At 71.6% G+C, this 113,382-nt stretch carries 102 protein-coding genes and 1 pseudogene (1 of these 103 running past the window's edge); 60 read left to right on the forward strand and 43 right to left on the reverse strand.

Annotated elements, in window-relative coordinates:
- The 12 genes from ACSJD1_RS03390 to ACSJD1_RS03445 all read left to right on the forward strand — a co-directional run.
- Nucleotides 1–177 carry the final stretch of a hypothetical protein gene (locus tag ACSJD1_RS03390; protein ID WP_438853902.1) on the forward strand. 1,881 nt of this gene lie to the left of the window's left edge, so only the last 177 of its 2,058 coding nucleotides appear in the window; the start codon falls outside the window, past its left edge; its stop codon occupies nt 175–177.
- The gene (locus tag ACSJD1_RS03395; protein WP_438853903.1) at nt 161–1,786 is read left to right on the forward strand and encodes a class I SAM-dependent DNA methyltransferase; all 1,626 of its coding nucleotides are present in this window, start codon (nt 161–163) and stop codon (nt 1,784–1,786) included. Before ACSJD1_RS03390 ends, ACSJD1_RS03395 begins: the two co-directional genes overlap by 17 nt.
- Nucleotides 1,779–2,969: a restriction endonuclease subunit S gene (locus ACSJD1_RS03400; RefSeq protein WP_438853904.1), complete on the forward strand. Its 1,191-nt coding sequence runs from the start codon at nt 1,779–1,781 to the stop codon at nt 2,967–2,969. Before ACSJD1_RS03395 ends, ACSJD1_RS03400 begins: the two co-directional genes overlap by 8 nt.
- Nucleotides 2,966–4,396, forward strand: coding sequence for a hypothetical protein (locus ACSJD1_RS03405; protein WP_438853905.1), 1,431 nt, complete (start codon nt 2,966–2,968; stop codon nt 4,394–4,396). Before ACSJD1_RS03400 ends, ACSJD1_RS03405 begins: the two co-directional genes overlap by 4 nt.
- Before the next feature lie 240 nt (nt 4,397–4,636).
- The gene (locus ACSJD1_RS03410) at nt 4,637–5,890 is read left to right on the forward strand and encodes a hypothetical protein (RefSeq protein ID WP_438853906.1); all 1,254 of its coding nucleotides are present in this window, start codon (nt 4,637–4,639) and stop codon (nt 5,888–5,890) included.
- Nucleotides 5,887–6,486 (forward strand): DUF4230 domain-containing protein, encoded by a 600-nt coding sequence (locus ACSJD1_RS03415; protein ID WP_438853907.1) that lies wholly within the window; start codon nt 5,887–5,889, stop codon nt 6,484–6,486. The genes ACSJD1_RS03410 and ACSJD1_RS03415 overlap by 4 nt, the downstream gene beginning before the upstream one ends.
- Before the next feature lie 85 nt (nt 6,487–6,571).
- Nucleotides 6,572–9,757: a type I restriction endonuclease subunit R gene (locus ACSJD1_RS03420; RefSeq protein ID WP_438853908.1), complete on the forward strand. Its 3,186-nt coding sequence runs from the start codon at nt 6,572–6,574 to the stop codon at nt 9,755–9,757.
- Between the two features lie 39 nt (nt 9,758–9,796).
- Entirely contained in the window at nt 9,797–10,312 is a 516-nt protein-coding gene (locus ACSJD1_RS03425) for a hypothetical protein (protein WP_438853909.1), read from the forward strand.
- Between the two features lie 106 nt (nt 10,313–10,418).
- Nucleotides 10,419–11,459 (forward strand): restriction endonuclease, encoded by a 1,041-nt coding sequence (locus tag ACSJD1_RS03430; RefSeq protein WP_438853910.1) that lies wholly within the window; start codon nt 10,419–10,421, stop codon nt 11,457–11,459.
- Complete coding sequence (locus ACSJD1_RS03435; protein ID WP_438853911.1) at nt 11,456–12,100, forward strand: DUF6998 domain-containing protein; 645 nt, start codon at nt 11,456–11,458, stop codon at nt 12,098–12,100. Before ACSJD1_RS03430 ends, ACSJD1_RS03435 begins: the two co-directional genes overlap by 4 nt.
- A gap of 75 nt (nt 12,101–12,175) precedes the next feature.
- On the forward strand, nt 12,176–12,625 hold the full coding sequence (locus tag ACSJD1_RS03440) for a hypothetical protein (protein ID WP_438853912.1): 450 nt from the start codon (nt 12,176–12,178) through the stop codon (nt 12,623–12,625).
- A 193-nt stretch (nt 12,626–12,818) separates the two neighbouring features.
- Complete coding sequence (locus tag ACSJD1_RS03445; RefSeq protein WP_438853913.1) at nt 12,819–14,462, forward strand: S8 family peptidase; 1,644 nt, start codon at nt 12,819–12,821, stop codon at nt 14,460–14,462.
- Nucleotides 14,463–14,528: 66 nt separating this feature from the next.
- Here ACSJD1_RS03445 and ACSJD1_RS03450 read toward each other — a convergent pair whose 3' ends face one another.
- The 9 genes from ACSJD1_RS03450 to ACSJD1_RS03490 form a co-directional block, all read right to left on the reverse strand.
- The gene (locus ACSJD1_RS03450; protein ID WP_438853914.1) at nt 14,529–14,864 is read right to left on the reverse strand and encodes a HepT-like ribonuclease domain-containing protein; all 336 of its coding nucleotides are present in this window, start codon (nt 14,862–14,864) and stop codon (nt 14,529–14,531) included.
- Nucleotides 14,861–15,361 carry a nucleotidyltransferase domain-containing protein gene (locus ACSJD1_RS03455; RefSeq protein ID WP_438853915.1) on the reverse strand — a complete coding sequence of 167 codons (501 nt, stop codon included), beginning with the start codon at nt 15,359–15,361 and terminating at the stop codon, nt 14,861–14,863. The genes ACSJD1_RS03450 and ACSJD1_RS03455 overlap by 4 nt, the downstream gene beginning before the upstream one ends.
- 160 nt (nt 15,362–15,521) lie before the next feature.
- Entirely contained in the window at nt 15,522–15,914 is a 393-nt protein-coding gene (locus ACSJD1_RS03460; protein ID WP_438854117.1) for a DoxX family protein, read from the reverse strand.
- Between the two features lie 205 nt (nt 15,915–16,119).
- The gene (locus ACSJD1_RS03465) at nt 16,120–17,997 is read right to left on the reverse strand and encodes a choice-of-anchor Q domain-containing protein (RefSeq protein ID WP_438853916.1); all 1,878 of its coding nucleotides are present in this window, start codon (nt 17,995–17,997) and stop codon (nt 16,120–16,122) included.
- Between the two features lie 149 nt (nt 17,998–18,146).
- Nucleotides 18,147–20,546 carry a phosphoenolpyruvate synthase gene (gene ppsA / locus ACSJD1_RS03470; protein WP_438853917.1) on the reverse strand — a complete coding sequence of 800 codons (2,400 nt, stop codon included), beginning with the start codon at nt 20,544–20,546 and terminating at the stop codon, nt 18,147–18,149.
- A 220-nt stretch (nt 20,547–20,766) separates the two neighbouring features.
- Nucleotides 20,767–21,177: a PNPOx family protein gene (locus ACSJD1_RS03475; protein ID WP_438853918.1), complete on the reverse strand. Its 411-nt coding sequence runs from the start codon at nt 21,175–21,177 to the stop codon at nt 20,767–20,769.
- 63 nt (nt 21,178–21,240) lie between these two features.
- Complete coding sequence (locus ACSJD1_RS03480) at nt 21,241–21,510, reverse strand: DUF1876 domain-containing protein (protein ID WP_438853919.1); 270 nt, start codon at nt 21,508–21,510, stop codon at nt 21,241–21,243.
- A gap of 90 nt (nt 21,511–21,600) precedes the next feature.
- Nucleotides 21,601–22,299: an O-methyltransferase gene (locus tag ACSJD1_RS03485; protein WP_438853920.1), complete on the reverse strand. Its 699-nt coding sequence runs from the start codon at nt 22,297–22,299 to the stop codon at nt 21,601–21,603.
- 31 nt (nt 22,300–22,330) lie between these two features.
- Nucleotides 22,331–23,350 (reverse strand): sigma-70 family RNA polymerase sigma factor, encoded by a 1,020-nt coding sequence (locus ACSJD1_RS03490; RefSeq protein ID WP_438853921.1) that lies wholly within the window; start codon nt 23,348–23,350, stop codon nt 22,331–22,333.
- 86 nt (nt 23,351–23,436) lie between these two features.
- On the opposite strand from ACSJD1_RS03490, the gene ACSJD1_RS03495 reads away from it, so the two are divergent.
- Together ACSJD1_RS03495 and ACSJD1_RS03500 are read left to right on the forward strand one after the other, a co-directional pair.
- The gene (locus tag ACSJD1_RS03495) at nt 23,437–24,024 is read left to right on the forward strand and encodes a hypothetical protein (protein ID WP_438853922.1); all 588 of its coding nucleotides are present in this window, start codon (nt 23,437–23,439) and stop codon (nt 24,022–24,024) included.
- A gap of 8 nt (nt 24,025–24,032) precedes the next feature.
- Nucleotides 24,033–24,860 carry an SDR family oxidoreductase gene (locus tag ACSJD1_RS03500; RefSeq protein ID WP_438853923.1) on the forward strand — a complete coding sequence of 276 codons (828 nt, stop codon included), beginning with the start codon at nt 24,033–24,035 and terminating at the stop codon, nt 24,858–24,860.
- A gap of 114 nt (nt 24,861–24,974) precedes the next feature.
- Here the strand turns inward: ACSJD1_RS03500 and ACSJD1_RS03505 are convergent, their stop codons facing one another.
- Both ACSJD1_RS03505 and ACSJD1_RS03510 read right to left on the reverse strand, forming a co-directional pair.
- Entirely contained in the window at nt 24,975–25,898 is a 924-nt protein-coding gene (locus tag ACSJD1_RS03505; RefSeq protein ID WP_438853924.1) for a copper chaperone, read from the reverse strand.
- A gap of 3 nt (nt 25,899–25,901) precedes the next feature.
- Nucleotides 25,902–27,884, reverse strand: a complete 1,983-nt coding sequence (locus ACSJD1_RS03510) for a tyrosinase family protein (RefSeq protein WP_438853925.1) — start codon at nt 27,882–27,884, stop codon at nt 25,902–25,904.
- 307 nt (nt 27,885–28,191) lie between these two features.
- On the opposite strand from ACSJD1_RS03510, the gene ACSJD1_RS03515 reads away from it, so the two are divergent.
- Nucleotides 28,192–28,704, forward strand: coding sequence for a methylated-DNA--[protein]-cysteine S-methyltransferase (locus ACSJD1_RS03515; protein ID WP_438853926.1), 513 nt, complete (start codon nt 28,192–28,194; stop codon nt 28,702–28,704).
- A 151-nt stretch (nt 28,705–28,855) separates the two neighbouring features.
- Here ACSJD1_RS03515 and qcrB read toward each other — a convergent pair whose 3' ends face one another.
- Nucleotides 28,856–30,526: a cytochrome bc1 complex cytochrome b subunit gene (qcrB, locus tag ACSJD1_RS03520; RefSeq protein WP_438853927.1), complete on the reverse strand. Its 1,671-nt coding sequence runs from the start codon at nt 30,524–30,526 to the stop codon at nt 28,856–28,858.
- Nucleotides 30,527–30,723: 197 nt separating this feature from the next.
- Here qcrB and ACSJD1_RS03525 point away from each other — a divergent pair, with 197 nt between their 5' ends.
- Together ACSJD1_RS03525 and ACSJD1_RS03530 are read left to right on the forward strand one after the other, a co-directional pair.
- Nucleotides 30,724–31,161 carry an Hsp20/alpha crystallin family protein gene (locus tag ACSJD1_RS03525; RefSeq protein ID WP_438853928.1) on the forward strand — a complete coding sequence of 146 codons (438 nt, stop codon included), beginning with the start codon at nt 30,724–30,726 and terminating at the stop codon, nt 31,159–31,161.
- A 246-nt stretch (nt 31,162–31,407) separates the two neighbouring features.
- Nucleotides 31,408–33,045, forward strand: a complete 1,638-nt coding sequence (locus tag ACSJD1_RS03530) for a hypothetical protein (RefSeq protein WP_438853929.1) — start codon at nt 31,408–31,410, stop codon at nt 33,043–33,045.
- A gap of 442 nt (nt 33,046–33,487) precedes the next feature.
- Here the strand turns inward: ACSJD1_RS03530 and ACSJD1_RS03535 are convergent, their stop codons facing one another.
- Nucleotides 33,488–34,087 (reverse strand): TetR family transcriptional regulator, encoded by a 600-nt coding sequence (locus ACSJD1_RS03535; RefSeq protein WP_438853930.1) that lies wholly within the window; start codon nt 34,085–34,087, stop codon nt 33,488–33,490.
- A gap of 180 nt (nt 34,088–34,267) precedes the next feature.
- Between ACSJD1_RS03535 and ACSJD1_RS03540 the strand changes: the two genes are divergently transcribed.
- Both ACSJD1_RS03540 and ACSJD1_RS03545 read left to right on the forward strand, forming a co-directional pair.
- Complete coding sequence (locus ACSJD1_RS03540; protein WP_438854118.1) at nt 34,268–35,608, forward strand: NAD(P)/FAD-dependent oxidoreductase; 1,341 nt, start codon at nt 34,268–34,270, stop codon at nt 35,606–35,608.
- 161 nt (nt 35,609–35,769) lie between these two features.
- Nucleotides 35,770–36,114 carry a cupin domain-containing protein gene (locus ACSJD1_RS03545; RefSeq protein ID WP_438853931.1) on the forward strand — a complete coding sequence of 115 codons (345 nt, stop codon included), beginning with the start codon at nt 35,770–35,772 and terminating at the stop codon, nt 36,112–36,114.
- A 60-nt stretch (nt 36,115–36,174) separates the two neighbouring features.
- Here the strand turns inward: ACSJD1_RS03545 and ACSJD1_RS03550 are convergent, their stop codons facing one another.
- Complete coding sequence (locus ACSJD1_RS03550) at nt 36,175–36,591, reverse strand: CBS domain-containing protein (RefSeq protein ID WP_438853932.1); 417 nt, start codon at nt 36,589–36,591, stop codon at nt 36,175–36,177.
- Between the two features lie 102 nt (nt 36,592–36,693).
- Nucleotides 36,694–37,632, reverse strand: coding sequence for a DUF1254 domain-containing protein (locus ACSJD1_RS03555; RefSeq protein WP_438853933.1), 939 nt, complete (start codon nt 37,630–37,632; stop codon nt 36,694–36,696).
- Between the two features lie 192 nt (nt 37,633–37,824).
- On the opposite strand from ACSJD1_RS03555, the gene ACSJD1_RS03560 reads away from it, so the two are divergent.
- Nucleotides 37,825–39,231 carry an MFS transporter gene (locus tag ACSJD1_RS03560; protein WP_438853934.1) on the forward strand — a complete coding sequence of 469 codons (1,407 nt, stop codon included), beginning with the start codon at nt 37,825–37,827 and terminating at the stop codon, nt 39,229–39,231.
- Nucleotides 39,232–39,318: 87 nt separating this feature from the next.
- Nucleotides 39,319–40,533 (forward strand): hypothetical protein, encoded by a 1,215-nt coding sequence (locus tag ACSJD1_RS03565; RefSeq protein WP_438853935.1) that lies wholly within the window; start codon nt 39,319–39,321, stop codon nt 40,531–40,533.
- A 15-nt stretch (nt 40,534–40,548) separates the two neighbouring features.
- On the opposite strand, the gene ACSJD1_RS03570 is transcribed toward ACSJD1_RS03565, so the two are convergent.
- Nucleotides 40,549–41,712, reverse strand: coding sequence for an amidohydrolase family protein (locus tag ACSJD1_RS03570; protein ID WP_438853936.1), 1,164 nt, complete (start codon nt 41,710–41,712; stop codon nt 40,549–40,551).
- Nucleotides 41,713–41,744: 32 nt separating this feature from the next.
- Entirely contained in the window at nt 41,745–42,632 is an 888-nt protein-coding gene (locus ACSJD1_RS03575) for a bifunctional helix-turn-helix transcriptional regulator/GNAT family N-acetyltransferase (protein WP_438853937.1), read from the reverse strand.
- Nucleotides 42,633–42,929: 297 nt separating this feature from the next.
- Here ACSJD1_RS03575 and ACSJD1_RS03580 point away from each other — a divergent pair, with 297 nt between their 5' ends.
- Complete coding sequence (locus ACSJD1_RS03580; RefSeq protein ID WP_438853938.1) at nt 42,930–43,124, forward strand: hypothetical protein; 195 nt, start codon at nt 42,930–42,932, stop codon at nt 43,122–43,124.
- Between the two features lie 16 nt (nt 43,125–43,140).
- Here the strand turns inward: ACSJD1_RS03580 and ACSJD1_RS03585 are convergent, their stop codons facing one another.
- The 3 genes from ACSJD1_RS03585 to ACSJD1_RS03595 all read right to left on the reverse strand — a co-directional run bounded on the left by ACSJD1_RS03585 (nt 43,141) and on the right by ACSJD1_RS03595 (nt 47,815).
- Nucleotides 43,141–44,196 carry a DUF389 domain-containing protein gene (locus tag ACSJD1_RS03585; protein ID WP_438853939.1) on the reverse strand — a complete coding sequence of 352 codons (1,056 nt, stop codon included), beginning with the start codon at nt 44,194–44,196 and terminating at the stop codon, nt 43,141–43,143.
- A 193-nt stretch (nt 44,197–44,389) separates the two neighbouring features.
- The gene (locus ACSJD1_RS03590) at nt 44,390–46,708 is read right to left on the reverse strand and encodes an immune inhibitor A domain-containing protein (RefSeq protein WP_438853940.1); all 2,319 of its coding nucleotides are present in this window, start codon (nt 46,706–46,708) and stop codon (nt 44,390–44,392) included.
- Nucleotides 46,709–46,939: 231 nt separating this feature from the next.
- Nucleotides 46,940–47,815 (reverse strand): SDR family oxidoreductase, encoded by an 876-nt coding sequence (locus ACSJD1_RS03595; protein WP_438853941.1) that lies wholly within the window; start codon nt 47,813–47,815, stop codon nt 46,940–46,942.
- A 109-nt stretch (nt 47,816–47,924) separates the two neighbouring features.
- Here ACSJD1_RS03595 and ACSJD1_RS03600 point away from each other — a divergent pair, with 109 nt between their 5' ends.
- Nucleotides 47,925–48,287, forward strand: a complete 363-nt coding sequence (locus ACSJD1_RS03600; RefSeq protein WP_438853942.1) for a winged helix-turn-helix transcriptional regulator — start codon at nt 47,925–47,927, stop codon at nt 48,285–48,287.
- Nucleotides 48,288–48,459: 172 nt separating this feature from the next.
- Nucleotides 48,460–50,109, forward strand: coding sequence for a LuxR C-terminal-related transcriptional regulator (locus tag ACSJD1_RS03605; protein WP_438853943.1), 1,650 nt, complete (start codon nt 48,460–48,462; stop codon nt 50,107–50,109).
- A gap of 10 nt (nt 50,110–50,119) precedes the next feature.
- Here ACSJD1_RS03605 and ACSJD1_RS03610 read toward each other — a convergent pair whose 3' ends face one another.
- A complete protein-coding gene (locus ACSJD1_RS03610; protein ID WP_438853944.1) occupies nt 50,120–50,533 on the reverse strand; it encodes an ester cyclase in 414 nt (137 codons plus the stop codon).
- Between the two features lie 199 nt (nt 50,534–50,732).
- On the opposite strand from ACSJD1_RS03610, the gene ACSJD1_RS03615 reads away from it, so the two are divergent.
- On the forward strand, nt 50,733–51,446 hold the full coding sequence (locus ACSJD1_RS03615) for a hemerythrin domain-containing protein (RefSeq protein ID WP_438853945.1): 714 nt from the start codon (nt 50,733–50,735) through the stop codon (nt 51,444–51,446).
- An 18-nt stretch (nt 51,447–51,464) separates the two neighbouring features.
- Here ACSJD1_RS03615 and ACSJD1_RS03620 read toward each other — a convergent pair whose 3' ends face one another.
- Complete coding sequence (locus ACSJD1_RS03620; RefSeq protein ID WP_438853946.1) at nt 51,465–52,307, reverse strand: MOSC domain-containing protein; 843 nt, start codon at nt 52,305–52,307, stop codon at nt 51,465–51,467.
- Between the two features lie 92 nt (nt 52,308–52,399).
- On the opposite strand from ACSJD1_RS03620, the gene ACSJD1_RS03625 reads away from it, so the two are divergent.
- Together ACSJD1_RS03625 and ACSJD1_RS03630 are read left to right on the forward strand one after the other, a co-directional pair.
- Nucleotides 52,400–52,873: a GyrI-like domain-containing protein gene (locus ACSJD1_RS03625; protein ID WP_438853947.1), complete on the forward strand. Its 474-nt coding sequence runs from the start codon at nt 52,400–52,402 to the stop codon at nt 52,871–52,873.
- 51 nt (nt 52,874–52,924) lie between these two features.
- Entirely contained in the window at nt 52,925–56,041 is a 3,117-nt protein-coding gene (locus tag ACSJD1_RS03630; protein WP_438853948.1) for a DEAD/DEAH box helicase, read from the forward strand.
- Here the strand turns inward: ACSJD1_RS03630 and ACSJD1_RS03635 are convergent.
- Nucleotides 56,003–56,380, reverse strand: a complete 378-nt coding sequence (locus tag ACSJD1_RS03635; protein WP_438853949.1) for a DUF4406 domain-containing protein — start codon at nt 56,378–56,380, stop codon at nt 56,003–56,005. The genes ACSJD1_RS03630 and ACSJD1_RS03635 overlap by 39 nt on opposite strands.
- Before the next feature lie 47 nt (nt 56,381–56,427).
- On the opposite strand from ACSJD1_RS03635, the gene ACSJD1_RS03640 reads away from it, so the two are divergent.
- Nucleotides 56,428–57,192, forward strand: a complete 765-nt coding sequence (locus ACSJD1_RS03640; protein ID WP_438853950.1) for a DeoR/GlpR family DNA-binding transcription regulator — start codon at nt 56,428–56,430, stop codon at nt 57,190–57,192.
- Here the strand turns inward: ACSJD1_RS03640 and ACSJD1_RS03645 are convergent.
- Nucleotides 57,167–59,944: a cation-translocating P-type ATPase gene (locus ACSJD1_RS03645; RefSeq protein WP_438853951.1), complete on the reverse strand. Its 2,778-nt coding sequence runs from the start codon at nt 59,942–59,944 to the stop codon at nt 57,167–57,169. The two genes, ACSJD1_RS03640 and ACSJD1_RS03645, sit on opposite strands and share 26 nt — an antisense overlap.
- Before the next feature lie 83 nt (nt 59,945–60,027).
- Between ACSJD1_RS03645 and ACSJD1_RS03650 the strand changes: the two genes are divergently transcribed.
- Both ACSJD1_RS03650 and ACSJD1_RS03655 read left to right on the forward strand, forming a co-directional pair.
- Complete coding sequence (locus ACSJD1_RS03650) at nt 60,028–61,722, forward strand: acyl-CoA dehydrogenase family protein (RefSeq protein WP_438853952.1); 1,695 nt, start codon at nt 60,028–60,030, stop codon at nt 61,720–61,722.
- 68 nt (nt 61,723–61,790) lie between these two features.
- Nucleotides 61,791–62,243, forward strand: coding sequence for a methyltransferase family protein (locus ACSJD1_RS03655; RefSeq protein WP_438853953.1), 453 nt, complete (start codon nt 61,791–61,793; stop codon nt 62,241–62,243).
- A 22-nt stretch (nt 62,244–62,265) separates the two neighbouring features.
- Here the strand turns inward: ACSJD1_RS03655 and ACSJD1_RS03660 are convergent, their stop codons facing one another.
- From ACSJD1_RS03660 to ACSJD1_RS03695, 8 genes are all read right to left on the reverse strand, one after another.
- Nucleotides 62,266–63,771, reverse strand: a complete 1,506-nt coding sequence (locus ACSJD1_RS03660; RefSeq protein WP_438853954.1) for a maltokinase N-terminal cap-like domain-containing protein — start codon at nt 63,769–63,771, stop codon at nt 62,266–62,268.
- A gap of 216 nt (nt 63,772–63,987) precedes the next feature.
- Entirely contained in the window at nt 63,988–65,328 is a 1,341-nt protein-coding gene (locus tag ACSJD1_RS03665; protein ID WP_438853955.1) for an MFS transporter, read from the reverse strand.
- Between the two features lie 61 nt (nt 65,329–65,389).
- Nucleotides 65,390–67,540: an ABC transporter ATP-binding protein gene (locus tag ACSJD1_RS03670; protein WP_438853956.1), complete on the reverse strand. Its 2,151-nt coding sequence runs from the start codon at nt 67,538–67,540 to the stop codon at nt 65,390–65,392.
- Nucleotides 67,537–69,270 carry an ABC transporter ATP-binding protein gene (locus ACSJD1_RS03675; protein WP_438853957.1) on the reverse strand — a complete coding sequence of 578 codons (1,734 nt, stop codon included), beginning with the start codon at nt 69,268–69,270 and terminating at the stop codon, nt 67,537–67,539. Before ACSJD1_RS03675 ends, ACSJD1_RS03670 begins: the two co-directional genes overlap by 4 nt.
- A gap of 264 nt (nt 69,271–69,534) precedes the next feature.
- Nucleotides 69,535–69,708 carry a CsbD family protein gene (locus ACSJD1_RS03680; protein ID WP_438853958.1) on the reverse strand — a complete coding sequence of 58 codons (174 nt, stop codon included), beginning with the start codon at nt 69,706–69,708 and terminating at the stop codon, nt 69,535–69,537.
- 176 nt (nt 69,709–69,884) lie between these two features.
- Nucleotides 69,885–70,415, reverse strand: a complete 531-nt coding sequence (locus tag ACSJD1_RS03685) for a GNAT family N-acetyltransferase (protein ID WP_438853959.1) — start codon at nt 70,413–70,415, stop codon at nt 69,885–69,887.
- Between the two features lie 25 nt (nt 70,416–70,440).
- Complete coding sequence (locus ACSJD1_RS03690; RefSeq protein WP_438853960.1) at nt 70,441–70,767, reverse strand: DUF2510 domain-containing protein; 327 nt, start codon at nt 70,765–70,767, stop codon at nt 70,441–70,443.
- On the reverse strand, nt 70,764–71,579 hold the full coding sequence (locus ACSJD1_RS03695) for a sulfite exporter TauE/SafE family protein (protein WP_438853961.1): 816 nt from the start codon (nt 71,577–71,579) through the stop codon (nt 70,764–70,766). Before ACSJD1_RS03695 ends, ACSJD1_RS03690 begins: the two co-directional genes overlap by 4 nt.
- A 333-nt stretch (nt 71,580–71,912) precedes the next feature.
- On the opposite strand from ACSJD1_RS03695, the gene ACSJD1_RS03700 reads away from it, so the two are divergent.
- On the forward strand, nt 71,913–72,116 hold the full coding sequence (locus ACSJD1_RS03700) for a cold-shock protein (protein WP_400996499.1): 204 nt from the start codon (nt 71,913–71,915) through the stop codon (nt 72,114–72,116).
- A gap of 202 nt (nt 72,117–72,318) precedes the next feature.
- On the opposite strand, the gene ACSJD1_RS03705 is transcribed toward ACSJD1_RS03700, so the two are convergent.
- Nucleotides 72,319–72,747: a VOC family protein gene (locus ACSJD1_RS03705; RefSeq protein ID WP_438853962.1), complete on the reverse strand. Its 429-nt coding sequence runs from the start codon at nt 72,745–72,747 to the stop codon at nt 72,319–72,321.
- Nucleotides 72,748–72,895: 148 nt separating this feature from the next.
- On the opposite strand from ACSJD1_RS03705, the gene ACSJD1_RS03710 reads away from it, so the two are divergent.
- The 9 genes from ACSJD1_RS03710 (at nt 72,896) to ACSJD1_RS03750 (ending at nt 81,565) form a co-directional block, all read left to right on the forward strand.
- A complete protein-coding gene (locus ACSJD1_RS03710; protein ID WP_438853963.1) occupies nt 72,896–73,261 on the forward strand; it encodes an ArsR/SmtB family transcription factor in 366 nt (121 codons plus the stop codon).
- Between the two features lie 4 nt (nt 73,262–73,265).
- Nucleotides 73,266–73,751, forward strand: coding sequence for an SRPBCC family protein (locus ACSJD1_RS03715; RefSeq protein ID WP_438853964.1), 486 nt, complete (start codon nt 73,266–73,268; stop codon nt 73,749–73,751).
- Nucleotides 73,752–73,798: 47 nt separating this feature from the next.
- Nucleotides 73,799–74,266, forward strand: coding sequence for a VOC family protein (locus ACSJD1_RS03720; RefSeq protein WP_438853965.1), 468 nt, complete (start codon nt 73,799–73,801; stop codon nt 74,264–74,266).
- A 124-nt stretch (nt 74,267–74,390) separates the two neighbouring features.
- The gene (locus ACSJD1_RS03725) at nt 74,391–75,251 is read left to right on the forward strand and encodes a PhzF family phenazine biosynthesis protein (RefSeq protein ID WP_438853966.1); all 861 of its coding nucleotides are present in this window, start codon (nt 74,391–74,393) and stop codon (nt 75,249–75,251) included.
- 67 nt (nt 75,252–75,318) lie between these two features.
- Nucleotides 75,319–76,308 carry an aldo/keto reductase gene (locus ACSJD1_RS03730; protein ID WP_438853967.1) on the forward strand — a complete coding sequence of 330 codons (990 nt, stop codon included), beginning with the start codon at nt 75,319–75,321 and terminating at the stop codon, nt 76,306–76,308.
- A gap of 73 nt (nt 76,309–76,381) precedes the next feature.
- Nucleotides 76,382–77,302 (forward strand): AEC family transporter, encoded by a 921-nt coding sequence (locus tag ACSJD1_RS03735; protein WP_438853968.1) that lies wholly within the window; start codon nt 76,382–76,384, stop codon nt 77,300–77,302.
- 139 nt (nt 77,303–77,441) lie between these two features.
- Nucleotides 77,442–78,200, forward strand: a complete 759-nt coding sequence (locus ACSJD1_RS03740; RefSeq protein ID WP_438853969.1) for a DUF1353 domain-containing protein — start codon at nt 77,442–77,444, stop codon at nt 78,198–78,200.
- Complete coding sequence (locus ACSJD1_RS03745) at nt 78,197–78,745, forward strand: gluconokinase (RefSeq protein ID WP_438853970.1); 549 nt, start codon at nt 78,197–78,199, stop codon at nt 78,743–78,745. The genes ACSJD1_RS03740 and ACSJD1_RS03745 overlap by 4 nt, the downstream gene beginning before the upstream one ends.
- A gap of 255 nt (nt 78,746–79,000) precedes the next feature.
- Entirely contained in the window at nt 79,001–81,565 is a 2,565-nt protein-coding gene (locus ACSJD1_RS03750) for a DEAD/DEAH box helicase (protein WP_438853971.1), read from the forward strand.
- 83 nt (nt 81,566–81,648) lie between these two features.
- On the opposite strand, the gene ACSJD1_RS03755 is transcribed toward ACSJD1_RS03750, so the two are convergent.
- Entirely contained in the window at nt 81,649–82,539 is an 891-nt protein-coding gene (locus ACSJD1_RS03755; protein ID WP_438853972.1) for an EamA family transporter, read from the reverse strand.
- Nucleotides 82,540–82,781: 242 nt separating this feature from the next.
- On the opposite strand from ACSJD1_RS03755, the gene ACSJD1_RS03760 reads away from it, so the two are divergent.
- The 4 genes from ACSJD1_RS03760 to ACSJD1_RS03775 all read left to right on the forward strand — a co-directional run bounded on the left by ACSJD1_RS03760 (nt 82,782) and on the right by ACSJD1_RS03775 (nt 86,999).
- Nucleotides 82,782–84,800: a bifunctional metallophosphatase/5'-nucleotidase gene (locus ACSJD1_RS03760; protein WP_438853973.1), complete on the forward strand. Its 2,019-nt coding sequence runs from the start codon at nt 82,782–82,784 to the stop codon at nt 84,798–84,800.
- A gap of 82 nt (nt 84,801–84,882) precedes the next feature.
- Nucleotides 84,883–85,500 carry a hypothetical protein gene (locus tag ACSJD1_RS03765; protein WP_438853974.1) on the forward strand — a complete coding sequence of 206 codons (618 nt, stop codon included), beginning with the start codon at nt 84,883–84,885 and terminating at the stop codon, nt 85,498–85,500.
- Between the two features lie 99 nt (nt 85,501–85,599).
- Nucleotides 85,600–86,334 carry a YcnI family copper-binding membrane protein gene (locus tag ACSJD1_RS03770; protein ID WP_438853975.1) on the forward strand — a complete coding sequence of 245 codons (735 nt, stop codon included), beginning with the start codon at nt 85,600–85,602 and terminating at the stop codon, nt 86,332–86,334.
- Nucleotides 86,335–86,339: 5 nt separating this feature from the next.
- Nucleotides 86,340–86,999, forward strand: coding sequence for a copper resistance CopC family protein (locus tag ACSJD1_RS03775; RefSeq protein ID WP_438853976.1), 660 nt, complete (start codon nt 86,340–86,342; stop codon nt 86,997–86,999).
- A gap of 36 nt (nt 87,000–87,035) precedes the next feature.
- On the opposite strand, the gene ACSJD1_RS03780 is transcribed toward ACSJD1_RS03775, so the two are convergent.
- On the reverse strand, nt 87,036–87,734 hold the full coding sequence (locus ACSJD1_RS03780) for an SDR family NAD(P)-dependent oxidoreductase (RefSeq protein WP_438853977.1): 699 nt from the start codon (nt 87,732–87,734) through the stop codon (nt 87,036–87,038).
- A 292-nt stretch (nt 87,735–88,026) separates the two neighbouring features.
- On the opposite strand from ACSJD1_RS03780, the gene recQ reads away from it, so the two are divergent.
- The 4 genes from recQ (at nt 88,027) to ACSJD1_RS03800 (ending at nt 93,292) form a co-directional block, all read left to right on the forward strand.
- Nucleotides 88,027–89,898 (forward strand): DNA helicase RecQ, encoded by a 1,872-nt coding sequence (gene recQ / locus ACSJD1_RS03785; protein ID WP_438854119.1) that lies wholly within the window; start codon nt 88,027–88,029, stop codon nt 89,896–89,898.
- Between the two features lie 207 nt (nt 89,899–90,105).
- Nucleotides 90,106–90,510: a hypothetical protein gene (locus ACSJD1_RS03790; protein ID WP_438853978.1), complete on the forward strand. Its 405-nt coding sequence runs from the start codon at nt 90,106–90,108 to the stop codon at nt 90,508–90,510.
- Nucleotides 90,511–90,551: 41 nt separating this feature from the next.
- Entirely contained in the window at nt 90,552–90,986 is a 435-nt protein-coding gene (locus tag ACSJD1_RS03795) for a DUF7144 family membrane protein (RefSeq protein WP_438853979.1), read from the forward strand.
- A 179-nt stretch (nt 90,987–91,165) separates the two neighbouring features.
- Nucleotides 91,166–93,292: an acyl-CoA dehydrogenase family protein gene (locus ACSJD1_RS03800; protein WP_438853980.1), complete on the forward strand. Its 2,127-nt coding sequence runs from the start codon at nt 91,166–91,168 to the stop codon at nt 93,290–93,292.
- A 359-nt stretch (nt 93,293–93,651) separates the two neighbouring features.
- Here ACSJD1_RS03800 and ACSJD1_RS03805 read toward each other — a convergent pair whose 3' ends face one another.
- Together ACSJD1_RS03805 and ACSJD1_RS03810 are read right to left on the reverse strand one after the other, a co-directional pair.
- A complete protein-coding gene (locus tag ACSJD1_RS03805; RefSeq protein ID WP_438853981.1) occupies nt 93,652–94,665 on the reverse strand; it encodes a malate dehydrogenase in 1,014 nt (337 codons plus the stop codon).
- A gap of 24 nt (nt 94,666–94,689) precedes the next feature.
- Nucleotides 94,690–95,184 carry a DUF427 domain-containing protein gene (locus ACSJD1_RS03810; protein ID WP_438853982.1) on the reverse strand — a complete coding sequence of 165 codons (495 nt, stop codon included), beginning with the start codon at nt 95,182–95,184 and terminating at the stop codon, nt 94,690–94,692.
- A gap of 121 nt (nt 95,185–95,305) precedes the next feature.
- Here ACSJD1_RS03810 and pip point away from each other — a divergent pair.
- From pip to ACSJD1_RS03825, 3 genes and pseudogenes are all read left to right on the forward strand, one after another.
- Nucleotides 95,306–96,256, forward strand: a pseudogene (gene pip, locus ACSJD1_RS03815) (prolyl aminopeptidase); the annotation flags it as partial.
- 530 nt (nt 96,257–96,786) lie between these two features.
- On the forward strand, nt 96,787–97,665 hold the full coding sequence (gene ypfJ, locus ACSJD1_RS03820; protein ID WP_438853983.1) for a KPN_02809 family neutral zinc metallopeptidase: 879 nt from the start codon (nt 96,787–96,789) through the stop codon (nt 97,663–97,665).
- A complete protein-coding gene (locus ACSJD1_RS03825; RefSeq protein ID WP_438853984.1) occupies nt 97,665–98,450 on the forward strand; it encodes an alpha/beta hydrolase in 786 nt (261 codons plus the stop codon). The genes ypfJ and ACSJD1_RS03825 overlap by 1 nt, the downstream gene beginning before the upstream one ends.
- Before the next feature lie 54 nt (nt 98,451–98,504).
- On the opposite strand, the gene ACSJD1_RS03830 is transcribed toward ACSJD1_RS03825, so the two are convergent.
- Nucleotides 98,505–99,494, reverse strand: a complete 990-nt coding sequence (locus ACSJD1_RS03830; RefSeq protein ID WP_438853985.1) for a DMT family transporter — start codon at nt 99,492–99,494, stop codon at nt 98,505–98,507.
- Nucleotides 99,495–99,688: 194 nt separating this feature from the next.
- Between ACSJD1_RS03830 and ACSJD1_RS03835 the strand changes: the two genes are divergently transcribed.
- Nucleotides 99,689–100,732 (forward strand): alcohol dehydrogenase catalytic domain-containing protein, encoded by a 1,044-nt coding sequence (locus ACSJD1_RS03835; RefSeq protein WP_438853986.1) that lies wholly within the window; start codon nt 99,689–99,691, stop codon nt 100,730–100,732.
- A 12-nt stretch (nt 100,733–100,744) separates the two neighbouring features.
- Here the strand turns inward: ACSJD1_RS03835 and ACSJD1_RS03840 are convergent, their stop codons facing one another.
- The gene (locus ACSJD1_RS03840; protein WP_438853987.1) at nt 100,745–101,119 is read right to left on the reverse strand and encodes a DUF7882 family protein; all 375 of its coding nucleotides are present in this window, start codon (nt 101,117–101,119) and stop codon (nt 100,745–100,747) included.
- A 234-nt stretch (nt 101,120–101,353) separates the two neighbouring features.
- On the opposite strand from ACSJD1_RS03840, the gene ACSJD1_RS03845 reads away from it, so the two are divergent.
- Nucleotides 101,354–102,328, forward strand: coding sequence for a helix-turn-helix transcriptional regulator (locus ACSJD1_RS03845; RefSeq protein WP_438853988.1), 975 nt, complete (start codon nt 101,354–101,356; stop codon nt 102,326–102,328).
- On the opposite strand, the gene ACSJD1_RS03850 is transcribed toward ACSJD1_RS03845, so the two are convergent.
- On the reverse strand, nt 102,309–102,830 hold the full coding sequence (locus ACSJD1_RS03850) for an AAA family ATPase (RefSeq protein ID WP_438853989.1): 522 nt from the start codon (nt 102,828–102,830) through the stop codon (nt 102,309–102,311). The two genes, ACSJD1_RS03845 and ACSJD1_RS03850, sit on opposite strands and share 20 nt — an antisense overlap.
- Nucleotides 102,831–102,962: 132 nt before the next feature.
- On the opposite strand from ACSJD1_RS03850, the gene ACSJD1_RS03855 reads away from it, so the two are divergent.
- The 3 genes from ACSJD1_RS03855 (at nt 102,963) to ACSJD1_RS03865 (ending at nt 105,101) form a co-directional block, all read left to right on the forward strand.
- A complete protein-coding gene (locus ACSJD1_RS03855) occupies nt 102,963–103,385 on the forward strand; it encodes a phage baseplate assembly protein V (protein ID WP_438853990.1) in 423 nt (140 codons plus the stop codon).
- Nucleotides 103,386–103,395: 10 nt separating this feature from the next.
- Nucleotides 103,396–103,707 (forward strand): PAAR domain-containing protein, encoded by a 312-nt coding sequence (locus ACSJD1_RS03860; RefSeq protein WP_438853991.1) that lies wholly within the window; start codon nt 103,396–103,398, stop codon nt 103,705–103,707.
- Nucleotides 103,708–103,808: 101 nt separating this feature from the next.
- Nucleotides 103,809–105,101 (forward strand): ATP-binding protein, encoded by a 1,293-nt coding sequence (locus ACSJD1_RS03865; RefSeq protein WP_438853992.1) that lies wholly within the window; start codon nt 103,809–103,811, stop codon nt 105,099–105,101.
- A gap of 46 nt (nt 105,102–105,147) precedes the next feature.
- Here ACSJD1_RS03865 and ACSJD1_RS03870 read toward each other — a convergent pair whose 3' ends face one another.
- From ACSJD1_RS03870 to ACSJD1_RS03880, 3 genes are all read right to left on the reverse strand, one after another.
- Nucleotides 105,148–105,741 (reverse strand): YggT family protein, encoded by a 594-nt coding sequence (locus ACSJD1_RS03870; protein WP_438853993.1) that lies wholly within the window; start codon nt 105,739–105,741, stop codon nt 105,148–105,150.
- A gap of 170 nt (nt 105,742–105,911) precedes the next feature.
- A complete protein-coding gene (locus tag ACSJD1_RS03875) occupies nt 105,912–108,158 on the reverse strand; it encodes a heavy metal translocating P-type ATPase (protein WP_438853994.1) in 2,247 nt (748 codons plus the stop codon).
- Nucleotides 108,159–108,307: 149 nt separating this feature from the next.
- Nucleotides 108,308–109,069, reverse strand: coding sequence for an SDR family oxidoreductase (locus ACSJD1_RS03880; RefSeq protein ID WP_438853995.1), 762 nt, complete (start codon nt 109,067–109,069; stop codon nt 108,308–108,310).
- Between the two features lie 302 nt (nt 109,070–109,371).
- On the opposite strand from ACSJD1_RS03880, the gene ACSJD1_RS03885 reads away from it, so the two are divergent.
- The 4 genes from ACSJD1_RS03885 to ACSJD1_RS03900 all read left to right on the forward strand — a co-directional run bounded on the left by ACSJD1_RS03885 (nt 109,372) and on the right by ACSJD1_RS03900 (nt 113,375).
- Nucleotides 109,372–110,367: an adenosine deaminase gene (locus ACSJD1_RS03885; RefSeq protein ID WP_438853996.1), complete on the forward strand. Its 996-nt coding sequence runs from the start codon at nt 109,372–109,374 to the stop codon at nt 110,365–110,367.
- Nucleotides 110,368–110,463: 96 nt separating this feature from the next.
- A complete protein-coding gene (locus ACSJD1_RS03890; protein ID WP_438853997.1) occupies nt 110,464–110,844 on the forward strand; it encodes a RidA family protein in 381 nt (126 codons plus the stop codon).
- A gap of 175 nt (nt 110,845–111,019) precedes the next feature.
- Nucleotides 111,020–111,910 (forward strand): HAD family hydrolase, encoded by an 891-nt coding sequence (locus ACSJD1_RS03895; RefSeq protein ID WP_438854120.1) that lies wholly within the window; start codon nt 111,020–111,022, stop codon nt 111,908–111,910.
- A gap of 22 nt (nt 111,911–111,932) precedes the next feature.
- A complete protein-coding gene (locus ACSJD1_RS03900) occupies nt 111,933–113,375 on the forward strand; it encodes a metallophosphoesterase family protein (protein WP_438853998.1) in 1,443 nt (480 codons plus the stop codon).
- Nucleotides 113,376–113,382 lie beyond the last annotated feature (7 nt).

Genomic DNA, 113,382 nt, shown 5'->3' on the forward strand with positions numbered 1-113,382 from the left:
ACCGACCAGCGCGCACCCGTGGCCGAGGCGATCGCGGACCTCCGTCGCACCCGTACCGAGCTGCGTGCGCGCTTGGCCAAGCTCGACGAACTCGAGCACCTCATCGTGGCGGGAACCACCGCCGGAACGCTCAAGATCACCGAACCCGAAGGAGACATGCATGCCCCCGAGGACTAAGGCCGCACCGGCGGCCCCCTCAACGATGAAGGAGCTGAAGGACACGCTCTGGAAGGCCGCCGACAAGCTGCGCGGCTCGATGGACGCGTCGCAGTACAAGGACGTGATCCTCGGGCTGGTGTTCCTGAAGTACGTCAGCGACGCGTTCGACGAGCGCCGCGAGCAGATCGCGGCCGAGCTGCGCGCCGACGGCATGAACGACGAGCAGGTCGCGCAGCTCATCGACGATATCGACGAGTACACGGGTCGCGGGGTGTTCTGGGTTCCGGACTCCGCGCGCTGGGGCTTCCTCGCCGAGAACGCGAAGGGCCTGCCCGCGATGGGCGGCGAGCCGGCGAAGTCGATCGGCCAGCTCGTCGACGAGGCGATGGACGCGATCATGACGGCGAACCCGTCACTCGCGGCGACCCTGCCGCGCATCTTCAACCGCGACAACGTTGACCAGCGCCGACTCGGCGAGCTGATGGACCTGCTCAACTCGGCACGGTTCACCGGCGACGGGGCGAAGCGCGCCCGCGACCTGCTGGGCGAGGTGTACGAGTACTTCCTCGAGAAGTTCGCCGCCGCCGAGGGGAAGCGGGGCGGGGAGTTCTATACGCCCGCCGGCGTGGTGCGGGTGCTCGTCGAGATGCTCGAGCCGACGAGCGGGCGCGTCTACGACCCGTGCTGCGGCTCGGGCGGCATGTTCGTGCAGGCCGAGAAGTTCCTCGAGGCGCACGACCGCGAGGGCAGCGACATCTCGGTGTACGGGCAGGAGCTTAACGAGCGCACTTGGCGGATGGCGAAGATGAACCTCGCCATCCACGGCCTGAACGCCAACCTCGGCCCGCGATGGAACGACACCTTCGCGCGCGACTTGCATCCGGACCTGCAGGCCGACTACGTGATGGCGAACCCGCCGTTCAACATCAAGGACTGGGCCCGCAACGAGCAGGACCCGCGCTGGCGCTACGGAGTGCCGCCCACCGGTAACGCGAACTACGCGTGGATCCAGCACATCCTCTCGAAGCTCGCGCCGGGCGGCCAGGCCGGCGTCGTGATGGCGAACGGATCGATGTCGTCGAACTCCGGAGGCGAGGGCCAGATCCGCGCGCAGATCGTCGAGGCCGACCTCGTCTCGTGCATGGTCGCGCTGCCGACTCAGCTCTTCCGATCGACCGGCATTCCCGTGTGCGTCTGGTTCTTCGCCAAGGACAAGACCGCCGGCCCCGGCGGCTCGATCGACCGCACCGGCCAGGTTCTCTTCATCGACGCCCGCAACCTCGGTCACATGGTCGACCGAGCTGAGCGTGCACTCAGTGACGACGACATCGCGAAGATCGCGAACACCTTCCACGCGTGGCGCGGCACGAAGTCGGCGACGGATGCCGCGCTGCCCGCCTACATCGATGAAGCCGGTTTCTGCTATTCCGCTACCCTCGAAGAGATCAAGGCGGCCGGCTACGCACTGACACCTGGCCGATACGTCGGCGCGGCAGACGCCCAGCACGACGGGGAACCCGTTCATGAGAAACTCGCCCGACTAAAGGCTGAACTGCTTACGCAGCTCGCCGAATCTGAACGACTTGCGAGCGTCGTGAGGGACCAGCTGGGACGTGTAAATGTCTGATCGCAATCGTATTCAGCTGAAGGCGATCGGCAAACTCTTCGACGGGCCTCATGCGACCCCGACGCGAATCTCCGAGGGACCTTACTTTCTCAACATCTCCAGCCTGAACCGCGGCCAACTTGACCTCGCACAGTCGGATCACGTTTCAGAGTCAGACTTCGAGAGGTGGACTAAGCGAGTCACGCCGCAGGGCGGCGATCTGCTCTTCTCATATGAAACCCGCCTTGGGGAGGCGGCGCTCATGCCCGAAGGAGTCCGTGCGTGCCTGGGTCGGCGCATGGCGCTCATTCGGCCAAATCGCGCGGTCGTTGATCCGGCGTTCCTGCTCTATCTGTACCTAAGCCCCGGATTCCAACGCCTGATCGAGCAGCACACCATCCACGGCGCAACGGTTAATCGCATCCCTCTGATCTCAATGCCTGAATGGGAGATCACCCTGCCGGAGCTGACCGAGCAGCGTGCGATCGCGCAGGTCCTCGGCGCGTTCGACGATAAAATCGCCGCCAACACGAGGCTCGCCGCCACCGCGTGGACGCTCGCTGACCAATGGTTCGAAACATACCGGTCTCGGTCATCGGTGCGCCCACTGGGCGAGATTTCCACGATAGTTCTAGGCGGCACGCCTTCGCGTGCACGGCCCGAGTACTGGACGGGCGGCACGATCCCATGGCTGAACTCTGGCAAAGCCAATGAAGACCGGATCGTCACGCCGTCCGAGTACGTCACCCATGAGGCACTCGCCAACTCGGCTGCGAAGATGATGCCGGTCGGGTCGACGCTCATTGCCATTACGGGCGCCACCCTGGGTCAGGTCGCCCGGCTCGAGATTGAGGCGTGTGGGAACCAATCGCTCGTTGGTGTCTGGGCCAGCACTTCCGCGCTCACAGATTGGCTGCACTTCGCCATCCGGGCGTCGATTCCGGATCTGTTGAAGCGAGCCACCGGTGCTGCCCAGCAGCACGTCTCGAAAGGTGACGTCGTGGATCTGGAGGTCCCGATGCTCGGCGCCGAGGACCTCAGTGACTTCGGTGAGATCGTCTCGCCGATCCTTGCTATCGCCACCGCCGCTGATCTGGAGAACCGGGCGCTCGCAGCCACCCGAGACACGCTCCTCCCGCCGCTGATGTCCGGCGAGCTTCGCGTACGCGACGTCGACGCTGCGCGACCGGAAGTGCTCTCGTGACGGTGATCGCGCCGCCAGAGCTTCACCCCGAAGCGAGGGCGGCGCTCATCCGCCGGGAAGTCGTCGCCCGCGAGGACGACGACTGGGAGCGGCACGGGTTCACGTCGGCCGAGCGTCGTGATTGGACGCGGGCGGGTATGCCCGAGACATCCGCTCATCTTGCTGCGATGTGTCGCGACAGCATGCGCCGGGAAACGTCGCCCGGCCGATTGACCCCCCAAGCGCTTGCGCGGCGGGTCGGTGATCGCCGCTCCCCGGAGACGGTGCTCGATGCGCTCCTCGCCGGCACGAACGCGCTTCGCACGGAGCAACGTCTGGCATCGAAGCAGGGAACCCGGCCGAGCGGACACTCGGAGGACATGCTGGTCGTCACGGTGCCGGACATCTCGTCGGCGGCCCAGAACGTTGCGGACGCCGCGGCGCGGTTCGACTCGATCCCCACGGGGCGCACGTCGGTGCCGGCGCTCGCCGATGCGTCGGTCGCGCTCGTCCGTGCGGCTCGCCCGGTGCTCGAGGCGCACGCGCGGCTGCACGACGAAGGAGATGGATTCCTCGCCGGCGGGACCGTCGGGCCGCTTTTGGCTGAGTACGCCCGAATCCACGGTGTCTTCCACCCCGACGGCGACCTGCGCCTGCTCTGTCGCGGGCTGCCGCGCCGCGGTGCCGACTTCCCTATCAGGATCAGGGCGGCGACCATCATCGAGCGTGCCGTGGCCAGCCGGAACTCCGTCTTCGTCACGGCGGAGGCGTCGGCTGCGGCATCCGACTTCCTCGCGCGTGCTGCGGGAGGAACGATCAGTGGTGATTTCACGCTCCCGCATGAGGATGGGATAGCGGTTGTTGAACCTCGCCGGTCTGAAGCCGGGGATGCCATACCTACGCGCATCGTCGCGTGGTCAACGCTCGACGGGCGTACCGACGCCGTGATCCTCACCCGCGAGAAGCTCCGGCTTGAGTTCACCCATAAGCCAGGCAAGCCGACATCGATCCGCATCGAACGGTGGAGCTCTTCGGCGGGAGAGCCGGACTCCGCCGTGCGATTGCTTCACCTGTTGGCCGCACGCCCGGGATCGCCCGCGACGCCTCATCGCGATAGCAGACGCACCAATCGATCTCCGGAGCCGATGGGGGAGAGCCGGCGATCCCGTCCGGCGGGGGATGACGTCGTGCTCGTGTACGCACCCGGTCCAAGCGGGTCGAGCACCAGGGCGTCGCGGACCTCCGAGCCGCGGCCGCCGGACCACCGGTGGACGGTACGTGCGCACCCTCGAAACCAGTGGTACCCGGCGCACGCCGAACACCGCCGCATCTGGATCGACGAGCACGAGTCCGGGCCGGCCGGCATGCCCCTCCTGAAGCGCCAGCGCGTCACAGTGTTGGCGAAGACGACGGCCTCGCTCCTGAGTCGCCGTGTCAGCGCCTCCTGAGCGTGTCGTGTACCCCCACGACAGGCGCGGCTGCGTCCTCGTCCGTCGACAGCGTGGGACGATGGCGACCGCGCAACCCCCTGAACGGGGCTGCTGGCCGTTCTCGTCACGCGCCCGCGTCCCGGTGATACTGAATGGACCCTGCGACCCGAATGAGAGTTCAATGCCGAACAAGTCCAGCGCGCTGCTGCCAAGTCTGGGATCCCTTCGACTTCGCCCCCACCTGACAGGAGCCGAACGATGACCGACGAGATTCAGCTGATCAGTGACGGCGACGGTGTCGCCGTCATCGGCGAACCGAAGGTGGTCGAGCGCTTCCTCACCTCCGAGGGACTGCCATCGCGAGAACTCGGGCTGGCGCGGCTTAGTCCGGCAGTCGGCAATGCGGCCGCTGCCACCCAGGCCGGCGCAGAGATCGCGGCGAACGCGGGGCGTTGGGTGAAGCTGACCGAGAAATCGGCGAAGACACTCAAGGCCGGGGAGCTGATGAAGGGCTCCTCGGCTGGCGTCGGCCGCGCAGTGATTACGAAGAACGGCAAGATCACCGGCATCCTCGAGATCGTCAAGGGACCCGGCGCACTGCTGACGAACCCGGCGATCCTCACCGGCGCCGCCGGGATCATGGCACAGCTTGCGATGCAGCAGGCGATGGACGAGATCACCGATTACCTCGCCAAGATAGACGCGAAGCTCGACGATGTGCTTCGCGCCCAGAAGGACGCGGTGCTCGCCGACATGATCGGTGTCGACCTCGCCATCGAGGAGGCCCTCACGATCCGCGAACAGGTCGGGCGGGTCTCCGAGGTGACCTGGTCGAAGGTCCAAGGGACGTCCATGACGATCGCTCGCACCCAGGCGTACGCGCTGCGTGCACTCGACGCGATCGCCGAGAAGCTCGAGAAGACGTCCAAGGTCGACGATCTGGCCGAGGCGATCGCTGCAGCCGAGCCGTCCGTGCGCGAGTGGCTCGCCGTCCTCGCGCAGTGCTTCCGGCTGCAGGACGGACTCGGCATCCTCGAGCTGGATCGAGTGCTGGATGCCGCTCCCGAAGAGCTGGACCGGCATCGGATCGCCCTCAGGACGGCTCGCCAGAACCGGCTGAACGTCATCGCGACCACCACACGGCAGCTGCTAGCACGCATGGATGCCGCAGCGGCCACCGCCAACACGAGCAACCAGGTGCTCCTCAACCCGTTCAACTCACGCAAGGTCGTGACGACGGGAAACCAGATCGCGATCGGCGTCCTCGACTTCCAGGGCCGGCTCGGGATCGAGAGCGAGCGGGAGACGGTCGAAGCCAAAGGTTGGAAGTCCGCGATCGTTGACGTGCGCGACAAGGCCGTCGAGACCGGTGCCGAAGGTGTCGGCGTCATCGGCCGCTTTGGCAGCGAGGGCATCGTCAAGGCCCGTTCGCTGTCAGACAAGGTGGCGTTGAAGGTAGCTGAGGGCGCGCTGCGTCGGCGCGGCGACAGCGAACAGCGCGAGCAGTCGTGATCAAGGGAATTGCGCTGGTAGTGGTCGGCGCCGCTCTTGCTCTCGCCGGGCTTGGCGCCGCGAACGTGGTCGGCTTTGACCCGTTTCAATTGCGTCACACCGATCGGAGCCAGCCCGCCCTCCTGAAGTCGATCCAGGACATGAGCGAGTATCACGCCGCAGCCGGCAACTTCGAGATCGTCCTCGATGTCGAGGAAGACGTCGAATGGCTACCCGACGCCATCGCCGGACGGCGCACGCTCTTCGTCGCGGCTGGCACCGTGGATGCTTACGTCGACTTCTCCGGTCTCTCCGGCGACGACCTAAAGCTGTCCCAAGACGGAACGTCCGTGACAGTTCGGCTACCCGAGCCCCAGCTCGCTGAGCCGAACCTGGACAGCGACCGCTCGTACGTGTTCGAGCAGCAGCGGGGTGTGCTGGCGAGTATCGCCGACGCAATCGACGTGCCCCAGCACTCGCAGTTCTATTCGCTCGCTGAGACGAAACTCGCGGCAGCTGCCGAGGAATCGGAACTCAGAGATCGAGCGGCTCAGAACACGCGGGACATGCTCAGTGGCATGTTCGGCTCCCTCGGCATCCATGCCACCTTTGAGTGATGAAGGGGGTTATCAGCGCGTCCCGGTCCCCCGGCGACATCCGCTCATACGCTGGCGTCACATCGCCGATTGGGGGAACGAACACGTGACCGGAATCTCAGAAGCCGAGTGGGAGCAGCTCGCACTCGACACGCTCGCCGAGCCGCTGCTCTGGCGGCCCGCCGCCGGGGAGGCCATCGCGCCCGGCACCGACGAGCGCGAGTCGTGGGGCGAGCTGCTGATCCGGCCGCGCCTGCTCGCCGCGATGCAGCGGCTCAACCCCGCCGTTCCTGCGACGTACCTCCAGCAGGCGCTCGCCGAGATCATCGCGCCGAAGTCGCAGGACCCGATCGCGGAGAACCACCGCATCCACGACATCCTCGTCGGCGGTTACCGTCTGAGCTACCTGGACGCCGACGGCACCGAGCACAACCCGACCATCCGGCTCGTCAGCCACGACCCCGACGAGAACGACTGGCTCGCCGTCAACCAGGTCACCATCCGTCAAGGCGACCGCACCCGGCGCTTCGACCTCGTGCTCTACCTCAACGGCATGCCCGTGAGCATCATCGAGCTGAAGAAGGCCGGCACCGACCGAGCGGATGCCACGTCGGCGCACGCGCAGCTCGCGACCTACCTGCGCGAGTTCCCGATGGCGTTCCGCTTCTGCGTCTTCGTGCTCGCGAGCGACGGGCTCGAGGCGCTGTACGGCACGCCGTTCACGCCGCTCAACCACTTCTCGCCGTGGAACGTGGACGACGATGGTAACCCGGTTGGGGCGAACCGGCAGGTCGACGGTGAGACGATTCCCGCGCTCGAGGACGCCCTGAACGGCCTCTACAACCAAGAGCGCTTCCTGCAGCTCATGCGCGACTACACCGCGTTCGACGAAGGCGACGGTGGGCTGGTCAAGCGGATCGCGAAGCCGCACCAGTACTTCGCCGTCTCGAAGGCGGTCGGTGCGACCAGGCAGGCCGTGGCATCCAACGGCAAGGCCGGTGTCGTCTGGCACACGCAGGGCTCCGGCAAGTCGATGGAGATGGAGCTCTACACCGCGCTTGTGATGCGCGAGCCGGCGTTGAAGAACCCCACCGTCGTGGTGATCACCGACCGCAACGAGCTCGACGGGCAGCTCTTCGCGGGCTTCGACCGGAGCCTGCTGCTGCCCGAGAAGCCGAAGCAGATCCGCCTGCGCCGCGAACTGCGCGACGAGCTGTCGAACCGCACTACGGGCGGCATCTACTTCACGACGCTGCAGAAGTTCGGACGCAGCAAGGTCGAGAAGGATGCCGGTGTCGAGCACCCGTTACTCTCCAACCGGCGCAACATCATCGTGATCGTCGATGAGGCTCATCGAAGCCATTACGACGACCTTGACGGCTACGCCCGCCACCTGCGAGACGCCCTGCCGAACGCGACGCTTATCGCGTTCACCGGCACGCCGATCTCGTTTGCGGAGCGCGACACGCGCGAGGTATTCGGGCCGGACATCGATGTGTATGACCTGAGTAGGGCGGTAGCGGACAAGGCCACTGTTCCGATCTATTTCGAGCCGCGCCTCATCAAGGTGCGGCGGGCCGAGGAGCTCAGCGAGGAGGAGATCGACATCGCCGCCGACGAGGCGACCGTCGGACTTTCGGACGTGGAACGCGCGCGACTCGAGGCATCCGTCGCTGTCGTGAACGCCGTCTATGGTGCGCCGGAGCGGCTCGAGGTGCTCGCTGCTGACCTCGTCACGCATTGGGAGGAACGTCGCGAGCGCATGCGGCCGTTCATCGCCGGGCCGGGCAAGGCGCTGATTGTCGGCGGCACGCGCGAAATCTGTGCGCGGCTCTACGGCGAGATAGTGAAGCTGCGGCCCGACTGGCACTCCGACGACCTCAACAGCGGGCGCATCAAGGTCGTCTACTCCGGAACGATCGCCGAGAAGAACGCGGCTATTGCAGCGCACGTTCGACGCGACAGCGAAAACGCCGCGATCAAGGAACGCCTGCGTGACATCGACGACGAGCTCGAACTCGTGATCGTCAAGGACATGATGCTCACCGGATTCGACGCGCCGCCGCTGCATACGCTCTACCTCGACCGGCCGCTGAAGGGTGCGCTGCTCATGCAGACGCTTGCGCGCGTGAACCGCACCTTCCGCGGCAAGGGGGACGGCCTGCTCGTCGGGTACGCGCCCATCGCCGAGAACCTCAGCGCCGCGCTCGCCGAGTACACGGTCACCGACCAGAAGACGAAGCCGGTCGGGCGTGACATCGATGAGGCCGTCACGTGGGCGGTGAAGTTGGTCGAGCGTTTGCGTGGCCTCGTCGCAGGCCACGACTGGCGGGCCAAGCTCGCTGCGGGTGGGCCGAAGGCATACCTCAACGCGGTGAGCAGTACGGTCGACTACCTGCGCGACCTGCGGAACCCGCTCAACGATCCGAAGCTCGAGGGCGAGACCCTCGCCGCGCAGTTCCGACGATTCTCCGGACAGCTTTCCCGAGCCTGGGCGCTCGCATCCGGGCAGAAGACCATGCTGGAGTACCGCGACGAGATCGGCTTCTACGAAGAGGTCCGCGTCTGGATGGCGAAGTATGACGCCGCCGAACGCAAGGCCTCCGGCCAGCCGATCCCCGAGGACATCCAGCGGCTGCTCGGCAGCCTCATCGCCCAGGCGACGGATGCCGGCGATGTCGTCGACATCTACGAGGCGGCGGGGATGCCGCGGCCCTCGCTCTCGGAACTCACGCCCGAGTTCGCCCGCCGCGCCCAGAACGCGAGCCACCCGCAGCTCGCGATCGAGGCGCTGCGCGACCTCCTCATGGAGGAGTCCACGGCCGTCTCGCGCGGGAACCTCGTGCGCGAGCGGGCGTTCTCGGCGCGGATCGCCGAGCTGATGAACAAGTACACCAATCAGCAGCTGACCTCGGCCGAAGTGATCGCCGAGCTCGTTGAGCTTGCACGGGAGGTCGCAGCCGAGGGGAACCGTGGCCAGCACTTCTCGCCGCCGCTGAACGACGACGAGCTCGCGTTCTACGACGCCGTTGCGCAGAACGAGTCGGCGGTTGAGATCCAGGGCGAGGGAGTGCTCGCAGAGATCGCCCGCGAGCTGGTCGCGATCATGCGCCGCGACGTGCGGACGGACTGGACGGTGCGTGCCGACGTGAAGGCGAAGCTGCGGTCATCGATCAAGCGGCTGCTCGTCCTGAAGGGATATCCGCCGGACAAGCAGCCTGAGGCGATCAAGCTCGTCATGGAGCAGATGGAATCGATGGCGCCGCGGTACTCGGAGGAGCGGCGGAACTAGATCCGAGTTTGGCACGTTGCCGAAAGGGCGGGAGCACCCGTGATATTGGGGGACATTGGGACTTGGGCTGGCGCGCTCGCGGCGGCCACTACAGCGGCGACGGCAATCGTCCTCGCCGCGCAGCTTCGCAACCGCGAGCGACGGCAGGCCTTGGTGGATCTGCACGTCTCATTGACAACTGGCGAGACGGCGCTCGCTCGGAATGTGATCGGTACCCTGCTCCTGAATAAGTCGTTCAGGGGGAGGCCGGCCAAGCTGGAGGCGATCGACGCATATTTTCGGCTGATCTGGTCCGTGCAGAGAGCGCGGAACGTGTTTCGTGCCCATGGATTTCACTGGGAATCGCTCGATCCGCCTGAAGGCGCGAAGCGAAACTCGCGGCAGAGGGAGACCGAGCGAGCGCTCTCATGGAACCTGATCGAGATCGCGGAGAACATTGTGGAGTTCCATCACGTCTACGTCCAGAAATGGGGAGTCGAAGACAAGGATGCATGGGACGAGATGGATGCATACCTGAAGCGCGATTCCAAGCTGCGTCGCAGTACCAACGCCTGAGGCGAAGGCCTCGACCAGGGCTGCGAGGTGATGCAGGCTGTTCAATGACCTAGCAATCGAATAGTGCTGGACGGCGGAACTCGGTTGCGCGAACGGATGGAGTGGGATGACGGTCTGGGTGATTCGCGCGGGTCGGAACGGCGAACGCGAGCAGTGGTGCCTCGAGAACGGCATCGCGGGCGGCGGGTGGGACGAGGTCGGCGATCTCGCTGCGGCTTCTGGGCGCGAGGACGTGCGCGCCCTACTAGAAGCGACGATGCCGAATGCCAGTTCAGGCCTCGTTGCCAATCACGCCGGCCAGCTCTGGGCGCTGCGCAACATCGAGCCGGGGGATCTCGTAATCCTTCCCCTCAAGTCGACGAAGGCAATCGCAATCGGTGTCTGCACGAAGGGCTACCAGTACCGTGCGGATGCGCCCCTGAAACACACGATCTCGGTCGACTGGAAGAGAGACGACGTCCCGCGTTCAGCGATCAAGGACGACCTGCTGTACACCCTCGGCGCGATCATGACCATCTTCCGGGCGAGTCGGAACAACGCGGCCGAGCGGTTCAAGGTGGTATTGGAAACCGGTGTGGACCCTGGTTCGGCGGGGATCCGCCCGGCGCCGGCGCCACAGCCGTCACCTCGAGACGAAAATGTCGATCTCACCGACCCAATCGTCGCGCCGACCCTTGAGACGATACGCGATCGCGTGCGCTCGTTCGTCTCCGAGAACTTCAAGGGCCATAGATTCACGGAGCTGGTGGCTGAGGTGTTGAGGGCACGAGGCTTCGTGTGCGAGGTATCGCCGCCCGGTCCCGATCAGGGTGTTGACATCCTCGCCGGATCCGGGGCCCTTGGCCTCGACAGTCCGACGCTCATCGTCGAGGTGAAGTCCGAGGGTGGGCAGGTCTCGGCTCCCGTGGTCCGTGGACTGCATGGCGCCATCTCATCGCACGCCTCAGATCAAGGGTTGCTGGTGGCGTGGGGTGGAATCACCAAGGACGCCCGACGTGAGATGCGGACCGATCGGTTCAAGATTCGAGTCTGGGATGCCGACGAGTTCCTCGACCAGTTCTTCGCCGTCTACGACCAGCTTCCCGAGGAGACCCGTCGTCTTGTGCCGCTCAAGCAGGCCTGGGTACTCGACGAGGAGGCAGGATGAGTGACGTCGTAACCCCCGCAGAGCTGGCTCGCGAGCTCGGGGTCACCCAGAAGCGGATTCGTGCGTTCCTCCGATCAGGCTGGGGAACGCTTGACAGCTGGACGACGCGATGGCAGCCCACCGACCAACAGGTGTCGGCTGTGCGAGATGAGTTTCGCACCGAAGCAGCGAAGAGACCGCTTGCGGAAGTGGAGGTCACCGATCTCCTCAGCCAGTACGCGGAGATCCTCGCTGAACTTCGCGTCCGTGGCGTCTGCCGAACAGGGAATGCTCCGCTCGGCGACTACGCCGAATACCTCGTGCAGTCGGTCTATGGCGGGGAACTGGCCGCGAACTCGGCCAAGTCGTACGACCGGATCGACGCCACCGGAAGAACGGTACAGGTCAAGGCAAGGACGGTCTCAGCAGGAACGAGTCCCAGCGCCGTGTTCTCGGTGTTCCGCACCTTTGACTTCGACATCGCGTTGCTTCTCGTGTTCGACCAGGCAACGTATGAGCTGCTGTGGGCAGCGGAACTCGGACCCGAGCTGATCGAAGCGAACGCACGGTGGTCTTCGCATGTAAACGGCCACCTCCTCCGCATTCGGCAGGCGCGAGAGCTTGGCGACGACGTGACGAGTCGATTCGATGCTGCCAAGTGAGCCGGGTCGAGACTGCACCGAGAGCAGCGCCCGCTGACCTGCAGTGCGGTCAACGACGGGAGTACGGGGAGCACCGTGCTCTCCTATGAGCAGGCACATCGGAGTATCAGGCGCGCGCGTGGCCCTGCCTCGAGCTACCCGTGCCTGAATTGCGGCGACCCGGCGCGTCACTGGGCGTATCGAAATGCCTCAACCGCGGAACTGGTCGGTCCTGTTCGCGGGCGTGCAGGTAGTGCGCGCTACTCGTCCGACGTCGCCGACTACGACCCGCTCTGCGTGCTTTGCCACCGAATCCGCGATGAGCAGATCGGTGTAGAGATCTGGGAATGGCGTGGTGCTTCGGAAGCCGAGGTTGAGGAGGGGCTCTTGGAGGAGTTCCGCGACGCGATCGAGGATCTTCGCGAGGTGTGTGAGGAGGACGAACTGGATTTCGACGAAGAGCTGGATTACCTGACCGAGGAGTACATTCGGCGAGCTCGTCATACCCTTGCCTTCGTGCGTCGATGGGCATTGATGCACGGGTAGTCCTTGCTGCCGTCAGTCCGGGTGCGAGAGTTGCCGATCGGCGTTTGCAGCGAAGTCCGGGTCCACCCCGATACATCCGCCCCCACCAAGGCGCATGATCACGACGTAATCATCGAAACCGGCCGGCCGCCCGCGCGCGGCGCCCAGCGCACGCGCGCGCACGACCGCCATCCCGAACGGAGGGGAGCGGATCATGGGCATGATCGACGGCAAGGAGCTCGACCCGGTCGACGCACAAGACGTGCAGCGGCGGGTGGTCGTGAAGGTCACCGATGCGGCGCGGCGCGAGCGGGCGCTGAAGGAGCGTCCGGGTGAGCGGCGGGCGGGGGAGCAGGAGGACGACGTCGGGCGCGAGCTGGTCGATGCGGTCGGGTACCTCGGGGATGTGCTCGCGGAGTACCAGCGGCGGGTGGCCGGGGAGGCGTACCTCGAGCCGATGGTCGGGCGCGATGAGCGGGAGCGGCTCGGGCGGGGGCGGCGGGCCCGGTTCGACGGGTATGCGGCGATCACGGTGCGGGACGAGGCATCCGCTGCAGAGCTCGCCAAGGAGCTCGATGCGCGCGACGACGTCGAGACCGCCTACATCGAGGGCGGGCCGACGCCGCCTCCGGTGAATGCGGGCGACGACCCGCGCAGCGGGAACCAGGGGTACCTGGATGCCGCGCCCGACGGCATCGACGCGCGGTGGGCGTGGGGTGCCACGGATGGCACGGGCATCGGGTTCGTCGACCTCGAGCAGGGGTGGACGCTGAACCACGAGGACCTCGCGGCGGCCGGCATCACGATCATCTCGGGCGTGAGCCAGGCGTACCACGGGCACGGCACGGCGGTGCTCGGCGAGGTCGTCTCGGTCGACAACACGAAGGGCGGCGTGGGCGTCGCGCCCGGGGCATCCGCTCGGGTCGTGTCGCAGTACCGCACGTCGACGAGCTACAGCACCGCGGCGGCCATCATCTCGGCGGCCGACGCGATGTCGCCGGGCGACGTGCTGCTGCTCGAGGCGCAGACCACCGCGGCCGGGTCGTCGACGTCGTACCTTCCGGTCGAGGTCGAGCAGGCGGTGTTCGACGCCATCCGCGATGCGGTCGACTCCGGCATCGTGGTCGTCGAGGCGGCCGGCAACGGCGGCAACGACCTCGACGACTGGACGGATGCCTCCGGCCGCCACCTGCTGAAGGTCGGCGACGCCGACTACCGCGACTCCGGGGCGATCATGGTCGGCGCCGCGTCATCCGCCGCGCCGCACTCGCGGCTCGACTTCTCGAACCACGGCAGCCGCGTCGACTGCTACGCGTGGGGCCAGAACGTCGACACCACGGGCGACGGATGGACCGGCACCTCGACCACGGCGTACACCGGCGGGTTCGGCGGAACGTCGGGCGCGAGCCCGATCGTCACGGGCGCCGCGGTGCTGCTGCAGAGCTGGCGGAAGGCGCGGAAGGGGCATCCGTTCTCGCCGGGGAGCGTGCGGTCGTGGCTGTCGTCGTCGCTCAACACGCCCAGCGGCGACCCGGCCACCGACCGCATCGGGGTCATGCCCGATCTGAAGGCGATCTTCGAGCGGATCGAGTGGAACGACCGCTTCACGGGCATCGACGACCGGTTCGTGTACTGGGTGTACATCCTGTTCGGCATCATCGACGACGCGCCGGGCGTGATCTGGGTGCCGGGAAAGGGGCCGGTGCCGGTCGATCCCGACTGGCGCTCGCAGGCGGTGCGCGGGCGGCGCGAGCTGGTCGCGGCGATCGCGAAGGAGGCGCGCGGGCTCGACGGGCGGCTGACGTCGAAGCAGCTGGACCGGATCGCGGAGAAGGCGTTCAAGAACCTCGGCAGGTGAAGCGGATGGCGCGGGGGCGCCGTCATCGGCATCCATCGAGCGCGTCGGCGGCGCAGCGTGTGTCGGTCAGTCGCGTACCAGCTCGACGAGACTCGCGAGCTCGGAGAAGCTGCGCGAGACGGTGACCCAGAGCGCGTCGGCGTCGACGCGGTCGTAGTGGTGCACGACGAAATCGCGGTTGCGCGCGGCCTGCGACCAGAGCGGATCGGTGAAGCGCGACGGATCGGCGGCGACGAGGCGCTTCGCGAGATCGCCGACACGGTTCGAGAGCGCTTCGAACGCCAACGGGATAGCTGGATCGCGATCGAACTCGGCGCGACCGCGGGCGACGAGAGCCGAGGCGGTCTGCAGCGTCGCGGCGAGGTCATCGAGCCAGCGCTCGATGCGGTCGGCCGGCCTCACAGGTCGACGGCCTCGGCGAGCGCGTCGCGGTCGCGGTCCGGGTCGAGCGAACGGCGCGACACGACGTCGACCGGCCGCTCGAGCAGCAACTCCAGATCGATCTCGAACTGGGCGAGGTCGAAGAGCGACGCGTCGGGATCGGGGTCGACGAGGATGTCGATGTCGCTCTCGGGAGTCTCGTGCCCGCGCGCGACCGAGCCGAACACCTGCACCGAGCCGATGCGATTCGCGCGAGCGAGGCGCTCGATGAGCTGCCGGCGGCGGTGAAGCAGGTCGATCACCGGCTCCGCCGTGCGTTCGGCGGCGGGCGACGCCTCGCCGACGGCGGCATACGGCATCAGCACCGCCTCGGGCTTGCGGTGCGATCCGATGACGATCGGATTCGCCGCCGCTCCGTGCGCGCGGAACTGGCGGAGGAGGCCCGAGAGGCCGGCGCGCGCCTCAGCGACCGGCACGACCGGGGTGCCGGAGAGGTCGTCGAACGCGGCGTGCTGCATGGGGTCGATCGTATCAAAGATGTACAGAAATCTGTACAGAAAGCCGCCGATGATGCGCGATCATCCGCTCGTCGGTACGGCCGGCCGCCGAGATGCCGCGAACGGTTGGTTCGAAGCCGGCGACCCGACCATTTCCGGCATCTCGATCGGACGGCAGGCGTCAGCGCGCCGCGCCATCCGGCGCCGTGCTCCACAACGCCCACGCCACGAGCACCGGCTGCAGGAACAACCGCAGGAACCGCGCGCGGTCGGTTCGCATGAGCGGCACCGAACGTCCGGTGCGCCAGTGGTGGACGTTGCCGGGGAACACCGCCACGAAGAACGCCGCGATCGCGAGGCCCACGCGCCGGCGCTCGCGGGGGAGCGCGACCGCGGCCGCGCCGAGCAGGATCTCGGCCGCGCCCGACGCGATCACGACGGCATCCTTGTCAGCCGGATCGGTCGCCACCCAGTCGGGCACCGCGATGCGGAACCCCTTCCGCGCCCAGAACAGGTGCGACAGCCCCGCGAAGACGAGCATGCCCGCGAGCAGCCAGCGTGCGACCGAGCGGATGACGCTGAGCGGGCCAGGTCGGCGGGGGCGTTGCGTTCGTGCGGAGCGTCGGGTGCGGGTAGGCATCGGGCCAGTCTGGCAGGCGCGACCCGCGTTCAGCACCGCTCGTCCGAGCCGGATTCGGCGGGGATCAGGCCCTCAGCCCGCCAAGCGACATCCAGACTTCACCGCATCACCCCGCCACGCGGCATCCGCTCGCCTCGCATCACCCCTTGCCGCGACCGCCGCCCGTGAACTCGACGTTCGCCGCGCGCTCGCCGCCGAACGGCGTCGTCACCGCGACCGTGCCGCAGAGGCCCGACCACGACTTCTGCGTCTTCAGGTCGACCTGGTAGGTGCCATCGGGCCGAAGCTGGAGCGCCGCGCCCGCCGGGAACTCGAGGTCGACCACGAGGGCGCCGCCGCTGCACGTCGCGAGCTCGACCGAGATCGCCACGTCGCCGCCGGCGAGGTTCGTGACCGGGGTGCCGGAGGCATCCGTCACCGCGAACTTCAGCGGCAGGCGATCGCCCGCCTTCAGCTTCGTCGAGCCGGGCAGGTTGGTCACCGGCGACCCGAACGGCGACACGGTGTACGCGACCGGATCGGCCTCCACCTCGACCGCGCCGATGTCGCAGGCCGCGCCCTGGGGGCGGATGACGCCGCGCTGGTCGGTCAGCAGGTCGCTCGGCGCCGGGGTAGCCGACGGGCAGGACAGCTCGCCAGGTGCGATCGCATCGAGCGCCGGGGAGCCGGCGCCGGGGAGCATGGTCGGGGTCGTCCCGCCGTTGTCGGCCAACGGTCCCAGGAGGGCGTCGACGTTGCTCCCCCAGGCCGCGCCCGCCGGGGCGGAGAAGCCGCAGGACGAGCCGGAGTCGATGTTCCCGCCGGCATCGTCCACCGGGAGGTCGCAGTTCGACTTGCCGGCCTCGGCGGCGAACACCGAGCCGCTGACGACCCACGTCTCGTACCCCTCGTTGAGGCTCGCGCCCACGGTCGTGGCGCTGTTCTCGGCGAACGACGAGTTGCGGATGGTCGCACGGCCCCCCGTGTTGAACGAGCCGATTCCGCCGCCGGCGGCGGCGCTGTTGCCGTGGAACGTCGACCGGTCGACCACGAGTTCGGCCTTCACGTAGATCCCCCCGCCGCGGAGGTCGGCGACGTTCGCGGCGAACGTCGAGCGGTCGACGCGGAGCCGCGGATTGTCGTTGTAGATCGCGCCTCCGTTCAGCCCCGACACGTTGTCGACGAACGTCGACCCGGAGATCGAGCCGACGAAGCCCCCGACCAACATCGCGCCGCCCGCGCCGTTCGACGAGTTCTGCTCGAACGTCGAATCCGTCACGGTGACGACTCCGTCCGTGGAGACCGCGCCGCCGCTCACGCCGGCATCGTTCGATGCGAACGTCGAGCCCGTCAGGGTCATCGTGCCGGAGTTCATGATCGCGCCGCCGTCGTAGGTGGCCGAGTTCCCGTCGAGGGTCGAGTCCTCGACGACGAGAGTTCCCGTCGCGCGATTCAGGATGGCGCCGCCCCGCTCTCCGAGGTGGTCCGCCAGCCGCGCGTCGATCACCCGGACGGTGCCGTCGTTCAGGATCGCGCCACCGCCATCGCCGCCGGATCCGCCGTCGGATCCGTTGACGACGGCGACGTCCTGCAGGGTCAGGGTGCCAGAGGCGATCACGGTGAACGGACGGTTGAGATTCCCGCCTGAGATCGTCGGAACCCGGGCGGATCCGAGGATCGTCAGGCCCGCGCCATCCGTCACCGTCGGCAGCGGTGCATCCAGCACGATCGACGTCACCGCCGGTGCGAAGGTGATGACGTCCGCGCCGCTTCCGGCGACGCAGTCGCCGCCCGACGTGTCCGCGTCGGCGTCGGCATTGGCCACCGCCTCAGGCAGTGTGCACTGGCTGTCTCCGGCGATCGCGAACGGAGAATCGGACGTCACGACCAGGCTCGCGGCCTCGGCCGGTGCCGCAGTGAGGGCGACGAGGCCCCCGGCGAGGGCGATGACCGCGAGGGCCGAGACCGCCCTCCGCGAGCGCGGGACCCGTGCTGATCCCTGCGAGTCCCGTGTCCGGGCGGTTCCGATGGCACGCATGATGCTCCCTCCCGGACGCGGGCATCGTCGCACCGCGCGGTTGGTGCACGATACTCCGGCCCGGAATCGGAGATCAGTCCCCGTTCGCGGGTCAGCTATCGCGGGGCCTGCGCGGCCCCGCGACATCCGCTGCCCTTCTCTAAGCTGCCCTAGACCAGCGCCGCCTCCCGCTTCGCGGCCTCCATCCGCCCCAACCGCTGCCACGTCTCGACGACCGTGTCGGGGTTCAGCGAGATCGACGAGATGCCCTGCGACATGAGCCATTCGGCGAAGTCGGGGTGGTCGCTCGGGCCCTGGCCGCAGATGCCGACGTACTTGCCGCGCGAGACGCACGCCTCGATCGCCATGCTCAGCATCTTCAGCACGGCGGGGTCGCGCTCGTCGAAGACGCGGGCCATCTCGGCCGAGTCGCGGTCGACGCCGAGCGTGAGCTGCGTGAGGTCGTTCGAACCGATCGAGAAGCCGTCGAAGTGGTTGAGGAACTCGTGCGCGAGCACGGCGTTGCTCGGCACCTCGCACATCATCACGACCTGCAGGCCGTTCTGCCCGCGGACCAGTCCGTTCTCGGCGAGCGCCGCGATGACGGCCTCGGCCTCGGCGATCGTCCGGACGAACGGGATCATGATCTTGACGTTCGTCAGGCCCATCTCGTCGCGCACGAACTTCAGCGCCTGGCACTCGAGGTCGAAGCACTCCCGGAACCCCGGCGACACGTAGCGCGACGCCCCCCGGAAGCCGAGCATCGGGTTCTCCTCATCGGGCTCGTACCGGTCGCCGCCGACCAGGTTCGCGTACTCGTTCGACTTGAAGTCCGACATCCGCACGATCACCGGGCCGGGCGCGAACGCGGCCGCCAGCGTCGAGACGCCCTCGGCGACGCGCTTGACGAAGAAGTCGCGCGCGCCGGCGTAGGGCGCGATGCGCTTGCGGATCTCCTTCGCCACCTCGGGCGCCTGGTCGTCGACGTCGAGCAGCGCCTTCGGGTGGATGCCGATCTGCCGGTTGATGATGAACTCGAGGCGGGCCAGTCCGATGCCGTCGTTCGGGGTCTGCGCGAAGTTGAACGCCTGCTCGGGAGTTCCGACGTTCATCATCACCGAGGTCGGGATCTCGGGGAGGTCGCCGAGGTCGGTGTACTCGATCGAGTAGTCGAGGGTGCCGTCGTAGACGTACCCGGTCTCGCCCTCGCCGCACGAGACGGTGACCTGCTGTCCCTCGACGAGGGTGGAGGTGCCGTCACCCGTGCCGACGACGGCGGGCACGCCGAGCTCGCGGGCGATGATCGCCGCGTGGCAGGTGCGGCCGCCGCGGTTCGTGATGATCGCCGACGCCATCTTCATCACCGGCTCCCAGTCGGGGTCGGTCATGTCGGCCACGAGCACATCGCCGGGGTTGAACTCGTGCATGTCGTCGATGGAGGTGAGCACGCGCGCCGGGCCGGCGCCGATCTTGTGCCCGATCGCCCGGCCCTCGGTGACGACCGTGCCGCGCTCGCCGAGGACGAACCGCTCGGTGCGGCCCGTCCGGCGGGCGACGACCGTCTCGGGGCGGGCCTGCACGATGTACAGGCGGCCGTCGACGCCGTCCTTCGCCCACTCGATGTCCATGGGGCGGCCGTAGTGCTTCTCGATGCTCACCGCGTAGCGGGCGAGCTCCTCGATCTCGGCGTCGTTCAGGCTGAAGCGTCGCGCCTCGACCGGCGTCACCGGCACGAACTCGACCGTGCGACCCACGTGCTTCGACTTCGTGTAGATCATCTTCGTGGCCTTCTCACCCGCGGTCCGCTTCAGGATGGCGGGGCGGCCCGCGTTCAGCGCCGGCTTGTACACGACGAACTCGTCGGGATTGACCGCGCCCTGCACGACGCCCTCGCCGAGGCCGTACGCCGACGTGATGAGCACCGCGTTCGAGAAGCCCGACTCGGTGTCGATCGTGAACATCACGCCCGACGAGGCGAGGTCGCTGCGCACCATCCGCTGGATGCCCACCGACAGCGCGACGTCGAGGTGCGCGAAGCCGTGGTGCACGCGGTAGGAGATCGCGCGGTCGTTGTAGAGCGACGCGAAGACCTCGTGCACGGCCTGGAGGATCTGGTCGATGCCGCGGATGTTGAGGAACGTCTCCTGCTGGCCGGCGAAGGACGCATCGGGGAGGTCCTCCGCGGTGGCGCTCGAGCGCACCGCCCAGGAGACCGGGTCGGCCGGATCCTCGCCCTCGGTGAGGCGCGCGTAGGCTTCGCGGATCTCGGCCTCGAGCTCGTCCTGCAGCGGCGTCGCGATGATGTCCTCGCGGATGGCACGGCCGGCGCGGGCCAGGGCCAGCGTGTCGGAGCTGTCGAGCCCGAGGAGGGTCGCGGCGATCCGGTCCTCGAGCCCGGTCTGGGCGAGGAAGGTGCGGAACGCGTCGGCCGTGGTCGCGAACCCCTCGGGCACGTTCACGCCAGCGGCGCCGAGGTTGTGGATGAGTTCACCGAGCGAGGCGTTCTTGCCGCCCACCTTCCCGATGTCGTCGAGGCCGAGGTCGGAGAGCCAGAGGATGTTGGTGGTCACGGTGGACTCCCTTTCGTGAAGCGATGGGATCGGCGGGTGGATGCCGGTGAATCGAGGTTGCCTCACGGCTCGAAGGTCGCTGCGCCAAATCGAGGCGAAAGAATCGCGAGATTTACTCGAATCGTGCGAGTTTGGCGACCTTGACGCGAAGGTCCATGCAAGAACGCGTGAATGTTTCGTGCGTATGACGCGCCGCTGGGCGTTGATGCGCCCGGTGCGCTCAACTCCGCTCAGGCGGCGCGGCCTCGCGCAGCATCCGGAACTCGTGCCGGCCCAGGAGCCTGAGCATCCACTCGGCCGGCGGGCCGAACGCCCGCAGGCCGGCATCCGTCGCCATGGGCTCGGGAGCCCCGACGGGGATCTCGCGACGCTTCCAGACGATCGTGCCGCCGTCCGCGGCGATGAGCTTGCGATACCAGTTCACCTCGTCGCCGTAGGTGAGCTCCGAGACGAACCCACCAGGGACGCGCGCAAGGATGAGCGGAGTCTCGAACGTGCGACCGCTCTTGCGGCCGACGGTGCGCACGATCGAGAACGGCGGGATGCCCCGGCGCGCCATGCCGAGGGTGACGTGGTTCAGCGTGTGCTTGATGAAGGTGAGCCATCCGCGCTTGAAGCGTCCCATCGCCATGCCCCGAACGTACGACGCTCGCGCGTCGACGTCGAGGTCCCGGTGGACCGCGCGCGACGGGCCCTACCGATGCAGGTGCGCCGGCTGCCCCGTCGCGCCGCGGATGTCCTTCTCCGCGGTGTGCAGCATGCGCTCGGCGAGGTTGCGCAGCGCGCGCGACACGGCGAGCTCGTCGCCGATCTCGGGCACGCTCGGATCGAGCGGATTGCGCTGCGCGTGGCCGTCGCCGGTCACGTCCATCCCTGCCGGAGTGCGCAGGCTGACGTGCGCCCAGGTGCGGTCTTCTTGCTCGTCGATGTCGACGGTGACGCTCCACTGCTTCGTCGCAGTCATGGAACTCACCACCCCTCCCGGTCGGTTCCACGGCCAGCGTAGGCCGGGCCGGCGCGGGCGGCGCCGAGTCCGTGCAAGGTGTCCACCCAACTAGCGCACGAGCCCGATCGCCAGGCCGTCCCACCCCTTCGCGCCGACGGTCTGGAGCGCCGTCGCCTCCACCCGCGGGTCGCTGCCCAGGAGCTCGAGGCCCCGCCGCGTGCCGACCACCATCGGGTCGACGCTGGCCGCGTCGGCGACCTCGCCGGCGCGGCCGATGTTGTCGACGACGATGAGCGTGCCGGGCCGTCCGAGCCGGATCGCCCAGTCGAGGTAGAGCGCGTTCGACTCCTTGTCGGCGTCGATGAAGACCATGTCGAAAGGGGTGCCAGCGTCGGCTCGGCCGCGGTCGGCGAGGAACTCGGCGAGCCGGGGCAGCGTGTCGGCGGCACGGCCGACGATGATCTCGACGCGGTCATCGACATCCGCTCGCTCGAGGTTGCCCCGCGCGACGTCGGCGTGCCGTTGCTCGAGCTCCAGCGTCACGACGAGACCGTCAGGGCGGATGCCTCGGGCCAGGTGGATCGTCGAATAGCCGCCCAGGGTGCCGATCTCGAGCACCCGTCGGGCTCCCGTCATGCGGGCGAGCATCTCGAGGAACCGGCCCGCGAGCGGGGTGACCTCGATCGAGGGAAGGCCGGCGGCGAGCGAGTCGCGGCGGGCGGCGGTCAGGGCGGGGTCGTCATCGAGCAGGGTCGCCGCGAGGTAGTCGTCGACGCGGCGCCAGTTCGCAAGGGTGGGCTCGGCCATGGGGTCAGCCTCGTCGCGGTGCGACGGGGCGTCAACGGGTGGACGGGTCGCGCCACGCCCCGAGCTTCTCCGGGTTCATCACGATCCACAGGTCGGCGACTCGGCCGGCGACGACGTTGAGGTTGACGACGCCGATCACCACGCCGTCGCGGAGCACCGCGAAGCCCGTGCCATCCGTCGTGGCCGTCGGCTCGACCCGGTCGGTCGGGTTCTTGGCGAGCAGGCCGAGCAGGAACCGCGCCACGTTCTCGGCACCGAACACCGGCTTGCGGGCCGCCGAGACGACGCCCCCGCCATCGGAGCGGAGCGTCACGTTGGGATCGAGCACGCGGGTGAGGGCGGCGAGGTCACCGGCCTGCGTGGCGGCGGCGAAGGCGGCGACCACCGCATCGTGCTCCGCACGCGAGACGTGCCGGGAGCGCTCGGCGGCCACGCGGCGCCTCGCCGAGGTCGCGAGCTGGCGCACGGCGGCGGGCGATCGCCCGACGATCTCGGCGATCTCCGGGAACGGCACCGCGAACACGTCGTGCAGCACGAACGACACCCGCTCGGGCGGCGTCATCGCCTCGAGCACGACGAGCAGCGCGCTGCTCACCGCCTCGTCGAGGGTCACGCGGTCGAGCGGGTCGGCCGTGGCATCCGCCTGCGCGGTCACCGGACCGCCGGTGACCCCGGCCGAGACGGCGCCGACGGATGCCGCGGCCGCGCCGGTGCCCGCGGCGAAGTACCCGGCCGGCAGCGGCTCGGGCAGCCACGGGCCGACGTAGCGCTCGCGCCGGGCGCGCGCGGTTCCCAGCAGGTCGAGGCACACGCGCCCCGCGACGCGGGTCAGCCAGCCCGCGGGGTTCGCGATCGCGTCGCGCTCGGCATCCGACATCCGATACCAGCGCACGTAGGTCTCCTGCACGGCGTCCTCGGCCTCGCCGGTCGTGCCGAGCATGCGGTAGGCGAGGGCGAGCAGCCGGCGTCGCTCATCGATCACGTCGGCGAGGTCGGTGCTGTCGTCGCTGTCGTCGCGGTCGTCGCGCCCCGGGTCATCCGTCATCGTCATCCCATCCCTTCCACCCAGCATGACGACACAGCGGCACGAATCGTGAGTTCCGTCACACTTCGGGCCGCCGTTTCGTCAGAGCTTGCATGAGCAGAATCCATTCGGCCGCGCTCGCCGCATCGGCCGCCATCGCGTTCCTCGTCGGCGTGTGGGCGTTCGTCGCCCCCCGCTCGTTCTACGACTCCTTCCCCGGTGTCCTCGGCACGTGGATCTCCACCGACGGCGCCTTCAACGAGCACCTGATCCGAGACGTCGGCGCCTTCTACCTCGGGCTGGGCGTCGCGAGCGTCGCCGGACTCGTCTGGCGGAGCGCGGGGGTGTTCCGCACGCTCGGACTCGCCTGGACCGTGTTCGGCGCGCTGCACCTCGGCTACCACGTCACGCACCTCGGGCATCAGGGTGCCGCCGATGACATCGCCGCGATCACGTCGCTCTCGATCGCGCTCGCGCTGGGCGTCGTGCTGCTGATCCCCGGGCGCGACCGGGGCCGAGCGGATGGCGCGGGCGCGGCGGATGCCGCCGGGCGCGCGTCGCGCGTCGACGCGTCGCCCGCCCGCGCGCCGCACGAAGACGCGTCGCACGTCGACGCGTCGCCCGCCCGCAGCGCGGGCCCCGCGGCATCCGCGCCAGCCCAGACACGAACCGCCACCGCGACGACGGAGGTGAACCGATGAGGATCGCCATGGCCGGAGCGACGGGCGTCGTCGGACGCCACGCCGTCGCCGCGGCCGAGTCCCGCGGGCACGACGTCCTGACGCTGACCCGCAGCGCGGGTCACGACCTCGAGCGCGGCACCGGACCCGGCGGATCGACGCTCGCCGCCGCACTCGCCGGCGTCGACGCCGTGATCGACGTCACCAGCGTGCAGACCACGGCCGCGAAGCGGTCGCGCGCGTTCTTCACCGCGGTCACCGGGCACCTCCTCGCCGCCGAGCGCGACGCCGGCGTCGCCCACCACGTCGCGCTGTCGATCGTCGGCATCGACGGCGTCGACGCGTCGTACTTCGCGGGCAAGCACGCGCAGGAGCGCCTCGTCGAGGCCGGGCCGGTGCCGCACACGATCCTGCGCGCGACGCAGTTCCACGAGTTCGCCGAGCAGGTCACGGCGCGGCTCTCGCTCGGAACACTGCTCACGCCGATCCCGGTCGGACGGTACCGGCCGGTCGCGGCGCGGGAGGTCGGCGCCCGGCTCGTCGAGCTCGCCGAGGGTGCGGCCGTCGGTCGTGCGCGCGATCTGACGGGCCTGCGCGAGGAGCGACTCGTCGAGATGGTGCGGCGCATGTTCGCGCACGACGGAGTGAGGCGGCCGATCGTCGAGGTGCCGCTGCCGGGGGCGTACGGGCGGGCATCGGCATCGGGCGTGCTCCGCGGCGAGGCGGACGCCGAGCGCGCGACGATCGCGTTCGACGACTGGCTGGCGTCGGCCGACCACACGTCGGTCGGGGTGCGAGCGGACGCCGCGGCATCCGCCTCGGATTCTCGCGCGGGCGGGCCGCGCCCGAGGAACTGACGGCCGGGCCGACTCGAATACGCAGGATGAGCCGCGTCACGGGTCCCTGACGAGGGGCATGACCCGGCTCATCCTGCGAACCCGGCGCGGTCGGGTTCTTGGTGCGGCGTGGACTCAGTCGAAGACGGCCGCCGCCGCGAGGAGCAGGCCGGCCGCGCTCGCCCACACCCGGAGCTGCGTTCCGCGGCGCCAGAGCTTCTCGCCCGTGAGGAGCGCGGCGACGACGACCGTGGCGACGAGCGGATGTCCAGCCAGCGCCAGCACCGCCATGGCTGGGCCGCACGCGATCATGCACACGCTCGCGTTCCGGAGGCCGAGGGCGACGGCCGAGCCGTAGGCCGCGGAGCCGCGGAGCCGGATCGGCGCCGTTCGGCAGCAGCGCGCGAGTGCGTGGCGCTTGGCCGGGGCGAGTTCCCAGAGCGCGGCCCCGACGATCACGGCGACGAGGGCCGGCCGCGGCGCGGGCCCGAGCACGGTCGTCGCCGCGAGCTCGGCCGCCACGACCGCAGCGCCAAGGGCCGTCCACGCCGCCAGGTAGGCGCCGACGAAGGTCGCGACCATCGACGCTCGTCGGGCGGGGCGACTCACGTCGGCGACGTATCGCACGAGCGGCAGCACGGTGGGCACCATCATCGCCGCGACCATGATGGTCCACATCGCGAGGGCGGGGGCGATCGCTGCGAGGCCCGCCGCGTCGACGGCGCCGAGCGGTGACGGGGCGGGGCCCGCACCCGCGGAGACCGGCGTCTCGGCGTCGGGGGGCCCGGTCCCGAGGCCGGGCAGAGCATGCCCGTGACGCGACGGCGCACCCCACGAGGCGCCCGCACCGCTCGCGAGCGCGAACACGAGCCATGCGATCCAGGATGCCGCGGCCACGACGAGCACGGCGAGCTCCTCGCGCCGAAGGGCGCGCAGGCCGAGCCCGAGTCGGCGCACCGGCGGCGACCCACGGCGACCCGCCTCCCCGGCGGGCCGGCCATCGGGCGCACCGGCGACATGCGTCGGGGCGCCGGTCCGCGCCGCGTCAGGACGGAACATCGGTCATCCCGCGAAGACGTCGATGCTGCCGATCGAGAGCTCGGGGTCGGGCGACCGGTCGGTGGCCTCGCCGCCGAGGCGGAGCGTCACCCGCGCGACCGACGGGTTCCAGGTGCCGGCCGCGATGAGGTCCTCGACGATCTCGGTGATCTCGAACGTGAACGACAGGCCGTGTTCCGAGTCCGGCTCGTCGGCCCGCTCGGCACCGAACGTCGGCAGCGTCGCGACGAACCGCGCCGCCTCGGGGTCGTCGCCGTCGGGGTCGAGGTAGAGCGAGTAGATCCGGTCGGAGTTCTGCGTCACCGACACGTGCTCGACGCGGATGAAGTACCGCGTCGGCGGCTCGGCCACGCCCGCCTCCTCGTCGTCCGCGACGCCGAACGGGCCGCGGTCGGCCGGCTCACGCAGCGTCGGCGGCGGAGGAGCGTCGAGAGCGAACTCGAGCGTGGGCGACTCACCGCCGCGCAGGCGCACCGTGCGGTCGAGTGCGCCGATCCGCTCGACCCGCCGAGGCTCCGGCTCGGGCCGCGGCTCGCTGGGAGGCTCGGCGGGAGGCTCGGCGGGAGGTCCGGCCGGCCCGCCCGCCCCGGGCCCACCCGCGTCGGGCGCGCGACGCCGCGCCGCGGCATCCGCCCCGCCATCGCCCTCGGCGACCCCGAACCCGCCTGCGCCGGGTGCCGGCGGCCCCGGCGGCACCGGCGCCCCGCCCGGCCCCACGGGCACCGGCACCGGCGCGAAGACGCCCATGAGCGCATCCACCCACTCGGGCTGCAGCACGCCGAGCACGAACACGGGCGCGGGCTTCGACAGGTCGTCGTAGGCGTATCCGAGCGGCGCGGTGTCCACCACGTCGGACGGATGCCACGGCTCGACGGTGCCGTCGAGTTCGAGGAACGGGAACGGCTCGTCGAGGTACGCGGCCCGGGTCTCGTCGCGGCCGACGCCCTGGGTCACGCGCCACACCTCCCAGAGGCGGTCGATGTTGGCGTGGTGCAGCCAGAAGACCGGGTCGCGGCCCGCGACATCCGGGTTCAGCATGTTGCCGCCGATGGCGTTGTGCACCGCATTGTGCGGGGAGCGCTCGAGCTGGCCCGTGCCGCCCCGCGCATCGTGCGTGGCGAGCGTGCGCTCGCCGCCGAACGTCGTGTTCGTCGCCGTGTTGAATGCGCCGCTGAAGGGCAGGATGCGGTCGAGCCATCCGGACGTGTCGAGCGATGCCGGGTCGATCAGCGTGTCGACGAGCGTGCGCGCCGGATCGAACAGGGCGTTCGGCGTGCCGTCGGGGCGCAGCGGCGTGCGGAACGGATGCGGCAGGAACGCCGTCGCGGGCCGGTGGTAGTTCCAGTACGGCAGCGCCCACGTCGCCTTCGTGTCGTCGTCGACCTCGGGCAGGCCCGCGATCACGTCGAACAGGATCCGCTCGAAGTGCGCGAGGTAGATGCGGTGCCACGGCAGGAAGTACCACGTGCCGTGCTGGCAGTTGGCGAGCAGCGGGTCGCCGGTCGCGAACGGCGTACCGTGCAGGGCCGCCTGGTAATCCCAGCGCGCCGGCGGCGCCTGCGCCGGGTCGCGCAGGGCGGCCACCGCGCGCTCGTAGGCATCGACGAACGGATGCCACGGGGCATCCGCCGTCGGCTGCAGCGCCCAGATGTCGTGCCGCACCCGCACCGCCACGGGCGCCGGCTGCTCAGCCGCGAACGCGATCTCGTCGAGGCGCTGTACGGTGAGCGGCCCCACGTCGGGGAACGGGTTCGCGACCCCGAGCTCCTCGACCTTGAAGCGCACGACCGCGGCCTCCGTCTCGCCGCCGTACTCGCCGTCGGCGCCGTGCAGCGGCAGCACGTCGGGCCGCCACAGGAGCAGCGCCTGCTGCACCTTGCCGACCGCCGGATCGAAGCGGTTCTGCGTCTGGGAGATGCGGTCGGGCGCGCCGCTCGCGATGCGCTCGAGCAGGTCGTCGCCGGTGAACAACTGTGATGACAGCATGATGGGCCCCCGTTCCCTCATGCGGAGGCGGCGCGCGGCGCCAGGCGCGCCGCGGGCGCGCTCCGATCGCGTGCAGGCTACTCCGACCGCGGGCGGGCGGGGTCCGGGGTGGCCCGGAGGCCGTGGACCGCTGTGCCTCGGTCCGGGGTGCCGTGTCGCAAGCGCATGAGAATCAGGGTCGCAACCGGCTCCGGCGACCCGTGGCTCGGACCCTCATGCACCGGCGCCCGGCGACGCTGGACGGTCACGTCCGATTCCCGCCACCGATGTCTGCGCCGGCGGGTGCGCGACGCGCGAGAATCGACCCATGCCCCGCCGCTACGCCACGCTCCGTACGTCGCTCGGCGACCTGCTCGTGGTCGCCGACGCCGACGGGCTCGCCGGCCTGTACTTCCCGGGCCACTGGCATCCACCCGCCGCCGACTCGCTCGGCAGCGAGGTCGACGCGCGCGGCGACGAGCTCTTCAGCCGGCTCGGCGCTGAGCTCGACGAGTACCTCACCGGACGCCGCATCCGCTTCGACCTGCCGCTCGCGCCGACGGGCGACGACTTCCAGCACGCGGTGTGGGGGATGCTGCGCGAGATCCCGTACGGCTCGACCGTCACGTACGGCGAGCTCGCGCTCCGGCTCGGCGACCGGAATCTCGCCAGGCGCGTGGGCGGTGCCGTCGGGCGGAACCCGATCAGCATCCTCGTGCCGTGCCATCGCGTGGTCGGCGCCGACGGATCGCTCACCGGCTACGCCGGCGGGCTGGAGCGCAAGCGTCGGCTCCTCGAGCTCGAGGGCGCCGACGTCGTCGCGCAGCGTCGCCTGTTCTGAGGGCGCCGCTGACGGCGGGCCTTCGTGAGCCCCTCGACGCCGGCGGGCGTATGCAGGATGAGCCGCGTCACACCCGTCGTACGGGACCCATGGCTTGGCTGATCCTGCGAATTCGTCCCCGCCGACGCTCCGTCAGCGGTCCGCAGTTCGGTCAGGGCCGCCGCGCCACCCCGCCGACCGGCACCATCCGCGCGCCCGTCTCCGAGTCGATGCTGTCCGCGAGGTACCACCGCGACAGGCGCACCTGCAGTCGGCGCGCGAGCGTGAGGCGTCCGCGCTCGTCGGGTCGCAGGATGAGCAGGATCGGCGGGTCGGGGCGTTCGATGCGAGCCCGCGCCGCGGCGTCGAGGGGCGCGTGCACCTCGACGTACTCGCCGCCGGGCAGACGCACGATGCGTCCGGTCTCGTAGCCGTGGAGCATCGCGTCGCGGTCGCGGCGCTGGAGTCCGAGGCAGACGCGTCGCGCGACGGCGAACCCGACGATCGGGCCGATGATGAGCGTCGCCTGCAGTGCGGCGATCACGCCCTCGAAGGTCAGCGAGAACTGCGTCGCGATGAGGTCGGCGCTGCCGGCCGCCCAGAGCGTGCCGTAGAAGGCGATCGCGGCGACGCCGATGCCGGTGCGGGTGGGCGTCGTGCGCGGACGCTCGAGCAGGTGATGCTCCCGGCGGTCGCCCGTCGCCCACGCCTCGACGAACGGGTAGACGGGGATCGCCACGAGGAAGGCCGTGACGACCGCGAGCGGCGCGAGCACCGCGAGCGTCCAGGTTCGGTCGAAGAGCACGAACTCCCACCCGGATGGCACCAGCCGAAGCGCCCCGTCGAGGAACCCGGTGTACCAGTCGGGTTGGCTCCCCGCGCCCGCGTTGCCCGGGTCGGCGGGGCCGTAGAGCCAGATCGGGTTCACGGTGACCGTCGCCGAGATGACGAGGAGCCCGCCGGTCACCAGCGCGAAGAGGCCGCCGGCGCGCGCGGCGGCGTTCGGCCAGAGCGGCACGCCGACCACGTTCCGGCTGGTCCGCCCCGCTCCGGGGAACTGCACCGGCCCGACCCGCCACGCCGCGAGCGCGCGGAGCGCGACCAGCACGACGAGCACGGCGGGCACGATGGCGACGTGCAGCGGGTACAGGTGTGCGATGACCTCGCCCGGGAACGACCCGCCGAAGAGCAGCGATGCCAGCCAGGTGCCGACGACGGGGATGCCGAGCGCGATGCCCTCGGTGATGCGCAGACCCGTGCCCGAGAGCAGGTCGTCGGGCAGCGCGTAGCCGCTCCATCCGCCCGCCAGGGCCGCGATGAAGACGAGGAAGAGCAGCACCCACATCCCGCGCCGCGGCTTCCGGAACGCGCCGGTGAAGAAGGTCGTGACGAGTTGCATGATGATCGCGGCCGGGAGCAGCAGGCCCGCCCAGTGGTGCGCCTGCCGGACGAGCAGCCCGCCCGGGATCTCGAACGTGATCCGCATCGTCGACGCGAACGCGTGCGAGACCTCGGCGCCGCGCAGCGGCGTGTACGGGCCGTCGTAGGCGGTCGTGGCGCTCGAGGGCGTGTACCAGAACATGAGCAGGATGCCCGTGACCGTGAGGATCACGAGGCACGCGAGCGTCACGACCCCGAACAGGTTCGTCCAGTGCCGCGGCACGGCCCGTCGGGCGAGGTCGGCGCGGATGTCGCCGAGCCGTCGCCCGAAGACGGTGGCGCGGGACATCCGCTCGCCGAGCCGGTCGGTGAGAGAGCGGCGGCCCCGGTCGCTCGTACCGGGCGGGTCGGCGCCCGGAGCGCATGCTGCGTCGGGGCGACTGGGCGAGCGGTCGGTGCTCATCGATGCCTCCTCGTGAGTGGTTTCACACATACGACCCCGCAGGTCGTCCGGCTGTGACGTCCGCTCACGATCAGGCGGGTGATCGCCGTCGGCGAACGATGGGCCGAAAGTCTTAGCACTCTCCTATGGCGAGTGCTAATCTCGAAGCTAGTTGAGTCGAGGTGACTCAACTCCTGAATCCACGTGAGGAGACGCTCATGGCAATGACCTGGGACCCGTTCCGCGACCTCGACCGTCTCGCGGCGAGCATGATCGACTCGAGCCGAGGGCCTCGGATGATGCCGATCGACCTTCACCGAGACGGCGACCACTACGTGCTGTCGGCCGACCTGCCCGGGGTCGACCCCGGCTCGATCGACATCGACATCGACGGCCAGCTGCTGACGGTCCGCGCGGAGCGCACGCTGCGCAACGACGAGGGCGTCCGGTGGCTGGTGCACGAGCGGCCGAGCGGCTCGTTCCTCCGCCAGCTCACCCTCGGCGAGGGCATCGACACCTCCGGCATCAGCGCGCACTACGACAACGGCGTGCTGAGCGTGATCATCCCGGTGTCCGAGCGCGCGAAGCCGCGCAAGGTCGAGGTGCGCTCGGCGGCGTCCGACGTCGTCACGCCCGAGGTGACCTCCGGAAGCTGACGCGCAGGCCGGCGAATCTCCGGCGCGGTCTCGAGGCGGGGCGGATGCCGCGGCATCCGCCCCGCTGTCGTGCGCGATGACTTCGCCGAATCGCGGGCGAGGGGCAGCGGAGAATCGGGCGAGGCCGTACGATCGGCGTACGCGCCAGCCCGCGCTTCCCCGCACCCCGATTCGCACCCCCCACATCCACCCCGCAGCACCGACGCCGTCCGACGACACGACGCCCCCGATCCTCGGAGCCCCCCGTTGAGAGCCCCTGCCGATGACGAGCCCACGCCCGACTCGGGCGTGCCCGACGGGGCATCGCACGGTGCGGGACCGCGCGGCGGAGACGCCGACGGCCGCGATGCGGGGAACGGCGCCACGGCACTCGAGCGCGACCGATGGGCCATGCGCGCGACCGCCCATCCCGGGCGACGTCCGCGCCGCCGGGCATCGACGCTCGCGTTCGATCCCGCCGACCACCAGGACCCCGATCGTCGTCGGTACTTCCTGAGCTCGCTGCAGCCGAGTGGTGACTACGAGGCCGTCATCGTCGCCATCACCGACGGCGCGCGTCGCCGGTACTTCAGCTCCCGCGACGGTTCGCACTTCATCGAGGTCGACGAGCTCTCCTTCGAGCAGCGCCGCAAGAGCGGCTCGCGCTCGATGCTCGAGATCGGCGAGCACGAGCTGCGCGAGCTCGAGGGCGCACTCATCTTCGTTCGGCCGCTCGACGGCCGTGACCCCATCGCCGAGGTCGCCGCCGCGAAGAAGGCCTCGCTCGAGGCGACGCGCCCGTTGGCGATCGTGCCGATCGCCGCGGCCGAAGCGGCGCCCGCCGACGCGGCGCCCGCCGACCCGGCGACCGTCGACGCGGCGACGGCCGAAGCGGCGCCCGCCGACCCGGCGACCGCCGACCCGGCGACCGCCGACCCGGCGACCGTCGACGCGGCGCCGGCCGAAGCGGTTCCCGCCGACCCGGCGACGGATGCCGCGGCCGACCGCTCAGCGCACGACGCGCGGCTCGTCTGGGCGGAGGAGCCGATCGCTGCCGTCGGCGAGGACGCCGAGCCGCAGACGGCGGGTCCGCGCCGAGCGACCTTCGAGCCGATTCCGCCGTGCGACCCGGTGGATCCGGTCTCGAGTGCACCCGGCGGCGACTCGACGGAGGCCCTGCTCGCGGAGCTCGTCGACGCGGTCGGCGCCACGCAGACCCTGCCCGGTCGGTTCGCCCACGCCGACGTCGTCGACCCCGCCGAGCCGGAACTCCAGGCCGCGTCGGGCTGGGACCCCCAGCCGGGCTGGGCACCCGAGCCGGGCGCGGCGCCCCAGTCGGACTGGGTACCCGAGCCCGAGTCCCACCCCGAAGCGGAGCGACTGCCCGCGCCCGCGCCCGCCGCGCCCGCGCCCGCCGCGCCCGCGCCCGCCGCGCCCCGCTCGGCCGCCGCGCTCTCCCCGCTCGAGGCCGTCGCGCAGGTCGCGCTCGCGAAGGGCATCGCGTTCGCGGCGCATCGCGGCCAACTCGACAAGAGCGGCACGCCGTACATCGACCATCCGGGCCGCATCGCCGAGCGGTTCGATCCGGTGACCGATCCGATCGCGGCGGCGGCGGCCTGGCTGCACGACGTGCTCGAGGACACACCGCTCACGTCGCGCGAGCTGTTCGAGGCGGGCGTGCTGCTCGAGATCGTCGGCGTAGTGGAGCTCCTCACCCGTCGGACCGAGGTCGCGCCCGACGAGTACTACGCGCGCATCCGGCGCCACCCGGTCGCGCTGCGCGTCAAGCTCGCCGACATCGACGACAACACGGCGCCGTGGCGACTGCGTCGCCTCGAGTTCGCCAAGCAGCAGCGCCTCGCCGAGAAGTACCGCCACGCGCGGCGTGCGCTCGGCGTGGAGTGATCCGATCCCCGTCGACTCATCGCTGGGACCTTCGACCCGCGCGGCGAGGATCGATCCGCGAGTAGCGTATGGCCCGCGTCCGGCCGAGCCGTGAGACAAGAGCGGGAGCACCGGGTTTCAGGCGGCCTTCCCTTCGGGGCTGCGCCAAGCAGAGCACGGCTGGTCCCACCCGCCGCCGGACGCGACGATCAGCGCGCTCGCCCCGTGGGCCGACGCGCGCCGGCACCCCGCGAGTCCCGTTGAATGGCGGCCACCGCCGCCGTTTCGCGGGACTCGCCCCGTGGGCGACGCGCGCCGGCACCCCGCGAGTCCCGTTGAATGGCGGCCACCGCCGCCGTTTCGCGGGACTCGATTCGAGCCGCTCGCTCGGGTGCACGGCTCGCGGCCCCCGGCGGCGAGACGAATCGGGCGAGCCGGCGCAGCCAGTGCGCGTCGGTTCGCCTCAGGCGGGTGTCGCGGCCTCCGCGCGGTCGAAGACGAGCGCGCCGAGCAGCAGTTCGAGCGAGTGCTGCACGCGCTCGTCGGGCCAGCCCTCCGGGTCTTCGACCGACTTCACCTCGTAGCCGCGGCAGTAGAGGTAGAGGATGTCGGCGATGCGAGCCGCTTCGTCGCGGTCGGCGGCGCGGGCGCCCTCGAGGAAGCTCGCGTAGGTGGCATCCGTCACCGATCGCAGCAGGTCGTAGGCGCGGTCGTGCCCGGCGCGCACGTCGGCGATGACCTCGATCCAGAGGCTGCGGAACACCGACTCCTCGGGCGACGACGTGCACATCCAGCGCGTGAGCGCGGCCAGCCGCTCGACGCCGACGAGGCCGCCGAGCTCGTCGCGGCGCTCGTCGTCCCATCGCGATCGGGCGAGTTCGAGCGCGTTCGCCATGAGCTCGGCGCGGCTCGGCACGAAGTGCGTGATGAACGCGGTGGAGCGACCGAGGCGCTCGGCGACCGCGCGCAGCGTCACGGCGTGCGTGCCGCGCTCCTGGGCGACGGCCACGGTGGCGCGCGCGATCTCGGCGAGGCGTTCGGCGGTGTCGACTTCGGCCGGCAACGGCGGCTCCCTTCGGCGGGGACGGCTGTCGCGACATCCGCTCGTTGACATCCCGACGGGGCCCACACTAACGTCGCTGCAGGCGTTGTCAAACACCGTTTGAAAAAAGATGGAGGGCGTGTGGCCGCGAATAGCGAGGTCGTGAACGGCGGGGTCTCGAACGGCGGGGTCTCGTTCTGGATGCAGCAGGTCGGCGTGCCCGCCGAGCGTCCGGCGCTCGCGGGCGACCTCGACGTCGACGTGGCGATCGTCGGCGGCGGGTACACCGGCCTCTGGACGGCGTACTACCTCAAGCGCGACCAGCCCGACCTGCGGATCGCGGTGCTGGAGCAGCGATTCGCGGGCTTCGGCGCCTCCGGGCGCAACGGCGGATGGCTCACCAACTCCGTGACCGGCGGCCGAGGGCAATACGCGAAGAGCCACGGCCGCGACGCCGCGATCGCGCAGCAGCGCGCGCTGAACGAGACCGTCGACGAGGTGATCCGCGTCGCGGCCGCCGAGGGCATCGACGCCGGCATCCACAAGGGCGGAGAGCTCGAGGTCGCGACCGCGCCCGCACAGCTCGCGCGACTGCGCGCCGCCGCGGCGGCCGAGCGCGAGTGGCCCGCGACCGACGTCGAGGAGCTCGACGCCCGCGAGACCGCTGCCCGGGTGAACGTGTCGGGCGTGCTCGGCGGGCTGTGGCATCCGCACTGCGCCCGCGTGCACCCGGCGAAGCTCGCGCTCGGGCTCGCCGCGACCGTCGAGCGCCTCGGCGTCACGATCTTCGAGGGCACGCGGGTCACCGAGATCGCGCCCGGCGAGGCGCGCACCGAGCACGGCACCGTGCGGGCCCAGCACGTGCTGCGCGCGACCGAGGGCTTCACCGCGAACCTCCGCGGAGAGCACCGCACGTGGCTGCCCATGAACTCGTCGATGATCGTGACCGAGCCGCTCGCGGCATCCGCCTGGGAGGAGATCGGCTGGAACGGCCGCGAGACGCTCGGCGACTTCGCGCACGTCTACATGTACGCCCAGCGCACGGCCGACGACCGCATCGCGTTCGGCGGGCGCGGGGTGCCCTACCGCTACGGCTCGCGGGTCGACCACGACGGCACGACCCAGCCGCGCACGATCGAGAGCCTCACCGAGCTGCTGCGCCGGTACTTCCCGGCCGCGTCGGGCGCCGCGATCGAGCACGCCTGGGCCGGGGTGCTCGGCGTGCCGCGCGACTGGGCGGCGACCGTCGGCCACGACCCGGCGACCGGGCTCGGCTGGGCGGGCGGGTACGTCGGCACCGGCGTCACCGCCACGAACCTCGCCGGGCGAACGCTCCGCGACCTCGTGCTCGGCCGCGACAGCGACCTCACCCGCCTGCCGTGGGTCGACCACCGCGCCAAGCGCTGGGAGATCGAGCCGCTCCGCTGGCTCGCCGTGCAGGCCATCTACACCGCGTACCACGCCGCCGACCGCGCCGAGCTGCGCGGCCGCGCGACGACGTCGCCGATCGCGAAGGTCGCCGACCTCGTCGCGGGGCGCTGACCCCCTCCTCCGACGGCAGGAGCGTCCGCAGAGCCGGACGCGTGACCATCGACGGCTGAGCGCGCCGCGCCGGGACCGACGGCGCTGGACGCCCCGCCGCGTGCGGTGGAGAATCGTGTCCCCGCGCTCGCGCGCCGGGCGGTCCAGTGAGGAGTCGGCGCATGAGTGATCCAGCGGTGGCACCCGAGTCGCGCGGCGTGCACGTCGAACTGCTCGCCACGGTCGACCTCGGTCCGGAGATCGAGGGCATGGCGGGGCGGGTGCTGCGGATGCGGAAGGTGACGATCGAGCCGGGCGGCGTGTTCGGCCCGGTGCACGACCACGTCGGCCGGCCGGGCACGGTGTTCATCCTCGACGGCACGATCACCGATCACCGGAACGGCGAGACCGTCGAATACGGCCCCGGCCCCGGATGGCCCGAGGATCACGAGACCGTGCACTGGCTCGAGAACGCGGGCGCCACGACGGCCGTCGAGATCTCGGTCGACATCGTGCAGGCGCCGTAGCGGATGCCGCGGCCGGCACCCGCCGAGCCCCAGCGGATGCCGCGGCGGCCCGGCGGCCGATCAGGTCGCGGGACCGTGCGCGACGTCCTCCCCGGAATCGTCGTCCGCCATGCGGCGCGTCACGTCCGCCAGCGTGATCACCCCGACCAGGCGGCGTCCATCGACGACGTGCAGGGTTCGGATGCGGCGCTGGTGCATCATCCCGATCGCCTCACGGATGTCGCGATCGACGCCGATGGTCGCGGGCGTGCCGCAGGCGAGCTCGCCGACTCGGATCTCGTTCGGGTCGGCGCCCTCCGCCACGCACGTCGTGACGATCTCGTGCTCGGTGAGGACCCCGCGCAGCAACTCCTCGTCGCCGCACACCGGCAGGGAACCGATGTCGAGGTCTCGCAGGATCCGCGCCGCGTGGGCGACCGACTGGGTCTCCGTGACGTACGCGGGGTCGGGGGTCATCAGGTCTCGTGCGAGGGTCATGATCCCTCCCTTCGACGTTCGTTCGGGTGCGATCAGCGCGTTACCCTACGCCGATCGCGACCCGGCCGCGCCGGGGTTGACGCACGCGACGAGCCGCGTACCCTACGCGGGCTCGGCCGATGGGAAGGTCCACGTCCCGTCGACGACCTCCGGGTGCGGCCGGTACATGCGCACGATGTAGTTCCAGCCGTCCATGATGCCGATGCGGTTCGGGCGTCCGTCGTCGGGCCCGCCGAAGTTCACCGTGACGCTGCCGTCGTCGTTCGGGGTCGCCGTGACGCTGCTGACGCTGACGAGCCCGTCGGTGGCCTCCATGTAGCCGGCCGGGTTGTAGACCGTGATCGACCAGAACGCATCGACGGGCACGTCGCGGACCGTCAGCGCGTAGGCGCCGACCGGCAGCTTCGGCTCCACGTTCACGTAGAACGCCTCGGAGGACGGGAGGCCGCCCCATCCGACGGCCGTGCCGAGGAGGTGATGGACGGGCTCGACCTCGCCCTCGCGACCGAACGCGTCGCCGTACGCGGTGACGCCGCGCGCGAGCGTCAGCAGCGCGTCGCGCGTCGCCGAGAACGAGGCGTCGTCGTACTCCGGCATCGGGAACGCGTCGCCGAGCGGCGCATCGAGCGCGAACGCGTCCTGGAGCGCGTTCACGGCGGCGACGTCCGACGCGTCGTTGGGGTCCACCAGCACGCGCGGCACGATGACCGCCCACTGCGTGCCGACCTCGTCGGCCTCGATCCGATGCGGCCCGGGCTCATGGAAGATCAGCGGGATGTAGTGGTCCTGGTTCACCACCATCATCGACAGGTACCGGTCGCCGGCGTCCGGAACCGTGACCGTGACCCCGTCCGAGACGTCGACGACGGCCATGCTGTACAGCGTGTCGCGGTTCTGCCTGATCACGGGCTGGTTGTCGATCGGCGTCGGCACGCGGTTGTGGACCCACCTCCCGGTGCCGCCGGCCTGGGCCGCGAGCGCCGCGAACATGCGGTTCGTCTCGGCGCGAACGAAGTTGTCGACAGTGACCTGCTCGGCCATCGGCTCATCCCCCTGATCCACGGACGGTCGCGCACAGCCTAGGGGCGGGTCGGATGCGCCGGTGGGACCTCCGGCCCTGTGCGGCGGTGCCGCACGTCGGGCGGCGGCTCGCGTCATCCGCGGTTCGCCCCGCCGGCCCAATCGCCGAATCGGGCCGCTCGACGGCGTTCGGCACCGAAGTACCGTGGACGCGTGAGCCCGCCCACGCCTCCCGCGCCGACCCGGGTCGGCGTGCGCGGCGGTGCCGCGGTCGCGGGCCTCGTGTTCGCGACCTTCGGCGCCGTGCTGCCGCAGGCGATGAGCGCGCCGACGCTCGCGCTCACGGCCGCGTCGTACGGCACGAGCGTCGCCGAGTCCAGCTGGGCGCTCACCGCGACGCTCATCGTCGCGGTCGCCTCGACGCCGGTGATCGGCCGGCTCGGCGATGCGTTCGGGGCTCGGCGGATGCTGCTGATGCTGCTGCCCGTCGTCGCGATCGGCCTCGCGCTGGCCGCGCTCGCCCCCGACCTCGGCTGGCTCATCGCCGGCCGCGCGGTGCAGGGCCTCGCCGGCGGGGCCTTTCCGCTCGCGATCGCGTGCGTGCCCCACGTGGTGCCCGAGCGCCGTCGCGCCGCCGCGGTCGGCCTCGTCACCGCGACCTTCGCGACCGGCACGGGATTCGGCGTGGTCATCGCCGGGCTGCTCGTCGACCACGTCGGGGTTCGGGCGCTCTCGTGGGTGCCGCTCGCCTTCCTCGCCGCAGCCGAACTGCTCATCGCCGTGTCGCTCCCGCACATCCCGACGCACCCCGACGTGCACCTCGACGTGCGCTCGGCGCTGCGACTCTCGCTCGGGCTCGCAGCGCTGCTCGTCGCCCTCACCGAAGCGCCGCGGTGGCCGTTGCCCGGGCTCGCCGTGGCCGGATGCCTCGCGCTCGGCGCCGGCCTCATCGCGGCCTGGCTCGTGCGCGAGCACCGCAGCCCCGATCCGCTCGTCGATCCGCGCACGCTCCGACGTCGCGGTGTCTGGTCGACGCACCTGACCGCGATGCTGCTCGGTGCGACCCTGCTCGGGAGCTTCGTGCTCCTGCCGGCCTTCGCGGAGGCGCCCGCCGAGACGGGGCGCGGGCTCGGGCGCACGGTGACGGATGCCGCGCTCCTCCTGCTCCCGGCCTCCCTCGCGATGCTCGCGGTCGGCCCGCTCTCGGGGGTGCTGCGCCGCCGGATCGGCACCCGCGCGCCGGTGCTGCTCGGCGCCGTGACCGCGGCCGCCGGCGGCCTCGTGATCTTCGCCGCGACGCGCGACTTCGCGGCGCTGCTCGTCGGGACGGTGCTGCTCGGTGCGGGCATCGCCGTCGCCTCGGCGGGCATGGTCAACGTCCTCGTCGACCAGGTGCCCGACGACGAGGTCGGCGTGACGACGGCGGTCAACGTGGTCGCGCGCCAGATCGGCGGCGCGCTCGGCGCCGCGGGCGTGGCGGCGGCGCTCGCCGTCGGCGGCGCCGGGCCCGAGGTCGTGGACTACGGCGGGGCGTTCGCGGTGCTCGTCGTGCTCGCGGGGCTCGGCGTGCTCGCGGCGCTGCTGATCCCGGCGCGCGCAGGCACGGACGCGGCGGCGTGACCCGTTCGGGGGGATGACGCTGCGCTTCGGCGGAGGAGTAGCTTGCGGCTGAGTGGCACCAACGCTCGCGCCGAGGCGGGAGATCTCATGGAACTCGCTGCTGCATCAACCGCAGGCGGACTCGGGTCCGCCGTCCTGCCGCTCGTCGCGCTCGCCGCCTCGGTCGTCGCGGCGGGCGCGGTGGGATCGCTCGTCGTCGCCTGGCTCCAGAAGCCGCGCGGCGAACCCGACGAGTCGCTCGTCGACGTGGACTCGGTCGGGCTGCTCCCCGTCGGGTTCGTCTCGGGTTCGGCGTCGAACAGGTGGCTTCCGGCGAAGGTCGTCGAACTCGCGATCGCCGGCACGATCACCATCGAGGACCGCCGGGGAGCCGACGACCGCGGCGATCCGGAGGACGCGGCCCGGAGCATCCGCCTCGTCTACGCGGGCGACCTGCCGGTCTCGGTCGCGCACCCGGTCGACCACGACTCGGGCGACCTGGTGCTCGGGGTCTTCGGTCCGGGAACCACCGGGACCGCGTACGTGATCGCGCACGGCGCGACCGTGCCGGTCGACCGCGTCGTCCTCCGCAACGGCGATCTCCAGCGGGCGACGCGTCGTCGCTTCGAGGAGGCCGCCGAGCGGTATCGGGAGCGGCGGCCGACCACGCGGTTCCGAGTGGCGACGGTGGCCGGCATCACCGGCGTGGTGCTCGGGTTCGTCGGGCAGTTCGTCGGCCAGGGCCCGGACGACTCGCTCGCGTGGACCGCGCTCGGGATCGGAGCGGCAGCACTCGCCCTCCGGGCCGTGCTGCCCCGCTGGATCCCGCTCAACGCCGACGGGCTCGAACTGCGGAACCGGGCGAACCTCCGTCGTGAACGGCTCGCCGCCGCGGATCTCCGCGACCGGGACGTGGCCACGACGGAGCTGCCCTGGGCCGTGCTGTTCGGCCAGGGCGAGGTCGTCGAGCGGGCCGCCGCATCCCTGGCGCGACCGGGGGCGGAGGTCGGATGGTACGCGTCCGCGGTCCCCGGGACGCCCGAGCGGCTGTCGTCGGGGCTCGCTGCGCTGAGCACCGCCCTCGCCCAGCCGATCACGCTCGGTGGCCGGGACGACGGGCGGTTCGGCGTCCCGCTCATCGACCAGTATCGGATGAAGACCGACTTCGGCTACTTCGGCGACGGTCGGGCCGGGGGCGGCCTGATCTACGGCGACGCGGCAGGTGCCGGACCGGACGGGTTCGGCGGCTTCGACGGCGGGTTCGACGGGGGCGGCTTCGACGGCGGCGGGTTCGACGGCGGAGGCGGCGGCGACGGGTCGTGAGGGTCGCGGCGCCGGTCAGCCGGTGACGAACCGCCGCCCGTAGAGCCGCTCGGCATTCCGCCACGCGATGCCCTCGGCCACGCGGCTCGCCTCGTCGAGCGGCCAGCCGTGCTCGGCGACGTATGCGCCGAGCACGCGTGCCGCGGCATCCCGCCACAGCCGTGCGCCGAGCAGCACGCGCTCGGGCACTCCCCACGCGTCGGTCGAGAAGAGCACGCGCGAGAACGGCGCGAGATCGAGCGACTCGCGCACGACCGCGTCGGCGTTCGCGCCGAGGAAGCCGACCGCGAGCCCGACGTCGAGGAACACGTGCGGGAAGACGTGCGCGAGCCATCCCGCCTCGCGCACGTAGGGGTAGCAGTGCAGGAACGTGATGCGCCCGCCGGTGCCCGCCGTCGCCGCGACGAGCGCCTGCATGCGGGCGGGGTTCGCGCGCTCGAGCATCAGGTCGGCGTCGCCGAACCCGGCGTGCACCTGCAGCACCGCGCCGCGTTCGAGCGCCCACCAGACGAGGTGGCGGATGATCGTCGGGTCGGCGAGGCGGGGGCGGGCGGATGCCGCGTTGCCGCGCCATCCGGCGAACCAGGTGTCGGCCGCCGAGCGCACGTCGACGTCCGTCGGCCGCACGGGGTCGAGCTCGAGCCCGCACCGGTGCGCGGCCACGGTCTTGAACGCGACCGCGTCGGCGACGGCCGCCTCGAGCGCCGGCCCGAGCCGTTCGACGAACTCGCCGCCCGAAGCGCTCCGCGCCAGCACGGCCTCGGCGATCGTCTCGAGCCGGGCGACGCGGTGAGTCGGCGCGGCGGCGAGCTGCGCCATCCGCTCATCGGGCATCAGCAGGTCGGGCCGGTGGCCGTCGTCGACGAGATAGGCGGCGATGCCGGAGGCCCGCAGGAGTCGCCGAGAGACCTCGTCGGATCCGAGCGCGCGGCGCGCGTCGAGGTAGTCGGCGGGGCTCGCGAAGGCCTCGAGACCCAGGAGCGGCGCGCAGTGGCGCCGCAGCGCGAACCCCTGACCGCTGTCGAGCACGTCGGCGGGTGACGTCGCGTGCTCGGCCTGCGTGAGCGCGGCGAGCACGTCGGCCTCGGTCGGGTCGGGCAGCAGGCCGTGCACGTGGTGGTCGACGAGCGGCATCCGCTCGATCGCCTCGGCCAGGTGCTGCACGGCGTCCGCGCCCATGCCGCGATCCTCTCGCGAACCGGGCGCGTCGACTACCCGAGCCGCTTCTCGAACCAGAAGTCGGCGTACGGCTCGCCGTTGAAGTCGGGGATCTCGGCATACCCGTGCGTGCGGTACATGGCGATCGCCTCGGTGAGAGTGCGATTCGTGTCGAGCCGGACCACGGCGACGCCGAGCCGCACCGCGGCCGCCTCGACGTCGCGGAGCAGTCGGGCGCCGACGCCCATGCCGCGCGTGCTCGCCGCGACCCAGAGCCGCTTGATCTCGGCGGGCTCGTCGCCGTGCAGCTTGAGGCCGACGCAGCCGACCGGCTCGCCGTGCAGGAATGCGACGAGGAAGGTGCCGTTCGGCTCGCGGAACTCGTCGTCGGGGGTCGGCCGCGTGCGGGCGGGGTCGAAGCCGAGGTCGAAGCGGGAGGCGAGCTCGGTGAAGTACGCCGTGACGCTCCGTCGGGCCGCGGGGTCGGCGGGGTCGACGGTGCGGACCTCGACGGCCGAGGCGGTCATGAGCCGCTCGACCTCGTCCATCGCGGCGAGGAGGCGCTCGCGCTGTCGGTCGGAGAGCGGGTCGAGGATGCCGCCGACGAGCGCGTCGGACGACCGATCGAGCTCGGCGCGCTCGGCAGCGCCGGCAGTCGTGAGCCGCGCGACGCGAACGCGCGAGTCGTCCGGGGAGGCTTGGACGCGGACGAGTCCGTCGGCCTCGAGTGCGCGAAGTTGCCGGCTGAGGTACCCCGAGTCGAGCTCGAGCCGCTCACGCAGCGCGCGCAGCTCGGCGCCGGCGCCGTTCGACGCCCCGATCTCCCACAGGAGCCGCGACTGGCCGAGCGGTCGGCCGCGAGCGAGGTAGCCGTCGTCGAGCGCGCCGATCCGTTCGGTGACCGTACGGTTGAACCGCCGCACCCTGGCGATGTCGTCCATATCTCTGACTCTAGTCAGGTAAAGCCACCGACGCGCGAACGAGATCCTCGCCCGACTGCTCGTTCGTACGATCATGCGACTCCTGGCGCCCGTCTGAGCCGCATGAGCCGGGTCATCCTGCGAATTCAGGTCGAGGTGATCGGCCGAAGCCGCGGCGGCCGGCGCCGCCTGAGGTACCTCAGGCGGGCCTGAGGCGCCGCGCCGCCCCAAGATAGGACACCCTCCCGATACGCCGCACCCGCCTCAGCGAGGAACCTGAGTGCAGGTGGTCAGCCACCGCACGAAGGGATCGGGATCATGGACCTCGCACACGGCTTCCTCGCACAGCAGATGACCGCGCACGACCAGCGCAACGCCGAGCGCGACGCCGAGCGGCGCAGCGCCGAGGCCGAGCGACGCGACCGCGCGCGCGCCGAGCGGACGGCTCGCAGTCCCCGACGCATCGGGCTGTTCGCGCGCCTCCACCTCGGCCAGCCGCGCGGCGCGCACTGATGCGGGTGATGCGGGCTCAGCCCCCGGCGTTGACCCGCACCGACGGGATCCACTCCACGTCGACGGTCGTCGGATCGACCCCGGCCGTGGTCAGCCGGTCGGTCAGGCCGGCGACGTCGGGTGCGTCGTCGCCGCCGGTGATGCGCACGAGGTAGGACAGCGCCGACACGTAGTCGACCGAGATCACGTCGAGATCGCTCGTCAGCGCCCATGCCTCGGCCGCCTGCGTGATGGTCGACTGCTGGGTGTTCAGCGTCGTCGTGACCCACGTCGACAGGCTGAGGGGGAGCGCGACGAGCACGAGCATCCCCGCGATCGCGATGTTCGACCGCTTGCGGTTGACGGCCTTGACGCCGGGCGGCGGGGGTTGATGTCCGATCCGGCCCCACCGCTGGACCCGGTAGATCGCCATGATGACGACGCCGGTGCCGAGGATCGCCGCGACGTTCGCGATGAAGAGCAGGAGCGAGCCGATCGAGCTGCCGATGTCTCCGGACTCGGCGGCGATGCCGACGACGACGAGCGGCGGCACGAGCGAGATCGCGATCGCGACGCCGGGCAGCGTGTCGGAGATGTCCTTGCGCACGAGCGCGATCGACCCGACGGCGCCGGTCGCGAGCGCGGCGAGCAGGTCGATGAGGCCGGGGGTCGCGCGCGCGGCGACCTGGGAATTCGTCTGCTCGGTGATCGGGGAGGCCGCGAGGAGGCCGACGCCGTAGCCGATCGCGATCGCCGCCGCCGCGCCGCCGACCATCATGAGCAGCGACCGCGTGAGGTTGCGCCGATCGCCGAGCACGGTCGCGAGCATGGTGCCCTGGATCGGCAGCATCATCGGCGCGACGATCATGGCGCCGATGACCGTGGCCGTCGAGTCGCCGACGACGCCCGCCGCCGCGATCACCGACGAGAGCGAGAGCAGGATCCAGAAGCGCTGGATCTTGCGGCGCCGCTTCGGGCCGTCCATGAACACCGACTCGCGCATGTCCTCGATGCGGTTGAGCGCGTCGGAGGGCGGCGGCGGGTAGACGGGCTCGGGCTCCGGCGACGGCTGCGCGGCGGGAGGCATGGACATGTGCGGGCTCCTCGGCTCGACCGGCGCGATGCCGGTGCTCAGCCGAGCGTACGACGGGCGGTGACGGATGCCCCGGCACGGCCGCGCCCGACCGCTCGTGTCGTGGCATCCGCCCCGCCCGCACGCGAAGCGGGCCCGCCCCCGAGGGGACGGGCCCGCCGCGTCATCCGTTCCGGATCGGTGCGGACTCAGTTCACGGGTTGAAGACGTGGACCGTCATCGCGCCACCCGTCTCCTGCGTCTTCACCGTGACCTTGACGCCCTCACCGGCGACGATCACGCCGCCGAGCGGGTTCGAGGCGTCGAAGTACCGCTCGGCGTCGGTGTCGTCGAACATCGCGATCTGCGTTCCGATCGGGCCCGCCGCGCCGATGTAGTCGACGGACTGGCTCTTGCCCTTGCCGACGAGGACCTCCTTGTGCAGCACGACCTCGTCGAGGTCCTGCAGTCCGAAGGTCGCGTCGTACGGCTGGCGCCGGTTGCTCGGGCCGGTGCCGGAGCCGTCCTCATAGGTGAACTTGGCCGGGTGCGAGTCCACCGGGAGCGCGAGGCCGTGGCCCTGGTGCTCGATGGTGTTGTTGTCGCCGTAGGCCTCGTCGACCGCCCACACGAGCATGCCGTCCTGGAACGGGAAGTGCTCGACGTGGTCCGGAGCCGTGTAGCCCTTGTCGAACTGGTACGGTCCGTGCTCGAGCGTGGCGTCGTAGTCGACGTAGGTGCGGTTCTCGACGAGGTAGTAGCGGTCGCCCTCGCTCGTCTCGGTGCCCGTCGACTGCGTGAAGCCGTCGCCCGCGGCGGTCCAGCCGTTGTCGCCGTTCTCGACGTCGTCGGTCAGGAGCGTCGTTCCGCCGCTCTTGATGACGATGTCGTCGAGGAACGCGCCGGCGTAGTGCACGCCGCCGTCGGTCTGGTAGCGGAAGCGGAACTGCACCTCGCTGCCGCCGGGGACGGAGTACCGGAGGTTCGACCAGCGACCGTTCGACGAGCCGTCGAGCGGCTTGCCGACCTGGGTCCAGTTCGCGCCGCCGTCCGTCGAGTACTCCGCATACAGGTAGTCGTAGCCGGCCTCGATGTCGTACCAGGCCTTGGCGGTGACGGTGGCCGAGCGCACACCGGTGAGGTCGAGCGTGCGCGTGAGCGTCGTGTTGAGGTCGTCGGCGCTGCCGGTCCACCACGCGTACGAGCCGGAGTTCGGCGTCGTGTACTCGCTCGTGATGCCCTCGTCGGCCACGTCGATGACGAGCGCCTGCTCCTGATCGGCGACCTGGCGGGCGGCCGGGCTGAGCGTGAACTCGCCGGCGTCGCCGGCGTCCTCTCCGACGACCGCGTAGTCGAGCCAGCCGAGCTGGAGCTTCTCCCACGGGCCCATGTAGTTGGGCGTGGTGCCGATGTCCTCCGTGCCGTCGCCGAGCCACGAGCCGCTGGACATGAGCGTCCAGAACGACGTCGAGTTCTCGCCGCCCGCGGTGTCGTAGAAGTCGGGCAGGCCGAGGTCGTGCGCGAACTCGTGCGCGAACACGCCGAGGCCGCCGTTCTCGGCCTCGACGGTGTAGTCGCCGATCCAGAAGCCGGTGTCGCCGATCTGGGCGCCGCCGAACTTCACCTGGGTGCCGTCGACGGTCGGGCCGGTCTGGCCGTAGTCGGTCGAGTTGACGTACCAGCGGTGCGACCAGATCGCGTCCTCGCCCTGCGCGCCGCCGCCGGCGTCCTCGCCCTCGCCGGCGTGCACGGCCTGGAAGTGGTCGAGGTAGCCGTCGGGCTCGTCGAAGATTCCGTCGTTGTCGTAGTCGTAGCGGTCCCAGACGTCGAACGAGGCGAGCTCGGCCTTGATGTCGGCGAGGCTCTTGCCCGCGGCCACCTGCGCGTCGTACCACGCGTTGCCGGAGTCCTCGATGAACTGCCAGGCCCCGCCGTAGTCCTCGACGCTGTTGTCGCCGTAGGTCGAGGCGTTGCCGGGCACCTGCACCCAGTCGCTGACCTCGCCGTCGACGGTGTAGTTGCCCGACGACTGCTTCGTGTAGAAGTCGGCGAACGAGTCGCCGGTCTCGCTGAAGAACAGGTCGTCGTAGTAGGCCGGGTCGAAGTCGGCTCGCCAGTGCGTGCTGTTGTTCACGCTGCGGTCGGGCTGGGGGATCTCGTTGTGCAGCGGGCCGGGCGTGGTGCCGAGCTTGCCGCTGCCGGAATCGCCGAACTCGGAGAGGATCGTGAACAGCCGCCCGGTGCCCTGCACGGCGGCCTCGTAGTACTTGTCCTCGGCGATCTCGACGACGCCGTCCTCGCCGGGCGAGGCCTGGCCCGACAGGATGAGCTCCTGCGCGGCCTTCCGGCGCTCGTCCTGTCGCTGCGTGAGCGGGCCTGGGCGGTTGTCGGGTCGGGTTTCGGCCGCTGCAGTCGAATCGGTAGGGGAATCGTTCGCGGGTGCGGCGATCGCGGCCGGTCCGAAGGCGGCTCCGGCGACCATCGTCGCGCTCGCTGCGGTCACAGCGAGCCATCCGCGCGTGCGTTGCTTCACGTGCGCTCCTTACAGGGAATTCGCCCGGGATTCCCGGGCAAGTGAGAGGGACGCTAACACGCACCGCCGTCAGGGGGAAGAGCTCCGGGCGGTGTTGACGAAGCCTCATGAACGGGCCGGGCGGGTGTCGCAGCATCCGCGGGCTCGAGACGGCGAAGTCGCACGAATCCGGTGTCCGATTCGGATCAGACGTCGATCCGTGCGACTTCGCGCCCGATCGTCGAATGCGACTCAGGCGGCCCGGCGCTGTGCGTCGACCAGGTCGCGGAGCGCCTCGACGAGCGGGGTGGTGGGGCGCCCGAGGAGTCGGGCGAGCGTGCCGTCCGACTCGGCCAGGTCGCCGCGCGCGATGCCCTCGTCGATGGCCGCGACGAAGCCCGCGGTGCCCTCGTCGAGGCCGGCGGCGACGAGGGCCGCGACGCGCTCCGCGGGCGACTGGTCGACGAACGCCACGTCGCGGCCGAGCACCTCGGACGCGGCCGCCGCGAGCTCCGCGAACGTCCACGGCTCGTCGCCGCCGAGCTCGTACACCTCGCCGACGTGACCGTCCTCGAGCAGGACGACCGCCGCAGCCTCGGCGTAGTCGCGACGCGGTGCCGATGCGACCCGACCCGAGTCCGTCGCCGCGGCGATCACACCCGTCGAGGCCGCGAGCGAGACATCCTGCGCGTAGTTCTCGGTGTACCAGTTGTTGCGGAGGATCACGGCCGGAACGCCGATCTCGGCGATGACCTCCTCGGTGCCCCGATGCTCGGGCATCAGGACCAGCTCGCTCGTGGCGGCCTTCGGGCCGCTCGTGTAGGCCACCTTGGCGATGCCGGCCGACTTCGCGGCCTCGATCACGTTGCGGTGCTGCGCGACGCGCTCGCCGAACGCGGTTCCCGAGATCAGCAGCATCGCGTCGACGCCCTCGAGCGCGGGGGCGATGGTCTCGGGGTGTGCGTAGTCGAGCTCGACGGTGCGGATGCCGCGTGCGGCGAGGTCGGCGATGGCCGCGGTGTCGCGTGCGGCGGCGACCACGTCGGCGGGGGCGGCCCCGCGCTCGAGCAGCGCCTCGACGACGAGGCGGCCGAGGTGGCCGGATGCAGCGGTGACGAGGATGGTCATGGGAACTCCGTTCGATCGGTTCCGACGGTGTCGGTTCACCGAGTCCCAACCCGGCCGACCGGGTTCGCCTTCCCTGTTGGAGGTACCCACTTTGAAGTAAGGTACGCACATGGTGGTAAGTCTTGCGCAGATCCGGGAGACCTCCGGCGAGGTCTTCATGGAGGGCTGCCCGACCCGCGTCGTGCTCGACCACGTCATGAGCAAGTGGGGCGTGCTGGTGCTGCTCGCGCTCACCGACGGCACGCTCCGCTGGGGCGAGCTGCGCCGCGAGGTCCAGGGCATCAGCGAGAAGATGCTCGCCTCGACGCTCCGCACGCTCGAGGCCGACGGGCTCGTGGCCCGGACCAGCTACCCGGAGGTGCCGCCGCGCGTCGAGTACGCCCTGACCGATCTCGGTCGCGAGCTCATGGACCGGATGCTGCCGCTCGTCGAGTGGGTCGCCGCGCACGCCGACTCGATCGTCGAGCGCTGAGCCGAGCGGGCGTCTGCCGAGCGCCGAAGGGGCCGATGGGGTCTTGCCGCTCGGGCGGGGCCGTCGTAGCGTCGCGCTCAGCGGCATCCGTGGCCGGCGACCGAACGCGGACCACGACTCGTGACCCGGGCGACCCGGATGCGGCCGGTCCGACACGAGGGAGGCCGGAGCCGTGGACCGCGACGAGGTCGAACGCCGGATGGTCGACGCCGCGACGGCGGTCCGGGAGGCGCGCTGGGAGGACGCGCGCGACGCCTATGCCGACGTCGTCGAGAACGGGTCGAGTCCCGACGCGCTCGACGGACTCGGTCGTGCGTCGTGGTGGCTCGGCGACACCGCTGCCGCGGTCGAGGCTCGCACGCGGGCGTATGCGGCCTACCGCCGGTCGGGTCGGAACGACGACGCCGTCCGCGTCGCGACGTGGCTGGCGATCGAGCACGCCGCGACGCCCGGTCGCGAGGCGATCAGCCGTGGATGGCTCGCTCGCGCCATGCGGCTCGCGGCGGGAGCGGACGCCTCCGCAGAGGGCCGCCTGGCGCTCGCGCGGAGCATGCTCGAGACCGATCCGGTCCGGGTCGCCGACCTCGCCGACGCCGCTCTCGTCTCGGCGCGGGATCGAGGGGACGTCGCGCTCGAGATCCGGGCCCTCGCGAGGTCCGGGCTCGGGCTCGTCCGCTCCGGCCGTGCCGCCGCCGGGATCGAGCGCCTCGACGAGGCGATGGCCGCGGCCTCCGCGGGGGAGGCGGACGAGCCCGAGGTCTTCGCCGAGACCTGCTGCGACATGGTCGCGGCGTGCGAGGAGACGCTCGACGGGCGGCGCCTCGAGCAGTGGGGCGGAGTGGCGGAGCGGTTCCTGCGCGCGCGCCCGGATCCGACGCTGCTCGGGTTCTGCGGCTCCTGCTGCGCGGGCGTCCTCGCCGCGCGGGGGGACACCGCAGGCGCCGAGCGGTGGCTCGGCTGGACCATCGACCGGCTCGAGGCCGGCGGCCACGCGGCGCGCTGCGTCGACCCTCGCGCCCGCCTCGCGGAGCTTCGCGTCGCGCAGGGTCGGCTGGAGGAGGCGGAGCGGCTCGTCGCGGGGATCGAGGCCCGCCCGGAGACCGTCCGGGCGATGGTCGCCATCCACCTGGCGCGCGGCGAGTCCGGCGTGGCGTCGTCAGTGCTGCATCGCCGACTCGCGAAGGTCGGGCCGGACTCGATCGCCGCGATCCCGGTCCTGGCGATGCTCGTCCCCGTCCAGGTCGAGCGGCGCGATCGCGCGGGCGCGGAGGCGTCAGCGGCCCGACTGGCGCAGCTGGCGCAGCATTCGGGCGCGGAGGTGCACCGAGCGCTCGCCGAGGTCGGCAGGGCACGGGTCGACCTCGCGTGGGCCGATGCGGGGGCGGCCGTCGTCGGGCTCCGCTCGGCGGCCGAACGGTACGACCGCATCCGGATGCCGCTGGACGCCGCCCGGACGCGTGCACTCCTCGGGCGCGCGCTGGCGGAATCGGGCGATCCGGACTCGGCGATCGCCGAGTCGAGGTCGGCGGCCTCGGTGCTCGACCGGGCGGGCCTCATCGCCGAGGCCGATGCGGCGGACGGGTTCGCCCGGTCGCTCGGCGGTCGCGGACGCGTCGGGCCGAAGAACGTCGGAACCCTCACCAGGCGCGAGCAGGAGGTGCTCGGGCTCGTCGCCGAGGGGCTGAGCAACGCCGAGATCGCCGAGCGGCTGTTCATCAGCCCGGCGACCGCGGGCCATCACGTGAGCAACCTGCTCGCCAAGCTGGGCGCGCGGAGCCGGACCGAAGCCGCGATGCACGCGCACCTGCTCCGATCCGGCTGACGCGACGGGCTCAGGCGGCGCCCGCGTGCTGGAGCGCGCCGATCTGGTCGAGCAGGCCGAACGTGTCGGGTGCGGCCCAGACCTCCGCGATCCGCCCGCCCTCGATCCGGAAGACGTCGATCTCGTCGATGCCGACGACGCGACCGGTCGGCGCGACGCCGAGGAAGTCGCCCCGGTGCGTGCCGGTGCAGCGGACTCGCGCGGTCACTTTGTCGCCGTCGGTCAGGAGTTCCTCGATCGCGACCTCGGCGTCGGGGAACGCGGTGAACCAGAACCGCCCCTCCTCGCGGATGCCGTCGCGGCCCTGGCTCGACGACGAGTTGTTGACGAAGTCCTCGGCGACGAGGCCCGCCGCCGTCTCCACGTCGTGCCGGCTCCACGCCTCGTAGAACCGGCGGACGACGTCGGTGTTCTCGGTGTTCATGATCCGCTCCTCCCGTCGGGTCGTCGTGCTTCGACGGTGTCACGACGACGGCCTCGGAGCATGGTGAGGATTCGCCATTCCGCTGGAATCGCGAGCCTCCCGCGCGGTGCCGCGGCGTCGAACAGGGGCTTGCCCTGCGGCGCGATCGCGTCGTAGCGTCGCGCGCAGCAGCATCCGTCGCCGACGATCGGGGGATCACATGGCCGCGTCCGCACTGCCGCCGAGCGGCGAGCTTCCCGGCGATCGAGCCGGCGGATCCGCGAAGACCTGCGACGCCCGCGGGATGGTCGAGATCCACCGCATGTACCGGGCCCAGTTCGCCGAGGGGCCCGAGCTCGTCGGGCGGGTGGCCGAGGGGGATGCCGCGCACGCGGACGTCGTCGGCGATCACCTCGCGCTCATCTCGGGAAGCCTGCACCACCACCACGAGTGGGAGGACGAGCATCTCTGGGACACGCTCGACGATCGCGCACCCGCCTGCGCCGGCCACGTCGAGCGCATGAAGGCCCAGCACGCGGCGATGCTCGTGCACCTGCGGGAGCTCGATGCGGCGCTGCCGGCCTTCCGGGGGAGCGGTCGATCGGCGGATGCCGCGCCCGTGCTCGCTGCGCTCGCGGGCGTGAACGACGCCCTCGCCGTCCACCTCCCCGACGAGGAGGCGAACATCGTGCCGGTCATGGAGACGACGCTCACCCAGGCGGAGGTCGACGCGGCCGGCGAGCACGGCCGGAAGACGACTCCGAAGGGCAAGACCTGGCAGGCGCTCGGCGCGATCCTCGCCGCGCAACCCGACGGCGGCGACGAGTGGCTGCACGAGCACATGCCGCTGCCCGGGCGATTGGCGTGGCGGCTCATCGGCAAGCGCGACTACGCCGCCAACCGGGCGGCGCTCACGGGCGAGTCGCAGACCTGACGGCGGCCGCGGCCCCGGTCAATCCGCCTCGGCCTCGGCCTCGACCTCGTCGCCGACGGAGATGCGATCCGCGGCGCCGGCGTCGCGGCCGTCGTGGCCCGCGAGCTCGGGGATGAGGCGGATGCCGAACCAGGTCGCGCCGTCCCACTTGCGGTGCCGCGCGAGCGTGCGGATCGGCTCCTTGCCCCGCGTGAGGGTCGTGGGGTCGATCGTCGTCATGACGCAGCGGTCGCACACCTCGGCGAACCGGAACCCGACGCCGCCGATGCGCACGCGCGTCCAGGCGTCCTCGGCGAATGGCTCGCCACCGTCGACCACGACGTTCGGGCGGAACCGGAGCATGTCGAGCGGCGGCACGTCGTCGGGGGTCCACGCGTCGAGCTGGGCGAGCGATGCCTCGCTCGTGAGCAGCAGCGGGCCGGCGTCCGCGAGCGTGAGCCCCTCTCCGGGCCGGTCGCCGTGCACGGGGTTCACCGGTCGTTGCCTCGGGTCGGGCTGCCAGACGAGCCGGAGCGGGGTGTGCAGGCGCGCGCTCAGCCAGTCGTCGGCGTCGTCGCCCGCGGGAAGCGCCGTGCGCTGCCGCGAGTGTCCGACGGCCACCGGCGCAGCGTCGTGCGGCGGGTCGACGCGAAGCGGCTCGGCGTCGCCGGGCCCGGCCAGCAGCAGCCCGCCGTCGGCGAGCGGCTCGGCCGTGAGACCGAGCAGGGCGTTGCGCTCCCGCGCCGTCACGGGCACGCCGTCGGCGTCGACGACGCCCCACCGGCGGTCGCCCTCGAGCCCCCACGACCGCACCACGGCCGAACCGACGTCGCGCCCTGCGAAGGACTTGACGGGGTACACGCGGAGCCGGGTCACCTGCATCCCGTCACGCTAGTCGACGGGACCGAAGCCCCGGTCCTCCCCGATGCGGTGCCGCGAGGCTGGTGGCGTCGTCCGACGGGAGGGGATGGGCCATGCCGTACGACGTCCGCATCGTGAGCGTTCCGCACCGGCACCTGGCGGTCGTGCGGGAGCGCACCACCTTCGCCGGGATCCCCGCCGTCATGGCCAGCGCGTTCGAGCGCGTCGCGGCCGTGCTCGGCCCGCGCGGCCTCCTCGGCGACGGCCCGGCGATCGGACGCTACAGCGGGATGGATCCGGCGACGGATGCAGTCACCGTGAGCGCGGGATTCGTCGTGGGCGGCCCCATCGAGGCCGAGGGCGACGTGGTGCCGGACGAACTGCCGGCCGTGGAGGTCGCGACGACGACGCATCTCGGCCCGTACGACCGGGTGTCCGAGGCGTACGACGCGATCGCCGCCGCGATGTCGCTGCACGGGCGCGAGCTCGACGAGTCGACGATGTGGGAGGAGTACTGGAGCCCGCCCGGTACGCCCGACGAGGAGACCCGCACGGTCGTCTACTGCCCGCTCCGGCCGGCCGGCTGATCGCTCGCACGCTGGGACCGATGGTCGGACGTGCGTGCGAGCATGGACGACATGCCCGCCGACCGCACGCCCGACTGGCGCGCCGCCCTCGCGGGCCTCGAAGCGGCCGGCGCCTCCCGGGCCGCCGAGGTGACCACGACGGATGCCGCGCCGGCGACCGGTGCCGACGGCCTCCGCCCGCTCGGGCTGCAGTTCGAGTTGCGCCGCCGCGTCCAGCGCCGGAGCGGCGAGTGGCGTGGTCCGCGCGACGAACCCGCACGGCGGGTCTCCGGGGTCGACCGGCTCGCCGTCCGCCCGGTCGCGCAGGGGGCTCGCGGCACGTGGGTGAAGAACGGCCTCACCTGGCAGAACATCGCCTACCAGGCCTCCGCCGCGGGCGTCGATCCCGCGCAGTCGCGCTGGTTCGCGCAGTTCGCGATGCTCAAGGGCACGACGCCCTCGGTGCACGTCTACGGCTCCGAGTGGATCACGGTCGACGAGTTCGAGAGCCCGCTGCTCTGGGCGCTCCTCGTCGAGGCGGGCCGGCTCGGCATCGCGCTCGTCGGGTCCGACATCACGCCCGAGGTCGTGCTGCACGGCTCGGCGACGCTCGGCCTCGACGCGAGCCGCGCCGACGGCGACCTGGTGCTCGCACCGACGCTGACGTTCGACGGCGAGCCGTGGTCACTCGACGGCGAGCGTGCGGACGACGGCAGCCGCGCGGGCGACGGCAGCGGCGTCGGCATCCGGCCGATCGCGGGGCACGGCCTCTACCGGTTCGACCTCGACGCGGGCCGCATCGAGCTCGCGCCGGTCGCGACCGGTCTCGGCTCGGCCGAGCTCGCGCTGCTCGATGCACCCGAGCCGATCCGCGTGCCCGCCGCCGAGGTGCCCGAGTTCCTCGCCGCGCACGTGCACCCGCTCGCCCGCACGCTCGCGATCACGAGCCGCGACGCGACCTTCGAGCTGCCGCCCGCCCCACCCGCGACCCTCGTCCTCGACGCCCGGTACGAACCCGACGACGTGCTGCGCCTCGCCTGGCGGTGGCAGCACGGCGACGGGCGCACGAGCGACGTCGACCCGACGGCCGAACCCGACCCCGAGTTCGACGACGACCTCGTCGCGCGCGTCGCCGACGAGCTCGGCTGGGTGCCGTTCGAGGCCGTCCTCCTGCGGGGCATCGATGCGGCGGAGTTCTCGGTCGAGCGGATGCCGCGGCTCGAGGCCCTCGCCGACCGGAGCGCGAGCCCGTTCCGCATCGACGTCCGCGGCGAACGCCCCGACTACCGCGAGGCGACCGAACGGCCCGAACTCGCCGTCTCCCTCGTCGAGAGCCGCAAGCGCGACTGGTTCGACCTCGGCGTCGTCGTGACCGTCGGCGGCCGGAAGGTCCCCTTCATGCCGCTCTTCCGCGCGCTCGCCTCGGGCCGCAAGCGGCTCCTGCTCGTCGACAAGAGCTACCTCTCGCTCGACCTGCCCGTCTTCGACGAGCTCCGCGACCTCATCGACGAGGCCGGCACGCTCGACGAGTGGGAGACCGGCGTGCGCATCCACCGCAGCCACGCGAGCCTGTGGGCCGACTTCGAAGACCTCGCGGACGTCGCGGAACCGGCGCTCGCGTGGCGCGCGACGATCGCCGGCCTCGAGCACGGCGACGTCCCCGAGCTCCCGCCCCCGTCGGGCCTCGCGTTGCCGCTCCGGCCGTACCAGCTCGACGGGTTCCGGTGGCTCGCGTTCCTGCACGCCAACCGGCTCGGCGGGGTGCTCGCCGACGACATGGGCCTCGGCAAGACCGTGCAGTGCCTCGCGCTCGTGCTGCACGCGGTCGAGCAGGCGACAGCGGATGCCGCGGCCCTGTCCGGGGCCGCGGCGACGGCGGGCGGGGCGCGACCGTTCCTCGTCGTCGCTCCGACCTCGGTCGCCTCGAACTGGGTGCGCGAGGCGGCGCGGTTCGCGCCCGGCCTGCGTGTGGCATCCGTCACGGCGACGACCGCGAAGCGGCGCCGGTCGCTCGCAGAACTCGCCGCCGGAGTCGACCTCGTCGTGACGACCTACGCCGTGCTCCGGCTCGATGCCGAGGAGTTCGGCGGCCTGGAGTGGGCCGGGCTGTTCCTCGACGAGGCGCAGTTCGTCAAGAACGCGGCGACGCGCGTGCACGAGGCGGCCCGCGGCATCCGTGCGCCGTTCCGCGTCGCCGTCACCGGCACGCCGCTCGAGAACCACCTCGGCGAGTTGTGGGCGATCCTGCGGATCGTGGCGCCGGGCCTGTTCCCGTCGCGTCGCGCGTTCGACGAGCGCTACCGTCGGCCGATCGAGGAGGACCGGAACGCCGATCGGCTCGACCGGCTGCGCCGCCGCATCCGGCCGCTCGTGCTCCGCCGCACCAAGGAGGCCGTCGCCCCCGAGCTCCCGCCGAAGCAGGAGCAGGTGCTCGAGGTCGACCTCGCGCCCGAGCACCGGCGGCTCTACGACGTCGTGCTGCAACGCGAACGGCAGAAGCTGCTCGGCCTCGTCGACGACCTCGACCGGCAGCGGTTCATCGTCTACCGGTCGATCACGCTGCTCCGCCTGCTCGCGCTCGACGCGAGCCTCGTCGACGCCGAGCAGTACGCCGGCATCGCCTCGGCGAAGCTCGACGCGCTGTTCGAGCAGCTCGACGACGTGCTCGCCGAGGGGCATCGTGCCCTCGTGTTCAGCCAGTTCACGTCGTTCCTCGATCGGGTCGCCGACCGGCTCGACGCCGCTGGGGTGCCCTACGCGCACCTCGACGGGTCGACGCCCGCGCGCCGTCGCGACGACGAGGTCGCGCGCTTCCGCTCGGGCGAGGCATCCGTCTTCTGCATCAGCCTCAAGGCCGGCGGGTTCGGCCTGAACCTCACCGAGGCCGACTACGTGTTCCTGATGGACCCGTGGTGGAACCCGGCGAGCGAGGACCAGGCGATCGACCGCGCCCACCGCATCGGACAGGACAAGCAGGTCATGGTCTACCGGCTGGTCGCCGCGGGCACGATCGAGCAGAAGGTCATGGAGCTGAACGAGAAGAAGGGCGAGCTCGCGGCATCCGTGCTCGACGCTGAAGCGCCCGCCGGGGCGCGGCTCGACGTCGCCGAGCTGCGGGCGCTGCTCGACGACGACCCGGTCGGCACCGGCTCACCCGTGCGCGGTCGCGCCCGGGACCTCGTCGAGTGAGTGGTACACGGGGATCCCCCGCTCGCGGGCGATCGCGACGTCCTGGTCGGCCCCGCGCGACTCGCCGGGAAGGCGGAGCACCGCGTCGCAGCGCTGCAGCAGGCGCTCGGCGGTCGGGTACATGACCTCGGCGGCCAGCGGGTCGGCCGGCCCGCTCGCACCGGCGCTCGACAGCACGGGCAGGGCGACCCACTCGCCGATCATCGGCACGTGGCCGGCCCGGAAGATGGGCCAGGCCGCCTCCTCGAGTCGCCGGAGGTTGCGTGCCATGAGCTCGGGGTCGCCCCCCGTACCAGAGGCGTAGGGTCCGGCGATCAGGATCATCATCGGTGCAGTCATATCGGGCATAATAACGAAGAAACGTGCAAGAACGAGAAGGAATCGGAATGCTAGCTGCCGCGCGCAAGGACCTGCTGCTCGAACGCCTCCGCCGGGACGGGCGCATCGTCGCGAAGGAGATCGCCGTCGAGCTCGGGCTCTCGGAGGACAGCATCAGGCGCGACCTGCGCGAACTCGACCACGCGGGCCTCGCCGTGCGGGTCTACGGCGGTGCGCTTCCCGCCTCGCCCGCCGTCGCCGACTACGCCGGTCGGATGTCGGTGGCCCCGGAGAGCAAGCAGCGGGTCGCCGCGGCGGCCGTTTCGCTCATCGAGCCGGGCGCCACCGTGATCCTCGACGGCGGCACGACGACGAGGGCGATGGTCGACGCCCTGCCGACGACGCTCGAGTGCACGGTCATCACGCACAGCCCGACCATCGCCGCGGCGCTGCTCGAACACGCCGCGGAGGTGTTCCTCATCGGCGGACGCCTGTTCAAGCACTCCGCCGTGGCGAGCGGCGCGGCGGCGGTCGAGGCCGCGGGCCGGATCAGCGCCGACCTGTTCTTCCTCGGCGTCACCGGGGTGCACGCGACCGAGGGGCTGACCACGGGCGACCCGGAGGAGGCGGCGATGAAGCGCGCCCTGGCGTCACGCGCGGCCGAGACCTACGTCCTCGCGAGCGAGGAGAAGATCGGTGCGGCGTCCCGGTACCTCGTCCTTCCGATCGAGGGCGTCGCGGGGATCGTGACCGACGCGGATCCCGCCGACCCGACGATGCGCGACCTGGCGGCGGCGGGCATCCGCCTCACGCACGCGGCCGGTCCGCGCTGATCTCCGACGACGTCCCAGCGGCGAGCCGCTCCCGATCCGCCGCGCGCAGCCGTCGGATCCACTTGTCGCCCTCGACCGCCACCACGACGAAGAGCAGCAGCACGATGCACTCCAGCCACTGCCATCCGGTGAGGGAGACCGTGCCGAGCAGCCGCTGCAGGAAGCCGAGCTCGGTCGAGAGCACGATGATGATGACCGGCCATACCAGGAACTTCGAGATCGCGGCGATCGGCGGAACGAGGCCCGACTCGGGGGAGCGCCGCATGAGCAGGGCGCTCAGCACCGTTCCCAGCCCGACCACGACGTAGGCCATCGTCATCGAGGCGGTCGGCTCGGTCGCGCTCGGCACGTCGGGACCGAGCACCAGCGGCACGAGCGTGACGAGGAAGATCACCGCGCCGTAGCCGAGCCACTCGGCCACCGAACGGGGGTTCACGATCCCGAGCTTCGGATTCCGCGGCGGCTCCTGCATCGTCGCGGGGGGAGCCGCGTCGGCCGCGATCCCGAGCACCGCGAACAGCGTGACGAAGAAGTTCAGGAACAGCACCTGCGTGGGGAAGAGGGCGACGCCCTCGGCGATCTGGAACGCGCTGGCCGCGAGGAACAGCAGGATGAGGCTGATCAGCTGCGTCATCTGGAAGCGCAGGTAGGCGGTGATCTTCGCGTACACGATCCGGCCGAGCTCGACCGCGTGCACGAGCGTCGAGAAGTCGTCGTCGGTGAGCACGAGCTTCGCCGCCTGCTTCGTGACCTCGGACCCCGAGCCCATCGCGACGCCGACATCGGCCTGCTTGATCGCGGCCGCGTCGTTGACCGCATCTCCGGTCATCGCGACGATCTCGCCCTGCGCCTGGAGCAGGCGGACGAGCCGCAGCTTGTCGTCGGGCGTGACCCGGCCGAACACGTGCAGGTCGGGCAGGCGCCGCGTGAGCTCCTCGTCGCTCATGGCCTTCAGGTCGGCACCGCTCACCGCGCCCGCGCCGAGCCCCAGCTCGCGGCCGATGGCGCCGGCCGTGACCGCGTGGTCGCCCGTGATCATGCGCACCTCGATGCCGGCGCTCGCCGCGACCTCGACGGCGACCTTCGCTTCGGGCCGGAGCGGGTCGACGATGCCCACGAGACCGATGAGGGCGAGTTCCTGCACCCACGACATCGGGTCGGCGGCGACCTTGCCCTCGTCGGCGTCGTCGACGAACCGGGCCGCGAAGGCGAGGGTGCGCAGGCCGGTCGCCGACATGTCCTCCAGCTCCGACGTCGCGGCACCGGCGTCGACGGGCACGAGTTCGCGCTCGGTCGTGAGCATCGTCGCGCAGCGCCCGAGGACCACGTCGGGGGCGCCCTTCACCAGCAGCACGAGCCGCAGCTCGCCGCGCACCGGCATCCGCTGCAGGGTGGCCATGAACTTGTAGTCGGAATCGAACGGCACCTCGGCGAGGCGCGGATAGTCGCGCCGGGCGGCATCCGCATCGATGCCGAGCTTCGCGCCGAGCACGATGAGCGCGGCCTCGGTCGGGTCGCCCACGACCTCGCCGGCCGGCGACACCGTCGCGTCGTTCGGCAGGCTGATCGCGAGGCCGAGCGTCGCGGCCTCGACCGGTTCGTCGGTCGCGCCGAGCATGCGGCCGTCGAACGAGTACCCCTCGCCGGTGACGCGGAAGTGGTCGCCGCCCATCCACGCCGTGCGCACGGTCATCTCGTTCATCGTGAGCGTGCCGGTCTTGTCGGAGCAGATCGCGCTCGTCGCGCCGAGCGTCTCGACGTCGTTCAGCGACGCGACGATCGCGCGCTGGTCGGCGAGCTTCGATGCACCCCACGAGAGCAGGCTCTGCACGAACACCGGCAGGCCCGTCGGGATCGCGGAGATCGCCACGGCGGTGCCGAGGAACAGCAGCTCCGTCACGCTCTGCCCGCGCACCGCGCCGATCACGATGATCACGAGCACGGCGCCCCACGCGATGATGCCGAGCACCTTCGTGAGGGAGTCGAGCTCGCGCTGCAGGGGGGACCTGCCGGACCCGACCTCGGTGAGCATCGACGCGATGCGGCCCATCTGGGTGCGCATGCCCGTCTCGACGACGAGCATGCGCGCGGTGCCGCGCGTGACCGACGTGTTCTGGAACACCATCGACGTGCGATCGGCGAGGGCCGTGCCGGCGTCGTTCGGCGTCGGGCTCTTCGCGATCGGCAGCGATTCACCCGTCAGCGCGGACTCCTGGGTCTCGAGGTTCGCGGCGCGGAGGATGCGGCCGTCGGCGGGCACGAGGTCGCCGGCCTCGAGGTCGACGAGATCGCCCGGCACGAGGTCGGTGGCGTCGACCTGGCGGATCGAGCCGTCGCGCAGCACGCGCGCCTGGGGAGTCTGCAGCTTGGCGAGCGCGTCGACGCTGCGCCTCGCCTTCAGCTCCTGGCGCGTGCCGCTGATCACGTTGTAGAGCACGAGGATCCCGACCACGATGGCGGTCGAGACCTGCCCGATGAGCAGCGACACGATCGCGACGGCGATGAGCATCAGGGTCATCAGCTGCGTGGTCTGGACCAGGGCGATGCGCCACGCGCTCGGCGGCGGCGCGCTGACGAGCGCATTCGGCCCCACCTCGGCGAGGCGCGAGGCCGCCTCGGGAGCGGCGAGCCCGCGCGCGCCGTCGCTCCTGGCCTCGGCGAGGGCCTCGTCCGGCAGCAGCGACCACCACGCGGTGCCCTCCTCGTCGGCGGGCTGCGCGTGCGATGCCTCTGGCTGCGTGTCGATGCTCACCGGACCCCCTCGCCGAACTCGTCTGGCCACACCCTAGCCGCGCGGCGCACCGGGCACAGCAGAATGGACGGCGGAGGTCGACGATGATCACGCACGAGGTCCTGAACCAGCCGCCGCCCCGGCAGGGCGTCGACGAGTTCGCCGCGAACATCCCGCTCGTCGAGGCGGTCGCCCGATGGGGCACGGCGGCGTTCTCCGGGGGAGCGGGGACCGAGGCGGATGCCGCGTCGCGCACGCTGCACGACCTCGGCCGGCTGGTCGGCTCGGCCGACTTCCAGCGCGACGCCGAGCTCGCGAACGTCGACCCGCCGCGGCTGGTCACGCACGACCGGTGGGGCCACCGGATCGACGAGGTCGAGTACGACGGGTCCTACCACCGGATCATGGCCGCCGCGATCGGGTCGGGCGCGCACACCTCGGCGTGGGCCGACCCGCGGCCCGGCGCGAACGCCGACCGCGCGGCGGCCTTCCTCCTGCTCGCGCAGGTCGAGCCCGGCCACGCGTGCCCCGTGTCGATGACGCACGCCGCGGTCGCGACCCTCGAGCACGCCGCCGACGGACTGCAGGCGGAGTGGATGCCACGGCTGCTGAGCCGCACGTACGCACCTGGTCTCGGGGACATCGGCGGGTCGCCGAAGCCGTCCGCGCTCGTCGGCATGGCGATGACCGAGAAGCAGGGCGGGTCGGACGTCCGGGCGAACACGACCCGGGCCGTGCGGCGCCCGGGAGGCGGCATCCGCTCGGAGTGGGGTGCGGAGTACGGCCTCACGGGGCACAAGTGGTTCTGCAGCGCGCCCATGAGCGACGCGTTCCTCGTGCTGGCCCAGGCGCCGGGCGGGCTGTCGTGCTTCTTCGTGCCGCGCATCCTGCCCGACGGCACGCGCAACGTGTTCCGCATCCAGCGGCTCAAGGACAAGCTCGGCAACCGCTCCAACGCGTCGAGCGAGATCGAACTCGACGAGACGACCGCCTGGCTCGTGGGCGAGGAGGGTCGCGGGGTCGCGACGATCGTGCAGATGGTCACGCGGACGCGCCTCGACTGCGTGATCGGCACCGCGGCGGGGATGCGACAGGCCGTCGCGGAGGCCGCCTGGCACGTGCGCCACCGGCGTGCGTTCGGCGCGCTGCTCGTCGACCAGCCTGCGATGGCGGCGGTCGTCGCCGATCTCGCCGTCGAGTCGGAGGCGGCGACGCTCACGGCGCTCCGGCTCGCCCGCGCCTACGACGTCGATGCGACCGAGTCCGAGCAGGCGTTCCGTCGGCTCGCGACCGCGGTCGCCAAGTTCCAGGTCTGCAAGCGCGGACCCGACCACGCCGCCGAGGCGCTCGAGTGCCTCGGCGGCAACGGCTACACCGAGTCCTTCCCGCTCGCGCGTCGCTATCGCGAGCAGCCGCTGCTCGCGATCTGGGAGGGCTCGGGCAACGTCATCGCGCTCGACGTGCTGCGAGTGCTCGCGCGCGAGCCCGAGGCGTTCATGGCCTTCTTCGACGTCGTCGGCGAGGCGGTGGGCGAGCACCCGGCGTTCGACCTCGCGCTCGCCGAGGCGCGGGCGGTGGTCGGCGAGGTGAGCCGGGCGGATGCCCCGACCGCGGCGTTCCGCGCGCGGGAGCTCACCGAACGGCTCGCGCTCGTGCTCCAGGCGTCGCTGCTCGTGCAGCATTCGCCGGGCGCGGTCGCCGACGCCTTCGTGCGGTCGCGCATCGAGGGCGACGGTGGGTCGATGTACGGCGCGCTGCCACCGGGCACCGACGTCGCCGCGATCCTCGAGCGGGCCTGAACGGCGCCCCGGCGACCGTCGGTGACGCCGTCGTGACAGGCGTCCGCCCGACGCGAGAGGATGGCGGGGTGAGGGACCGCGCGAACTGGCTCGTCGTCGCGCAGTTCGTGCTGCTCGCGCTGCTGCTCCTGCCGGGCGATCCGCTCTGGGTCGGACAGCAGGCGACGGTGCTCGCCGTGCTGCTCGTCATCACCGGGCTCGTGCTCTCGGGCGCCGGCGTGGCGGCCCTCGGCCGCGACCTGGTGCCGTGGGTGGCGCCGCGCGAGGGTGCGACCCTGAAGACCGACGGCGTCTACCGGCTCACCCGCAACCCGATCTACGTCGGCCTGCTCATCGCCGCCGCCGGGTGGGTGATCTGGCGCGCCCGCATCGAGCTCGTCGTCGTGTGGGTCCTCCTCGCGGTCGTACTGGTCGTCAAGGCGCACCTCGAGCAGCATCGGCTGATCGAGCGGTTCGGCGACGAGTACCTCGAGTACGCCGACCGCACGCCGCTGCTGCTCTGGGCCCGCGGCATCCGCTGAGTCCTCGGGGCCCGCCGGTGCGCTACTCGGAGGGTGGGGCTGCGGCATCCGTCGCGTCCGGCGATGCCTGCATCTCGAGCGAGGCGCCCGCGTCGTCGGAGGGTGCGGCTGCGGCATCCGTCGCGTCCGGCGATGCCTGCAGCGGGCCGGTCTCGAGGAGGTGCTCGATCGCGCGCAGCGGGATGGGAGCCCAGTCCGGGCGGTTGCGCGTCTCGTAGATCGCCTCGTATACGGCCTTGTCGAGCTCGAACGCGGCCAGGAGGTCCTGGTAGACGCTGAGGTCCATGCCGGAGGCCGCGACGTAGCCGTCGATGAACGCCTGGCGAGCGGATGCCGCCCACGCCCGCGCGTCGTCGGCGCGCTCGGGGTGCATGAGCTCGGTGGCCCCGGCGACGTAGTCGAAGGAGCGCAGCATGCCCGCGACGTCGCGCACCGGGAGGTCGGGCCGGCGCCGCTCGGCCATCGGCCGCATCGGCTCGCCCTCGAAGTCGAGCAGGAACCAGCGGCGGTCCGGCGCCAGGATCACCTGGCCGAGGTGGAGGTCGCCGTGCACGCGCTGGAGGTCGGGCCACGCTCCGGCCTCGGCGCGTGCGTAGGACGAGGCGATGGCTGCCTCGTGCGATTCGAGCGCCGGCACCTCGGCAACGGCGATCGCGAGCCGCCGGCGCCATGCCGCTGCGACGGCCGCGATGAGCTCGGGCGAGGCGGCCTCCCGTCCGAAGCTCGCGCCGAGCGAGGCGTGGACCTCCGACACGGCCGCGCCGAGCGCACGCGCCTCGCGCGTGAAGTCCCGGGCGGATGCCGCGGCCAGCAGCGCGACGCGCCAGGCGTCCTCGACGCCGGGGAGGAACTCCTGGGCGAAGGCCAGGTGCCCACGGGCGCGTCCGTCGGCTCGGCCGACGTCGTCCCACTCGCCGACGACGTCGCCGACGACCGGCGGGATGTGCGGCGACCCGGCGGCGCCGAGCGCGGTCTGGAGGGTGACATCCGGGTTGTCGCCGTGGTGAAGCTGGCGGAACACCTTGCAGATCACGGGCGGCGCACCGTCGGGACGGTAGACGATCGACGTGTTCGACTGCTCGCCGTCGAGCACGCTCGCCGCGACGGTGCCCCCGGTCGGCCCGGCACCCGCATCGATGCGACCCGCGTCGGTCCCGGCTGCCGGGTGGCCCATCGCCGCCGCGCCGTGGGCGACGGCTCGTCCCCCGCTCCTGATCAGCTCGAGCAGGGCATCGGTGAACGCCGGGTCGTGCGGGCCGTCGTAGAGGCGCGTGCCGTCGTCGAGCACGCCGATCAGGTGCGAGTCGCCGGTGGCGCCGGGCGTCGAACGCTCGACCACGGGCACCTGGTACAGCACGGGCGGGTCGGGGGCGTCGTCCATGACGAGGAGCGACAGGGCGCGCACGCCGGGCTCGGCGACGGGGAGCTCCCACGCGCCGATCCGCCGGAGGATCGGGGCGTGGCCCTTCCCGCCGAACCAGCGCTGGTCGGGCATCCATGCGGCGATCGCGGCCAGCGCGCTGTCCATGCCTGAACGATATTGCGGCCGGCGCGCGCCGTCGAGGCGGCGCGCGCCTCGCGGCTGCGCACGGGACGCGTCATCCGCCGCCGGAGGCGCCGATCGGACGCGATTCGGCGCCGGTGCGCTCGCGGAGCCGCCCGATTCGTCCGATGGACGCGGAGACGCGGAGCGCGGGGGCGTGGCTTGGGCGCGGGGGTCGGCGGCGGGCAGTGGGGGCCCGGGTCAGAGCCCGCGCGCGCGACGCCGGGATCGCGGCTCGTCGAGCCCGACGTGGATGCGCGTGCGGCGCCGCTCGATGACGATGAACAGCGAACCGAGCGCCCACAGCGGCAGTTGCGTGAGGAACGCGATCCGGAACGCGTCGAGCGTGTACGTCGCGGGCGTGCCGGCCCCCTGCGCGTCCATCGCGATGCCGATGAGGAGGATGGCGAGGAGCGCCGCGAGGAAGCCGCCCACGTTCGTGATGCCCGTCGCCGTGCTGAGGCGATGGCTCGGATTGAAGGTGCGAGCGTGGTCGAAGCCGATCATCGAGCCGGGGCCGCCCGTGCTCATCGCGAACGCGAGGGCGAAGAGCAGCCAGAGCGGCGCCGGCCCGGGCCACAGGATGACGGCGAGCCACGCGACGACCTGGATGCCGATCACGGGGAGCACGAGCAGGCGCGAGCGGTTGGTCGGATGGCGGATCGAGAGCGCCCCGATCACCGGACCGACGAGGATGCCGAAGACGACGTACACCGTGAACAGCAGCGACGCCATGGCCGGGGTGAGGCCCTCGCCGACGGTGAGGAACGGGAAGCCCCAGAGCAGCACGAACGCCGTGCCCGAGAACGGGGTCGTGAAGTGCGACCAGAACGCCAGTCGCGTTCCCGGGTGCGCCCACGACTCGCGGAAGCCCTGGCGGAGGTCGGCCGACGAACGGACGACGTGGATGGCTCCGGTGACGGTGTCGACCGAGACGTCCTCCGCGCGACCCGGTGGCCGGTTGCGGATCACCGCGAACGTGAGCACCGTGAACAGCGCGCCGAGGCCGGCGAGCGCACCGAAGGCGACGCTCCAGCTCGTGGCGTGCAGCAGCGCCGCGAGCGGGAGCACGGCCAGGATCTGCCCCGACTGCCCGACGAGGCCCGTCACCTGAACCATGAACGGGGCCTGGCGCTCGGGGAACCAGACCGCGATCACGCGCAGCACGCTCGGGAAGACCGCCGCGTCGCCCGCGCCGAGCAGCATGCGCGCGAAGATCGCCCAGCCGACATCGGGCGCGAACGCGAGCACGAGCTGCCCGACCGCCATGAGGGCCATGCCCGCGGTGATGATCGGCCTCGCGCCGAACTTGTCGAGGAGCAGGCCGACCGGGATCTGCATGCCGCCGTACACCGCCAGCTGGATCACGGCGAACATCGACAGCGTGGACGCATCGGCGTCGAACCGCACCGCGGCGTCGACGCCGACCGCCGAGAGCGATGAGCGGTTCGTGACCGAGACGATGTAGGCCGCGACCCCCACGCCCCACACCAGCCACAGGCGCCACGTCGGGGCGATGGGAAGCGGAGTGGGGATCGTCACAGCCCTACGAGGCTACCCCCGGAGCCGGACCGCGTCCGACTCCGCGCTCCGTGGCATCAGGTCAGTTCACGGGCGCCTCGGCCGACGCCTCCCCTGCGCCGCCGTCGAACGCGAGTGCCGCCTCGCCCGGCGTGCCGACCGCGGCCTCGGCCTCCATCGCGAGCTCGGCGTCGACGTCGTAGGCCGCCTGCTCGAACTGCGAGTTGTACAGGCGGAAGTAGGCGCCCTTCGCCGCGATGAGCTCGTCGTGCGTGCCCTGCTCGACGATGTCGCCGTGCTCCATGACGAGGATGAGGTCGGCGTCGCGGATCGTCGAGAGACGGTGGGCGATGACGAAGGACGTGCGGCCCTCGCGGAGCGCCGCCATGGCGTGCTGCAGCAGCAGCTCGGTACGGGTGTCGACCGAGCTCGTCGCCTCGTCGAGGATCAGCACGCTCGGCTGCGCGACGAACGCACGCGCGATCGTGATGAGCTGCTTCTCGCCGGCCGAGACGTTCGAGGCGTCCTCGTCGAGCACCGTGTCGTACCCGTCGGGCAGCGAGTGGACGAACCGGTCGACGTAGGTCGCGCGCGCTGCGTCGACGATCTCGTCATCGGTCGCCGCCTGGCGGCCGTAGCGGATGTTCTCGCGGATCGTGCCGCCGAACAGCCACGGGTCCTGGAGCACCATGCCGGTACGCGCACGCACGTCGTGCCGTGTGAGCTCGGCGATGTCCTGGCCGTCGATGAGGATGCGCCCGCCGTCGAGCTCGTAGAACCGCATGACGAGGTTCACGAGCGTCGTCTTGCCGGCGCCGGTCGGGCCGACGATCGCGACGGTCTGGCCGGGCTCGACCCGGAACGAGAGGTCGCGGATGAGCGGGCGGTCGGGCGTGTACGAGAACGAGACGTGGTCGAACTCGATGACGCCCCGGCCGTCGACCGGTTCGGGCGAGTCGGCGGCGTCGGCCTCCTCCTCGTCGGCGTCGAGCAGTTCGAACACGCGCTCGGCCGAGGCCGTGCCGGACTGGACGACGGCGGCCATGCCGCCGAGCTGCGAGAGCGGCTGGGTGAACTGCTGCGAGTACTGGATGAAGGCCTGCACGTCGCCGAGCCGGAGCTGGCCGCCGGCGACCATGAGCCCGCCGAGCACCGCGATGCCGACGTAGGTGAGGTTCCCGACGAACATCATGCCCGGCATGATGATGCCGGAGAGGAACTGCGCCTTGAAGGCGGCCTCGTAGAGCTCCTCGTTCTCGGCGCGGAACTTCTCGCTCGCGTCCTGCTCGCGCCCGAACACCTTGACGAGCGCGTGCCCCGAGAACGACTCCTCGACTCGGGCGTTGAGGCGCCCGACCTTGCGCCACTGGATGCCGAACGCGGCCTGCGACTTCGGCCCGATGATGCCGAAGATCACGCCCATGAGGGGCAGTGCGACGAGCGCGACGAGCGAGAGCTGCCAGGAGATGGAGAACATCATCACGAGGACGCCGATGACGGTGAGGATGCTCGTCAGCGCGCTCGACAGCGACTGCTGCATCGTCTGGGTGATGTTGTCGATGTCGTTCGTCACGCGCGAGATGAGCTCGCCGCGCTGGGTGCGGTCGAAGTAGCTGAGCGGCAGGCGGTGGACCTTCGCCTCGACCTGCTCGCGGAGCCCGTACATCGCCCGCACCATGATCACGTTGATCACGTAGCCCTGCACCCAGGAGAGGATCGACGCCACGACGTAGAGCATCAGCACGATGATGATGAGCTGGCTGAGCCGCACGAAGTCGATGCCCTCGCCGGGCGTCAGCGTCGCAGCGCCCACGATGTTCGCGAGGTCCTCCTGACCCGCCGCGCGGAGCTGCTCGACGACCTGCTGCTGGGTCACGCCCGCGGGCAGCTGGAGCGAGATCCACCCCTCGAAGATGACGTTCGTGGCCTCGCCGAGCACCCTGGGGGCGATGACGGTGAGCACGACGCCGATCGCGCCGAGGAGCGAGACGAACGCGAACGACCACTTCCACGGCGCCAGGAGTCCGAGCATCCGACGGAAGCTGCGACCGAAGTCCTGCGCCTTGCCGGGTGCGACCGAGTCCCACGATCCGGAGTTGATGCGCGCCTCCTCGGCGAGCTGCTGCTCCTCGAGCTGCTCGAGCGTGGGCTGCTGGGCCTCCTGCGCGGTGGCTTCGGCGCGGCTGCGGCCACCGCGGCCGCGGCCCTTGGGGGTGCTGGTGTCGCGGCTCATGCCTGCGCCTCCACTCCGAGCTGGGATTCGACGATCTCGCGGTAGGTCTGGCAGGTCTCGACGAGGTCGTCGTGTCGACCGATCCCGACGACGCGCCCGTCTTCCAGGACGACGATGCGGTCGGCGTCGGTGATGGTCGAAACGCGCTGGGCGACGACCACCTTGGTCACCTCCGGCAACTCCCGCCAGAGCGCCTGCCTGAGTCTCGCGTCGGTCGTGAGGTCGAGGGCCGAGAACGAGTCGTCGAACACGAGGATCTCGGGTCGGTGCACGATCGCCCGCGCGATCGCGAGCCGCTGGCGCTGACCGCCGGAGACGTTCGTGCCGCCCTGCGAGATGCGGCCGTCGAGCCCGCCCTCCATCGCCGCCACGAAGTCGCGGCCCTGGGCGATCTCGAGGGCGTGCCAGAGCTCCTCGTCGGTGGCCTCCTCTCGGCCGAAGCGCAGGTTCGACGCGACGGTGCCGGCGAAGAGGAACGGCCGCTGGGGCACGAGTCCGATCGTCTTCCAGAGCTCGTCGAGGTCGGCCTCGCGCACATCGGTGCCGTTCACGAGGACGGCACCGCCGGTCACGTCGAACAGGCGCGGTATGAGCGAGACGAGCGTGGTCTTGCCCGCGCCGGTCGAGCCGACGATCGCCACGGTCTCGCCCCGGTCGGCGCGGAACGAGACGCCCTCGACGACCGCGTGCTCGGCACCCGGGTAGGCGAACGCGACGTCGCGGAATTCGACCGTGCCCGGTGCGGGGAACTCGGAGACCGGGTGCTCGGGGCGCGGCAGCGTGGTCTCGGTGGCGAGCACCTCGCCGATCCGCTCCGCCGAGACGGCGGCGCGGGGGATCATGATCGTCGTGAACGCGGCCATGAGCACGCCGCCGAGGATCACGCCGACGTACTGCATGAAGGCGAAGAGCGTGCCGACCTGGACGTTGCCGGCGTCGACCTCGGTCGCTCCGAACCAGATCACGCCGATCACGGTCAGGTTCAGCACGAGCATGAAGAGCGGGAACAGCGTGATGAACAGGGTGCCGACTCGGCGCCCGACGTCCATGATGTCGTGGTTCGCGCCTTCGAACCGCTCCTCCTCGATGGGCTCGCGGACGAATGCGCGCACCACCCGGATGCCGGTCAGCTGCTCGCGGAGGATGCGGTTCACGGCGTCCAGGCGCTTCTGGTAGTTGCGGAAGAGGGGCACCATCCGGCTGATCACGAGCCCGGCGACCACGAGGATCGTGAGCACCGACACCCAGATGAGCCAGCTCAGCCCGACGTCCTGTTGCAGCGCCATGATGATGCCGCCGACCGCCATGAGCGGCGCGCTCACGAGCATGGTCGCACCCATCATGGCGAGCATCTGCACCTGCTGCACGTCGTTCGTGTTGCGCGTGATGAGCGAGCCCGGCCCGTAGTGCGAGACCTCGCGCTCGCTGAAGGCGCTCACCTTGTCGAAGATGTCGTTGCGGAGGTCGCGGCCGACGCGCATCGCGGCCTTGGCCGCGAAGTACGTGGCGATGATCGCCGCGACGATCTGGCCGAACGAGATGGCGAGCATGAAGGTGCCGGTCGACCAGATGTAGCCGGTGTCGCCCTTCGAGACGCCCTCGTCGATGATGTCGGCGTTGAGGCTCGGCAGGTAGAGCGTCGCGAGGACCGACATGAACTGGAACAGGAGCACGCCGGCGATGAGCCACCGGTAGGGCTTCAGGTAGCGGATGAGGAGTCGTCCGAGCATGATTCTCCGCGAGAGCAAACGGGGTGTGAGAACGCGGGATGCCGCGTCGCCGAGGCTCGGGGCTCCGCCCGAGTCGCATCGTCAAGTCTGCATCCAACCGGATGCCACCGACATCCGTCGGACGGCGGATATCGCTCATGGCGGAATCGAAACGGAGGAGGATCCCCGGTCGGTACCGGTCGCTCCCCGGATCGACCGGCACCGGGCCGGACATGATGATGGGACGCGCACCCCCGCGATGCGCGCCCCATCAGTGCTGAGCCGTTACGAGTTGAAGGCGTCCTTCACGTTCTCGCCGGCCTGCTTGAGGTTGGCCTTGGCCTGGTCGCCCCGGCCCTCGGCCTCGAGGCGCTCGTTGTCGGTCGCCTTGCCGGTGGCCTCCTTGGCCTTGCCCTTGAGCTCCTCGGCCTTGTTGCCGATCTTGTCGGACTCGCCCATTCGGGGCCCCCTTCCGATCGTGCGTCGCGTTCGGGTGCGACGTCGACGGCCACGCTACGTGCCGTGCGCCGATCGATCACAGCCCTTGTCAGGGGCGGATGCCTCTGCTAGTCGATCCGGGCGTTCGCCGGGCGAGGTCCGGACCGGGTTCGCTGCAGTGGAGCGAGCCGGGGCCGCTACAGCGGACGCGTGAACCCCACGCGATGTTCGCCCGGCCCGTCGTAGTCGCGCCACGCGGGAACGCCGTCGATGATCGTGTCGCCCGTGAGCTCGAAGCCCATCGCGCGATGGAAGTCCTGCGAGCGCACGTTCGGCGGTCCGGTGATCGCGTCGACCCTGCGGCATCCGCTCGCCCGCATCGCCTCGAAGAACCGCTCGTAGAGGGTGCGAGCGAGCCCGGTGTGCCGCTGGTCGGGGCGCACGCCGACGAAGTGGATGTACGCGACGTGGGGCTGCGACTGCGATCGGAAGCCGATGAGGAACCCGGCCAGCTCGCCCTGCTCGTCGTCGACGATCGTCGACGTGTCGGCGAAGTGCTGGAAGAACAGCCGGGGCAGCAGCAGCGCGAGCCGGTCGGCGCCGAGGCGCTCCCACCACGGGCCGATGGCGGCGACCACCCGGGCGTGGTCGTCGACCGCGGCGCGGCGGAAGGTCAGGGACGGATGCCGCGCGTCGGCGTCGAGGCGGGGGGCGGATGCGTCGCTCATGCGTCGATCATCCGCCACGGCCGGATCAGGTCGCGAGCGCGATGCCGAGCGCGGCGCACGCGACGAACAGGGAGAGCGCCGCGGTGAGGGCGCCGGCGAGCGCGAGCCGACGTGCGGCGTCCTCGCGCTCGGCGGAGACGACGCCGGGGGCCAGCGGGAGCGTCGTGTGCTCCGCGACGGCCTCGGGCAGCCGAGCTGTGAGGTGCAGTGACGGGTCCGCCGCGATCGTGCTCGGGGCGCCGGTGCCGACGGTGGTGTGCGGCGTCCAGCCGGTGCCGTCCCAGTACCTCAGCGTGCCCGACTCGCTCGGGTCGGGATGCCACCCCGCCCGACCGGGTTCGCCCGCGGTCACGCCGCCCCGCGACGGCGGGCCCGGATGGCCCGGACGGCCAGCTGGACGGCGGCGACGACGAGCAGCGCGGCGAAGAGCCATCCGCCCACCGTGGGAGGGATGAGGAACGCGAGCGCGACCCCGGGCAGCGCCGCGAGCGTCGCTGCGGCGCCGACGACGACGGCGGTGCGCAGGTCGACGAGGCCGCCGCGGACGTTCTTCGCCGACCCGCTCACGGCCGTCGGGATCATCGCGACGAGCGAGGTGCCGCGGGCGATCAGGTCGCCGAGGCCGAAGAGCGTGATGAACGCGGGCACCATGATGAGTCCGCCTCCGACGCCGAACAGCCCGGAGGCGATGCCGACGACGAGGCCGAGCGCGACGAGTCCGAGCGCAGGGCCCGGCTCCAGGGGCACGGGGTCGGCCGCGCGGTCGGGCGTGCCGAACGCGAGGCGGATCGCGACCACGACGAGCAGCACGATGAACAGCCATCGCAGCCACTCGAGCGGGAGTTTGGCCAGGAGGGTCGCGCCGATCCATCCGCCGACGACGCCCCCGAGTGCGACGAGCGCGGCGGCGACGAGGTCGACCTGGCCGTTCACGAGGTACGCGATCGAGCCCACGAGCGCGGTCGGCACGATGGCGGCGAGCGATGTCGCCGATGCCCGCCGCTGGTCCATGCCCGCGAGGAGGATGAGGAGCGGGACCATGACGATGCCGCCGCCGACGCCGAAGAGCCCGGAGAGCAGTCCGCCGACCACCCCGACGAGCGCGAGTCGCCACGCCGCGGGGGCGGGGGCGGATGCTGCGGACTCGGGTGCGGGGCTCGACACCCGGTCACTCTAGCGGCGGCGCACGGCCGACCGGAGGGGGAGCGGTCCCCATCCGAGCATGACGCAGAGACGTCGGTCACCTGTGCAGCCGCGGGGGAATGGGCTACGCTCGAAGTTCCTCCACATACGCGGGCGCCCGCCCGTATCACGATCGATTGCCCGGAGGCGGCACGTTCCGCAGGCATGACCCGAGACCGAGGGCAGCGCGTGCGACGCACGGTCGGCCCTCGGACCACCGCCCGCCGGCATCCGCCGTCGGGCCTGCGGACGGCCGAACGGCCGAACGTGACGGGCCGAACCGTTCGGCCCGGTTCGAACGAAGGACACAGCAGCATGGCAACCGGAACCGTCAAGTGGTTCAACGCCGAAAAGGGCTTCGGCTTCATCGCTCCCGCCGACGGGAGCCCCGACGTCTTCGCGCACTTCAGCGCGATCACGGGCAGCGGCTACCGCTCGCTCGAGGAGGGCCAGAACGTCGAGTTCGACGTGGTCCAGGGTCAGAAGGGCCTCCAGGCCGAGAACATCCGCGCGATCTGATCGCGCGCGGGCGATGCCGCCCGCATCCCGGACGCGGGGGGGGGGGGGGGGGCGGCCCCGCGGGCGGGGGGGGGGGGGGGGGGGGGGGGCCCCCGCCGGGCGACCCCAGGGGGGCGGGGCCCCCCCAACCCCGGCCGCGGGTGCGCCGCATCCCCCGCCCCGGCGTCCGTCGTTTCCGGGGATCGTGCGGCGCCCCGGCGGGTCAGCCCTCGGTCGGCGCGGCCTGGCCGATGTTCACCATCCACTGCACCCCGAACCGATCGCTCAGCATGCCGAACGCGTCGCCCCACGGCGACTGCTCGAGCGGCAGGACGACCGTGCCGCCGTCGGAGAGGCCCTCCCAGTAGCCGCGGAGCGTGGACTCGTCCTCGGGGCCTCCGCTCAGCGAGACCGCGAAGTTCGTGCCGGCTTCGTAGGGCATCTCGTTGGGCGTGTCCGCGCCCATGAGCGTCAGGTGATCGGCGGTGAGCTGACCGTGCATGATCTTGTCGGCCTCGGCGGCCTGGTCGCCCTGGCCGAAGTCGGCGAACGTGCTGAGCGTCAGTTCGCCGCCGAGCACGGACTGGTAGAACTCCATCGCCTCGCGGGCCTGGTCGCGGAAGCTGAGGTAGGGGTTGAGCGTGACGGACATGCGCGTCTCCTTCGGCGTCGTGGGCGGGCCGTGCCGGTCCGCAGGCTGATCATGCACCCGGCGGGTGACATCCGCGAGAGCCCTTGACGAACGGCGGACGCCGGCGTACGTTAACAACCACATAGTTGATCAAGCGATTGGTTGAATAATGGATGCCGCAGCCGCCGACGATCGGCTCGACCGCGCCTTCATGGCGCTGGCCGACCCGGTGCGCCGCAGCATCGTCGCCCGGCTCAGCCGTGGGCCGGCGACCGTGACCGAGCTCGCCGAACCGTTCGACATCACCACCCAGGCGGTGTCGAAGCACATCCAGGTCCTCGAGTCCGCAGGGCTCGTGACCCGGAGTCGCGACGCGCAGCGTCGCCCCGTGCACCTCGACGCGGCCGCGCTCGAGACGCTCACCGAGTGGATCGACCGCTACCGCCTCATCCACGAGCAGCGCTTCCGTCGCCTCGACGCGCTGCTCGCATCCGCCGACGGCGGCGACGCCTCGGCATCCGCCGAACAGGACTGACACCATGACCACCGAGACCACCAACCCCGTCACCATCGACGCCCCCGAAGGACTGCCGTACGTCGACATCGAGCGCGTGGTCGACGCGCCCGTCGCCGCCGTCTTCGACGCGCACCGCGACCCCGAGAAGGTCCGGCAGTGGCTGGGCCCGAACGGCTACGACATGCAGATCGAGCGCTGGGACTTCCGGCCGCAGGGCGGCTACCGCTACGTGCACGTCGACCCCGACGGCGGCCGCTGGGCCTTCAACGGCACGTTCCACTCGATCCGCGAGAACGAGTTCGCCGTGCAGACCTTCGAGTTCGAGGGCGCGCCCGACATCGTGAGCATCGAGTCGATGAGCTTCGAGGACCTGGGCGACGGACGCACGCGGCTGCGCGGCCACGCCGTCTACCCGAGCCTCGAGGCGCGCGACGCCATGGTCGAGCACGGCATGGCCAAGGGCGTGATCGAGGGCTACGAGCGGCTCGACGCGCTGCTGGCCGGCTGAGCCGGGGCATCCGCCCGCCGCATCCACCCGAGGAGAGGAACGACCCAATGGACTGGACCCTCGAGGTCGTCATCGTCCCCGTCGCCGACATCGACCGTGCGATCGAGTTCTACCGCGATCGGGTCGGCTTCGCGCTCGACCACGACACGCACGCGGGCGAGCACCGGTTCGCGCAGCTGACGCCGACCGGATCCGGCTGCTCGATCGTGATCGGCACGCTGCCGGCGCAGAACGAGATGCCGCCGGGCTCGCTGAAGGGCGTGCAGCTCATCGTCGCCGACGCGGAGGCCGCGCGCGCCGAACTCGTCTCGCGGGGCGTCGACGCCGGTCCCATCCAGGTCATCGACCCGCGAGACGGTGGCACCTTCTTCGGCTTCGCCGACCCCGACGGCAACACCTGGGCCGTGCAGGAGATCCGGGCGCGCGGCGAGCGACCGCTCATCCCGGTCGACGCGCGCGCACGCTTCGGCGCCGACGGCCCCGACGGCCCCGACGGTCCCGGCGGCCCAGCGTGAGATGACGCGGAGTGCTCGACGGCGGCCCCGTCGAGCACTTCGCGTCATGCCGGCACGCGCGGGCAGGCCACCGGCTCCGAATCGGACCGCGACGAGGCGCGGGGCACGCGGCAGCATGGAGTGCATGCCCGACCAGCCCGAGATCCTCCGCTACGCCGCGTTCACGACCGACCCGGCCGGCGGCAACCCCGCCGGGATCGTGCTCGACGCCGCCGGACTCGACGACGCGGCGATGCTCGCCGTCGCCGGCGAGGTCGGGTACGCCGAGACCGCGTTCGTCACCGGACGGCACGGCGGGGTGTGCGACATCCGCTACTTCTCACCGGTCGCCGAGGTCCCGTTCTGCGGGCACGCGACCGTCGCGACCGCGGTGGCGATCGCCGAGCGGGAGGGGCCGGGCCGGATCCGGTTCGCCACGCCCGTCGGCGAGGTCGACATGGAGACCGCCGAGGTCGACGGGCGTCTCGTCGCCTCGTTCACGAGCGTCGAGCCGCGGGTCGAGCCGATGCCGGCGAGCGTGCTCGCCGAGCTGCTCGACCTCGTCGGGCTCGATGCCGACGGGCTCGACGAGCGACACCCGCCCCGCATCGCCTTCGCCGGCAATCGGCACCCGATCCTGGTGATCGCGGACGCCCCGTCGTTCGACGCCTTCACGTTCGACCCGGACCGGGCCCGCGCGCTCATGGACGAGCACGGGTGGCCGGCGACGATCACCGTGCTTCATCGCCCTGCCGACGCCGCCGACGGCGGACTCCGATTCGAGGCCCGCAACATCTTCCCGGTCGGCTCGATCATCGAGGATCCGGCCACGGGGGCCGCTGCGGCCGCGGTCGGCGGGTACCTGCGCGAGCTCGGCGCCGTCGCGCCGCCGTCTCGCGTCGTGATCTCCCAGGGGCGACACGTCGGGCGCCCGAGCGAGCTCGTCGTCGACATCCCGACCACCGGCGGCATCGTCGTGAGCGGGCCGGCGGTGCCGATCGGGTGACGTCGCGGCTGATCGCGTCTGCCCGCGGCTAGGCTCGGTCGGGGACATCCGTCGAGGAGGAGCACACATGCAGACCCGAACCCTCGGCCGCACCGGCCGCACCGTCTCGGTCATCGGACTCGGCACCTGGCAGCTCGGCGCCGACTGGGGCGAGGTCGACGAGGCCGACGCGCTCGCGGTGCTCGATGCCTCGCACGAGGCCGGCGTCACCGTGTTCGACACCGCCGACGTCTACGGCGATGGCCGCTCCGAGACCCTCATCGGCCGCTGGCTCGCGGCGAACCCGGGTTCCGGCGTGACCGTCGCGACGAAGATGGGGCGACGGATGCCCCAGGAGCACGAGAACTACGTCCTCGACCACTTCCGCGCCTGGACCGACCGGTCCCGCCGCAACCTCGGCGTCGACACGCTCGACCTCGTCCAGCTGCACTGCCCGCCGACCTCCGTCTACTCCGACGATGCGGTGTACGACGCGCTCGACACCCTCGTGGCAGAGGGGGCCATCGCGGCGTACGGCGTGAGCGTCGAGAAGGTCGACGAGGCGCTCGCGGCGATCGCGCGGCCGAACGTGGCGACCGTGCAGATCATCCTCAACGCATTCCGCCTGAAGCCCGTGGAGGAGGTGCTGCCGGTCGCGAAGCAGTACGGCGTCGGCATCATCGCGCGGGTGCCGCTCGCGAGCGGCTTGCTCTCGGGCCGCTACACGCTCGAGACCGAGTTCGCTGCGAACGACCACCGCTCGTACAACCGCCACGGCGAGTCATTCGACGTCGGCGAGACCTTCTCGGGCGTCGACTACGCGACCGGGGTGCGCGCGGCGTCCGAGTTCTCGGCGCTCGCGCGCGAGGCGGCGCCGGATGCCACGCCCGCGCAGGTGGCGCTCGCCTGGGTCGCCGGTCAAGACGGCGTCTCAACCGTGATCCCCGGCGCGCGCAACCCCGACCAGGCACGGGCGAACGCGGCCGCCGGGTCGCTCGAGCTCCCGGAGTCGTTCGACGCGGCCGTCCGCGACCTCTACGACCGCGACATCCGCGCCTCGGTGCACCACCGCTGGTGACCGGGCGGAACCCCCGGGACGGATCGACGTCGTTCCCCTCGGGTTCCCCCGCCTCGCCGGCACGAGGTGACGCGTGATCGACATCCTCACCGGGTTCGCGGTCATCGCGGTCGCCGTCATCGTCGGCTGGATCGCCGGGCGCACGGGCGTGCTCGGCCCGACTGCGCGCCCGGTGCTCGCGCGCCTCAACTTCAGCGTGCTCTCGCCGTTCCTGCTGTTCTCGGTGCTCTCGACCGCCGACGTGCACGCGCTGTTCTCGGCGCTGCTGCCGGTCTCGGCCATCGCCGCCGTCTCGGTGATGCTCGTGTTCGCGACGATCTCGCTGCTCATCCTCCGACACGGCGTCGCACGAACGACGATCGGCGCGCTGGCGAGCGGATACGTCAACGGCAACAACATCGGCATCCCGATCGCGCTCTACCTGCTCGGGAACGCGGCGTACTCGGCGCCCATCGTGCTGCTGCAGCTGCTGCTCTTCGCGCCGGTCGCCCTCGCCGTGCTCGGTGCGGCCGTCCAGGGGCGCACGTCGGTCGGCGGCATCCTGCGCTCGACGTTCACGAACCCGATCATCATCGGCTCGCTCCTCGGCGTGCTCGTGTCGGTCTCGGGAATCGAACTGCCGCCGATCGTGCAGGATCCCATCCACCTCATCGGGCAGGCGGCCGTGCCGCTCATGCTCATCGCCTACGGGCTGTCGCTGCACGGGACTCGCCTGCTCGAGCCGGGCACGGGCCTGCGCGACGTCGTGATCGCGGCGTCGCTGAAGCTCGCCGTCATGCCGGCGCTCGCCTGGGCCGTCGGCGCGTTCGCCTTCGGGCTCGAGGGGCGCGACCTCTACGCCGTCACGGTCCTCGCCGCGCTGCCGACCGCCCAGAACGTGTTCAACTTCGCGCAGCGGTACGACACCGCAGAGGTCGTCGCGCGCGACACGGTGTTCGTGACGACCGTCGGCGCCGTGCCGGTGCTGCTGCTCGTGTCGGTGCTGCTGGGGTAGTCGACCGGCCCCGCTCGGCCGCCGATGCGAATCGCCTCCGGCGCCGGCGCGCCATCCGCCCGGCGCGCCATCCGCCCGGTACCGCCATGACGGTCGGACGCGGCAGGATGGGGCGACGCACCGAGGCGAGGAGACCCGAATGCCCTTCCTGCGCGAGGACGGCGCACCGCTCGACGAGCTGCCGCTCGCCCAACGCCCTGCCGACGGCTACCGGTTCGCACTGCGCGCGCCCGTCGTCTACGTCGACGACCCGAGCGGTCGCAGGTACCGGGCGCCGGCCGAGGGCGAGGCGCCGCCGCCGGTCGGCATCACCGACCTGGCGTCGGTCCCCACGCCCCTGTGGGGACTGATCGCGAGCTACGGCCGCCAGTCGGCGCCCGCCGTGCTGCACGACGCGCAGTCGATCGCCGCGGCCGCGCTCGACGACGATGCGGCCGCGCTCGCGCAGCGACGCGAAGACGACGACGTCTTCCACCGCGCGCTCCGCGAGCAGGGCGTGCCCGTGCTCCGCGCCCGCCTCATGTGGGCGTGGGTCTCGGCCGACCGCGAGCGGACCTACGCCGGATGGCGGGGGTGGCTGCTGCTCGCCCAGGTCGCGCTCGGCGTCGCGGCCGTCGTGGCCGCGATCGTGCTCGCGGTCCTCGCGCACCCGGCCTGGCTGCTCCTCGCGGTCGCGCCTGCGCTCGCCGCGCTCGCGTGGGGTGGCCTCGCCCGGCTCGTGATCGCGCTCACGTACCCGCTGGCGCTCCTCGGGCCGGTGCTGCTCGTGCAACTGCTTGCCGTGGGGGTGTTCCGCGCCGTCGAGGCGATCGTCGAGCTCGTCGCGCGAGGCGACGTGCGGTCGGTGGTGCGGCCGACGGTGCGCCCGCCCGAAGTCCCAGGCGGAGGCGCGGGATGACCGGACCGGGCCCCGTCGTGGTGATGGGGGTGTCGGCCTCGGGGAAGTCCACCGTCGGCGCCCGGCTCGCCGAGCGACTCGGTGTGCCGTTCGCCGACGCCGACGACCTCCATCCGCGGGCGAACATCGACAAGATGCGATCCGGCGTCCCGCTCGACGACGATGATCGAGCGCCGTGGCTCGACAGCGTCGGCTCGACACTGGCGGCGTCTTCGCCCGACGGGATGGTGATCGCCTGCTCATCCCTCCGCCGGGCCTATCGCGATCGCATCCGCCGCGCGGCGCCGACGACGCGGTTCGTGCACCTGCACCTCTCGGATGCCGCGCTCGCCGAGCGCGCGGGCGCCCGGCTCGGCCATTTCATGCCCGCGACGCTCCTGGCTTCCCAGCTCGCGACCCTCGAACCTCCGACGGTGGACGAACCCGCGCTGACCGTCGACGCCGACGCGCCCGTCGACGAGATCGCGGATGTCGTCGTCTCCTGGCTCGGCAGGCGGCCGACCGCCGACGGTGAGGCCGACCGGGATGCATCTCCGCGCGCGTGACGACGTGCCATGCGGCATCTTCAGTGCTACCCCTGATGCCCGTCTCGCGGGTCCTCCGTACCGTTGATCCCGGTCGCGCACCGCGGGCACGCAGGGGGAACTGTCACCGCGGAGCCGACCGGAGAGCCGGCCGCGCTGAACCCGACCCGAACGGGCAGCGCAGGCCGGCTCCCCCCCCTTCCCCAGGGCGCGCGCGACCGCCGATCGCGAACGCTGGGCGAGCGCGACCGCGCCCCATGCGGCAGACTCGATCGGATGACCCCCACCCTGCTCGAGGCCGCCCCGCGCCCGTACGACCCCGACGCGATGTACGACGCGTTCGTCGGCTGGGCCGAGGGTCGAGGATTCTCGCTCTACCCGGCACAGGACGAGGCGGTCATCGAGCTCGTCACGGGCGCGAACGTGATCCTCTCGACGCCCACGGGCACGGGCAAGTCGCTCGTCGCGGTCGCGGCGCACGCGGCATCCGTCGCCCGCACCGCCGCCGACCGCGAGGCGGGCCGGCCGTGGGGCCGCACGTACTACACCGCGCCGATCAAGGCGCTCGTGAGCGAGAAGTTCTTCCAGCTCGTCGACGTCTTCGGGGCCGCGAACGTCGGCATGGTCACGGGCGACAGTTCGGTCAACGCCGAGGCGCCGATCATCTGCTGCACGGCCGAGATCCTCGCGAACCTCGCGCTCCGCCAGGGGGCGGATGCCGCGGTCGACCAGGTCGTCATGGACGAGTTCCACTACTACGGCGACCCCGACCGTGGCTGGGCGTGGCAGGTGCCGCTCATCACGCTGCCGCACGCGCAGTTCGTGCTCATGTCGGCGACGCTCGGCGACGTGACCGCGATCGCCGACGACCTGGCGCGCCGCACCGGCCGCGACGTCGCTCGCGTGACCGGCGTCGAGCGGCCCGTGCCGCTCCACTTCTCGTACGCGAAGACCCCCGTGCAGGAGACCGTGGAGGAGCTCCTCGAGACGAAGCAGGCGCCCGTGTACATCGTGCACTTCTCGCAGGCCGCGGCGATGGAGCGCGCACAGGCGCTCTCGTCGATCCGGGTCGTCACGCGCGAGCAGCGCGACGAGATCGCCGAGGCGATCGGCGGATTCCGCTTCACGACCGGGTTCGGCAAGATCCTCTCCCGCCTCGTCCGGGCCGGCATCGGCGTGCACCACGCGGGCATGCTCCCGCGCTACCGCCGGCTCGTCGAGACGCTCGCGCAGCGCGGGCTGCTCCGCGTGATCTGCGGCACCGACACGCTCGGCGTCGGCATCAACGTGCCGATCCGGTCGGTGCTCATCACGGCGCTGTCGAAGTACGACGGGCAGCGGATGCGGCAGCTCTCCGCGCGCGAGTTCCACCAGATCGCGGGGCGAGCCGGCCGGGCCGGCTACGACACCGCCGGCACGGTCGTCGTGCTCGCACCCGACCACGAGATCGAGAACGAGACCGCGGTCCGCAAGGCGGGCGACGACCCGAAGAAGCTGAAGAAGATCGTCCGCAAGAAACCGCAGGCCGGGTTCGTCACCTGGGGCGAGGGTTCGTTCGAGCGGCTCGTCGCCGCGGAGCCCGAGCCGCTCGCGCCCCAGCTGTCCCTCAGCGCGGCCATGCTGATCAACGTGATCGGCCGCGGCGGCGACGTCGCCGGTGCCATCCGCTCGCTCGTCTTCGACAACCACGAGCCGCGCGCCCGGCGGTTCGAGCTCGCGCGTCGCGCGCTCGGCATCCTGCGCACCCTGCGCGACGCCGAGGTCGTCCGCATCTCGCCGGCGGTCGAGGCCGGCCGGACGTACGGAGTCGACCTGCGGCTCACGGTCGACCTCCAGCCGAACTTCGCGCTGAACCAGCCGCTGTCGCCGTTCGCGCTCGCCGCGATCGAACTGCTCGACCCGGAGACGAGCGAGCAGGGCACCGGCCACTACTCGCTCGACGTCGTGTCGATCATCGAGTCGACGCTCGACGACCCGCGCCCGATCCTCTCGCAGCAGCAGTACAAGGCGCGTGGCGAGGCGGTCGCCGCGATGAAGGCCGACGGAATCGAGTACGACGAGCGGATGGCGCTGCTCGAGGAGGTCACCTGGCCGAAGCCGCTCGACGAGCTGCTCGCCCACGCGTTCGAGGCGTTCGCGTCGAGCCAGCCCTGGGTGCGCGACTTCGAGCTCAGCCCGAAGTCGGTCGTGCGCGACATGTTCGAGCGGAGCATGTCGTTCGGCGAGTACGTGTCGTTCTACCAGCTGCAGCGCAGCGAGGGCCTCGTGCTGCGCTACCTCTCCGACGCGTTCCGGGCGATCCGGCAGACGGTGCCCGACGAGCACAAGGACGAGGAGCTGCTCGACCTCATCGAGTGGCTCGGCGAGCTGGTCCGCCAGGTCGACTCGAGCCTCGTCGACGAGTGGTCCGAGCTCGTCGACCCGACCGCGCACCTCCCCGAGGACGAGGCGCCCGTGGTGCCGCCCGCGCCGCCGTCGGTCGTCACCAACCGCCGCGCGTTCACGGTGCTCGTGCGCAACGAGCTCTTCCGGCGCGTGCAGCTCGCCGCACTGCAGCGCGACGACGAGCTCGCCGAGCTCGACCCCGACGTCGGCTGGCCCGACGTGCTCGACCGCTACTACGACGAGCACGACGAGATCCTCACGGGCGGGCCCGCGCGCTCGCCGCGACTCGTGACCATCGATGAGACGGATGCCGCGGCCGGCACCTGGCGCGTCGAGCAGGTGATCGACGACCCCGCGGGCCACCACGACTGGCGGATCCGCGGCGAGGTCGACCTCGAGGCGTCCGCCGAGGAGGGCACCGCCGTCGTGCGGATCGCCGAGGTCGTCCGGATCTGACGCCCGGACGTGCCGCGCGCCGGCGGTCGGGCGACGGAGCGCCGCGGGCTGCGGCCGCTCCCGATCGCGGGCCGTGCGGCCGGTCAGGCCAGCGCGAGCATGCCCGCGGCGGCGAGGGCGAGGGCGAGCCCGGCCCACTGCACCGGCGCGATCCGCTCGCGCAGCACGATCGCGGCGAGCAGGATCGTGCCCGCCGGGTACATCGCGCCCAGCACCGCCGCCACGGCGAGGTCGCCCGCGCGGATGCCGAGCAGGAGCAGGACGTTCGCCGTGGCGTCGACCACGCCGCACGCGAGTGCGAGGGCGAAGGCCGTTCGCACCGTCGTCTTCTCCCGTGCCGGGGCTGCGGCCGGAACGCTCGAACGCGCCCGCAGCGCGGCGAACACCGCCAGCGCACCGAAGGCGGAGAACAGCACGGTCGCCGAGACGACGCGATTGGCGATGAGCGGGACCACGCCCGAGGCATCCGTCGTGTGGGAGATCGCGATGTAGTAGGCGCCGATCGCGAGCCCGGAGCCGACCGCGAGGAGCAGGCCGCGTGCGCTCGGCCTCACCGCGCCGCGCTCCGGCACGAATCCCACGAGCACGACCGCGACGAGCGCGATGCCGATGCCCCACACGCCGAGCGGGCCGAACCGCTCCGCGCCGACGAGCGTGCCCCAGAGCATGGGCGTGATCGCCGACATGAGCGCGGTGAGCGGGGAGAGGATGCTCATCGGGCCGATCGCGAGGCAGGCGTAGAGCAGCGCGATCGCCACGGCGCCGATCACGCCCGAGAGCGCGCCCCAGCCGAGGTCGGCGAGCGCCCAGGCGCCGCCGAGCACGGGCAGCGCGGCGATCATCGTGACCAGGCCGGCCACGGAGGCGACGGCTGTGGCCAGCAGTGCGCCGAGGCGACGTGCGGCGAGGCCGCCGAGGAAGTCCGCCGCGCCGTAGACGATCGCACCGGAGAGCGAGAGGACCGCGGTGAGCATCGTCGTCCAGCCTAGGGCGACCGTTCGTTCCTGCTCATCTGAGCACGCGCCGCTGCTCATCCGAGCAAAATCGGCCGTTTCGTTGAACGCCGCGTGACGACTGGGTCAAGTCCCTTCCCCCGGCCGCGACCGCCCCATAGGCTGCGGAGCAGTGTCGGCCCGAACCCGGGGCGGGCACGTGCGACGCCGGGGGAGCGCAACGGCAGGTCTCCCGCATCCGCCCTTGCAGAGGAGATCACGCAATGCAGCAACGTTCCCCCCGTGCGGCTCGGAGCCGCACCACGTCCCTCACGCGCACCCGCGGTCGCGCGGCCGCCGGCGCGCTCGCCGGTGCGACGGCGGTCGCGCTCGCCCTCGGGGGTGTGGCGTCGGCTCAGGCCGCGCCGCCCGACGGCAAGCTCCCGCCGCAGGCCCTGGCGAACACCGTGGTCGACATGAACCTCGTCACCGTGAACGACTTCCACGGCCGCATCGAGCAGTCCGGCACCGCCGCGGGCATCGCCCGCCTGTCGACCGCGGTCAAGCAGATCCGCGCCGAGAACCCGAACACGGTCTTCGCCGCCGCCGGTGACATGATCGGCGCCTCGACCTTCACGTCGTTCATCCAGCAGGACGAGCCCACGATCGAGGCCCTCAATGCAGCGGGCCTCGAGGTCAGTGCCGTCGGCAACCACGAGTTCGACCAGGGCTTCGCCGACCTCACCGATCGAGTGATGCCGCTCGCGCTGTGGGAGTACCTCGGGGCGAACGTCTACGACAAGGAGACCGGTGAGCCGGCGCTGCCCGAGTACTGGATCCAGGAGTTCGACAAGGTCCGCATCGGCTTCGTCGGCGCCGTGACCGACGAACTGCCCTCCCTCGTCAGCCCCACCGGCATCGAGGACATCACCGTCGGCGATCCGGTCGAGGCGGCGAACCGCGTCGCCGACCAGCTCTCCGACGGGAAGCAGAAGAACGGCGAGGCCGACATCATCGTCTTCCTGGTCCACGAGGGTGCGGCCACGACGTCGATCGAATCCGCCACCGATCCGAACTCCCGCTTCGGCAAGATCGTGCTGGGTGCGAACGACAACATCGACGCGATCGTCTCGGGGCACACCCACCTGCCCTACAACCACGTGATCGACGGACGCCCCGTCATCTCGAGCGGACAGTACGGTGAGCGCTTCAGCAACATGGAGATCTCCTTCGACCGCAAGGGAAAGAAGATCACCAAGATGGAGAACACCATCTACACGATGGCCACCGCCTTCGACAACCGCGGCAACGTGACGGAGTGGCTGACCGAGCCCGACCCCGAGATCGTGCCGATCGTGACCGAGGCGACCGAGATCGCCAACGTACTCGGCAACGTCGTGATCGGCGAGACCGACGCAGCGCTCAACCGGGCGCAGCAGCCCGGAATCGTGAACGGCCAGCCCGCACTCGTCGAGAACCGTGGTGCGGAGTCGACGCTCGGCAACCTCGTCGCCGACGTCCAGCTCTGGGCCCTGAACGAGGACGGCACCCGCGACGTCGAGATCACGTTCATGAACCCCGGCGGCCTCCGCGCCGACATCGACCAGGGCTCCACGACGTACCGCGAGGTCGCGAACGTGCAGTCCTTCGCGAACACGCTCGTCACGCTCGACCTCACGGGCGCGCAGATCAAGGGCATCCTCGAGGAGCAGTGGCAGCCCATCGGCGCATCGCGTCCGTTCCTCAAGCTCGGTGTCAACGAGGGGCTGACGTACACGTACGACCCGACCGCCGCGCAGGGCTCCCACATCACCGAGATCCTGCTCGACGGCGTGGCGCTCGACCCGGCGGCGACGTACTCGGTCGGCGCCAACTCGTTCCTCGCCGGGGGCGGCGACAACTTCGTCACCTTCCGCGACGGCGTGAACAAGGCCGACAGCGGCAAGATCGACCTCGAGGCGATGGTCGACTACTTCGAGACGTTCGGCACCGTGTCGCCCGACTACGCCCAGCGCGCGGTCGGCGTCCACGTCGTGAGCGTCGCGGGAGGCCAGGCCACGGTCGACCTCTCGTCGCTCGACTTCAGCACGACGGAGCCGAAGGCGGGCACCGTCACGGTCTCGCTCGACGGCGTCGAGCTCGACAGCGCGACGGTCGACCCGTCCTTCCCGAGCCCGTCGACCTTCGACGAGATCGGTCGTGCATCGGTGTCGTTCGCGATCCCCGCGGGAGCCACCGCGGACTCGCGCTTCGTGATCACGACCCCGACGGGCACGACGAGCTCGTTCACGCTCCCGCTGTGAGCTGAGACGGTTCGACGCGGACGGCCCCGGGCGGAGACGCCCGGGGCCGTTCGCGTGTCCGCCGGGCGGTTAGGCTGGTCGCGTGACTTCCCGGGGTGCACGCGCGGCGCGCGGCGCGGCGATCGCCGCATTCGCCGTGTTCGGGGCATCCCTCGCGCACACCGTCGGCGGCGGCACGCCGCCCGGCCCGGTCGCCCTGGCCCTCGCGTTCGCGTTCTCCGTCCCGGTCGCGATGATGATGGTCGGCGGGCGGATGCCGCTGCTCCGCGCCTCCATCGCCGCGCTCGTCGCACAGGCCGCCCTGCACCTGCTCTACTCGGTCGGCGCGTCCGGCCGCAGCGGTTCAGTGGCAGCCGCCGACTCGCACGCCCTGCACGCCGGCGGCACCATCCCGCTCGACGCCTTCATCGCCGTCGACCACGGCCACGCGGCCATGCCCGTGGCGCACGTTGCGGCCGCCGCGCTCACGGTCGCGTTCCTCGTCGTGCTCGGTCGTTCCGCCGCCGCCGTCGCCGCGGTCGGCGGCGCGCTCGCGCGCGGCATCCGCCTGCTCGTCGCGGCACTCGCGGGTTCCCCGCTGCCCCGTCGAGGCGACGCCCGCCCGCCGGTCTCACGCCGCGGCGGCCCGCCTGCGCTCGGCATCCTCCTCCTCTCCTCGCTTCGGCACCGGGGTCCGCCGGCAGGGCTCGCGGCCGCCTGAGCGGTCACGCTCCCGAATCCGTTCGCGCCGACGCGCCGAACCACTGCCGATGAACGCGGCAGCCCGTCCGCGCACCCCCTCCTGGAGAAGAAGACACCGATGCGACCCATCACCCGCACCACCGCCGCCGCCGCGACCGCCCTCGGCGCCGGCACCCTGCTCGCCCTCGCCGCACCCCTCGCGGCGCAGGCCCATGTCTCGGTCACGCCGAGCTCGACCTCCGCCGGGTCCTACGCCGTCCTGGAGTTCTCCTCCGGCCACGGCTGCGACGGCTCGCCGACCACGTCGTACACCGTTGAGATCCCCGAGTCGATCCTCTCGGTGACGCCGACCCTGAAGCCGGGTTGGGACGTCGAGAAGGTCATGGTCGAGCTCGACGAGCCGGTCGAGGGCGCGCACGGCGACGTCGTCGCCGAGCGAGTCGGCCAGGTCGTGTACACGGCCGCGACCCCGCAGCCCGACGGCTACCGGGAGACCTTCCAGGTCCAGGTGCTGCTGCCCGAGGACGCGGCGGGCGAGCGCCTCGAGTTCCCCGTCCTGCAGTCCTGCGTCGACGGCGAGAACGACTGGAGCGAGCCCGTCGGCGCCGACGGCGAGGAGCCCGAGAAGCCGGCTCCCGCGATCGAGGTCACCGAGGCGACCGGCGACGCGCACGGCCACGCCGACGCCGAGGCGGCGACGGACGAGCACGCCGACGCGCACGAGGCCGAGGAGACGGCGGCGACGCAGGGCTCGGTCGACGTCGTCGGCCGAGTGCTCGGCATCACCGGCCTCGCGGTGGGCGCAGCCGGCCTCACCGTCGCCATCCTCGCGCGCCGCGGGAAGAAGGCCTGACCCCCATGTCGCGCCGGAACGTGCAGCTCGCCATGGCCGGGGCGGCGTTCGCCGTCCTGGCCGCGGTGGCCGGTCCTGCCGTGCCCGCCTTCGCCCACAACACGGTGATCGCGGTCTCGCCCGACGGCGAGGAGACCGTCACCGAGCAACCCGGCGTCGTCTGGCTCGAGACGAACGACGCGCTGCTCGACGCGGAGGGAGCCGCGGCCATGGACGTGGTCGGTCCCGACGGCCGGCACTATGCGACCCAGTGCGCGACGGTCGACGGTCCCGTCGCGAGCGTCTCGGCCGAGCTCGGCGAGCCGGGCGAGTACACCGTCGTCTGGCGGGTCGTCTCCGCCGACGGGCACCCGATCTCCGGGGAGTTCGAATTCGACTGGGAGCCTGCAGACGGTGAGTCGGTGGCCGACGGAGCCGAGGATGCGCCGTGCGCCGAGGCCGCCGGCGCGGCCGAGGGCGGCGACGCGGAGCAGGATGGCGACGCTTCCGCGAGCGGTGCCGCGCAGGACCTCCTGTGGATCGGCGCCGGCGTGCTGGCCGTGGTCGTCGCAGCGGCGGTCGCATTCCTGTTCGTCCGCCGCACGCCCGGGGGCGCCGCGGCATCGGGCGACGCCGCTGAGACCGACCCGGAAGACTCCGGCGACGGGCCGAAGCCCCGCGACTGACGATCGCGCTGCCGTCCGGCGTGCGTCGGCGTCGGTTCAGGCGCCGACGAACGCGTCGGGCGGCAGCGTCGTCGTCTCGTCCTCGATCGCGCGAACGAGCCGGTCGGCGACGGCGGCCGGGTCGTGCCCCGTCGGGAACCGGGGCGCGGTCCCGAACAGCGGGCGATCGGCGAGACCGGTCTCGATGTGGCCGGGGCGGGCGTCGACCAGGCGGATGCCGCTGCGCCGGAGTTCCCGGCCGGCGGCCGCGACGTAGGCCGCGAGTGCGGCCTTCGAGGCCGAGTAGCTCGCGAGCCCCGCGGTGGGAAGCTGCGAGACGATGCCCGAGATGGTGAGCACGACCGGACCGTTCCCCTCGGTCGCGGACTGCCGGAGGCTCGGCAGGGCGACCGAGATGATGCGCATCGGTGCGAGGGCGTTCACGGTGAACAGGGTCTCGAGGTCCTGTCGGGCGGTCTCGGCCGCCCCGTCGAACCCCACGACACCCGCGGCGATGACGATCGCGTCGAGTCCGCCGAGCGCCTCGACGGCGCGGTCGACGATCGCCTCGGGGGCGTCGGCGTCGGTGAGGTCGATCGCGATCGTCGCGTCGGCCGCCCGGCCGCCCAGTCGCGAGGCGTCGCGGCCGTGCAGCGCCAGTCGCGCTCCGCGCTCGGCGAGGCGCTCGGCGATCAGGCTCCCGAGCACGCCGGTCGCCCCGACCACGAGGATGCGCGCCTGCTCGATGCGGGTCATGGACGCGAGCCTAGGATGCGCCGGAGCGATCGACCGCGCTTCACAGGAGACTCGCACGACGACCCGTCCTCCCCGACCGCCGCGCGCGGAAGGGATCGCGATCGCCGCCGGGGGTGTCCGAACCGCCGGGTAGGGTCGACGGGTGACTTGGAGCGAGCACCCCGACCCCGCCGGCGCACCCCCGTGGGCCGACGAGGTCCCGTGGGACCCGGACGAGCTCGCGCCGCCCGACGACGAGTGGGCGCCCCCGCCGCCCGCCGACGCGATCGGTCGGTCCGGCGACGGCGAGCGGATGGCACCGGCCGGTGCCGCGGCCGCCGCACCGGCGCGCTTCGACTCGGCGCTCGAGGCCCTGCGAACCGTCTACGGCTACGACGCGTTCCGCGGTGAGCAGGCCGCGATCATCGAGCACGTCTCCGCAGGCGGCGACGCGGTGGTGCTCATGCCCACGGGCGGCGGCAAGAGCCTCTGCTACCAGGTGCCGGCACTGCTGCGCGAGGGCACCGGCGTCGTGGTCTCGCCGCTCATCGCGCTCATGCACGACCAGGTCGACGCCCTCGTGCGCAACGGCGTGCGGGCCGGCTACCTGAACTCGTCGCAGTCGCCCGCGGAACGGGCGGTCGTCGAGCGGGCGTACCTGGCCGGCGAGCTCGACCTCCTCTACGTGGCACCCGAACGGCTCGGGTCCGAGCAGACCAAGCGCTTCCTCGAGCGAGGCACGGTCGCGTTGTTCGCCATCGACGAGGCGCACTGCGTCGCCCAGTGGGGGCACGACTTCCGCCCCGACTACCTGGCCCTCGCCGAGCTCGCCGAACGCTGGCCCGACGTGCCGCGCATCGCGCTCACCGCGACGGCGACCGAGGCGACGCATCGCGAGATCACGACGAGGCTCTCGCTCGCCGACGCACGCCACTTCGTGTCGAGCTTCGATCGGCCGAACATCCAGTACCGCATCGCCCCGAAGCTCGACGTCCGGCGGCAACTGCTCGACTTCGTCCGCACCGAGGGGCGCGACGCCGACGGCCAGCCGGTCGCCGGCATCGTCTACGCGCTCTCCCGCGCGAGCACCGAGAAGTTCGCGGCGTTCCTCGCGGCGAACGGCGTCGATGCGATGCCGTACCACGCAGGGCTCGACGCCGAGACGCGTCGTCGCACGCAGGAGCGCTTCCTCCGGGAGGACGGCGTGGTCGTCGTGGCGACGATCGCCTTCGGCATGGGCATCGACAAGCCCGACGTCCGGTTCGTCGCGCACGTCGACCTGCCGAAGTCGGTCGAGGGCTACTACCAGGAGACGGGTCGTGCGGGTCGCGACGGACTGCCGTCGACGACGTGGCTCGCCTACGGCCTGCAGGACGTGGTGCAGCAGCGCCGCATGATCGACGAGAGCCCCGGCGACCTGGCCCACCGGCGCCGGCTCGCGTCGCACCTCGACGCGATGCTCGCGCTCTGCGAGACCGTGCAGTGCCGTCGCCAGAACCTCCTCGCGTACTTCGGCGAGCGGAGTGCGCCGTGCGGCAACTGCGACACCTGCCTCGAGCCGCCGGCCTCGTGGGACGGCACGGTCGCCGCGCAGAAGCTCATGTCCACGATCGTGCGGCTGCAGCGCGAGCGCGGCCAACGGTACGGCGCGGGTCACCTCGTCGACATCCTCCGGGGCAAGCGCACGGCACGCGTCGAGCAGTACGGCCACGACTCGCTCGCGACGTGGGGGATCGGCGACGACCTCTCCGAAGCCCAGTGGCGCGGGGTCGTGCGCCAGCTTCTCGCACAGGGCCTGCTGCAGTCGGTCGGCGAATACGGCGTGCTGTCGCTGACGGATGCCTCGGCCGGCGTCCTCTCGGGCGCGACGCAGGTCTCGTTCCGCACCGAGCCCGAGCGTCCGGTGCGCGCCTCGAGGTCGAGCCGAGCCGCGGCTCCTGCTGCGGCCGACCTGGAGCCGCGCGACGCCGAGCTCTTCGAGGCGCTGCGCGCCTGGCGGGCGTCCGAGGCTCGCGAGCAGGGGGTGCCCGCCTACATCGTCTTCGGCGATGCCACCCTCCGTGCGGTCGCCGTGCGCCGACCCTCCGGTGTCGCCGACCTCGATGGCATCTCGGGCATCGGCGCGAAGAAGCTCGACGCCTACGGCGAGGCCCTCGTGCGGGTCGTGGCCGAGCACTCGGCCTGAGCCGCGCATCGGAATCGGGTTCGTCGCTCCGCTTCGTCGTCGGGCCTTCCTCGGTCGGCTCCCTCGATCGCCGCACTCGCGAATTCGCGGGCCGCGGCATCCGCGCCGTCCACGACACGTGCCGGTCGGCCCTCGCGCTCGCAGCGCCGCCGTCGCTAGCATCAGGCCAGAGGCCGTCAGTGCGGCGGCGCGGATTCGGGGGAGCGCATGTCCACAGCACAGGGAAGCCGGCCGGTGACGATCACGATCATCGGAGTCCTGGCATTCATCGCCGGGGCGATCGACATGATCTCCGGCGTGATCCTCTTCTTCCTGCTCGCGGTGCCCGAGGTCGTCGACGGGTTCGGCGGCACCGGTCCGCTCATCACCGCCGCGATCGCGTCCATCGTCGTCGGCCTGATCACCGCGGTCCTCGCAGGCGGCCTGCTCCGCGGCAGCCAGCCCGCCCGCCTGATCGTGACGGTGCTCCAGGTCATCTCGATCATCGGGTCGCTCTTCCTCGCAGTGGCGTACCTCGGCATCCCCGTCGGCGAGTGGATCGGCCTTGCGGTCTCGGCACTCGTCGTGATCCTGCTCTGGACGCCGAAGGCCAGCGCGTTCTTCACGCGCTGACCGTCGACCATGACGACCAACCGAATGAACGAGGAGGACGTATGAGCAGGCAGGATGTCGAAGGAGTCCGTCGACCGGCGGCGGTGACGGTCGTGGGCGCACTCGTCTGGGTGAACGCCGCGCTCGACCTCGTGGCGGGCTTCTTCCTGCTGACGCTCGCGACCATCGGGGGCGACGACGCCGCGTCGCGCACGACGTGGGCGATCATGGGTTCGGTCTCGCTCGTGCTGGGGGCGATCGCCGCCGTCGTCGCATTCGGGCTCATGCGGGGCAACTCCGTGGCGCGCATCGCGATCACGGTGATCGAGGTGTTCTCGATCATCGCGTCGGTCAGCGCGGCCATCGCGAACCCGGCGAGCGCGGTCAACGAGATCGTGAGCGCCCTCATCGCGGTCGCGATCCTGCTCCTGCTCTGGTCGGGCGAATCGACGCGATTCTTCCGCGGACTCGCGCCCGATCAGCCCTCGGAGCCGTGAACCAGCGGGAACCTTGTCGATGATCCAAGAGCGAACGACATTGGGTTTGTAAGGTTCCACAACAGGGTTCGGATGCCGCGAACCGGCCTTTGTAGGCGACGGACGCAGTTCTCCGCCCGCTCGCACGTCCGCCGTACCGTGAGATCAGCCCTATCCCGCGTACGAAGGACGAACCGACGATGGTCGACACGGCATCCCGAACCGACGCCACTCCTGCGCCCACGACTGAGCGCCCCGGCACCCCGGAGCGTGCGGCGGCGGCAACTCCCGCGAACACCCCGATCGACGCGAGCGCCGCGCCCGTCGTCGACGTCGGCGCGCTCGCGCGCCAGCTCCTCGGAACGTGGCCCGAGGCCCGGCTCGCCGCGCGCGACCGGGCGGCGCAGCCCGCGTTCCAGCGCATCGACGGCCAGTCCATGGCGGAGCACCGCGAGCGCGTCCTCGGCCAGCTGAAGCTGCTCGTCGAGTCGGGCGCCGTGCACAAGGCGTTCCCGAAGGGCCTCGGCGGTGAGGACGACCACGGCGGCAATATCGCCGCGTTCGAGGAGCTCGTGCTCGCCGACCCCAGCCTCCAGATCAAGTCGGGCGTTCAGTGGGGGCTCTTCGGCGCCGCCGTGCTGCACCTCGGCACCGAGAAGCACCACGAGAAGTACCTGCCGGGCATCATGAGCCTCGAGGTGCCCGGAGCCTTCGCGATGACCGAGACCGGCCACGGCTCCGACGTCGCCGCGATCGGCACCACCGCGACGTACGACCCCGAGACCGAGGAGTTCGTCCTGAACACGCCGTTCCGCGGCGCCTGGAAGGACTACCTCGGCAACGCCGCACTGCACGGCATCGCCGCAGTGGTCTTCGCCCAGCTCGTCACGAAGGGCGTGAACCACGGCGTGCACGCCTTCTACGTGCCGCTCCGCGACGAGACCGGTGCGTTCCTCCCGGGCATCGGCGGCGAAGACGACGGCCTGAAGGGCGGCCTCAACGGCATCGACAACGGCCGCCTGCACTTCACCGACGTCCGCGTGCCTCGCGAGGACCTCCTGAACCGATATGGCGACGTCGCCGCCGACGGAACCTACTCCAGCCCGATCTCGAGCCCGGGCCGACGCTTCTTCACGATGCTCGGCACGCTCGTCCAGGGGCGCGTCTCGCTCGACGGTGCGGCGACGCTCGCGAGTGCGATGGGGCTCGCGATCGCCATCACCTACGGCACCCAGCGTCGCCAGTTCAACGCCGGAAGCGACACCGACGAGGAGGTGCTGCTCGACTACCAGCGCCACCAGCGCCGCCTGCTGCCCAAGCTCGCCACGACCTACGCGCAGGTCTTCGCGCACGACGAGTTCCTGGTGAAGTTCGACGCGGTGTTCTCAGGCGACGCCGACACCGACGACGACCGACAGGACCTCGAGACGATCGCTGCGGCGCTGAAGCCGCTGTCCAGCTGGCACGCCCTCGAGACGCTGCAGGAGGCTCGCGAGGCCTGCGGCGGCGCCGGCTTCCTCGCCGAGAACCGCCTGGTCGGGCTCCGCCAGGACCTCGACATCTACGTCACCTTCGAGGGCGACAACAACGTCCTGCTGCAGCTGGTCGCCAAGCGCCTGCTCACCGACTTCTCGAAGCAGTTCGCGAAGGCGGATGCCGGCGCGATGGCGCGCTACGTCGTGGCGCAGGCCGCCGACCGCGCCTACCACGGCACGGGGCTGCGCCGCCTCGCGCAGACCGTCGCCGACTTCGGATCGACGGCTCGTTCGGTGCACGAGCTCCGCGACGAGGAGACGCAGCGCGAGCTCCTGACCGACCGCGTCGAGGCCATGATCAGCGAGATCGCCGGGCGACTCCGCGACGCACGGAAGCTGTCGAAGGCCGACCAGGCGGCGCTCTTCAACCGCAACCAGAACGAGCTCATCGAGGCGGCCCGTGCCCACGGCGAGCTGCTCCAGTGGGAGGCGTTCACCCGAGGCCTCGCCCGCACCGAGGACGCGGGCACCAGGCAGGTCCTCACCTGGCTTCGCGACCTCTTCGGCCTCGGACTCCTCGAGAAGCACCTGTCGTGGTACCTCATCCACGGCCGACTGTCGCCGCAGCGCGCGCAGGCCGTGTCGGCGTACATCGACCGTCTCGTCGAGCGGCTCCGCCCGTACGCGCTCGACCTCGTCGACGCCTTCGGCTTCGCTCCTGAGCACCTGCGGGCCTCGATCGCGTCAGGCGCCGAGCAGGCGCGCCAGGACGAGGCGCGCGCCCACTACGCTGCGCAGCGCGCGGCGGGCACGCTGCCGACGCCGGAGAAGTCCGAGAAGCACAAGCGATAGCCGGCGGAACGCCGACGGGCCGGGCGCGCAGCGCCCCGCCCCGCGCCGGGTGGGGGGGCGTGCGCGCCGCGGGGTGCGCGCGGGGGCCACGGGGTCGCCGGGCGGCTTCATGATCGCGCCGGCGGCGAGTCCGACGGCGAGCCCTGCGGCCAGCCACAGCCAGAACCCGGTCCAGAGGCTCACGACGAGTCCGATGATGAGCCCGACGACGAGGCCGACGATCAGCTGGCGTCGTCGTGCGGGGGAGAGCGGTTCGCGTGCGGCCATGCTGCCAGCGTAGGCGGCGCGGACGTGCAACCGGTGATCGGCGCCGGCGCAGGTGGCGGATGCCTCGCGGCGAGCCGCGGCATCCGTCGCCGTCAGATCAGGCCGAGCGCCCGCACCGCCTCGCGCTCGTCCACGAGCTCCGCGACCGATCTGTCGATCCGCGAGCGCGCGAAGCCGTCGATGTCGAGGCCCTCGACCACCGACCACTCGCCGCCCTCGGCGACCACTGGGAACGAGGAGATCACGCCGTCTGCGACGCCGTACTCGCCGTGCGACCAGATCGCCGCGCTCGTGCGGCCGTGATCGCCGGTGCCGAGCATCCAGTCGCGCATGTGGTCGATCGTCGCCGATGCCGCCGAGGCGACCGACGACGAGCCGCGCACCTCGATGATCTCCGCTCCGCGCTTGGCCACGCGCGGGATGAACTCCTCTGCGAGCCACTCCAGCGCGGCGTCGGTCCCGCCGAGGCGGGCGGCGAGCAGGCCCGGCACGGGGTCGCCGTCGGCCGTCGCGTGCGCGACATCCGGGAACTGGGTCGCCGAGTGGTTGCCCCAGATCGTGACGCCGCGGATGCCGCCGACCGGCGTGTCCACGGCGGCGGCGAGCTGCCCGAGCGCCCGGTTGTGGTCGAGGCGCGTGAGCGCCGTGAAGCGCTCGTTCGGCACGTCGGGGGCGTGCGACGCGGCGATGAGGGAGTTCGTGTTCGCCGGATTGCCCACGACCACGACCCGCACGTCGTCGGCCGCGTGATCGTTGATCGCGCGCCCCTGCGGGCCGAAGATGCCGCCGTTCGCCTCGAGGAGGTCGCCGCGCTCCATGCCGGCGGTGCGCGGGCGAGCGCCGACGAGCAGGGCCGCGTTCGCCCCCTCGAACGCGACGGCCGGGTCTGCCGTCACCTCGACGTGCGCGAGCAGCGGGAACGCGCAGTCGTGCAGTTCGAGCGCAGCGCCCTCGGCCGCGCGGAGGCCCTGGGGGATCTCGAGCAGGTTCAGGCGCACGGCGGTGTCGGGCCCGAACAGGGCGCCGGAGGCGATGCGGAACAGCAGAGCGTAGCCGATCTGCCCCCCGGCGCCGGTGATCGTGATCGTGACCGGTCTGCGGCTCATGTGCACGAGCCTACGCCGCGCCCGTCACCAGCCCATGGTCCCCGGGGCGCCCTTGACCGGACCCGCCACGATCGAGGTGATCCAGCCGCCGTAGAACCCACCGGGCTGCGGGAGCACCTGCTCGCCGTCGACGGTGCAGGCGTCCATCGGCCCGGCGTACACGGCGACCCGGCTGCGGAGCGACTCGAAGCCGGCCGACGGGGTCGGGTAGTTCCACGCGGCGCGTCGGGCCGACCGGCCGCCGGCGACCACGTCGAAGTACCTCGCGGAGCCCTTGAACTCGCAGAACGACGCCCCTTGGGTCGGGGCCAGCGCGCCCGGTGCGAATGCGTCGATCGGCAGGTAGTAGACCGGCGGATGGCTCGTCTCGAGGACGCGGACGACGTCTCGGGTGTCGACGATGCGCTCACCGCCGAACTCGATCACGACGCGCGCGTCGATCGGCTCGACGCGCGGTGGTCGCGGATAGTCCCACACGGACTCCTGGCCGGGGCCGACCGGATCTGGGATCGGGCGCATGGCCGCACGCTAGGCGGTGACGCTGGGAAGGCGCCGACACCCTGCGGGCGGAGACGTCGGGGCGGCGCGCCGCGAGCGCGGCATCCGCTCGTTCGCTAGCGTGAGCGGACAAGGGGGAACGATGAGGGAACTGTATCCGGAGATCGAGCCGCTCGAGACCGGCATGCTCGACGTCGGCGACGGTCAGCACATCTACTGGGAGGTGTCGGGCAATCGCGACGGCAAGCCGGTCGTGTTCCTGCACGGCGGCCCCGGCGGTGGCACGAACCCGGCGCACCGCCGCCTGTTCGACCCCGCGAAGTACCGGATCGTGCTGTTCGACCAGCGCGGGTGCGGACTGTCGATACCGCATGCCTCCGAGCCCGGAGCGGTGCTGTCGGCCAACACGACCTGGCACCTGATCGCCGACATGGAGCGGTTGCGCGGGCACCTCGGCATCGACCGATGGCAGGTGCTCGGCGGCTCGTGGGGCAGCGCGCTCGCCCTCGCCTACGCCGAGACCCACCCCGAGCGCGTCACCGAGATCATCCTGCGCGGGATCTTCACGCTGCGCCGCCAAGAGCTCGACTGGTTCTACGAGGGCGGGGCGTCCGCGATCTTCCCCGACCTCTGGGAGGACTTCCTCGCGCCCGTGCCGATCGGCGAGCGCGTGCACCTCATCGACGCCTACCATCGACTGCTGACCCACCCCGACCCCGCCGTGCACCAGCCGGCCGCGATCGCCTGGTCGCGGTGGGAGTCCTCGACCATCACGCTGCTGCCGCAGGCCGACACCATCGCGCGGTTCACCTCGCCCGAGTACGCCACGGCGTTCGCCCGAATCGAGAACCACTACTTCCGTCACGGCGGATGGTGGGAAGAGGGCCAGCTCATCCGCGACGCGCACCGGCTGCACGACATCCCGGCCGTCATCATCCAGGGCCGCTACGACATGTGCACGCCCGTGATGACGGCGTGGGACCTGCACCGGGCGTGGCCGGAGGCCGAGTTCCGGATCATCGACGACGCGGGGCACGCGTTCGACGAGCCCGGGATCCTCGACGCGCTCGTCAGCGCGACGGACCGATTCGCGGCCGGCGCCCCCATGGGCGGCTTCCTCGACGCGGCGCACGCCGGCGGCGCGGACGACGACCTCGACGACGGGGACGGGCGGGACGACGACGCGGAGTCCGTGCCCGAGCCCGAGCCCGAGACCTCGGACGACGAGGCTGTCGAGGGCTCGGGTGGCGCCCAGGATTCCGAGGGGTCCGAGGATGGCGAGGAGCGCGAGGACGCGGACGAGGGTTCCGAGGCCGATGACGATGACTCGGACGACGAGGGCTCGGACGACCAGGACGACGACGAGGGCTCGGACGACGCGGGCTCGGACGACGACGAGGACCACGACGAGGACCACGACGAGGACTCGGACGACGACGACGACGAGGAAGACGACGAAGACGACGAGGACTCGGACGACGACGAGGGCGACGACGACGATGACGATGCCGACGAGGACGACTGACCGCTGACCCGCCCGCGACGCGGCACATGAGCGTAGCCGCCGCCGACGACGAACGAAAGGCGGATGGCTCCGACGACCGGGCGCGGTAGTTTCGTGCCATGACGTTCAACCCCAAGGCGGACATCGGCGGCGGACGGACCTCCCGCCGCGGACGCAACACCGGTATCGCCGTCGGCGGCGGCCTCGGCGTCCTGGCGCTCGTCCTCGTCGGATCGTTCCTCGGCGTCGACCTGACCGGACTGCTCGGCGGCACCGGCGGCGGCACGACGAGCGAGGAATCCACGCTCGATCAGTGCCGGACCGGCCAGGACGCGAACGAGCAGATCGACTGCCGCATGAAGGGTGCGGATGCCTCCCTCGACGCGTACTGGTCGGAGGTCTCGTCGAGCATCGGGGTCGAGTACGTGCGGCCGCAGGGCTTCGTCCTCTTCAGCGACGCGGTCGCGACCGGATGCGGCAACGCGTCGTCGGCGACCGGGCCGTTCTACTGCCCGCCCGACCAGACGATCTACATCGACACCTCGTTCTACGACCAGCTCGAGCAGCAGTTCGGGGCGGAGGGCGGTCCGCTCGCCGAGATGTACGTCGTCGCCCACGAGTACGGCCACCACATCCAGAACATCGCGGGTGTGCTCGACTCCACGCGCGACGGGGAGACCGGCCCGACCTCCAACGCCGTCCGCGTCGAGCTGCAGGCCGACTGCTTCGCCGGTGCGTGGGCGGGCGCCGCCGCGACGACCGAGGATGCGAACGGCGAGACGTTCCTGCAGCCCATCAGCCGTGACGAGTACCAGCAGGCCATCGATGCCGCCGCGGCGGTCGGCGACGACCGCATCCAGGAGGCGACCCAGGGTCAGGTGACACCGCATACGTTCTCGCACGGCACGAGCGAGCAGCGCGTGCGCTGGTTCGCGACCGGATACGAGGACGGCGTCGGCGCCTGCAACACCTTCCAGGTCGACGGATCCCAGCTCTGATGCGACGCGCGGGTGCCGTCGGGCTGGGCGTCCTGGGTGCCGTCGCCGTCGTGGTGGTGGTGTTCCTGGTGTGGGCGCACACCGTGTACGCGGGCGAGCGCGAGGCGTCGCTCGATGCGTGGCGCGCGCCCGACGTCGCGATCAGCGCGACCGATGACGGGTTCCTGCTCGAACCGGCCGGCGCGGGCGCCGATCTCGGACTCGTGTTCATCCCGGGTGCGAGGGTCGAGCCGAGCGCGTACCTCTACAAGCTCAGCGGCATCGTCGAGGAGACCGGGATCACCATCGTCGTCACGCACCCGACGCTGAACCTCGCCTTCTTCGACACGCGACCGCTCGAGGCGTTCACCGCGCAGGCGCCGGAGATCTCGAGGTGGCTCGTGGGCGGACACTCGCTCGGTGGGGTGCGCTCCTGCCAGCTCGCGGAGGCCGCCGAGCAGGGGGCGACCACCGAGGTCGTGGGCCTCGTCCTCTTCGGCAGCTACTGCGCCGGCGACCTCTCGGACACCGACCTCGCCGTGCTCTCGCTCGTCGGCGAGCACGACGGGCTGAGCACGCCCGAGAAGGTCGCGAGCGCCGCCGACCTGCTGCCGGCCGACGCGTCGACGGCGCTCATCGAGGGGGCGAACCACGCGGCGTTCGGCGACTACGGCCCGCAGGCCGGTGACGGGGTGGCGACCGCAGACCGCGCCTCCGTGCGCGACGAGATCTCGGGCGCCGTGGCCGAGTTCCTCGCGGCGTCGGGCCTCGCGCTGTCGGAACCGGCGGAGTCCGGCACGGACTAGCGGCACCGTCTCCCGGTCGCACTCCATGCCGGGCCGCACATCCGAGCGCCGACGCTACGGGGTGACTCCGACGTCGACGGAGACGCGCGGCGGCACGACGGCGTCGCTCCGCGGTGCCGCGCCACGTGGCATCCGGCGACTCCTCGATGCGACGAGGAGGACGATGCCGGACGCCAGCACGGCGAGCCCGAGGACGGCGGTCACGGGGAGTCGCTCCTGCAGCACCAAGACTCCCAGGATCGTCGCGGTGAGCGGTTCGGCGAGGGTCAGGGTCGACACGGTGGCCGGGGCGAGGCGCTCGAGGCCCGCACCGAACAGGAGGTACGCCGCGGTCGTCGTCACCAGTCCGAGCCAGAGCGCCATCGCGAGTCCCTCGGCCGTGGCGAGCCAGCCGAGGTCGGTCGCGAGCAGCACGGGCAGGCTCGCTGCCGCGGCCGCGCCGAACATGGCACCCATGCTCGCGGACGACGTCCAGCCCCGGTCGAGCAGCGACTTGCCGGCGAGCGTGTAGACGGCGTACGAGGCGCCGGCGCCGACGGACGCGGCGATCCCGAGCGGGTCGACCGCGCTCGGTCCGGTACCGCTCGCCGACGCGAGCACTGCGACGCCGACGGTGGCGAGTGCCGTCGCGACCATCCAGGCGCCGCCGGGGAAGCGGCGCCGCAGCGCCCAGTCGAGCACGCCCGTGAGCACCGGGGCCGAGCCGAGCGCGACGACGGTGCCGACGGCGACGCCGTTCGCCGCCGTCCCCGCGAAGAACGCGGGCTGGTAGGCGAGCACCCCGGCCGTGCCGATGACGACGGCGAGCCACGCGGGCCCGCGCGGTGCGCGCCCACCGGACGTCGGGGCGGCGGATGTCCCGGTCGCGCCGCTCCGACGTCCGGCGACATGCACGGCGAGCGCGATCGCCGCGAGGGCGCCACCGCCGATGAGGATGCGCGCCGCGCCGACGGAGAGCGGGTCCGCGTCGGGCCCGAGCGCCTGCGCGGTGCCGGTCGTGCCGAAGCACACCGCGGCGGCGAGCACGAGGAGGATGGAGCGCATGGCATGGATTGTTACACAATCTGGATCCGATGGGAAGATCACGACCGCACCGGAGCCGACCGAGTCGTCGCTCCCGATAGGATTCCGTGGGTCGCCTCGCCGCGGCATCCGTCACGTCATCGCCGAGGGGGCGCGCGACCCGGCGCACGATGCCGCACCGATCGGGGCGGCGGCCACCACCCGGAGGAGGACCTGTGCGCGCCGTCATGTACCGCGGATTCGGCGACGAACCCGACCTCGTCGAGGTCGATCGCCCGTCCTGCCCTCCGCGCGGCGCCGTCGTGCGCGTGCGCGCGACCGGCCTGTGCCGCAGCGACTGGCACGGCTGGATGGGGCACGACGCCGGGATCGCGCTGCCCCATGTGCCAGGCCACGAATTCGCGGGCGAGATCGCCGAACTCGGCTCCGATGTGCCGGATGACTCGGGCTGGGCCGTGGGCGATCGCGTGACCGCGCCCTTCATCTGCGCCTGCGGCCGCTGCGTCGAGTGCCTCGCGGGCAACGAGCAGGTCTGCGACGCGCAGCGCCAGCCCGGCTTCACGCACTGGGGCTCGTTCGCCGAGTACGTCGTCGTCGACGAGGCCGCGCTCAACCTCATCCGCCTGCCCGACTCGCTCGGGTTCGTCGAGGCCGCCTCACTCGGGTGCCGCTTCGCGACCGCATACCGCGCGATCATCACGCGGGGCCGACTCCACCCCGGCGAGCAGGTGGCGGTGCACGGATGCGGCGGGGTCGGCCTCTCCGCGATCATGATCGCCGTCGCAGCCGGGGTCCCGGTCTACGGCGTCGACGTCTCCGACGCCGCGCTCGCCGCAGCGGCCGAGCTCGGCGCCACCCCGATCCGGGGCGGCGAGGGCGCCGCCGACCGGGTGCGCGAGGCGAGCGGCGGCGGGGTCGACCTGTCGGTCGACGCGTTCGGCAGCCCCGCGACGTCGTTCGCCTCGGTGCGGAGCCTGAGGAAGCGGGGCCGCCACGTGCAGATCGGGCTCATGCTCGCCGACGACGCGACCGCCGCGATGCCCATGGACGCGGTCATCGACGGCGAGCTCGAGATTCTCGGCAGCCACGGCATGGCCGCGCACGAGTACCACGACATGCTCGGCGCGGTCGCATCGGGGGCGTTCCGCCCGATCGAGCTCGTGGGCCGCACCATTCCGCTCGACGCGGTTCCCGAGGCGCTCGCCGCGATGGGCCGTGCCGGGGGAGCCGGCTCGGGCATGACGGTCGTGGAGCTCTAGGAGCCGTCCGCGTCAGGCGACGTCGGGCAGGCGACGCGGCCGCGGCCGGCGTGCCGGCTCCGGGGTCGCCGGCCGCTTGCGGACCCCGCGCTCCGCGGGCACGTCCACGGGCTCGGGCACGATTATGAGCCCGTCGCGCGAGGCGGCGACATCCGCGAGCAGTTCGACCCACGCTCGATTCATCGCGGGACGACGCCGGTCCGCGTACACGAACTCGAGCGCGACGGACGGGCCGAGCCACAGGCTGACCTCACGTCCGTCGACGATCGCGGTGAAGCCGAACGACTCGCGGCGCCGGAGCTTGGCGAGCACGACGACCTGGAGATGTGCGAGCGTGCGGTCGTCCATGGGGATCGACTGGCGGCTGTCGTAGACGAGTGAACCCATCTCGGCCGGACTCCTTCCGACGGTGAAGCGAGGATTCGCGTGGCGGTCCCGATGCTCGCGGTCCCCCACCGCCGAGAATCGGGCACCGCCCGCACCCCGAATGCTACGCCTGCGCACGCGAGCGCGAACGCGACCGCCGAGGACTCTTCCGATTCCGGATACGCCGTCGCAGAGGTTCACGACGTACACTTGCCGGACCCGGCGCGTCCCCGATGCCGGGGGCGAGGATTCTGCATGGTCGGACTCACCCGGTCCGCGTTCGACACGCGCGACCCCGAGGCGGCGTGTCGCGCGTTCGAGCCCATGGTGCCGCGTCTCGCGTTCGGACGAGCGGATCCCGGGAGCTTCCGGGTGCGCCTTCGGTTCGACGCCGCGCCCTCGTTCACCGTGATCGAGTACGCGTTCGCCGCGCCGGCGGCCACCGTCGCGGGATCCGACGACCTGGTCGTCATCTCCGCGAAGGGCCGCGACTTCGACCTGCGTCACGGGCGCACGGCCGTCGACACCTCGCTGCCCTACCTCCAGGCGCCCGAGGGGCTCGCGGCTCGCTGGGACGCCGTGGCTGCGCGGGCCGTCATGCTCGACCGCGGCGCCGTCGCCGCCGCCGTCCGCGCGATCACGGGGGATGGGGACGCCGAGCTCGGCTTCGTCGGCGTCGCCCCCCGCAGTCCGGAGCTCGGCCGGCACTGGGAGCGGATCGTGCACCGCGTCCGCTCGGCCATGCTCGCGGCACCCGAGGCGTTCGCGGAACCGATCGTCGCAGCATCCGCGTTCAACCGCCTCGCGGTGGCGTACGTGTACGCCTTCCAGGTCGCCAAGCTCGACCTCGACGGCCGACGGATGCCGCTCGCCGGGCGCTCCGCGGTCGTCCGCGCCGCCGTCGAGCACATGCACGCGTACGCGCACGCGCCGATCACCGTCCAGGGGATCGCGGAAGCCGGCCACATCTCCGCACGCGGCCTGCACGCCGCATTCACGAACGAACTCGGGCATTCGCCGTCCGATCACCTCCGCGGCATCCGCCTCGCCGGAGTGCGCGACGAACTGCGCTTCGCGCCCCCCGACCAGTCCATCGCCGCCGTCGCGCGTCGATGGGGGTTCGTGCATCTCTCGCGCTTCGCGGAGTCGTACGCCCGTGCGTTCGGGGAGCTTCCCTCCGAGACGGTCGGAGCGCGACGCAGTTCCGTCGCTACCGTCGCGCGAGGATGAACTCGACCCGCTCCTCCGCCGGCAGCACCGGAACGCGGACCACGGGGATCGGCAGCGAGAGGTAGACCTCCATGAGGAGGTCGTGGATGCGGTGCTGGTCCTCGGCATCCTCGGTCCTGGCGTAGTCGCGGTGCAGCGGCAGCAGGTCCATCACGAAGACCTTGCGGTAGCGCACGTGCACGAGCGCCTCGAGCAGGACGGGGTCGGGATCGAGGCCGAGCAGCCGGTAGTACGCGAGCGAGTCGGGGATGGCCCGGTCGAGGAAGACGACCTCCTCCGGATCGAGCTCGGCCTCCTGGGCGAGCTGCAGCGCGAGCACGTTCCGCTGGAACTCCTCCTGTCGGGACCTCGTCTCCTCGACGGAGTGCCCGCCGAGCCGCTGCAGGTCGATGTAGTGGCGGCTCTCCTCGATCGTGGTGCGATAGCCGCGCTGCCGCAGCAGGTCGACCGTCGTGGTCTTGCCCGAACTCGGGCCACCCGTGATCACGTACCAGCGGGTCATCGTGCCCCCTCGCCTCGTCGTGAACGGATCGTATCGCCGGTTGCCGCGTGATTGCCGCGCCCACGTCGCCGGAGTAGCATGCGCGCCGGGCGGAGCGGAAGCCGGTTCGTGGGACCGGAGACGGGGGGCCGAGTGAGCGGGCCGTACTGGGGGAAGTACCGGGGCACGTGCGTCGAAGCGAACGATCCGCTGGCGATGGGCCGGATCCGGGTGTCCGTGCCTGCGGTGCTCGGCGGGGATGCGGCGTCATGGGCGACGCCGTGCCTGCCGGCGGCGGCCGGTGCCGGCGGTCTCGTCTGGATCCCTTCGGTCGGGGCTCCCGTGTGGGTGGAGTTCGAGGGCGGCGATCCGGCCTTCCCCATCTGGGTGGGCGGGTGGTTCGAACCGTTCGGTGCCGACGGACTCCGCCCCGGCGACATCCGCATCACGACCTCGACCGGGGCCGTCGTCACCCTCTCCGAGAGCGGGATCGCCATCGACACCGGGCACGGTGCGATCATCACGCTCTCCGGTCCGTCCGTCGACGTCAATCGCGGCGGCCTCACGGTCACCTGAGGCGGCGCGCGTGTCCGAACCGATCGTCGACGCCGGGACGCAGGTGCGCTGTCCGCACGGCGGTGCCGGCACCACGGCTTCGGTCGAGCCGCGCGTACGCGTGGCGGGCCGCCCGGTGGCGACCGTCGCGACCGCCTGGAGCGTCAGCGGATGCCGCGGCGAGGGTGTGCGAGGCTGCGTCGCCGCGCGCGCCCTCGGCGGATCGTCCAGGGTCGCCGCCGGCGGGGCGCCACTGGTCCGAGTGACCGACCCGATCGTCGGCGAACCGTCGGGCGCGGTCGTGTCGGTCGTCGTCTGGACCGACCGGGTTCGGATCGCCTGAGCCCGACGCGTCGCGTCACGGAGTTCGGACGCCGGGACCCGTCCCCGTACGCTGGCGTCACGGCGACGACGCCGGAGACGCATCGGCGGGAGGGGCGGCGGATGACCGGGTGGCGGATTCGGGAGTTCCATCGGGATGACCTCGACGGCATCCTGCACCTCTGGGAGCACGCGACGGACTCGCCGATCGAGCCCGTGTACGGGCTGAGCGAGGTGCTCGCGTCTTGCGAGAAGGACGACGCGCTGGTCGCCGTCCACGGCGAGGAGGTCGTCGGCGCGGTCGTCGGTCGTGCGGCGCACAACCAGGGGTGGATCGTCTTCCTCGCGACCACACCGGAGTGGCGCGGTCGGGGGATCGGCACGGCCCTGCTCGCCGCGCTCGAGAAGAAGATGGAGCCGCACGGGCTCGGCAAGCTCTCCGCACTCGTGCCCGAGGCGGAGGAGACGCGGGTCGACGCCTTCCGCCGCCAGGGGTTCGAGCTCCGGCAGCACCTCCGCTACTACGAGCGGCGCACCCCGGTCCAGCGCGAGGAGCTCAGCTCGCTCGCCGAGCTCGGCGGTCGCATCCTGCCGCGCGACCTGTGGGAGGGCGTGGCCGGGATGCGCCGCGAGAAGGAGATCCTCGAGCAGCGTCTCGTGATGCCGCTCGCCGAGCCCGACCTCGCCGAGCGCTTCGGCGTGGTGCCGCCGCGTGCCGTCGTGCTGTTCGGCCCGCCCGGGACGGGCAAGACGACCTTCGCGAAGGCGATCGCCTCGCGGCTGGAGTGGTCGTTCGTCGAGGTGTTCCCGTCCCGGCTCGCGGCCGATCCGGGCGGGCTGGCGGGGGCGCTGCGCGACACCTTCACGAAGATCGCGGAGCTCGAGCACGCGGTCGTCTTCATCGACGAGGTCGAGGAGATCGCGGCGCAGCGCTCCGGCGAACCGCCGTCGCCGCTCCAGGGCGTCACGAACGAGCTGCTGAAGATCATCCCGGCCTTCCGCGAACAGCCCGGCCGGCTGCTCGTCTGCGCCACGAACTTCATCCGTGCGCTCGACAGTGCGTTCCTGCGCCACGGCCGCTTCGACTACGTCATCCCGATCGGCCTGCCGGATGAGACGGCGCGGACGGCGATCTGGCAACGCTACGTTCCGGAGACCGTGGCGGACGACGTCGACCTCGGCGCGCTCGTGGATCGCACGGCGGGGTTCTCGCCCGCCGACATCGAGTTCGCCGCACGCAGCGCGTCGCAGCGCGCGTTCGAGGCCGCGCTCTCGGGTGGGCCGGATGGCGCGTCCGAGCGCCCCGGGCCGACCACCGAGGACTACCTCGACGCGATCGCGGGAACGCGCACCACCGTCTCGGCGGAGACGACGGCCGCGTTCCTGGAGGACATCGAAGCGCTCGCGCGGGTGTAGTCGGACGCGCCTCGGTCGGCGCCTCGCTCTGCCCGGCGACGCCCGATCAGTACGGCGGCGTCGAACCCGGCGGGGTGGCCGGGCCGTTCGGCGGTGCACCGGGCGCTGTGCCGGGCGTCGCGCCCGCGCCCGGCCGCGGCGGATAGCCCGCACCGCCCGTCGGGACCTGCCCGGCCGGGTAGCCGCCGACGATGGCCTGCGCACCGGACGGCGTGGTGCCCACGCCCTGCATGCGTCGGGCCTGCTCGGCCCGCGCCATCCGATCCATCTCGTCGCGGTGCTGCCGCTCTGACCGCTCGATGCGTCGACCGATCGCCGCGACGCCGGCACCGATCCCGCCCGCGATGAGGGAGTAGATGATGATCGCGAAGAGAGCCGACACGTCGAGGTAGCCGCCGTCGGAGAGGTCGCGCGTCGGGAAGATGTCGCGGAACGGATGCAGGTACGCATCCGAGACGCGATAGACGAACGCCGCGAACCCGGCGTCGGGATTCGCGGCGAAGAGGAGCAGGAACACCCGCAGCGAGAGGGCGATCACGCCGATCAGCACCCAGATGTAGAGGATCCAGGTCGCGATCTTCAGCAGCCGGAGGTACCAGGGCGGCTTCCACTCGGTCTCGGCGGCGTCGGTGCGGCTCATCGGGGTCCCCTTCCCCCTCGCGCGTCGCGAGGCGACCCGCCCAGCCAATCGCGTCGGGTGCGCCCGACGCAAGGGACGTGGGTCCTGCGGGATGCGAGTCGAGACGTGGGGCCGATCGCGTGGCCGGGCGACGATGTGTCGACGGCGTCGGATCGTCGGTGCCCGGGCTCTCAGGTGCGTGCGTGCTCCGGTTCGCCGGCGCGTCGCTCCGCGGTGTCGCCGAGGATCTCGCGAGTGCTCGTCTCGGGGCGCAGGTCGAGTCGGCGCAGGAGCTGCGCGTTCCCGGCGACGATGATGGTCGAGAGCGACATCAGGATGGCGCCGACGGACATGGGCAGCACGAACCCGATGGGTGCGAGCACGCCGGCTGCGAGCGGGACCGAGATGAGGTTGTACCCGGCGGCCCACCAGAGGTTCTGCTTCATCTTGCGGTAACTCGCCCGTGAGAGTTCGATGACCGACAGCACGGAACGGGGGTCGTCGCTGGCGAGGATCACGCCGGCCGAGGCGATCGCGACATCCGTGCCCGCGCCGATCGCGATGCCGACGTCGGCCTGCGCGAGCGCGGGGGCGTCGTTGACGCCGTCGCCGACCATCGCCACTCTTCGACCCTCGCGCTGCAGTTCGTGGACCTTCGCCGACTTGTCCTCGGGACGGACGCCCGCGAAGTAGCGGTCGATGCCGAGGTCGGACGCCACGGACCGGGCCACCGCGTCGGCGTCACCGGTGATCATGACCACCTCGATGTCGAGCCGGTGCAGCGCGTCGACCGCCTCACGGGATTCGTCGCGGATCGCATCGGCGAGCTCGAGCGCGCCGATCACCGTGCCGTCCTCGACCACGTGCAGGATGATCGCGCCGTGTTCGCGCCAGTCCTCCGCGATCGGGAGCTCGTCCACGCCCTCCTCTGCGAGCAGGTGCGGGCCGCCGACTCGGATCGCGGCGCCGCCGACGGTCGCCGTGACGCCCACCGCGGGCGCGGACTCGAATCCCGTCGCTGCGGCGATCTGCAGGCCCCGTCTCGTCGCGGATTCGACGATCGCACGTGCGAGCGGGTGCTCGGAGTCCGTCTCGGCTGCCGCCGCGAGCGCCAGGACCTCGTCGGCGTCTCGTCCGGGCACGGTCTCGACGGCGACGACGGTCGGCTGGCCCTTGGTGAGCGTGCCGGTCTTGTCGAAGAGGACGCTGGTCACCGTGCGCATGCTCTCGAGCGCCAGTCGGTCCTTGATCAGCACGCCGCCGCGGGCGGCGCGCTCGGTGGCGATCGAGACGACCAGGGGGATCGCCAGTCCCAGTGCGTGCGGGCACGCGATCACGAGGACGGTGATCGTTCGCACGACGGCTTCGTCCGGGAGGCCGAGCATGCTCCAGACCGCCGCGGTGATCACGGCCGCGCCGAGTGCGAACCAGAACAGCCACGCGGCAGCCCGATCGGCGATGCGCTGCGCGCGCGAGGACGAGTTCTGGGCGTCCTCGACGAGGCGACGGATGCCGGCCAGGGCCGTGTCGTCGCCGACCGCGTCGACCTCGATGCGGATGCCGGAGTCGGTGGCCACCGTTCCCGCGACGACATGGTCGCCGTCGCTGCGCCGGACGGTCTTCGATTCGCCGGTGATCATGGACTCGTCCATGCTCGCCGTGCCGGCGATGACCGTCCCGTCTGCGGGGATGCGTCCGCCGGGGCGGACGACGACGACGTCGCCGACGCGGAGGTCGGCCGGAGCAACGGTGACGGTCGTGTCGCCCTCGACACGCTCCGCTTCGTCGGGCAGCAGCGCGGCGAGAGAGTCGAGCGCCGACGTCGTCTGCGCGAGCGAGCGCATCTCGAGCCAGTGCCCGAGCAGCATGATCACGATCAGCAGCGCGAGTTCCCACCAGAAGTCCAGCTCGTGGTCGACGAGCCCGATGGTCGCGCCCCAGCTCGCGAGGAACGCCACGGTGATCGCGAGGCCGATGAGGAGCATCATGCCGGGCTTCAGCGCCCGGAGTTCGCTGACCGCGCCGGTCAGGAAGGGGCGTCCGCCCCAGACGTACATGACGGTGCCGAGCACTGGTGAGATCCACCCGACCCAGGCCTGTTCCGGCAGGTCGTAGCCGACGATCATCGCGAACATCGGCGAGAACGCGACGACCGGAACGGCGAGGAGGAGGTTGATCCAGAAGAGTCGGCGGAACTGTCCGACGTGGTCGCCGTGGCCGGCGTGGCCGGCGTGGCCGGCGTGGCCGCTGTGTGCGTCGTGGCCGGCGTGGGCATCGTGACCTGTGTGTGCGTCGTGGCCCGCGTGTGCGTCGTGCCCGGCGTGCGCGTCGTGGTCGTGCTCGCCGTGCATTGCGTGCATCGCCTCGCTCGCGGCATCCGCTCGGCCATGGCCTGCCTGCTCGTGGGGCTGCGTGTCGCTCCGTGCGCGCTCGTCCATCGTCTCGCCCTTCCGGATCGCCAGGCGAACGGCGGAACGCCGTTCGTCCGTGCCAACACGGACGACTATACCCCCATGGGGTACTAATGCCAAGCGAAGAATGCGTGGCTTGACGTACCCCACGGGGATAAACCGCGCGGTCCGCGGGCCTACTTCGCGGATGTCGTGGCGGCCTGCGCGGCCAGCCACTCGTCGAACGTCGTGCTCGAGAGCTCGGCACGTGCGCCGGGGGTGAGTTCGCCGCCGTGCAGCAGCGTGCCGAAGTACGTCGCGTCGGGATCGGCGACGACCTCGCGCTCGTCGCCGTGCGCGGCGAGTCCCCGGCGGAGGAAGTCGGGCATGGCGATCCGCTCCGGCCCACCGATCTCGAGCACGCCGTTCCGGGGTTCGGACGCGGCGGCGCGAGCGACGGCGGCCGAGACATCCGCCGCCGCGATGGGCTGCAGGCCGGTCGACGCCCGCACGACGCCGTCGACCGTCGCCGCCTCGGCGATGGCGCGCGCGAACTCGTAGAACTGCGTTGCACGGACGATCGTGTACGGCCGACCCGAGTCGGTGATGAGTCGCTCCTGCGCGACCTTCGCGCGCAGGTACCCGCTGTCGGGCAGCCGGTCCGCGCCGACGATCGACAGGGCGACGTGGTGCCCGACGCCCGCCTCCCGCTGGGCGTCGAGCAGGTTCCGGGTCGACGTCGTGAAGAAGGCCATGACGTCGTCGTCGGCGAACGAGGGCGAGTTCGTCACGTCCACGACGACGTCGGCGCCGCGGAGCGCGTCGGCGACGCCGTCGCCGCTGAGGGTGTTCACGCCGGAGTTCGGCGACGCCGGCACCGCCTCATGGCCGTGCTCGGTGAGCAGCTCGACGACCTTCGAGCCGATGAGTCCGGTGCCTCCGATGACGACGATCTTCATGCTGGTGCCTTCCGTCCGGGCCGCGGCGATTCCGCTGCCGACACCAGTTCAGACCGGATGCCGCACCGGGATGTGACACGCAGGGCGCGCGCATCGGAGCCGGCGTGCGCCCTGCCGCACGCCGGCACGGGCGATCGTCGCAGGTGCCCTGGGTCGGGCCGAACCCGCTATCTGCACACGTGCCGAAGGTCCCGAGGCGAAGCGAGAGGCGGGGACTAATTTCTGAGCTGTCGAGGGGGGACCGGGATGGTGTCGTGCCGTGACGGCTGGGATATCGGCGTGCCGAAGCCGAGGAACTGGTCGTGAGGCCGCCGGTCGCGGAGCTCCACCTCCACCTCGAGGGAACGCTGGAGCCCGCGTTCATCATGGAGACCGCCGCGAAGCACAGCCTCGAATTGCCGTGGCGTTCGCTCGAGCACCTCGAGGCGCAGTACGAATTCACCGACCTTCAGTCCTTCCTCGACCTCCTGTACGTCAACCTCGAGGTGCTCCGCGACGAGGACGACTTCGCGGAGGTCACTCGGCGGTACCTCGTCCGTGCGGCGGCCGCAGGGGTGCGGCACGCCGAGATCTTCTTCGACGTCCAGGCGCACACGCGGCGGGGGATCCCGGCCGAGACGGTGATCCGCGGCATCCGGAGCGCGTTGGACCGCAGCGTCGACGACCACGGGATGACGACGAAGCTCATCATGTCGTTCTGGCGCGACCTTCCGCCGGAGGATGCGATGCACGCGCTGGCCGAGGTGCTCGACGCCGGCCTGCCGATCGACGGCATCGGGTTGGACTCCGCGGAGGTCGGGTATCCGCCGTCGCTGTTCGTCGACGTCTACCGGGCGGCCCGCGACGCCGGGCTCCATGTCGTGGCGCACGCCGGCGAGGAGGGCCCGCCGGAGTACGTCCGGGAGGCGCTCGACCTGCTGCGGGTCGAACGCATCGATCACGGCATCCGGAGCCTCGAGGATCCGGAGCTCGTCGAGCGGCTGGTTCGCGACCGCGTTCCGCTGACGGTCTGCCCGCTGTCGAACGTCCGGCTTCGAACGGTCGACACGATGGCGGAGCATCCGCTGCCCCGGATGCTCGAACTCGGCCTGCTCGTGAGCGTGAACTCGGACGACCCGGCCTACTTCGGCGGGCACCTCGATGCGAACGTCGATGCCGTCGTCGCTGAGTTCGGCCTCGATGACGGAGCGCTCGAGCAGTTGGCGCGGAACTCGATCGACTCAGCGTTCCTGGAACGCGGCGAACGGGCGCGGCTGCACGGCGAGATCGACGCGTGGAAGCGCCATCGATCCGGTTGAGACGTGCCGTCCGTCGGGCGCGACCTCTGGCGGCGCGCGCGACCCTCTGCCACGATGCAGGGCATCGCTCGCCTGCGTGCAACGAGGAGGCTCGCAATGACCAGGGAGATCATCACCACCCCGGATGCTCCGAGCTCGCCGTTCTACAGCCAGGGAGTGCGAGCCGGGGCGCACATCCACGTCTCCGGCACGGTGGGCGTCGACGTGACGACCGGGGCGCTCGCGGGCGAGACCATCGAGGAGCAGACCCGGCAGGCGCTCGCGAACTGCGAGGCGATCCTGACGGCGGCAGGGGCGGGGCTCGACGACGTCGTCGAGGTCGGCATCCTCCTCGCGAGACCCGAGGACTTCGCCGGGCTGAACGAGGAGTACGCCCGTTGGTTCACGTCGGACTCGCCCGCTCGGTACGTCGCGAAGCTCGGCGTCGAGCTCCCCGGCATCCTCGTCTCCATCAGGATGACGGCCGTCACTGGTTAGCGACGCCACCTCCCTCCCTGAGGGCACTTCGTACGCGATCACGACGGGTTCCTCGACGGGTGGTCGCGCCGCTCTGCCGACGGATCTCGGGCGGCCGCGACCGGGTCGAAGGTCCTGTCCCGCTCGGACGCGCGAGGACTAGCTTCTGACCCATCGAGGGTTCGGGGCGGTGACCATGTCGTATCTGGACGGTTGGAACGAGGGCGCGGCGAAGCGGGCGATCCTGGACTACGTCGTTGGTTCGGCGACCGAGGGTGCGTCGGCATTCGTGCCGCTCGCGGATCGCGTCGCGGCGTTCGACAACGACGGCACGCTGTGGGTCGAGCAGCCGGCGCCCGCGCAGACGGGGCTGCTCCTCGGCAAGCTCGCGGACCAGGTGCGTTCGGATCCGTCGTTGGCGTCGCTCGAGCCGTACCGGTCGCTGGTGGCTCGTGATCCGGATTTCCTGGCTGCGCTCGCGCGCCAGGATCCGGACACGGTGGTGGCGTTCCTCGGGGCCGTCGGGCGGGCGTGGGAGGGCAGCACGCCGGAGGAGTACGACGCCGAGGTCCGCGCGTTCCTCGCGGCGACGCGGCATCCGACGCTCGATCGGCCCTTCACCGACCTCGTCTACCGGCCGATGCTGGAGCTCTTCGACCTGCTCCGGGACCACGGCTGGCGGGTGTTCGTGTGCTCGGGCGGCGGACGCGACTTCATGCGCGTGATCGCCGAGGAGACGTGGGGGGTCCTGAAGGAGAACGTGATCGGGTCCGCTCCCGAGTTCGAGTACCGCGACGGTCGCCTCGTACGGGAGAACACGCTGCTCGGCAACGTGGCGCTCGGCCCGGGCAAGCCGGAGCACCTCTTCGCGCGCACCGGGCGGCTGCCGAGGTTCGCCGCAGGCAACGGCGACGTCGACATCGAGATGCTCGAGGTCGCGGCCTTCCGCCTCGTCATCGTCCACGACGACGCGGAGCGCGAGTTCGACTACACGTCGGGCGCGGAGCGGATCCTCGAGCGTGGGCGCACCGACGGCTGGGTGATGGCGAGCGTGCGGGAGGACTGGCGCACGGTGTTCGGCGAGTGAGCGCCACGAGCGAGGGGAATCGATGACCATGTCCGCGGATGAAGACCGGAGCACCCCCGAGATCGACCCGAAGGACCACGCGCGCCGCGTGTGGCGGCAGTCGCACGGCTACACCGGCGAGGCACTGGTCGAGTACGCGAAGAGCCTCGAGTGGCTGCTCGACGACCCGCGCTACCAGGACCCGGACTTCGAGCCGCCGCAGACGCTGACGTACTACCTCGGCATCGTCTCGGTCATCGAGGCCGAGGCGATCCGGATGATCCAGGCGGGACCACCCTACGAGCCGAAGATGCACATCGAGGGCTCCTTCTCGATCTCGCAGATCGAGGCGTTCTTCCCGCCGCGCTGGGTCGAATTCCTGCAGCGGATGGGCCTGAAGAAGTCCGCCATCACGCCCGAGATGCTCGCGGAGTGGGAGCCGCTGCTGAGCAACAACACGCCGCTCCGCGATGGGGCGCTGCTGTCGAACCACACGTGGTCGCTCACGGATCCGGCGTGGACTCTCGTCGCCCCGTCGTACGTCGCGAGGCTGCTCGACCCGTCGATCACGCACCCGTTCGGCACGGACCCCGCATGGATCAGGATCGACGACGCCGACGAGCTCACGCTCGGGCTGACGGGTGACTGGGGCGGCGGGGCCTACTTCGACGGCGAGGGCGTCGTCTCGCCGCCGATCGCGATCATGGACAAGATGATGGAGCTCGGCGTGGACTACACCGTCCACCTCGGCGACGTGTACCCGCTCGGCTCCATGCAGATCTACCCGCTCTTCCTGCGCGACTGGAAGCCGGGGCGCCGCGGCAGCTTCAACCTGAACTCCAACCACGACATGTACGCGTGGGCGAAGGGCTACTTCGAGGCGGGCCTGAAGCACCCGACGTTCGCGGCGCAGCAGGGCACGAGCTACTTCGCCGTCGAGTTCGGCGACTGGATCATCGTCGGCCTCGACTCGGCGTACGCGGCCGAGTTGCCGCTCATGTACGACGGGAAGATCCAGGACGAGCACCAGCGGGCGTTCCTCCGGCGGGTGCGCGAGCAGTCCGACCGAACCGGGCAGAAGGTGTTCGTCATGACGCACCACCACGCCCTGCTGCCGGAGGGGAACGAGAAGAGCTCGCTGTGGGACGACGTCGTGTCCGACCACGCGCTGGGTCGGGCGCCCGACGTCTGGTACTACGGGCACTATCACGCGGCCGCCGTCTATTCGGAGCATTCGGCCGCCGGGCCGAACACCAAGGCCAGGGTCATGGGTCACGGCGCGATCCCGTTCGCGCCGCCCGCCGAGCTCGCGGAGAACGCCGGACCGGGAAAGCCCATCGAGTGCTACGCCCACACCCCCTACGACGACGATGTGCCCGAGCACCGCGGCCGCGCGATGAACGGCTTCGCCCACGTCACGCTCAGCCGCGACGGCGGCATCCGCGAACGGTTCTACAACCAGGACGGCTCGGAGATGTGCGGCTGAGTCCGCC

Source organism: Agromyces excoecariae (assembly GCF_051715505.1).
In the GTDB taxonomy this organism is placed as follows: Bacteria; Actinomycetota; Actinomycetes; order Actinomycetales; family Microbacteriaceae; genus Agromyces.

Coding starts and splice junctions, on each gene's coding strand:
- ACSJD1_RS03395 (WP_438853903.1), top strand. CDS start 161: ATGCCCCCGAGGACTAAGGCCGCACCGGCGGCCCCCTCAACGATGAAG.
- ACSJD1_RS03400 (WP_438853904.1), top strand. CDS start 1,779: ATGTCTGATCGCAATCGTATTCAGCTGAAGGCGATCGGCAAACTCTTC.
- ACSJD1_RS03410 (WP_438853906.1), top strand. CDS start 4,637: ATGACCGACGAGATTCAGCTGATCAGTGACGGCGACGGTGTCGCCGTC.
- ACSJD1_RS03430 (WP_438853910.1), top strand. CDS start 10,419: ATGACGGTCTGGGTGATTCGCGCGGGTCGGAACGGCGAACGCGAGCAG.
- ACSJD1_RS03435 (WP_438853911.1), top strand. CDS start 11,456: ATGAGTGACGTCGTAACCCCCGCAGAGCTGGCTCGCGAGCTCGGGGTC.
- ACSJD1_RS03445 (WP_438853913.1), top strand. CDS start 12,819: ATGGGCATGATCGACGGCAAGGAGCTCGACCCGGTCGACGCACAAGAC.
- ACSJD1_RS03455 (WP_438853915.1), bottom strand. CDS start 15,361: ATGCAGCACGCCGCGTTCGACGACCTCTCCGGCACCCCGGTCGTGCCG.
- ACSJD1_RS03465 (WP_438853916.1), bottom strand. CDS start 17,997: ATGCGTGCCATCGGAACCGCCCGGACACGGGACTCGCAGGGATCAGCA.
- ACSJD1_RS03475 (WP_438853918.1), bottom strand. CDS start 21,177: ATGGCGATGGGACGCTTCAAGCGCGGATGGCTCACCTTCATCAAGCAC.
- ACSJD1_RS03480 (WP_438853919.1), bottom strand. CDS start 21,510: ATGACTGCGACGAAGCAGTGGAGCGTCACCGTCGACATCGACGAGCAA.
- ACSJD1_RS03485 (WP_438853920.1), bottom strand. CDS start 22,299: ATGGCCGAGCCCACCCTTGCGAACTGGCGCCGCGTCGACGACTACCTC.
- ACSJD1_RS03490 (WP_438853921.1), bottom strand. CDS start 23,350: ATGACGATGACGGATGACCCGGGGCGCGACGACCGCGACGACAGCGAC.
- ACSJD1_RS03495 (WP_438853922.1), top strand. CDS start 23,437: ATGAGCAGAATCCATTCGGCCGCGCTCGCCGCATCGGCCGCCATCGCG.
- ACSJD1_RS03500 (WP_438853923.1), top strand. CDS start 24,033: ATGGCCGGAGCGACGGGCGTCGTCGGACGCCACGCCGTCGCCGCGGCC.
- ACSJD1_RS03505 (WP_438853924.1), bottom strand. CDS start 25,898: ATGTTCCGTCCTGACGCGGCGCGGACCGGCGCCCCGACGCATGTCGCC.
- ACSJD1_RS03510 (WP_438853925.1), bottom strand. CDS start 27,884: ATGCTGTCATCACAGTTGTTCACCGGCGACGACCTGCTCGAGCGCATC.
- ACSJD1_RS03515 (WP_438853926.1), top strand. CDS start 28,192: ATGCCCCGCCGCTACGCCACGCTCCGTACGTCGCTCGGCGACCTGCTC.
- qcrB (WP_438853927.1), bottom strand. CDS start 30,526: ATGAGCACCGACCGCTCGCCCAGTCGCCCCGACGCAGCATGCGCTCCG.
- ACSJD1_RS03525 (WP_438853928.1), top strand. CDS start 30,724: ATGGCAATGACCTGGGACCCGTTCCGCGACCTCGACCGTCTCGCGGCG.
- ACSJD1_RS03540 (WP_438854118.1), top strand. CDS start 34,268: ATGCAGCAGGTCGGCGTGCCCGCCGAGCGTCCGGCGCTCGCGGGCGAC.
- ACSJD1_RS03545 (WP_438853931.1), top strand. CDS start 35,770: ATGAGTGATCCAGCGGTGGCACCCGAGTCGCGCGGCGTGCACGTCGAA.
- ACSJD1_RS03550 (WP_438853932.1), bottom strand. CDS start 36,591: ATGACCCTCGCACGAGACCTGATGACCCCCGACCCCGCGTACGTCACG.
- ACSJD1_RS03555 (WP_438853933.1), bottom strand. CDS start 37,632: ATGGCCGAGCAGGTCACTGTCGACAACTTCGTTCGCGCCGAGACGAAC.
- ACSJD1_RS03565 (WP_438853935.1), top strand. CDS start 39,319: ATGGAACTCGCTGCTGCATCAACCGCAGGCGGACTCGGGTCCGCCGTC.
- ACSJD1_RS03570 (WP_438853936.1), bottom strand. CDS start 41,712: ATGGGCGCGGACGCCGTGCAGCACCTGGCCGAGGCGATCGAGCGGATG.
- ACSJD1_RS03575 (WP_438853937.1), bottom strand. CDS start 42,632: ATGGACGACATCGCCAGGGTGCGGCGGTTCAACCGTACGGTCACCGAA.
- ACSJD1_RS03580 (WP_438853938.1), top strand. CDS start 42,930: ATGGACCTCGCACACGGCTTCCTCGCACAGCAGATGACCGCGCACGAC.
- ACSJD1_RS03585 (WP_438853939.1), bottom strand. CDS start 44,196: ATGTCCATGCCTCCCGCCGCGCAGCCGTCGCCGGAGCCCGAGCCCGTC.
- ACSJD1_RS03595 (WP_438853941.1), bottom strand. CDS start 47,815: ATGACCATCCTCGTCACCGCTGCATCCGGCCACCTCGGCCGCCTCGTC.
- ACSJD1_RS03600 (WP_438853942.1), top strand. CDS start 47,925: ATGGTGGTAAGTCTTGCGCAGATCCGGGAGACCTCCGGCGAGGTCTTC.
- ACSJD1_RS03610 (WP_438853944.1), bottom strand. CDS start 50,533: ATGAACACCGAGAACACCGACGTCGTCCGCCGGTTCTACGAGGCGTGG.
- ACSJD1_RS03615 (WP_438853945.1), top strand. CDS start 50,733: ATGGCCGCGTCCGCACTGCCGCCGAGCGGCGAGCTTCCCGGCGATCGA.
- ACSJD1_RS03620 (WP_438853946.1), bottom strand. CDS start 52,307: ATGCAGGTGACCCGGCTCCGCGTGTACCCCGTCAAGTCCTTCGCAGGG.
- ACSJD1_RS03625 (WP_438853947.1), top strand. CDS start 52,400: ATGCCGTACGACGTCCGCATCGTGAGCGTTCCGCACCGGCACCTGGCG.
- ACSJD1_RS03630 (WP_438853948.1), top strand. CDS start 52,925: ATGCCCGCCGACCGCACGCCCGACTGGCGCGCCGCCCTCGCGGGCCTC.
- ACSJD1_RS03635 (WP_438853949.1), bottom strand. CDS start 56,380: ATGACTGCACCGATGATGATCCTGATCGCCGGACCCTACGCCTCTGGT.
- ACSJD1_RS03640 (WP_438853950.1), top strand. CDS start 56,428: ATGCTAGCTGCCGCGCGCAAGGACCTGCTGCTCGAACGCCTCCGCCGG.
- ACSJD1_RS03650 (WP_438853952.1), top strand. CDS start 60,028: ATGATCACGCACGAGGTCCTGAACCAGCCGCCGCCCCGGCAGGGCGTC.
- ACSJD1_RS03660 (WP_438853954.1), bottom strand. CDS start 63,771: ATGGACAGCGCGCTGGCCGCGATCGCCGCATGGATGCCCGACCAGCGC.
- ACSJD1_RS03670 (WP_438853956.1), bottom strand. CDS start 67,540: ATGAGCCGCGACACCAGCACCCCCAAGGGCCGCGGCCGCGGTGGCCGC.
- ACSJD1_RS03675 (WP_438853957.1), bottom strand. CDS start 69,270: ATGCTCGGACGACTCCTCATCCGCTACCTGAAGCCCTACCGGTGGCTC.
- ACSJD1_RS03680 (WP_438853958.1), bottom strand. CDS start 69,708: ATGGGCGAGTCCGACAAGATCGGCAACAAGGCCGAGGAGCTCAAGGGC.
- ACSJD1_RS03685 (WP_438853959.1), bottom strand. CDS start 70,415: ATGAGCGACGCATCCGCCCCCCGCCTCGACGCCGACGCGCGGCATCCG.
- ACSJD1_RS03700 (WP_400996499.1), top strand. CDS start 71,913: ATGGCAACCGGAACCGTCAAGTGGTTCAACGCCGAAAAGGGCTTCGGC.
- ACSJD1_RS03705 (WP_438853962.1), bottom strand. CDS start 72,747: ATGTCCGTCACGCTCAACCCCTACCTCAGCTTCCGCGACCAGGCCCGC.
- ACSJD1_RS03710 (WP_438853963.1), top strand. CDS start 72,896: ATGGATGCCGCAGCCGCCGACGATCGGCTCGACCGCGCCTTCATGGCG.
- ACSJD1_RS03715 (WP_438853964.1), top strand. CDS start 73,266: ATGACCACCGAGACCACCAACCCCGTCACCATCGACGCCCCCGAAGGA.
- ACSJD1_RS03720 (WP_438853965.1), top strand. CDS start 73,799: ATGGACTGGACCCTCGAGGTCGTCATCGTCCCCGTCGCCGACATCGAC.
- ACSJD1_RS03725 (WP_438853966.1), top strand. CDS start 74,391: ATGCCCGACCAGCCCGAGATCCTCCGCTACGCCGCGTTCACGACCGAC.
- ACSJD1_RS03730 (WP_438853967.1), top strand. CDS start 75,319: ATGCAGACCCGAACCCTCGGCCGCACCGGCCGCACCGTCTCGGTCATC.
- ACSJD1_RS03740 (WP_438853969.1), top strand. CDS start 77,442: ATGCCCTTCCTGCGCGAGGACGGCGCACCGCTCGACGAGCTGCCGCTC.
- ACSJD1_RS03745 (WP_438853970.1), top strand. CDS start 78,197: ATGACCGGACCGGGCCCCGTCGTGGTGATGGGGGTGTCGGCCTCGGGG.
- ACSJD1_RS03750 (WP_438853971.1), top strand. CDS start 79,001: ATGACCCCCACCCTGCTCGAGGCCGCCCCGCGCCCGTACGACCCCGAC.
- ACSJD1_RS03755 (WP_438853972.1), bottom strand. CDS start 82,539: ATGCTCACCGCGGTCCTCTCGCTCTCCGGTGCGATCGTCTACGGCGCG.
- ACSJD1_RS03760 (WP_438853973.1), top strand. CDS start 82,782: ATGCAGCAACGTTCCCCCCGTGCGGCTCGGAGCCGCACCACGTCCCTC.
- ACSJD1_RS03770 (WP_438853975.1), top strand. CDS start 85,600: ATGCGACCCATCACCCGCACCACCGCCGCCGCCGCGACCGCCCTCGGC.
- ACSJD1_RS03775 (WP_438853976.1), top strand. CDS start 86,340: ATGTCGCGCCGGAACGTGCAGCTCGCCATGGCCGGGGCGGCGTTCGCC.
- ACSJD1_RS03780 (WP_438853977.1), bottom strand. CDS start 87,734: ATGACCCGCATCGAGCAGGCGCGCATCCTCGTGGTCGGGGCGACCGGC.
- recQ (WP_438854119.1), top strand. CDS start 88,027: ATGGCACCGGCCGGTGCCGCGGCCGCCGCACCGGCGCGCTTCGACTCG.
- ACSJD1_RS03790 (WP_438853978.1), top strand. CDS start 90,106: ATGTCCACAGCACAGGGAAGCCGGCCGGTGACGATCACGATCATCGGA.
- ACSJD1_RS03795 (WP_438853979.1), top strand. CDS start 90,552: ATGAGCAGGCAGGATGTCGAAGGAGTCCGTCGACCGGCGGCGGTGACG.
- ACSJD1_RS03800 (WP_438853980.1), top strand. CDS start 91,166: ATGGTCGACACGGCATCCCGAACCGACGCCACTCCTGCGCCCACGACT.
- ACSJD1_RS03805 (WP_438853981.1), bottom strand. CDS start 94,665: ATGAGCCGCAGACCGGTCACGATCACGATCACCGGCGCCGGGGGGCAG.
- ACSJD1_RS03810 (WP_438853982.1), bottom strand. CDS start 95,184: ATGCGCCCGATCCCAGATCCGGTCGGCCCCGGCCAGGAGTCCGTGTGG.
- ypfJ (WP_438853983.1), top strand. CDS start 96,787: ATGACGTTCAACCCCAAGGCGGACATCGGCGGCGGACGGACCTCCCGC.
- ACSJD1_RS03825 (WP_438853984.1), top strand. CDS start 97,665: ATGCGACGCGCGGGTGCCGTCGGGCTGGGCGTCCTGGGTGCCGTCGCC.
- ACSJD1_RS03830 (WP_438853985.1), bottom strand. CDS start 99,494: ATGCGCTCCATCCTCCTCGTGCTCGCCGCCGCGGTGTGCTTCGGCACG.
- ACSJD1_RS03840 (WP_438853987.1), bottom strand. CDS start 101,119: ATGGGTTCACTCGTCTACGACAGCCGCCAGTCGATCCCCATGGACGAC.
- ACSJD1_RS03845 (WP_438853988.1), top strand. CDS start 101,354: ATGGTCGGACTCACCCGGTCCGCGTTCGACACGCGCGACCCCGAGGCG.
- ACSJD1_RS03850 (WP_438853989.1), bottom strand. CDS start 102,830: ATGACCCGCTGGTACGTGATCACGGGTGGCCCGAGTTCGGGCAAGACC.
- ACSJD1_RS03865 (WP_438853992.1), top strand. CDS start 103,809: ATGACCGGGTGGCGGATTCGGGAGTTCCATCGGGATGACCTCGACGGC.
- ACSJD1_RS03870 (WP_438853993.1), bottom strand. CDS start 105,741: ATGAGCCGCACCGACGCCGCCGAGACCGAGTGGAAGCCGCCCTGGTAC.
- ACSJD1_RS03875 (WP_438853994.1), bottom strand. CDS start 108,158: ATGGACGAGCGCGCACGGAGCGACACGCAGCCCCACGAGCAGGCAGGC.
- ACSJD1_RS03880 (WP_438853995.1), bottom strand. CDS start 109,069: ATGAAGATCGTCGTCATCGGAGGCACCGGACTCATCGGCTCGAAGGTC.
- ACSJD1_RS03890 (WP_438853997.1), top strand. CDS start 110,464: ATGACCAGGGAGATCATCACCACCCCGGATGCTCCGAGCTCGCCGTTC.
- ACSJD1_RS03895 (WP_438854120.1), top strand. CDS start 111,020: ATGTCGTATCTGGACGGTTGGAACGAGGGCGCGGCGAAGCGGGCGATC.
- ACSJD1_RS03900 (WP_438853998.1), top strand. CDS start 111,933: ATGACCATGTCCGCGGATGAAGACCGGAGCACCCCCGAGATCGACCCG.